Origin of the sequence: Cytobacillus sp. Hm23, from assembly GCF_051842895.1 — a bacterium.
Taxonomy (GTDB): domain Bacteria; phylum Bacillota; class Bacilli; order Bacillales; family SM2101; genus Nanhaiella.
Genome location: NZ_JBPXRQ010000025.1, coordinates 1 through 85,019, shown reverse-complemented (window position 1 = coordinate 85,019; position 85,019 = coordinate 1). Strand labels below are relative to the sequence as shown.

General features: G+C 34.5%; 95 protein-coding genes and 3 pseudogenes. 19 read left to right on the top strand and 79 right to left on the bottom strand.

Annotated features, from left to right (window positions below; all coding sequences use genetic code 11):
* Nucleotides 1-85: 85 nt before the first annotated feature.
* The 12 genes and pseudogenes from ACSVDA_RS15875 to ACSVDA_RS15820 form a co-directional block, all read right to left on the bottom strand.
* Nucleotides 86-232, bottom strand: a complete 147-nt coding sequence (locus tag ACSVDA_RS15875) for a hypothetical protein (RefSeq protein WP_485884399.1) — start codon at nucleotides 230-232, stop codon at nucleotides 86-88.
* A gap of 48 nt (nucleotides 233-280) precedes the next feature.
* Nucleotides 281-1,183 carry an aldo/keto reductase gene (locus ACSVDA_RS15870; protein ID WP_485884398.1) on the bottom strand — a complete coding sequence of 301 codons (903 nt, stop codon included), beginning with the start codon at nucleotides 1,181-1,183 and terminating at the stop codon, nucleotides 281-283.
* Between the two features lie 42 nt (nucleotides 1,184-1,225).
* Entirely contained in the window at nucleotides 1,226-2,770 is a 1,545-nt protein-coding gene (gntK, locus tag ACSVDA_RS15865; protein ID WP_485884397.1) for a gluconokinase, read from the bottom strand.
* Between the two features lie 567 nt (nucleotides 2,771-3,337).
* The gene (locus ACSVDA_RS15860) at nucleotides 3,338-5,068 is read right to left on the bottom strand and encodes a phospho-sugar mutase (RefSeq protein ID WP_485884396.1); all 1,731 of its coding nucleotides are present in this window, start codon (nucleotides 5,066-5,068) and stop codon (nucleotides 3,338-3,340) included.
* Nucleotides 5,069-5,464: 396 nt separating this feature from the next.
* Nucleotides 5,465-7,129 carry a glycerol-3-phosphate dehydrogenase/oxidase gene (locus tag ACSVDA_RS15855; RefSeq protein WP_485884395.1) on the bottom strand — a complete coding sequence of 555 codons (1,665 nt, stop codon included), beginning with the start codon at nucleotides 7,127-7,129 and terminating at the stop codon, nucleotides 5,465-5,467.
* Nucleotides 7,130-7,294: 165 nt separating this feature from the next.
* On the bottom strand, nucleotides 7,295-8,785 hold the full coding sequence (glpK, locus tag ACSVDA_RS15850) for a glycerol kinase GlpK (protein ID WP_485884394.1): 1,491 nt from the start codon (nucleotides 8,783-8,785) through the stop codon (nucleotides 7,295-7,297).
* Between the two features lie 371 nt (nucleotides 8,786-9,156).
* Entirely contained in the window at nucleotides 9,157-9,984 is an 828-nt protein-coding gene (locus ACSVDA_RS15845; RefSeq protein ID WP_485884393.1) for an MIP/aquaporin family protein, read from the bottom strand.
* A gap of 328 nt (nucleotides 9,985-10,312) precedes the next feature.
* Nucleotides 10,313-10,873, bottom strand: a complete 561-nt coding sequence (locus tag ACSVDA_RS15840) for a glycerol-3-phosphate responsive antiterminator (protein ID WP_485884392.1) — start codon at nucleotides 10,871-10,873, stop codon at nucleotides 10,313-10,315.
* Between the two features lie 200 nt (nucleotides 10,874-11,073).
* Nucleotides 11,074-11,502, bottom strand: a complete 429-nt coding sequence (locus tag ACSVDA_RS15835) for a CBS domain-containing protein (RefSeq protein ID WP_485884401.1) — start codon at nucleotides 11,500-11,502, stop codon at nucleotides 11,074-11,076.
* A 532-nt stretch (nucleotides 11,503-12,034) separates the two neighbouring features.
* The gene (locus ACSVDA_RS15830; protein WP_485884391.1) at nucleotides 12,035-13,573 is read right to left on the bottom strand and encodes a long-chain-fatty-acid--CoA ligase; all 1,539 of its coding nucleotides are present in this window, start codon (nucleotides 13,571-13,573) and stop codon (nucleotides 12,035-12,037) included.
* Nucleotides 13,574-13,651: 78 nt separating this feature from the next.
* The gene (locus tag ACSVDA_RS15825; RefSeq protein WP_485884390.1) at nucleotides 13,652-14,626 is read right to left on the bottom strand and encodes an MBL fold metallo-hydrolase; all 975 of its coding nucleotides are present in this window, start codon (nucleotides 14,624-14,626) and stop codon (nucleotides 13,652-13,654) included.
* A gap of 246 nt (nucleotides 14,627-14,872) precedes the next feature.
* Nucleotides 14,873-15,042: pseudogene (locus ACSVDA_RS15820) on the bottom strand (cation acetate symporter); the annotation flags it as partial.
* An 852-nt stretch (nucleotides 15,043-15,894) separates the two neighbouring features.
* Here ACSVDA_RS15820 and ACSVDA_RS15815 point away from each other — a divergent pair.
* The gene (locus tag ACSVDA_RS15815; protein WP_485884389.1) at nucleotides 15,895-16,326 is read left to right on the top strand and encodes a disulfide oxidoreductase; all 432 of its coding nucleotides are present in this window, start codon (nucleotides 15,895-15,897) and stop codon (nucleotides 16,324-16,326) included.
* Nucleotides 16,327-16,794, top strand: coding sequence for a thioredoxin family protein (locus tag ACSVDA_RS15810; RefSeq protein WP_485884388.1), 468 nt, complete (start codon nucleotides 16,327-16,329; stop codon nucleotides 16,792-16,794). It begins immediately after the preceding gene.
* 395 nt (nucleotides 16,795-17,189) lie between these two features.
* On the opposite strand, the gene ACSVDA_RS15805 is transcribed toward ACSVDA_RS15810, so the two are convergent.
* Entirely contained in the window at nucleotides 17,190-17,588 is a 399-nt protein-coding gene (locus ACSVDA_RS15805) for a DUF5365 family protein (RefSeq protein ID WP_485884387.1), read from the bottom strand.
* A gap of 160 nt (nucleotides 17,589-17,748) precedes the next feature.
* Between ACSVDA_RS15805 and ACSVDA_RS15800 the strand changes: the two genes are divergently transcribed.
* Nucleotides 17,749-18,699: an RluA family pseudouridine synthase gene (locus tag ACSVDA_RS15800; RefSeq protein ID WP_485884386.1), complete on the top strand. Its 951-nt coding sequence runs from the start codon at nucleotides 17,749-17,751 to the stop codon at nucleotides 18,697-18,699.
* Between the two features lie 155 nt (nucleotides 18,700-18,854).
* On the opposite strand, the gene ACSVDA_RS15795 is transcribed toward ACSVDA_RS15800, so the two are convergent.
* Together ACSVDA_RS15795 and ACSVDA_RS15790 are read right to left on the bottom strand one after the other, a co-directional pair.
* The gene (locus tag ACSVDA_RS15795) at nucleotides 18,855-20,279 is read right to left on the bottom strand and encodes a sigma-54 interaction domain-containing protein (RefSeq protein ID WP_485884385.1); all 1,425 of its coding nucleotides are present in this window, start codon (nucleotides 20,277-20,279) and stop codon (nucleotides 18,855-18,857) included.
* 5 nt (nucleotides 20,280-20,284) lie between these two features.
* Nucleotides 20,285-21,469 carry a trans-sulfuration enzyme family protein gene (locus ACSVDA_RS15790; RefSeq protein WP_485884384.1) on the bottom strand — a complete coding sequence of 395 codons (1,185 nt, stop codon included), beginning with the start codon at nucleotides 21,467-21,469 and terminating at the stop codon, nucleotides 20,285-20,287.
* A gap of 313 nt (nucleotides 21,470-21,782) precedes the next feature.
* Here ACSVDA_RS15790 and ade point away from each other — a divergent pair, with 313 nt between their 5' ends.
* The gene (ade, locus tag ACSVDA_RS15785; protein WP_485884383.1) at nucleotides 21,783-23,531 is read left to right on the top strand and encodes an adenine deaminase; all 1,749 of its coding nucleotides are present in this window, start codon (nucleotides 21,783-21,785) and stop codon (nucleotides 23,529-23,531) included.
* A gap of 223 nt (nucleotides 23,532-23,754) precedes the next feature.
* Here the strand turns inward: ade and ACSVDA_RS15780 are convergent, their stop codons facing one another.
* The 10 genes from ACSVDA_RS15780 to nadD form a co-directional block, all read right to left on the bottom strand.
* A complete protein-coding gene (locus tag ACSVDA_RS15780; RefSeq protein ID WP_485884382.1) occupies nucleotides 23,755-25,557 on the bottom strand; it encodes a M6 family metalloprotease domain-containing protein in 1,803 nt (600 codons plus the stop codon).
* A 663-nt stretch (nucleotides 25,558-26,220) separates the two neighbouring features.
* Entirely contained in the window at nucleotides 26,221-26,658 is a 438-nt protein-coding gene (locus ACSVDA_RS15775; protein ID WP_485884381.1) for a disulfide oxidoreductase, read from the bottom strand.
* Nucleotides 26,659-27,339 carry a DsbA family protein gene (locus ACSVDA_RS15770; protein ID WP_485884380.1) on the bottom strand — a complete coding sequence of 227 codons (681 nt, stop codon included), beginning with the start codon at nucleotides 27,337-27,339 and terminating at the stop codon, nucleotides 26,659-26,661.
* 494 nt (nucleotides 27,340-27,833) lie between these two features.
* Entirely contained in the window at nucleotides 27,834-28,205 is a 372-nt protein-coding gene (locus ACSVDA_RS15765) for a DUF1304 domain-containing protein (RefSeq protein WP_485884379.1), read from the bottom strand.
* A 372-nt stretch (nucleotides 28,206-28,577) separates the two neighbouring features.
* Complete coding sequence (locus tag ACSVDA_RS15760) at nucleotides 28,578-29,501, bottom strand: DMT family transporter (RefSeq protein ID WP_485884378.1); 924 nt, start codon at nucleotides 29,499-29,501, stop codon at nucleotides 28,578-28,580.
* A 787-nt stretch (nucleotides 29,502-30,288) separates the two neighbouring features.
* A complete protein-coding gene (locus tag ACSVDA_RS15755; protein ID WP_485884377.1) occupies nucleotides 30,289-31,176 on the bottom strand; it encodes a DMT family transporter in 888 nt (295 codons plus the stop codon).
* Nucleotides 31,177-31,399: 223 nt separating this feature from the next.
* Nucleotides 31,400-32,431, bottom strand: a complete 1,032-nt coding sequence (locus ACSVDA_RS15750) for a S66 family peptidase (RefSeq protein ID WP_485884376.1) — start codon at nucleotides 32,429-32,431, stop codon at nucleotides 31,400-31,402.
* Between the two features lie 240 nt (nucleotides 32,432-32,671).
* Complete coding sequence (locus tag ACSVDA_RS15745) at nucleotides 32,672-33,232, bottom strand: NUDIX hydrolase (RefSeq protein ID WP_485884375.1); 561 nt, start codon at nucleotides 33,230-33,232, stop codon at nucleotides 32,672-32,674.
* Nucleotides 33,233-33,544: 312 nt separating this feature from the next.
* Nucleotides 33,545-34,372: an ammonia-dependent NAD(+) synthetase gene (nadE, locus tag ACSVDA_RS15740; RefSeq protein ID WP_485884374.1), complete on the bottom strand. Its 828-nt coding sequence runs from the start codon at nucleotides 34,370-34,372 to the stop codon at nucleotides 33,545-33,547.
* Between the two features lie 432 nt (nucleotides 34,373-34,804).
* Nucleotides 34,805-35,431, bottom strand: coding sequence for a nicotinate (nicotinamide) nucleotide adenylyltransferase (gene nadD, locus ACSVDA_RS15735; protein WP_485884373.1), 627 nt, complete (start codon nucleotides 35,429-35,431; stop codon nucleotides 34,805-34,807).
* A 341-nt stretch (nucleotides 35,432-35,772) separates the two neighbouring features.
* Here nadD and ACSVDA_RS15730 point away from each other — a divergent pair, with 341 nt between their 5' ends.
* A complete protein-coding gene (locus ACSVDA_RS15730) occupies nucleotides 35,773-36,102 on the top strand; it encodes a YolD-like family protein (RefSeq protein ID WP_485884372.1) in 330 nt (109 codons plus the stop codon).
* A gap of 408 nt (nucleotides 36,103-36,510) precedes the next feature.
* Here the strand turns inward: ACSVDA_RS15730 and ACSVDA_RS15725 are convergent, their stop codons facing one another.
* The 5 genes from ACSVDA_RS15725 to ACSVDA_RS15705 all read right to left on the bottom strand — a co-directional run bounded on the left by ACSVDA_RS15725 (nucleotide 36,511) and on the right by ACSVDA_RS15705 (nucleotide 41,147).
* Nucleotides 36,511-36,663: a hypothetical protein gene (locus tag ACSVDA_RS15725; RefSeq protein ID WP_485884371.1), complete on the bottom strand. Its 153-nt coding sequence runs from the start codon at nucleotides 36,661-36,663 to the stop codon at nucleotides 36,511-36,513.
* Nucleotides 36,664-36,752: 89 nt separating this feature from the next.
* Nucleotides 36,753-37,604, bottom strand: a complete 852-nt coding sequence (locus ACSVDA_RS15720; RefSeq protein ID WP_485884370.1) for a P-loop NTPase family protein — start codon at nucleotides 37,602-37,604, stop codon at nucleotides 36,753-36,755.
* A gap of 226 nt (nucleotides 37,605-37,830) precedes the next feature.
* A complete protein-coding gene (locus ACSVDA_RS15715) occupies nucleotides 37,831-38,088 on the bottom strand; it encodes a hypothetical protein (protein WP_485884369.1) in 258 nt (85 codons plus the stop codon).
* Between the two features lie 57 nt (nucleotides 38,089-38,145).
* Nucleotides 38,146-38,370 carry a hypothetical protein gene (locus ACSVDA_RS15710; RefSeq protein WP_485884368.1) on the bottom strand — a complete coding sequence of 75 codons (225 nt, stop codon included), beginning with the start codon at nucleotides 38,368-38,370 and terminating at the stop codon, nucleotides 38,146-38,148.
* Nucleotides 38,371-40,166: 1,796 nt separating this feature from the next.
* Complete coding sequence (locus ACSVDA_RS15705) at nucleotides 40,167-41,147, bottom strand: hypothetical protein (RefSeq protein ID WP_485884367.1); 981 nt, start codon at nucleotides 41,145-41,147, stop codon at nucleotides 40,167-40,169.
* A gap of 143 nt (nucleotides 41,148-41,290) precedes the next feature.
* Between ACSVDA_RS15705 and ACSVDA_RS15700 the strand changes: the two genes are divergently transcribed.
* Both ACSVDA_RS15700 and ACSVDA_RS15695 read left to right on the top strand, forming a co-directional pair.
* A complete protein-coding gene (locus tag ACSVDA_RS15700; RefSeq protein ID WP_485884366.1) occupies nucleotides 41,291-41,476 on the top strand; it encodes a hypothetical protein in 186 nt (61 codons plus the stop codon).
* Nucleotides 41,477-41,491: 15 nt separating this feature from the next.
* Complete coding sequence (locus tag ACSVDA_RS15695; protein ID WP_485884400.1) at nucleotides 41,492-41,665, top strand: hypothetical protein; 174 nt, start codon at nucleotides 41,492-41,494, stop codon at nucleotides 41,663-41,665.
* Between the two features lie 117 nt (nucleotides 41,666-41,782).
* Here ACSVDA_RS15695 and ACSVDA_RS15690 read toward each other — a convergent pair whose 3' ends face one another.
* Nucleotides 41,783-41,950: a hypothetical protein gene (locus ACSVDA_RS15690; protein ID WP_485884365.1), complete on the bottom strand. Its 168-nt coding sequence runs from the start codon at nucleotides 41,948-41,950 to the stop codon at nucleotides 41,783-41,785.
* Nucleotides 41,951-42,547: 597 nt separating this feature from the next.
* Here ACSVDA_RS15690 and ACSVDA_RS15685 point away from each other — a divergent pair.
* The 4 genes from ACSVDA_RS15685 to ACSVDA_RS15670 all read left to right on the top strand — a co-directional run bounded on the left by ACSVDA_RS15685 (nucleotide 42,548) and on the right by ACSVDA_RS15670 (nucleotide 45,518).
* Nucleotides 42,548-43,048: a hypothetical protein gene (locus tag ACSVDA_RS15685; protein WP_485884364.1), complete on the top strand. Its 501-nt coding sequence runs from the start codon at nucleotides 42,548-42,550 to the stop codon at nucleotides 43,046-43,048.
* Between the two features lie 137 nt (nucleotides 43,049-43,185).
* Nucleotides 43,186-43,656 (top strand): hypothetical protein, encoded by a 471-nt coding sequence (locus ACSVDA_RS15680; protein WP_485884363.1) that lies wholly within the window; start codon nucleotides 43,186-43,188, stop codon nucleotides 43,654-43,656.
* A gap of 281 nt (nucleotides 43,657-43,937) precedes the next feature.
* Complete coding sequence (locus ACSVDA_RS15675) at nucleotides 43,938-44,123, top strand: helix-turn-helix transcriptional regulator (RefSeq protein WP_485884362.1); 186 nt, start codon at nucleotides 43,938-43,940, stop codon at nucleotides 44,121-44,123.
* 375 nt (nucleotides 44,124-44,498) lie between these two features.
* Nucleotides 44,499-45,518 (top strand): cytochrome D1 domain-containing protein, encoded by a 1,020-nt coding sequence (locus ACSVDA_RS15670; RefSeq protein WP_485884361.1) that lies wholly within the window; start codon nucleotides 44,499-44,501, stop codon nucleotides 45,516-45,518.
* A 121-nt stretch (nucleotides 45,519-45,639) separates the two neighbouring features.
* Here the strand turns inward: ACSVDA_RS15670 and ACSVDA_RS15665 are convergent, their stop codons facing one another.
* On the bottom strand, nucleotides 45,640-45,771 hold the full coding sequence (locus ACSVDA_RS15665) for a hypothetical protein (protein WP_485884360.1): 132 nt from the start codon (nucleotides 45,769-45,771) through the stop codon (nucleotides 45,640-45,642).
* A 362-nt stretch (nucleotides 45,772-46,133) separates the two neighbouring features.
* Here ACSVDA_RS15665 and ACSVDA_RS15660 point away from each other — a divergent pair, with 362 nt between their 5' ends.
* Entirely contained in the window at nucleotides 46,134-46,730 is a 597-nt protein-coding gene (locus tag ACSVDA_RS15660) for a hypothetical protein (RefSeq protein WP_485884359.1), read from the top strand.
* A 188-nt stretch (nucleotides 46,731-46,918) separates the two neighbouring features.
* On the opposite strand, the gene ACSVDA_RS15655 is transcribed toward ACSVDA_RS15660, so the two are convergent.
* Nucleotides 46,919-47,080: a hypothetical protein gene (locus tag ACSVDA_RS15655; RefSeq protein ID WP_485884358.1), complete on the bottom strand. Its 162-nt coding sequence runs from the start codon at nucleotides 47,078-47,080 to the stop codon at nucleotides 46,919-46,921.
* Between the two features lie 430 nt (nucleotides 47,081-47,510).
* On the opposite strand from ACSVDA_RS15655, the gene ACSVDA_RS15650 reads away from it, so the two are divergent.
* Entirely contained in the window at nucleotides 47,511-47,678 is a 168-nt protein-coding gene (locus tag ACSVDA_RS15650) for a hypothetical protein (RefSeq protein ID WP_485884357.1), read from the top strand.
* Nucleotides 47,679-47,948: 270 nt separating this feature from the next.
* Nucleotides 47,949-48,320 (top strand): C1q-like domain-containing protein, encoded by a 372-nt coding sequence (locus ACSVDA_RS15645; protein WP_485884356.1) that lies wholly within the window; start codon nucleotides 47,949-47,951, stop codon nucleotides 48,318-48,320.
* On the opposite strand, the gene ACSVDA_RS15640 is transcribed toward ACSVDA_RS15645, so the two are convergent.
* Entirely contained in the window at nucleotides 48,312-48,443 is a 132-nt protein-coding gene (locus tag ACSVDA_RS15640; RefSeq protein ID WP_485884355.1) for a hypothetical protein, read from the bottom strand. The two genes, ACSVDA_RS15645 and ACSVDA_RS15640, sit on opposite strands and share 9 nt — an antisense overlap.
* A 54-nt stretch (nucleotides 48,444-48,497) precedes the next feature.
* A complete protein-coding gene (locus ACSVDA_RS15635) occupies nucleotides 48,498-50,312 on the bottom strand; it encodes a reverse transcriptase/maturase family protein (protein ID WP_485884354.1) in 1,815 nt (604 codons plus the stop codon).
* Between the two features lie 693 nt (nucleotides 50,313-51,005).
* Between ACSVDA_RS15635 and ACSVDA_RS15630 the strand changes: the two genes are divergently transcribed.
* Nucleotides 51,006-51,635 (top strand): beta-propeller fold lactonase family protein, encoded by a 630-nt coding sequence (locus ACSVDA_RS15630; protein ID WP_485884353.1) that lies wholly within the window; start codon nucleotides 51,006-51,008, stop codon nucleotides 51,633-51,635.
* Between the two features lie 75 nt (nucleotides 51,636-51,710).
* Here the strand turns inward: ACSVDA_RS15630 and ACSVDA_RS15625 are convergent, their stop codons facing one another.
* From ACSVDA_RS15625 to ACSVDA_RS15615, 3 genes and pseudogenes are all read right to left on the bottom strand, one after another.
* The gene (locus ACSVDA_RS15625) at nucleotides 51,711-51,992 is read right to left on the bottom strand and encodes a tyrosine-type recombinase/integrase (RefSeq protein ID WP_485884352.1); all 282 of its coding nucleotides are present in this window, start codon (nucleotides 51,990-51,992) and stop codon (nucleotides 51,711-51,713) included.
* 138 nt (nucleotides 51,993-52,130) lie between these two features.
* Nucleotides 52,131-52,289 (bottom strand): annotated as a pseudogene (locus ACSVDA_RS15620) (sporulation protein YhbH); the annotation flags it as partial.
* Between the two features lie 241 nt (nucleotides 52,290-52,530).
* The gene (locus ACSVDA_RS15615) at nucleotides 52,531-52,950 is read right to left on the bottom strand and encodes a hypothetical protein (protein WP_485884351.1); all 420 of its coding nucleotides are present in this window, start codon (nucleotides 52,948-52,950) and stop codon (nucleotides 52,531-52,533) included.
* 239 nt (nucleotides 52,951-53,189) lie between these two features.
* Here ACSVDA_RS15615 and ACSVDA_RS15610 point away from each other — a divergent pair, with 239 nt between their 5' ends.
* Nucleotides 53,190-53,408, top strand: a complete 219-nt coding sequence (locus ACSVDA_RS15610) for a helix-turn-helix domain-containing protein (protein WP_485884350.1) — start codon at nucleotides 53,190-53,192, stop codon at nucleotides 53,406-53,408.
* Between the two features lie 306 nt (nucleotides 53,409-53,714).
* On the opposite strand, the gene ACSVDA_RS15605 is transcribed toward ACSVDA_RS15610, so the two are convergent.
* On the bottom strand, nucleotides 53,715-54,263 hold the full coding sequence (locus ACSVDA_RS15605; RefSeq protein WP_485884349.1) for a hypothetical protein: 549 nt from the start codon (nucleotides 54,261-54,263) through the stop codon (nucleotides 53,715-53,717).
* Nucleotides 54,264-54,608: 345 nt separating this feature from the next.
* On the opposite strand from ACSVDA_RS15605, the gene ACSVDA_RS15600 reads away from it, so the two are divergent.
* Nucleotides 54,609-55,685, top strand: coding sequence for a glycosyltransferase (locus ACSVDA_RS15600; protein WP_485884348.1), 1,077 nt, complete (start codon nucleotides 54,609-54,611; stop codon nucleotides 55,683-55,685).
* A 276-nt stretch (nucleotides 55,686-55,961) separates the two neighbouring features.
* On the top strand, nucleotides 55,962-56,408 hold the full coding sequence (locus ACSVDA_RS15595; protein WP_485884347.1) for a hypothetical protein: 447 nt from the start codon (nucleotides 55,962-55,964) through the stop codon (nucleotides 56,406-56,408).
* Nucleotides 56,409-56,573: 165 nt separating this feature from the next.
* On the opposite strand, the gene ACSVDA_RS15590 is transcribed toward ACSVDA_RS15595, so the two are convergent.
* Nucleotides 56,574-57,062 (bottom strand): NUDIX hydrolase, encoded by a 489-nt coding sequence (locus ACSVDA_RS15590; RefSeq protein WP_485884346.1) that lies wholly within the window; start codon nucleotides 57,060-57,062, stop codon nucleotides 56,574-56,576.
* 104 nt (nucleotides 57,063-57,166) lie between these two features.
* On the bottom strand, nucleotides 57,167-57,370 hold the full coding sequence (locus ACSVDA_RS15585) for a helix-turn-helix domain-containing protein (protein ID WP_485884345.1): 204 nt from the start codon (nucleotides 57,368-57,370) through the stop codon (nucleotides 57,167-57,169).
* Nucleotides 57,371-58,003: 633 nt separating this feature from the next.
* Between ACSVDA_RS15585 and ACSVDA_RS15580 the strand changes: the two genes are divergently transcribed.
* A complete protein-coding gene (locus ACSVDA_RS15580; protein ID WP_485884344.1) occupies nucleotides 58,004-58,333 on the top strand; it encodes a YolD-like family protein in 330 nt (109 codons plus the stop codon).
* A 284-nt stretch (nucleotides 58,334-58,617) separates the two neighbouring features.
* On the opposite strand, the pseudogene ACSVDA_RS15575 reads toward ACSVDA_RS15580, so the two are convergent.
* The 38 genes and pseudogenes from ACSVDA_RS15575 to ACSVDA_RS15390 all read right to left on the bottom strand — a co-directional run.
* A pseudogene (locus ACSVDA_RS15575) lies at nucleotides 58,618-59,097 on the bottom strand (peptidoglycan recognition protein family protein); the annotation flags it as partial.
* A complete protein-coding gene (locus ACSVDA_RS15570; protein ID WP_485884343.1) occupies nucleotides 59,094-59,501 on the bottom strand; it encodes a phage holin family protein in 408 nt (135 codons plus the stop codon). The gene ACSVDA_RS15570 and the pseudogene ACSVDA_RS15575, both read right to left, overlap by 4 nt.
* A gap of 110 nt (nucleotides 59,502-59,611) precedes the next feature.
* Entirely contained in the window at nucleotides 59,612-59,755 is a 144-nt protein-coding gene (locus tag ACSVDA_RS15565; protein WP_485884342.1) for an XkdX family protein, read from the bottom strand.
* Between the two features lies 1 nt (nucleotide 59,756).
* Nucleotides 59,757-59,978 (bottom strand): hypothetical protein, encoded by a 222-nt coding sequence (locus ACSVDA_RS15560; protein ID WP_485884341.1) that lies wholly within the window; start codon nucleotides 59,976-59,978, stop codon nucleotides 59,757-59,759.
* Nucleotides 59,978-62,410 (bottom strand): hypothetical protein, encoded by a 2,433-nt coding sequence (locus tag ACSVDA_RS15555; RefSeq protein WP_485884340.1) that lies wholly within the window; start codon nucleotides 62,408-62,410, stop codon nucleotides 59,978-59,980. The genes ACSVDA_RS15560 and ACSVDA_RS15555 overlap by 1 nt, the downstream gene beginning before the upstream one ends.
* Nucleotides 62,411-62,977 carry a hypothetical protein gene (locus tag ACSVDA_RS15550; protein WP_485884339.1) on the bottom strand — a complete coding sequence of 189 codons (567 nt, stop codon included), beginning with the start codon at nucleotides 62,975-62,977 and terminating at the stop codon, nucleotides 62,411-62,413.
* Nucleotides 62,974-63,267 (bottom strand): hypothetical protein, encoded by a 294-nt coding sequence (locus tag ACSVDA_RS15545; RefSeq protein WP_485884338.1) that lies wholly within the window; start codon nucleotides 63,265-63,267, stop codon nucleotides 62,974-62,976. The genes ACSVDA_RS15550 and ACSVDA_RS15545 overlap by 4 nt, the downstream gene beginning before the upstream one ends.
* Nucleotides 63,267-63,899, bottom strand: a complete 633-nt coding sequence (locus ACSVDA_RS15540; RefSeq protein ID WP_485884337.1) for a putative phage tail protein — start codon at nucleotides 63,897-63,899, stop codon at nucleotides 63,267-63,269. Before ACSVDA_RS15540 ends, ACSVDA_RS15545 begins: the two co-directional genes overlap by 1 nt.
* An 8-nt stretch (nucleotides 63,900-63,907) precedes the next feature.
* A complete protein-coding gene (locus tag ACSVDA_RS15535) occupies nucleotides 63,908-64,978 on the bottom strand; it encodes a baseplate J/gp47 family protein (RefSeq protein WP_485884336.1) in 1,071 nt (356 codons plus the stop codon).
* Nucleotides 64,971-65,384 carry a DUF2634 domain-containing protein gene (locus ACSVDA_RS15530; RefSeq protein WP_485884335.1) on the bottom strand — a complete coding sequence of 138 codons (414 nt, stop codon included), beginning with the start codon at nucleotides 65,382-65,384 and terminating at the stop codon, nucleotides 64,971-64,973. Before ACSVDA_RS15530 ends, ACSVDA_RS15535 begins: the two co-directional genes overlap by 8 nt.
* A complete protein-coding gene (locus tag ACSVDA_RS15525; protein WP_485884334.1) occupies nucleotides 65,384-65,725 on the bottom strand; it encodes a DUF2577 domain-containing protein in 342 nt (113 codons plus the stop codon). The genes ACSVDA_RS15530 and ACSVDA_RS15525 overlap by 1 nt, the downstream gene beginning before the upstream one ends.
* Nucleotide 65,726: 1 nt before the next feature.
* Nucleotides 65,727-66,686 carry an XkdQ/YqbQ family protein gene (locus ACSVDA_RS15520; protein ID WP_485884333.1) on the bottom strand — a complete coding sequence of 320 codons (960 nt, stop codon included), beginning with the start codon at nucleotides 66,684-66,686 and terminating at the stop codon, nucleotides 65,727-65,729.
* Nucleotides 66,686-67,378 (bottom strand): LysM peptidoglycan-binding domain-containing protein, encoded by a 693-nt coding sequence (locus tag ACSVDA_RS15515; RefSeq protein WP_485884332.1) that lies wholly within the window; start codon nucleotides 67,376-67,378, stop codon nucleotides 66,686-66,688. Before ACSVDA_RS15515 ends, ACSVDA_RS15520 begins: the two co-directional genes overlap by 1 nt.
* Nucleotides 67,378-69,693 carry a tape measure protein gene (locus tag ACSVDA_RS15510; protein ID WP_485884331.1) on the bottom strand — a complete coding sequence of 772 codons (2,316 nt, stop codon included), beginning with the start codon at nucleotides 69,691-69,693 and terminating at the stop codon, nucleotides 67,378-67,380. The genes ACSVDA_RS15515 and ACSVDA_RS15510 overlap by 1 nt, the downstream gene beginning before the upstream one ends.
* Nucleotides 69,694-69,701: 8 nt before the next feature.
* On the bottom strand, nucleotides 69,702-69,851 hold the full coding sequence (locus tag ACSVDA_RS15505; RefSeq protein ID WP_485884330.1) for a hypothetical protein: 150 nt from the start codon (nucleotides 69,849-69,851) through the stop codon (nucleotides 69,702-69,704).
* Between the two features lie 20 nt (nucleotides 69,852-69,871).
* Entirely contained in the window at nucleotides 69,872-70,282 is a 411-nt protein-coding gene (locus tag ACSVDA_RS15500) for a phage tail assembly chaperone (RefSeq protein WP_485884329.1), read from the bottom strand.
* A 23-nt stretch (nucleotides 70,283-70,305) separates the two neighbouring features.
* Nucleotides 70,306-70,773 (bottom strand): phage tail tube protein, encoded by a 468-nt coding sequence (locus ACSVDA_RS15495; protein ID WP_485884328.1) that lies wholly within the window; start codon nucleotides 70,771-70,773, stop codon nucleotides 70,306-70,308.
* 14 nt (nucleotides 70,774-70,787) lie between these two features.
* Nucleotides 70,788-72,101 (bottom strand): phage tail sheath C-terminal domain-containing protein, encoded by a 1,314-nt coding sequence (locus ACSVDA_RS15490; protein WP_485884327.1) that lies wholly within the window; start codon nucleotides 72,099-72,101, stop codon nucleotides 70,788-70,790.
* A complete protein-coding gene (locus ACSVDA_RS15485; RefSeq protein ID WP_485884326.1) occupies nucleotides 72,101-72,262 on the bottom strand; it encodes a hypothetical protein in 162 nt (53 codons plus the stop codon). Before ACSVDA_RS15485 ends, ACSVDA_RS15490 begins: the two co-directional genes overlap by 1 nt.
* Nucleotides 72,255-72,668, bottom strand: coding sequence for a phage tail terminator family protein (locus ACSVDA_RS15480; RefSeq protein WP_485884325.1), 414 nt, complete (start codon nucleotides 72,666-72,668; stop codon nucleotides 72,255-72,257). Before ACSVDA_RS15480 ends, ACSVDA_RS15485 begins: the two co-directional genes overlap by 8 nt.
* Nucleotides 72,658-73,056 (bottom strand): HK97 gp10 family phage protein, encoded by a 399-nt coding sequence (locus ACSVDA_RS15475; RefSeq protein WP_485884324.1) that lies wholly within the window; start codon nucleotides 73,054-73,056, stop codon nucleotides 72,658-72,660. Before ACSVDA_RS15475 ends, ACSVDA_RS15480 begins: the two co-directional genes overlap by 11 nt.
* Nucleotides 73,056-73,418, bottom strand: a complete 363-nt coding sequence (locus ACSVDA_RS15470; RefSeq protein WP_485884323.1) for a hypothetical protein — start codon at nucleotides 73,416-73,418, stop codon at nucleotides 73,056-73,058. Before ACSVDA_RS15470 ends, ACSVDA_RS15475 begins: the two co-directional genes overlap by 1 nt.
* A 3-nt stretch (nucleotides 73,419-73,421) precedes the next feature.
* Entirely contained in the window at nucleotides 73,422-73,760 is a 339-nt protein-coding gene (locus tag ACSVDA_RS15465; protein WP_485884322.1) for a head-tail connector protein, read from the bottom strand.
* Between the two features lie 8 nt (nucleotides 73,761-73,768).
* Nucleotides 73,769-73,906 (bottom strand): hypothetical protein, encoded by a 138-nt coding sequence (locus ACSVDA_RS15460; protein WP_485884321.1) that lies wholly within the window; start codon nucleotides 73,904-73,906, stop codon nucleotides 73,769-73,771.
* A 13-nt stretch (nucleotides 73,907-73,919) separates the two neighbouring features.
* On the bottom strand, nucleotides 73,920-74,945 hold the full coding sequence (locus ACSVDA_RS15455; protein ID WP_485884320.1) for a major capsid protein: 1,026 nt from the start codon (nucleotides 74,943-74,945) through the stop codon (nucleotides 73,920-73,922).
* A 20-nt stretch (nucleotides 74,946-74,965) separates the two neighbouring features.
* On the bottom strand, nucleotides 74,966-75,280 hold the full coding sequence (locus ACSVDA_RS15450) for a hypothetical protein (RefSeq protein WP_485884319.1): 315 nt from the start codon (nucleotides 75,278-75,280) through the stop codon (nucleotides 74,966-74,968).
* 17 nt (nucleotides 75,281-75,297) lie between these two features.
* Nucleotides 75,298-75,891: a phage scaffolding protein gene (locus tag ACSVDA_RS15445; RefSeq protein WP_485884318.1), complete on the bottom strand. Its 594-nt coding sequence runs from the start codon at nucleotides 75,889-75,891 to the stop codon at nucleotides 75,298-75,300.
* A 283-nt stretch (nucleotides 75,892-76,174) separates the two neighbouring features.
* Entirely contained in the window at nucleotides 76,175-76,381 is a 207-nt protein-coding gene (locus tag ACSVDA_RS15440) for a hypothetical protein (RefSeq protein ID WP_485884317.1), read from the bottom strand.
* A 10-nt stretch (nucleotides 76,382-76,391) separates the two neighbouring features.
* Nucleotides 76,392-78,140: a minor capsid protein gene (locus ACSVDA_RS15435; RefSeq protein WP_485884316.1), complete on the bottom strand. Its 1,749-nt coding sequence runs from the start codon at nucleotides 78,138-78,140 to the stop codon at nucleotides 76,392-76,394.
* Nucleotides 78,133-79,566, bottom strand: a complete 1,434-nt coding sequence (locus ACSVDA_RS15430) for a phage portal protein (RefSeq protein ID WP_485884315.1) — start codon at nucleotides 79,564-79,566, stop codon at nucleotides 78,133-78,135. Before ACSVDA_RS15430 ends, ACSVDA_RS15435 begins: the two co-directional genes overlap by 8 nt.
* A gap of 31 nt (nucleotides 79,567-79,597) precedes the next feature.
* On the bottom strand, nucleotides 79,598-80,167 hold the full coding sequence (locus ACSVDA_RS15425) for a recombinase family protein (RefSeq protein WP_485884314.1): 570 nt from the start codon (nucleotides 80,165-80,167) through the stop codon (nucleotides 79,598-79,600).
* 178 nt (nucleotides 80,168-80,345) lie between these two features.
* Nucleotides 80,346-81,623 carry a PBSX family phage terminase large subunit gene (locus ACSVDA_RS15420; RefSeq protein ID WP_485884313.1) on the bottom strand — a complete coding sequence of 426 codons (1,278 nt, stop codon included), beginning with the start codon at nucleotides 81,621-81,623 and terminating at the stop codon, nucleotides 80,346-80,348.
* Complete coding sequence (terS, locus tag ACSVDA_RS15415; protein WP_485884312.1) at nucleotides 81,620-82,357, bottom strand: phage terminase small subunit; 738 nt, start codon at nucleotides 82,355-82,357, stop codon at nucleotides 81,620-81,622. The genes ACSVDA_RS15420 and terS overlap by 4 nt, the downstream gene beginning before the upstream one ends.
* A gap of 362 nt (nucleotides 82,358-82,719) precedes the next feature.
* Nucleotides 82,720-83,280, bottom strand: coding sequence for a tyrosine-type recombinase/integrase (locus ACSVDA_RS15410; protein WP_485884311.1), 561 nt, complete (start codon nucleotides 83,278-83,280; stop codon nucleotides 82,720-82,722).
* A gap of 210 nt (nucleotides 83,281-83,490) precedes the next feature.
* Entirely contained in the window at nucleotides 83,491-83,928 is a 438-nt protein-coding gene (locus tag ACSVDA_RS15405) for an ArpU family phage packaging/lysis transcriptional regulator (RefSeq protein ID WP_485884310.1), read from the bottom strand.
* A gap of 20 nt (nucleotides 83,929-83,948) precedes the next feature.
* Nucleotides 83,949-84,119 carry a hypothetical protein gene (locus ACSVDA_RS15400; RefSeq protein ID WP_485884309.1) on the bottom strand — a complete coding sequence of 57 codons (171 nt, stop codon included), beginning with the start codon at nucleotides 84,117-84,119 and terminating at the stop codon, nucleotides 83,949-83,951.
* Nucleotides 84,120-84,211: 92 nt separating this feature from the next.
* Nucleotides 84,212-84,385 (bottom strand): DUF3954 domain-containing protein, encoded by a 174-nt coding sequence (locus tag ACSVDA_RS15395; protein WP_485884308.1) that lies wholly within the window; start codon nucleotides 84,383-84,385, stop codon nucleotides 84,212-84,214.
* Nucleotides 84,386-84,578: 193 nt separating this feature from the next.
* On the bottom strand, nucleotides 84,579-84,878 hold the full coding sequence (locus ACSVDA_RS15390) for a hypothetical protein (RefSeq protein ID WP_485884307.1): 300 nt from the start codon (nucleotides 84,876-84,878) through the stop codon (nucleotides 84,579-84,581).
* Between the last annotated feature and the right edge of the window lie 141 nt (nucleotides 84,879-85,019).

The window sequence follows — 85,019 nt, the reverse complement described above, 5'->3', positions numbered from 1 at the left end:
TTAACTACAGGAGGAGCTACCATTGACATAATAAAAAAATACATTGAAGAACAAGGTGAATGAAGACCTTAGCGACTAACCCCCACTAAATCAAATAGATTTTGAAGGGGAATGCGTCGCTATTTTTTTGTTCAACTTTTTCGTCTGTTGTAATAATCGATTTCAATTCTCTTTCTGTAGATTGTATATCAGCTTCTGAAGCATTTCCCATAATACCGTCTAATAGTCCCATACCTCCACCCCTTTAAAACTAATTATTTTGTCTCTATTTTTAAATTAACTAATCTACTTCTTTTCCTACAGAGCTTTGCCAAACTTCGAACCACTGCTCCCTCGTCAAGTGGATGTTTAGCGCATCTACTGCTTTACGTATTCTTGACATTTTTCCTGAACCGACGATTGGGATAATGTTCGCCGGATGATTTAACAGCCATGCATACATCACTTGATCGATTGAGTCGATATTTAGTTCACCTTTTATCTTATGAAGAGTTTCTCGTAATCGAGCCTCTTTTTCATTTTCAGAAATAAATATTTCTCCTCCTGCTAGTGGAGACCACGCCATCGGTGGGATGTTTCTATCTTGACATTGCTCAATACAACCATTTACAAATTGAGACAAGTTACTTACAGAAAGCTCAACTTGATTTGTAACGAGTGGAAAATCTAAATGCGAGTTTAGTAAATGGAACTGAGATGGGCTAAAATTAGACACACCAAAGTTAAGGACCTTCCCTTCGGCTTTTAATTGGTCAAAAGCTTCAGCAACTTCTGCAGGATTCATTAACGGATCGGGTCTATGTATCAATAGTAAATCAATATAATCTGTATGAAAATTACGCAGAGAATTTTCAACAGAATGAATAATATGCTTCTTGCTCGTATCATAGTATTTAATTTTATGATCAGGTCGATTTTTTGACACAAGTTTTATTCCACACTTTGTTATAATTTGCATATTCCTTCGAAGTGCAGGTTTTAAAGCTAGAGCTTCTCCAAATAATGCTTCACATGTATAATCACCATAAATATCAGCGTGATCAAACGTTGTAATACCTAGCTCCTTACATTCTTCTATTAAGTGTAAAACCTCTTCTTTTTCCATATTCCATTCAGATAACCGCCATAACCCGAGTACAATTCTCGATACTTGTAATGTGTCACTAAGTTTTATTTTTTCCATTATGCTCCACTCCAGTACAGTCATTTTGACAACGCAAAATCCCTACTTACCCAACGTATACTTTCTTTGAAAACTTGCAAGAACATCGTACTCATTAGCAAGTATTTGAGGAATCCTAATAAAAACAGGGAGTAATTCTTCGTATGCTTTACTAGCTTGTAAATTCGCATGATAATGATTTGTCGTTCCGATCATTCCTTTAACAGCATTTAATGAATCAATCTCACCACGCCCATACATACCTAAAACTACTGCTCCAAGACATGAGCTTTCATAGCTATCTGGTATTCGAACTTCCATCTGAAAAACATCTGCTAATATTTGTACCCATAGTGATGAACGTGTAAACCCTCCAGTTGCATGAATTCGTATAGGCTTACCTATTTGTTCTTCTAATGATAGTAACACAGTGTATAAATTCATAGTTATTCCCTCTAATACTGAACGAATCATATGTTCCTTTTTATGATGGAGCCCTAAACCAATAAAAGATCCTCGTGCATTTCCGTTCCAAAGAGGTGCCCTTTCACCACTTAAATAAGGGTGAAATATAAGACCTGCGGAACCAGGAGCAGAATTGGCGGCAATTGAGGACAATGTTTCATAAGGGTCTTGCTCACTTAGTTCTTCAGCATCCACTTCCAACTTGGCTAATTCATTTCGTACCCATTGATAAATCATACCACCGTTGTTTACAGCTCCCCCGATTACCCAGTGGCTCTCTGTTAAAGCATAACAAAAAAACCGACCTTCTGGGTCTGTAATTGGTCGATCAATAACGGTTCTAATCGCACCACTCGTGCCGATTGTTAATGCAACAACACCAGGATCAATAGCGTCTACACCAAGATTAGATAAAACGCCATCACTAGCACCTATTATGAACGGTGTATCTTGCTGTAAACACATCGTTTGGGCATAGTCTTTCTTCATACCAGTAAACGACTCGGTTGTCGAAACAATTTCAGACAATTGAGAACGAGAAATATGTAGTAACGATAACACTTCATGATCCCAATCCATATTTTTTAAATTAAATAACCCCGTCGCAGAAGCGATAGAATAATCAACAGCGTAAATACCGAACAAGCGAAAAAAAACATATTCTTTTATAGAAATAAACTTGTATGCTTGCTGAAACAAATGTGTATGTTCCTCTTGTAACCATTTCATTTTTACTAATGGTGACATAGGATGAATAGGCGTTCCAGTTCTACTATAAATATCGTGACCTTTATGATCACTTTTTATCGTATGTGCCCATGCTTCACTACGATTATCTGCCCATGTAATAGAACGTGTAAGCGGGTTTCCATACTTATCTACAATGAGTAAACTATGCATAGCCGAACTAAATGACACAAACCTAATTTGAGCTGAATCTACTTTTGCTTCATTGACACATGTACGAATCGATTGTAGTACTGCATGAAATATTTCATCAGGGTCTTGTTCAGCAGCATCTGGTGTGTCAGTGTATAATGGATACTCATAATTACTACGATAAATCACTTGCATGTTTTCATTAAATATCACTGCTTTTGTACTTGTTGTACCAATATCTACCCCAATAGTATAAGGCTTCATTTATATACCCCCAACTAATTGTGTTCTACACATCCATCTTTTATAAGTCCATATAATCATCATTGGTTCTAAAACTATTTATACGTGATTACCGCTTACAAGATTAGTTTCTTACAAAACATATTGCGGTCTAATAAATAAATACATATACAACTAGATTTTAAGGTATCTTTTCTTCAGCATTAAGCCTTAAGAAAGTTTAAATCGTATAACACTAATATCTAGCTGTTCGAGTTTTGTTGAAATAGCTACATCTTCTTCTATATGGTAAAAAGCTTGGATTTATCAAATATCCTCCAAGCTTTTCATTCATTATTAAGGTGTACTCGCTATAAGTATTGCTTTATTGTCCTAAGAAATAAATACGTATAAACCAAATATTCTCGACTTCTTTTCTCATTAACAATGAGGTTAATGATTAAGTTAAATTAACGCTGTTTTCACATTGATTGTTGTTTTTCGAATAAAGAAATTAACAACTACACAACTTGAGTTCGTGGCATCTTTTCTTCTATACAATGATGAATCACTTTTATAGTACTAAGATAGCAAGTTTACGAAAAGAGCCTAAATTAACGAATGTACCATTGTCATAACAGCTTCCTTCGTTGCAGTTAGTTCATCTTCAGCTTGTTCGAGTGTTGCTCCTTTTACCCCAAAATAAAACTTGACTTTAGGTTCTGTTCCAGATGGGCGTAAACAAAACCAACTACCATCCTCTAAATAATATTTTAATACGTTCGATTTAGGTAATTTAATTGTTTCTTTTTTACCTAGATGAATATTCAAACGTTCACTTGATAAGTAATCTTCTATACTAACGATGTTTTTATTATCCACCTTTGAAGGAGGGTTGTTACGGAAGCTCGCTAATAATGTTTGTATCTTTTCCGCACCATCTTTGCCCTTCAGTGTTAATGACTCTAGCCCTTCACGATAGAAACCGTATTTCTCATAAATTTGTGTTAAGCCTTCATACATAGTCTTACCTTGCTTTTTATAAAATGCACATATTTCAACCGCTAATAATGCTGCTTGTATCGCGTCTTTGTCACGAGCAAAATCTTTTATTAGATATCCATAGCTTTCCTCATAGCCGAATTGGAATTCATATTGACCAGATTGCTCGTACTGTTTAATTTTTTCAGCAATAAACTTAAATCCTGTTAAGGTGTCAACAGTTTCTACACCATATGCATTTGCAATCGTTCTACCAAGCTCTGAAGTAACCACTGTTTTTAACACAACACCATTAGATGGCAAGGTCTCTTTTTCTTTACGTTGTGACAGAAGATATTCTAATATAAGTGCTCCTGTTTGATTTCCCGTTAAAAGAACATATTCACCATGATCATCTTTTACAGCTATACCTAATCTATCTGCGTCAGGGTCTGTTGCTATTAATATATCTGCATTAATATTTTTCCCGTCTCGAATCGCTAGAGAAAAAGCACTCTTTTCTTCTGGGTTAGGAGATGATACCGTAGAAAAATCTGGGTCAGGGAGTTCCTGTTCTTCGACAACTGATACGTGACGATAGCCGAATTCTTCTAGACCTTTACGTACTAATGTATTTGCTGTGCCATGAAGAGGAGTAAACACTACCTTCACATCAACTTCATTTGATAATTGTGGATATATTGAAATTGTTGTTAGCTGATTAATATATGCGTTGTCAATTTTTTCACCTATGATTGTGATGAGTCCTTTATCCTTTAAATCCTGTTCATCATCTACTGCTATCGCTAATTCATTATCAATCTCATTTACAAATTGAATGACTTCATCTGCTTCTTTAGGCGGTAATTGTCCGCCGTCCTGCCCATATACTTTATATCCATTATATTCTGGAGGATTATGACTCGCTGTAACAACAATTCCTGAAAATGCGTGCAAATAACGAACAGCGAATGATAACTCTGGAGTAGGTCGAAGCTCTTCAAACACATACGTTTGAATACCGTGCGTCGCTAAAGTTTTTGCTGCTTCCATCGCAAACTCCGGTGATTTATGACGAGAATCATATGCGATAACTACTCCGCGTTGCTTTGCTTCATCACCACACGAATCTATGTATCTAGCCAGCCCTTCCGATGCCTTACGGACTGTAAACAAGTTCATTCGATTTGTTCCAACACCGATTTCCCCACGCATCCCTCCTGTACCGAACTCTAAATTTTTGTAAAAGCTATCCTCTAGCTCTTTTTCATCGTTTTCTATTTGCACCAATGATTCTCTTAACTCACCATCCAAATGTGGTGATTGTTTCCATAATTCATATCTTTCATTCCAATTCACAGACTACTTCCTCCTCATTTCTGAAAAAATTGACCTATATCAGCGTGCTCAAAAAGATGGGGAAAAACTAGGTGGTACAGTTTAGGCAAAAGTGTGAGACTTACTAGACACTAAGAAGCTTATTAGCTCCCTAGTATCGAATAAATTTACTTCTTTGAATAAACTTGTGTATCATTACGATTGAAGGAATCAACTTAAGACTCCCATTATCACCAACACGAGGGGAGTACTTCTTATACAAGTTTAGTCCAGTCTTTTTGAACAATCTCTATAACAGAAACGTACCATATTCAACCACTCTACTCAAGTGTCAATACTGTGCATCATCATGTTCATCAAAATATATTAATTGTTAACATGATGAAAGGGCTGTTAAGAGCATTTATGTGCTCCTTACTAGTCAGAGATAAATCTTGCCTCAGTTAATAGCTCATCTAACTCATGTATATACATATTTTCTCTGTCTGTATCCCACCCCAACATAGTCGACATCAGCTTGATAACAGGCTCCTTCCATTTTTCTACCCAATCAATATTAAATAGAAGGGCTCCAGTTCTGCGCATAAAGAAATCTACTGGGGTCATTGCCATTTCCTCTTCTATGCTATACAAAACTTGCGCATAAATATCTTCTAATAGCTTATCATTTTTTGTTCTCTGTTTGGCATAACGAATATAATAAAAAAATATTTGATCTACATTAGAGCCATAGCGATGAACAAAGAAGTTCGCTAGTTCTCTAGGTACCCCTAACTTAATACCTTTATCAATCTTTTCTTGGATGAAATTTTGAAAATTCAGCGACCCTCCAACATGCCCCCCTGAAATAGGTAAATCTTGCGTATTACAAGGAGAAAAGGTTAGACCTTGTGTTTGTTCTAATAATCTAGCGACTAAATCCACTACGGTTTCTGCCATTTTTCGATAACCCGTTAATTTTCCGCCTGCTATCGTAATAAGGCCAGTACTAGATTGCCATATTTCATCTTTACGTGAAATTTCAGATGGATCTTTTCCGTCTTCATATATTAATGGACGCAAACCAGCCCAGCTAGATTCAACATCTTGATTCGTCACCTTAACTTCCGGGAACATATAATTAATGGCATCAATCACATATTGACGATCGGATGCTGTCACTGTTGGATGGGAGATATCATCACTGTATTTAGTATCTGTTGTACCTATATATGTCTTTCCTTCTCTTGGTATTGCAAAAACCATTCGCTTATCTTCCGTATCAAAATAAACAGCTTGCCGTAAAGGGAATCGTTTTCCATCAATTACTAAGTGGACACCCTTTGTTAGTTGTAATGATTTTTTATTTTCAGTAATATCCTTTTCACGTATTGAATCTACCCAAGGTCCTGTCGCATTTACAATTTGTTTTGCTAAGATAAAATACAATTCCCCTGTAATTTGATCAACTGCTTCGACACCAATGATTTTCCCTTTCTCATAGACGAATTTCTCAACCTTTGCATAGTTTACAGCACTTGCACCTTGTCTAACCGCCTCTTTCATAACCTCAATAGTTAGTCGTGCATCATCTGTTCGATACTCAACATAATAACCACTACCTTTTAATCCTACTTTCTTTAATAACGGTTCTTTACTTAACGTTCCATTTTCATCCAACATGATACGACGTTCATTCTTTTTTACACCAGCTAAGAAATCATATATTCTAAGACCAAAGGATGTACTAAGCGGACCAAACGTCCCTCCTTTATAAAAAGGGAGCATCATCCATTGGGGTGTTGTAACATGTGGTCCATTTTCATATACAATTTCTCGTTCTTTACCAACTTCTGAAACCATCTTTACTTCAAACTGCTTTAAATACCGTAAACCTCCGTGAACAAGTTTAGTAGATCGACTTGATGTACCTGCCGCGAAATCTTGCATTTCTAGGACGACAGTTTTCATTCCTCTAGTAGCAGCATCTAATGCAATACCTGCTCCTGTAATACCTCCACCAATTATTATTAGATCGTTTTCTGCACTAGCCACCTGTTTAAGAATGTCTATTCTATTCATGCTTGAAAAGGGTTTTTCCATCTTTCTCCCTCCAATTAATTTAAAATGCTAACAGCTTAGATAAGTAAATATAAATACAAACAAAAAGACACCACAAAATTCTCGTACACATAATATGAATACAAGATTTTGTGGTTTCTCCGTTTCTCCGACCATAATATTAACTTATCATGTAATTTACTAAACCTATTTAAAAGCCATTGTTGCGTTTACTGCTTTTTTCCAGCCATCGTACAAGTCATTTCGTTGTTGTTCATCCATTGTATTGTCAAACGTTTTATCAATATTCCATTGCTTTGCAATTTCATCTTGACTTTCCCAAAATCCAACAGCAAGCCCAGCAAGATAAGCTGCACCTAATGCAGTTGTCTCATTAATTATTGGTCGTTCAACAGGTACATCTAACATATCACTTTGAAATTGCATTAAGAAATCATTTTTAACAGCGCCACCATCAACCCGTAACGTTTTTAAAGAAATATTAGCATCAGATTCCATTGCAGTTAGCACATCCTTCGTCTGGTATGCTAACGATTCAAGTGTAGCACGAACAAAGTGCTCTTTTTCCGTGCCTCGTGTTAACCCAAATACAGCACCACGAACATCACTATCCCAATAAGGTGTTCCTAAGCCGACAAAGGCTGGAACAACGTATACACCATCAGTAGACTGTACACGTTGTGCATACCTTTCACTTTCAGCAGCATCATTGAACATTCTAAGACCATCTCGTAGCCATTGAATGGCTGATCCTGCAACAAAAATACTGCCTTCTAATGCATATTCTACTTTACCATTTAATCCCCGAGCAATTGTAGTTAATAAACCATGTTCTGACTTCACTGCTTCCTCACCAGTATTCATTAACATAAAACACCCAGTACCATATGTGTTTTTAGCCATACCTTCTTCATAACACGCTTGACCGAACAATGCAGCCTGCTGATCTCCCGCTGCACCAGCTATCGGAACTTCATGTCCGAAAAAATGATAATCTGCTGTATGTGCATACACCTCAGAAGATGAACGAACTTCTGGTAACATTGAAGCTGGAATAGTTAATATTTCTAATAATTCTTCATCCCATTTCAAATCATGTATATTGAACATCAAAGTCCTTGATGCATTTGAATAGTCTGTAACATGTGCTTTTCCGCCTGAAAGCTTCCAAATAATCCAAGAGTCAATCGTTCCAAATAATAACTTCCCACTGTCGGCTTTTTCTCTTGTGCCTTCAACATTGTCTAGAATCCACTTTACTTTTGTTCCTGAGAAATATGCATCAATTAATAAACCAGTTTTGTCACGAAACTTCTGATCATAACCTTTATCTTTAAGCTCTTCACAAATATGTGCTGTTTGGCGTGACTGCCATACAAGAGCGTTATAAACTGGATTGCCAGATTCTTTATCCCAGACAACCGTCGTTTCTCGTTGATTAGTAATACCAATCCCTACAACTTGCTCTGGTTTAACTTGTGATTCTGATAAAACACTTGCTATAACAGCTAATATTGATCCCCAAATCTCATTAGCATCGTGTTCTACCCAACCAGGATGTGGAAAGTGTTGTGTGAACTCTTTTTGAGCAACATGTACGATTTGGCCTGATTTGTCAAAAAGTATTGCTCTTGAGCTCGTTGTTCCTTGATCTAAAGATAAAATATATTGTCCCATTACTGTTCTCCCCTTTTCAGCTAGTTCTTCTATTACGTGCTTTCGTAAGGCTCTTTTCGTAAACTTTGTTCCTTTTTTAACTTACATTTAAGTAACGGTGTATATAATATGATTTTATTTAGTCTTTAGGGAAAGATGCTCCGAACGTTAGTTAAATTCGCATTTAGCTTTTATTTAGAAAAGCAACAATTAGTGCGAAAACAGCCTTTTGCGTTGCTTGTTGAATTTCGTACTATGAAATAACATGTACACAACTAGAACGTGGCAGCTTTTTTTCAAACAAACAATGATAACTGATTTAAATTACTTCTTACGATGCTAATATTGTAATTTATTAGGAAAACTTATAAAAAAGAGCCTTTTATTGTTATTTATACCGTAGTTTGCTTTGCAGAAGCAACATGTTGTTTTTCCTTTTGTTCAACAAGTAAAGATATTAATAATATCAGTGTCACTATAACTGTGAAAATCCAAAAATTTCTTGTAACAGTTTGTTCAAAAATAGCTTTATAAAATAGCCCACCATACATTCCGCCAACGATTGGGCCTATTACAGGAATCCAAGCATAAGTCCAATCCGACTTGCCTTTTCCTGGAATCGGCAAAACAAAATGTGCTAGACGAGGACCTAGATCACGAGCAGGATTAATTGCATACCCTGTAGTACCTCCAAGAGATAAGCCAATTGCGACAATTAAGAAACCTACAATTAGTGGATTTAATCCTTCAGTAAATTCATTTGCGCCTATTGATAATAACCCAAGAACGAGTACAAACGTTCCAATCATTTCACTTACTATATTTGCTGTTGTACTTCGAATAGACGGGGCTGTTGAAAATACTCCCAATTTCGCTGCTGGATCAGCAGTTTCTTTCCAGTGTGGCAAGTAATGAAAGAAAACAATTGCTGCTCCTAAAAATGCTCCAAGCATTTGTACAGTAATATAACTAGGTACATCACCCCAAGAGAATTCACCTATAATGGCTAGACTTAATGTCACTGCCGGATTAATATGGGCTCCACTAAATGAACCAACAGCATATACTGCCATTGCAACTGCTAACCCCCACCCTAAAGTAATAACAATCCAGCCACTATTATGAGCTCCTGATCTCTTTAAAGTAACCCCAGCACAAACTCCTCCTCCAAAAATAATTAACATCATTGTACCAATTAACTCGCCGATAAATGGTGTCATACAGCATCCCCTTTCCCATGATTAATTTCATATACTAAATTGAAGCGAAAGAATATTAACGGAGAATGAAGTATGACATGGAAAAAGTAGATAAATCTGCTAAAATTCCATCATCTTTTTACTAGTAAAAAATACGTTAATACATCAACTAATATGTCAAGACTGGTTCTAAAATATAGAAATAATTGTATACTTACTAACAAAAAAATCACAACATACCCCTTTTATTTTACATAAAAGAGGATGCTGTGATTCTCCAAATCTCCGTCACATCTATTAACTTAATTCAAATACTAATATAAATAGAAAGCGCTGTCAATATAATATTTTAATTTTCTGTATACTCTAGATCCCACAACATCTTATTTGATGTTGTCACTGCACTCGCTCCAGCCTTTATTGCCTGCTCTACATCTTCATGTGTACGAATCATTCCACCAGCAAATATTGGAACGCCAGTATTGGTATGTATTTCTGTTATTAGATTTGGTACTACGCCAGGTAACACTTCTATAAAATCTGGGTTCGTTTTTTCTATAATACTGTAACTCTTTTTTAATGACCCAGAATCTAATAGAAATAGTCGTTGAATAGCATATATACCCCTTTTTTTTGCTTTACTAATAACATTTGCTCTCGTAGAGATGAGTCCAGCTGGTTTAATTTCTTGGCAAAGAAATTCTGTTGCAAATTCATCATTCTTTAAGCCATTAACTAAGTCCACATGAAGGAATAATTTCTTACCTTCTTGTTTTGTCATTTTCACAATAGCATTAAGCTGTGCAACATGACTTTCAAGTATAACTCCATATTCATATTGGCTACGAACGAACTTCTCTAAATGCTTCATATCGCGTATTGCAGGTATAATTTTTTGCCCATGAAACATATTTTTACCTCCTAAAAAACAGAAACCTTTAATTGATAGAATACTATTATCCTACAACTCAATCGCTTATAAAGTCAATTACAGGAACATTCATTATATAGCGAAGGGATGAAGCAAAAGCCAATAAAACATACTCAATTTCATCTTTAGTCAAGATGTTATTGACGTAAGTTTTGGCTTTACTTCATCCCCTTGGTTTATTACTGTTGGGTATTTGAAGGCTCTGAAATACTTGAAAGTGCTTCTTCTGCTTCATTATCAAACGATTCATTTGTGGCTAAGTCGCCTAATGCAACAATACCACATAATTTATTGTTTTCTACGACTGGTAAACGGCGAATTTGATTTTGTGCCATTACATCTGCTGCCTCTTCAACGGTCATTTCGGGTGTACCTGAGACAAGATTCTTTGACATCACTTGTGATACCGAAGTTGAATTATTTAATCCTTCTGCTGTTGAGCGTAATGTAATATCTCTGTCAGTAATAATTCCACAAATTTGTCCGTTATCTACTACTGGAATAGACCCTACGTTATTTTGTTTCATGATTTCAGCTGCTTCTTGAATGGTTTGATTTGATGAGACAGTTGCAACATTTTCCGTCATAATATTGCGGAGCATGTTCATTGTCATTGTATCCACCCCTTTCAAAAAGTATTTTTACCTAACTTAGCATACATATACATATCAAAATTACATAATGAAAACTCTAATAATTAGTGATATTACATGAGCTAATTATTTGAAAGAGAAAGTATATCCCTGTTTGATATCCTTTTTGCTTAAGTAGATTTAAAATTCCAATAAACAAATTATCTCCTACTAGCGTAATATCATTTTATACATTTAGTCGGAAAACGCGGGCATAATATTCTAAAGATGTAATTTAACCTATAAGTTCAAATGTAACCAATGCTCTATGCTCCTTAAAGGATAGTCTTTCGTACTTCAGCTCTGCTGTTTTAAGTCATATAATATATAATGACTCAAAAACGCAAACACTTTGCTGATTTTCTATAATAGAAATTCTAAATTGCTTGTTATGCTGTTGGAGCTGACTTTAATTTGTTATCATGAATCACAGTCAGGTCAATTATTTCCTGAGAAATTTGTCGATACCAATATATACTAGAAGCCCTTCATTAAAGGTATCTTTTCCTTATTCTTGTAGAGGTGATAATTTAATATTTTCACCTAACTTACGAAGATGGGTTTTTAATATTTTTCCGACGCCGTTTCGCGGGAGTTGATCAATAAATATAATTTTCCGAGGTGTTTTATTTTTGGATAAATGACTTTGACAATATAGTATAAGCTCTTCTTCGGTTATAGATTGTTTATCCTTTTTGACAACATATGCGACCACTTCCTCACCCATTTGATCATTAGGGATGCCCACAACAGAAGATTCTGCTACAGCTTCATGCTTTGCAAGTAATTCTTCTACATCACGAGGGTATATATTAAATCCTCCTCGAATAATCAAATCTTTTTTTCGGTCAACAATAAATAAATAGCCGTCTGTATCCATATATGCCATATCACCCGTATACAACCAAAAATCTTTTAACACCTGCTTTGTTGCTCTTTCATTTTGAAAATACCCTGGTGTAATATTATCACCTCTAGTAATTAATTCCCCAACTTGACCAGTAGCTAACTCATTTCCAACGTTATCAACGATCTTGACTTCAACACCTGGTATTGGGATACCAACCGAACCTGGTTTAATTACTGAACCTCTTTGGTGAGCAGCAACAACAGGTGCAGCTTCTGACAACCCGTAGCCTTCTAATATATCTGCACCAAATTTCTGCTTAAACGCGTGTAATAATGCTACTGGAAGAGGTGCTGAACCAGAAGCAACCCATTCAAGACTACTTAATTGATATTTGTCAGAATGCGGATATGAAAGCAATGCAAAAATCATAGCTGGCACTGCAGAGAAATTAGTCACTTTATATTTCTCAATGGCTTCAAAAACAGCTTTTGGATCAAAGTGATTAAATATAACAGCTGAGCTTCCAGTTAGAAAACAAGTATTAGAAATAGTTAAGCCATATACATGTGCAAGAGGAAGAATGCCGAGAGTAACTCCTCTTTTTGTTTCATTATGAAGAAAAGTATTTTCAGCGTTGGAATATAAGTTTTTATGAGTCAGCATCACACCTTTTGGTTTTCCAGTTGTTCCTGATGTATATAAAATAACAGCAGTATCTTCTGCATCTAGCTTTAGATCACTTTCTACATAAAGCTTATTTTCTTCGATATCTGTGTCATATAAATTAAATATGTTTTCATCAGTAGGCTGGTCAACCACTAGTACAACAGGTTTTTGTTCCAAATGGTCTATTGCGGATTCTACCTTTTCTAAAGATAGTGATGACGTAATGACTACCTTCGCTTGACAGTCTTTAATAATGTAGTGAATTTCTTTATCATGCAAGGTAAACATAATGGGTACAATAATTGCGCCTGATCTTATAATACCTTGATACGAAAAAATAACCTCTGGACAATTGGGCATACAGACAACAATACGATCACCTTTAGCGACCCCAAGTTTTTTTAACCCATGTGCAATTTTGTTTGAATAGTTTTTAATGTCTAAGTTAGAATACTTCTTATCTTTAAAATAAATAAAAGGATATTCACCAAAAGTTTCGATATTTTTATTAAGCAAATCACTTAATATCATGAACTCATCTCCTCTTTATAATCTTAAAAACAACAACCCATGTATTCATAGATCTTTATAACACTAGACGAAGTAGCACTATTCATAGAGCCTATAAACATTAATACCTTCACTTGATTTATCCACAAATACTTCATTTCTACTTTCCATTAAATCTAAGTGACCTTGAACTTGAGATAGTCCAAGAAACACTAATTTTCCTTTTAATCTAGGAAAGACTTCAATACAAATTTGATAGACCGTTTTGTCACTTGTTCTTAAAACCTTTCTTATTTGGTCACAACGATAATTATGTTCATTTAATCTTCGATCAATGATTGAAACATGGTCTGAAAATGGTCTGCCATGACCTGGGTATATAGTTGTTAATGGTAATGCTCTTGTTTTCATTAATGACTCTCGATATTGTATAAGTGGTTTAGGTCGCTCTTGCTCAAATGGTATAGGCGGTTCAATAAATGCGTTTACAGAAATATCTTTTAAAAGATGATCTCCGGCAAATGTAAGACCCGTTTCAGGGTCCCATAAAATCATATCTGTTTGACTATGCCCTGGTACAAAAAGAACTGAAAATCTTCTTCCACCTACAAAAACATGATCTTCATTACTTACATATTTGACATGCTGCCAATTCATATTATGATAACGGTGCTTTGATTGATGGCTTTCAGGATCAGCACCACATTCCTTTACAAAATAATTTAAAAAGTTTCTAGTTCTATTAAATTCATCTATTCCGCCATATAATATATGTTTTGCTCCTTCGTGAACAAATGTGGGTATGTCGATTTCCTCTTGTATATCTTTTACGCCTCCAGCATGGTCTGTATGCAAATGAGTGACAACAATCTCATCTAGTTCTTTGAAAGTAAGTCCCTCCTGCTTTAGCAAATACCTTAGCTTCTCAAGTGATTTTTTTCCAGGAAGTCCTGTATCGATCAGTGTCACAGATTCACCGATGACAACGTAGGCATTAACGTTCCCAACTGTAAATGGCGTCTCTATGGATAATGGAATGATCTTAAAAATGTTTATCCCTCCTCCCTTACACATTGCTCTTTTGAAACTTTAATGATTATGTTAATTAGTTAGCGCAGCAAGCCAAGATTTTATAGGGTACCTGTCATTTGAAAGAAGATGCAACGACCATCCGTTTGTGTATATGCTTACTCCTATACAATTACTTGTTATAAATACACGAAAAAGGGGATGAGATTGTCCCCTATTTCATACATATTATGGTGCCTTAAATTTATTAACTAAATATCTAACATTTTTTATATAAAAAGGCTAGCTGAATTAAACTTGTATCCACACTTCTCCATCTTTATAAACAACCCCTTCTGGATAACGAAGATTAATTACTTCTTCTTGTAGTTGTTGGGACGGTGCTTTTGTTGCTAATGATACGATTATATTTGTTAACAATGCAGCTACTAGTCAAAAACACCTGCTCCTGTATCAATAATTGATTTTTTTATATAGCTCTTTTCTGAAAACTTTGCTGCAATTCCAGCTTATGTAGCATAGCTAGATGTATATCATTTTTTTGAAGAAAAATAGCACTGACTTTACTTGAAAGCTCTGTTATGCTCTGATACGAAAAAGCCTTTTTATACAATTAGATTAATAGAATAAATATATAGAATATTCTAATAAGTTAATTATCTTTTCTGCATTTGACAACGTCAATATGTACAAGCTGAAAAACTTTCGTATTATTTCGACATTATTTTATTTCTGTCCTTTTTGTGAGGGATAAATTTCTACATGTTATACTAGAGAATGGCTATTTTCTCATAAATTGTTGTTTTTCGTACTAATATACAATTAGATTTTTGTACATTTTTTCTACTATAATATGAAGACTTTTGAGTAAAACGATATGTTTCTCTTCTAGCTTAAGAACTATAGTAACAAGTTTACTAAAAGAGTTTAAAGGCAAGAGCATTTATGTATGAAACAATTATTAATTGGATAATCTCATGTAATAGATAATAGGCTACATGATCATCAATAATATTTGATAACTCTTAGTTAATGACGATCATAAATAGTAGGCATTTGTTAATGAAATCGTTTAAATTACTAAGTGAACACGTTCACCCACTCTTTAGTGTTCGTACCACATTCACTTCTAAAAAGGCTTTTTTCCTAGACTTTGTTGCTACAAATTAGTAACATAAAAAGTGATTTTTATAGTTAATCATCGTTGCACTGAAGAAAAGATGTCAAGAACGATATATCATACGCCTTAAAAGCAGTAGCTTCAAAGGTTAGAAAAGAGCAGTTCTTACAATACATAATCGTTAGGAGACTTTATGAAAAACCAAAATAACCTAAATAATTATCTGTTTATTTCGTGGGCAGTATCATTAATTGCAACACTAGGTAGTTTATTTTTTTCTGAGGTTATGATGTTCGTTCCGTGCGAATTATGCTGGTATCAACGTATACTGATGTATCCACTCGTTATCATCCTTGGAATTGCATTGATAAAAAAAGATTATTCTATCTCACTATATTCATTTGTTCTATCTACTATAGGGGGGTTGATTTCTATTTACCATTTATCCATTCAAAAAATCTCTTTCATGGGTGAACATTCATTATCATGTGGCATGATACCATGTAATGTCGAATATATTAATTGGATGGGCTTTATTACTATACCTTTTCTTGCACTAATTGCATTTGTATTAATATCTGTTTTTAGCTTAATAACAATAAAAATTAATAAGGAGCTGGACTAAATGAAGAAAGTGATCATTTTTACATTAATCGTCTTAGGTTTATTCGCTGCATTAGTATTCGTTACTAAATATCAACAACAACAACAGGCGGCTGGAAACCCATTTAACAAAACATCACTCCATCCTGAAACAGTAAATCAATTAGATGATCCAAATTATCAAAATATTATTTTACCTAACGAACTTGATGAAAAACTGGCTAACAATGAATCAGCCACGATCTATTTCTATCAGTCTACATGTCCGGCATGTAAAGTAACATCACCCATCATCGTTCCCATGGCAGAAGAGATGGGAATTGACTTAAAATTATATAATTTACTAGAGTTTAATGAGGGATGGGATGAATATAACATTGAAAGTACACCAACAATAGTTCAATATAAAGATGGAAAAGAAGTCAGTCGTCTAAATGGAGCGGTTGGGGCAGAGAAATTCGAAAGTTGGTTTAAGGAGTGGACAAAATAACCTAAGCTTTCTAGGGTTATTACTACATTCAATACCTAATTTGAACGATTTTGATAACGAAACATTGCTGCATATGTAACTTAAAATGTGGCAGTTAGAAGAGTTGATAATTTGACTGTCATGTTTTATGTACAACAAAGGCTCTTTTCATAAACTTTGTTGCAATTGTTACCAAATTTGAACTGAAACATGTGATTTTATACTTTGGTCATCGTTATAGAAAATAGAAGATGCCACGAACTCTAGTTGTATATATGTTTAATTCTTTGTGCAAAAAATCAATGTAAAAAAAGCCAGAACAAAAGATGCTAAGAACTCTATTTGTAAATTTTTATTTAAAAAGTACCTTTTATAATGTTAAAACCGCCTATCTTACATTAGGCGGTTTTTAATCTTCACACTAAAAATTGATTATTAGGTTTACAATAATAACTAATTATGTTTGTTTTCGGTAAAGAAAAGTTTTCAATTTGAAAAGGAAATGATAAACTGTACTTTTCTAAGAAGCTTATATTTTTTTCAAATACTGTTCGATAATACTCAGAAACATTTTCATATTGTATTGTTTCTATAATATGTATTATTACTTGAAGGCTTGTAATAATTTGAATAGCTTCTTTCACCGTTCCATCATAATGCTTATACATCTCTACCTTAGATAATATGTTGTTTTTTTCCATCTCCGTTATTTCTTCATCTGTGAAATAACTAGGAAAAATGTCTGAGTAAAAATAAGTGATTAACTCCTCTATCTGTTTTTCTTGTTCAGGAGTAGATGCATACACAACTTTCACAAGATGACCCCCATCTTTACAATTCTTTTATAAGAATACCATAGACTTAATGTGCATGGTGCTGGTAACTGTTTCCCCATCTATAGTAAATTATAACAATGAGGAAAATTAAACATTTACCATCTTGCTCTATCTTATTAACAAAATAGATATGGTACTTATGCAACAAAGAAAGGAGATATATATATTGAGAGCGAATCGTAAAGGAGAATGGTATGAGATCATTGCACCTATAGAATGGCAGCAATTCACTATCAATCAAATATTTAAAGATCATTGGCAAATTCCAAAGAAATTAACTCATGATTTCCGCATGCACCGTAGAATAAAAATCAACAATCAGCCCATATCATGGGATACAAAAATACAAGCTGGAGATCGAATTCAATTACATATTTTTTATGAAGTTAACGATTCAGTCATTCCAGATTATGCCGATATACAAATTTTATATGAAGATGATCATCTCATTATTGTTAATAAACCTAGTGGCATGGACACACACCCTAATGAATTAGGACAAACAGGTACGTTAGCTAATGCCGTTTCTTATCACTTTCTATCAAACGGTATTTCTGCCACTGCAAAACACGTCCATCGTCTAGACAGAAATACAACAGGTGCGGTTCTCTTTGCAAAACACCCTCTTGTTGGTGTGATGTTAGATAAAATGCTAACAGAGCGCAATATCAAAAGAACATACCTTGCTGTTGTTCATGGTATTCTCACAAAAAAACAAGGATGTATTGATGCACCGATTGGGCGTGATCGACACCATCCAACGAAAAGAAGAGTGTCCAAAAACGGTCAAGATGCAATCACCCATTACAAAGTCATTTCAAATAATCGAAATGAAAATACATCTCTATTACATTTACAATTAGATACTGGCCGTACACATCAAATACGTGTTCATCTCAGTCATTTGAATCACCCTTTAATTGGTGACGTTTTATATGGTGGGAAAAAATCAAAAGCTGCTAGACAAGCATTACATGCTGCAAAAATCTCTTTGCACCACCCTTTTACAAATGAATTGATTGAATGCTATGCACCGTTCTTGGACGAGCCACCAATTTTCCCTGATGATGTAACTAATTATTTGCCTTAAGCTCTATGCTTCTATAATAACTACGTCTTGCTATTCAACTTTGGTAACAATTGCAGCAAAGTTTTAGCGAAGCACCTTAGCTTGTGATTATTCAGCTTAACGTACATGTTTATTTCTTAATTAATAAAACAATTTTCAATGTAAAAAAACATTCCTTAAGATAATCCATACTTCTCTAGCTTTCGATATAAGGTAGATAAGCTAATATTTAGCATCTTTGCAAGTTGCTCCTTTTGCTCCTTTTGATTTAATGGGAGATGCTGTGCTAATATATTTCGTTCAAAGTTAGCAACCATTGAGTCTAAACTACTACTATTTTGACGAGTATGTAGATAATAAGGAAGATCTTCAAAGGTTAGAGTATGTGGTGATTCTACCATATTCATCATATACTCTACTGTATTCTCTAATTGACGAATATTCCCTGGCCACTCATTTTGTAAAAACCACTGCTCTAGAAGAGGATCCAATTTTGGTACGTTTTTTTGTAATATTTGACTATATTTTTTTAGAAAATACGACAAGAATAGTCGTATATCTCCCACCCTTTCTGATAATGAAGGTAAACGAAGTGGTATGACATTAATCCTGTAATATAAATCTTCACGAAAAGTCCCTTTCGTAACCATTTCCCACAAGCTTTTGTTTGTTGCTGCGATGACTCGGACATTTAAAGAATATTGACGAGTGCCTCCCACTCTTTCAACCTGCTTCTCTTGTAGCACTCGTAGTAATTTAGGCTGTACCGAAAGTGGTAAATCACCTATTTCGTCAAGAAAGATCGTCCCATTATTTGCTGCCTCAAATTTACCAATTTTCCCTTCACGATTTGCTCCAGTAAAAGCGCCTTTATCATAACCAAACAATTCACTCTCTACTAATGTTTCTGGAATAGCCGAACAATTAACAGTAATAAATGGTTGGTTAGCTCTGTTGCTCTCATAATGAACAGCCTTCGCCATACATTCTTTACCTGTCCCATTTTCCCCAGTTAGTAGAATAGTTGATGGGCTATTGACTACTTTTTTTGCTTTCTTAACGACAGAGTAAAATTGTTCACTTTCTCCTATCATATCGGCGAAAGAATAAGCTCTCTTCTCTTGGTGAAATCCTTCATGAACTTCACAATTTTTCGTTGTTACTTCAAGTAGTAATAGCTTATTTTCAAGTAATGTGCTAATAGTTCCCATAAATTTATATAGTTTCTCTTTGTTGGTTGCGATTAAATCTCGTTGTTCTGACGTAAAACCGATAAACCCTATAACTCCAATTGGTTGATCATTCATCATGACAGGGTAACCCATAGTTGCTAATTCCGTACACCGTTCATGAAAAATACAGCTTATACAATGTTCATGATCTTTGCGATTATCGAAAATAGTTCCCTTTGATCCTGTACGTAATATTTGCTCAAAAAAGGAACCTTCTGGTATCGATTTTCCAATTAGACTTTGATGAAACCCTGTGCCACTTACTCTTATTCCTAGCTCATCAATAATAGAAACTTCCAACCCTAGTAAGTCTGCCATATTGTCAGCACACGATTGGGCAAATTCTTCTATCTTAGATATATATGACATTATTTTCACCTCATAAGTGCTTGCTCAATATCAAATAATATATCGCGCTTTTCTTCTAATCCAGTTGACAATCTAATGAGACCATCAGTAATTCCAAACGAAGCTCTTTCATGTTTAGGTATAGCAAAATGGGTCATCGATGCTGGGTGTTGTACAAGCGTTTCTGGGTCACCGAGGCTGAATGAAATCATACAAAGCTCCAATCTATCTATAAATTTCTTCGCTTCTTCAAAGCCTCCTTTCACTTCAAAAGAAACGATACCTCCACATCCATTCATTTGTTCTTTGACAAGTTGATATTGAGGATGTGTTGTTGATCCAGGAAAATAAACATTACTAATATATGGGTGTTGTTCCAAATAGTTTGCAATTTCATGAGCACTATCACAATGGTGTTTCATTCGTATAGGTAATGTCTTTAATCCACGTAAAATTAAGTAGGAATCCCATGCGTTTAAGTGTTGCCCTAAATCACCCATCACATTTTTACGAATATATTCAATCTGTTGCTGATTGCTAATTATGAAACCTGCTAATACATCACCATGTCCGTTTAAGTATTTTGTGGCACTATGGATAACAATATCTGCACCAAGCTCTAATGGCTTTTGTAATAATGGAGTCATTAAAGTATTATCAACTACGACGATTAGCCCGTGTTCATGTGCTAATGTTGATAACTTGTTAATATCTAATACTGTTAGACAAGGGTTAGATGGTGTTTCAATAAATAGTACTCTAGTTTCAGGCCTTATCGCTTGTTTTACCATAGCTAAGTCCGTACAGTCTACATAATCATATGTAATTCCAAAGCGCGGGCCAAGCGTAGATAAAAATTTATACGTTCCACCGTATATGTGTTTTGTAACAAGTACATGTTCTCCATGTTTAACATTTGCTAAGATGGCGCTAGAGATAGCTGCCATCCCACTTGATAAACCTAATGCAGCTTCTCCATTTTCTAATAAAGCGATTTGCGCTTCTAAATCATTTGTCGTAGGATTACCGTATCTTCCATAATAAATCCCATCCCTTGCTCCTGAAACAACCGATGCTGCTTCTTCAGTATTTTCGAATGCATATGCCACAGCTGGTGTTACTGAGTTCGCTATTACCCCATTTCTTCTCTTTTCTTTATTACCATGAATACATTTAGTATTTATACTCCAATCATATATCGTTTCTGTCATTTCGAGTTCCTCCCTTAATAATGAAACAACATCTTTTTTTGCAATATTTGTGCCAACGAGGGATACTCCTATGTTATCTAGAAAAGATATATGTAATAACCATTTTTAATTAGTATCAATTGTTCTTATAGCAGTAATAATTCGCATAATTGAAAATGAATTTTTATGATTGAGAATGATCTTTTATCCATCTCATTATAAACCATTGACTAACAAATCATAAATCAGTAGAATGAAACACAATATTATCTACAGTGATATATTCATAGTTGTAATTTATATTACTACATTGCATCATGAAAGGAGCTCACCAATGAATAAACATCAGTTAAAAGAACGTATTGCAGTCTCAAATCAAACAAATGAGGCGGATTTAGTTATAAAAAATGGAAAAATAGTTGATCTATTTAATTTAGATATAATAAATGCAGATGTTGCCATCTCAGACGGTGTTTTTGTCGGCATTGGTACTTATTCAGGAAAAGAGGAAATTGACGCTAATGGGAGGTATATTGTTCCATCATTTATTGATAGCCATGTACATATAGAATCTTCCATGGTCACTCCAGTTCAATTCTCACAAGTTGTTTTACCCCATGGGATTACAACTGTCATCACAGATCCACATGAAATAGCTAATGTTACTGGAGCTGATGGCATATCCTTTATGTTAAATAATTCAGATAATGCTCCAATGGATATATATTTCATGCTACCATCATGTGTTCCAGCGACGCCATTTGAAAATTCAGGTGCAACGTTATCTGCTAAAGATTTAGAACCCTTCTTCAAGCACCCAAGAGTTTTAGGTTTAGCAGAAGTAATGGATTATCCAGCAGTTATGAATGGCGAAGAAACGATGATGGATAAATTAACGACAGCTATGAAATACTCTGATCGAATAGATGGTCATTTAGCTGGATTAGATGAGCAAGCTATCAATATATACATGACTGCTGGAATACGAACTGATCACGAATGTGTATCAGTTGAAGAAGCTAGAGATCGTATTAAACGTGGAATGTACGTGTTAATTCGTGAAGGTTCTGGTGCAAAAGACCTTATTTCAGTCATTCCAGCGGTAAATACAAATAATGCTCGTAGATTTGCATTTTGTACAGATGATAAACATTTAGATGAGTTAATTGAAGAAGGAAGTATCAACCATAATATACGCTTAGCAATCCAGCATGGTTTAGAACCGTTACTCGCTTACCAATTAGCATCATTAAATGCGGCAGAGTGCTTCGGGCTAAAAAATAAAGGCGCCATTGCTCCCGGTTATGAAGCCGACTTCCTACTAATTGATAACTTAGAAGAGGTAGCTATTCATCAAGTTTTCAAAGCTGGGAAGCTTGTTGCTCAAGATGGTAAAATGGTAATAGAAGATACGAAAAACCAAGAACAACATTTACCTGAAAGAATTATTCATACAGTTAATATTCCTAAGATCGGTAATAAAGATTTAATGATCCCTATGACAAATAGTTCGAGTGCTAATATAATTGGTATTATTCCAAATAGTATACATACTAAGCATCTTGTTGAAGAGGTCTCAGTAGTAAATGATGAATTTATAGCATGCACGAAAAAGGATCACTTAAAAATTGCAGTAGTCGAACGGCATAAAAAGACTGGAAATGTTGGCTTAGGCATCGTAAAAGGACTTGAATTATCATCAGGAGCTATAGCTGCAACGGTAGCACACGATTCACATAATATAGTTGTAGCAGGTACAAATGACGAAGATATGATAGTAGCCATCAATCAAATATCACATATGGGTGGCGGACTTGTTGTCGTCAAAGATAACAAAATACTAAGTGCAGTACCATTGAATATCGGTGGACTGATGTCCGAAAAATCATTTAACAGTGTATACGGGGAGCTAAAACAGCTAGACGATGCATTACAGCAAATTAACGCACCAACTCATTTTAACCCATTTTTAACATTGTCCTTTTTATGTTTGCCAGTAATCCCTAAGCTAAAGGTCACAGACCTTGGTTTATTTGATGTAAAAACATTCAAACATATACAAATAGCTACGAATGAGAAATAAATAGAAGCACCTTTGGATATACGATTGACTAAAAAAGCATACTTAACAAACTACACGTCGTGATGTCCCTACAAAAACAAATGTTACCAAAGATTACGAAATAAAAATCCTCTTACACAAATGTGTAAGAGGATTTTTTGAATATACAGCAAATCTTCTTCTTTGTAAGTTCGATATATCTTTGTCAAACTTCATCTCTGATTTTCACTACTCTTTTGCTATCCTAATTAGCATAATAGAATTTTGCAGTAACTGAACCATCTTCATTTTCCACAATGTCTGTTACATGAATGCCACTATCTGCTGGTGTAGAATTAAAATCTTTCCAGAAATAATATGAACCAGTGTGTACATTTTTAGAATTAGGTGTTATTTCATCACCAGTTTTAAAGAAATCAGCTGCTTCACCACTGTTATTATTTTTCTCAAGATCATATTTTCCGTCAGCTTGAAGTACTGATAAACCATAGTGCGTAATTGGTGCACCTTCGATGAACTCTACTTGATTTTCTTGGAAACGCTTATTCTTCCAGTTTTCCACGTTATTTGGTCTGTTTACCGGGTCTGCTTGCTTAATCACATTTTCATCAACATGCCATATAACTAGACCACTAGCGTCCTCACCCATTCTATTAAACCCTTCATTAAACCCTTGTTGCTGTACATTTTCAATTAAGAAATATTCAGTTCCATTAGAACCTGGAACTGCCATTTTAACTACGTCAGGTGACTCATTAATAGGTTGCAAAGTAATTTCCTGTACGCCATCTTCTGGTGTTACTTCAATTGGGTCAACCCACCCTAGGAATACTTTTGATAGTGGATCAAAATGTGCTGGTGAGTTACCAGAGTATTGCGGAGCATTAGGGTATCTATTCCAAGATCCACCTGCCATAAGTGTGAACTGTCCTGCACCTCTTGAAGTGTAATCTGTATCATAAAAATCTGGTAAACCTAAAGCATGTCCAAACTCATGTGCAAATACACCTGGTTGTGCAGGATATGGACCAGTAACAAACTCCTCACTGTAACTTCCAGTTGATTCATCGTACCCAGCAACATTCCCACCAATTTCTGGTTCTACTGTGTAATTATTTACTACGACACCATCGTAAACTAAACTTGGAGTAATGTCATTCATGAATTGATCGATCTCTTCATCAGTTACATTTCCATCTTGATCTACGTCAGCCGCAGGAAAGCCAGTTTCATAATACTTACCCCAATAAGCTGCTGAAAGCACATTCCATTTATGAGACCAAATTTGAGCAGGATCCGTACTAAATTCTGCTCCAGTTCCTTCATGAACGACAAAGATATTCGGCACTTCACCATCTACAGCATATTTAGAGAAATCAATTTTCTCATCAGCAGTTTGCAATAAATCAATTAATAACTCACCAATTCTAGCATCTCCATTTACATTCCCGTGTACGAATGCATCACTTTGTTCCAAATAATAAGAAGCTTCTTTAGGGAGGGTAATCCATCCGATATCTGTCATGTCATCATACGTTGTTAACGTTACTTTCCCATAGCTTGCTTCTTTATATAAATTTGCCATCGTTCGGTTTGTAGGTGCCTTAATACCTTCAAACTCTTCGTATTGTTTAAACCTATCGATTTCATAAGGATTGTATTGCTCTCCAAACACTAAATCATTCAAGTAACTAGCTGGTACTCGGTCTTCAGGCGCACCTAAAGCTGTATCTGGAAATTCAGCTAGTAGGACTAACATAGGAATTTCATCATCTGTAAATTGATAGTCGACACCATCTTGCCCAGGTTGTTCAAATTTATTTCCACGGTTTAACTCTTTATTAGCTGGATCAACTTTCTCCAACTTAACTCCATTTTTTTTCGCACGTTCCGCAAGCTCAGGTGCAACTGAAACATGTTCTGCTAAATTAATATTAAAAGATTCGTTTTTCGCGTCTGCCTTTGGTGACTCAAGCAGCTGAGTTCCAGCTATAGTTCCACCTACTAACGTAGCTGATAAAACGAGTGAAGAGATTTTTTTAAACATATTTTTCCTCCTTGTTTATTAATATACAAATGAGAGATACACAGCAAAACAACAACAAAGTTCCCCTCATATTGCTTATACTTTTACTTATTAAGTAGTAAAGAAAGCCAAATTTGATAATGGCTTCTCTCAAGCAACTCCAAAATAGATGTTACCCGATAGAGATAGTTGGTATTATACAATCAAAATAACAAAAAATTTTTGATTAGGCCTTTTTTAACCCCCTTTATTTTCTGTATATTATAAATTTAATAATATTACAAAAACTTAAAAATTTCTATAATTCAAATAAAAACACGACAATATAGCTATAATTTTGGTATAATTACGAAAAAAACAAGCTATTTTATCAAAAAATGTAGTTATTATTGATAAATATCAAACTTTCTTACTATATCAATATATATAATATTTTATTTTAGATCTAATCAATTTTAAGGAAAGGAAGGCTCTATTCAAAAACTTTGTTGTTAAAAAGAGTTCTAAGTAATTATCAAAGTTGGATCCATGGTTAATTATTAGTACGAAAAACAACAATAAATCCGAAAACATCTTGAAGTTAAGAACTATTCTTTAATGGTATAAATTGTTATTATGCATGTAAAAAAGCCTATCTTATAAAGATAGACCTAAAAAACAGTTTAATAATTTCTTACTGTTACTCTATTTTTTATATTTTTTTGACCCCAACAAAAGCAATATTGTGATTACAGTAAAAGCAATTAAAGCTAAAAAAGGAATCGTAATAAAGCCAAACCAATTAATATACTCGTTACTACAAGGAACACCGTTAACACATGGTTTTATTCCACCAAAACCAGGTATTTTTTGTTCTAAATAATGTAGAAGAGAAATACAAATTCCTAAAATTGACATCGGAAGAACAAATTTTCTTACACTTATATCGTTTTGATAAGTACCGATACCTAATATTAGTGTTAGTGGGTACATTAATATCCGTTGATACCAACATAGCTCACAAGGTATAAACCCTCTAATCTCACTAAAATATAAACTTCCAAAGGTTGCTATTAAAGACACTATCCATGCACCATATAGGAAGAGTTGACCGCTACCGTCTCTACTAGAATCCTTCATCATTTAATTGTCCTCTAATTGTTGTTCTATTAATTTCTTTATTTCACCATAGTCCATAGGATTGTCCATCATAACCCCGTTTATAATAACCGATGGAGTCATTTCAACTTTATATTCTTTCACTAATTTATCGTCAATATTTACTTCATCCATTGTTGATTTTTCAATTAAATCATTCTCTAATTGTTGTAAGTCCATATTTGTTGTGGCCTCGGCAACTTCAAGAATTTTTTCTATCGTAACCCATTGTCCTACATGCTCTACAGGTTGTTCACTAAATAATTTCTTATGAAAATCCCAGTATGCTTGTGGATCATTCTTATATACTACTTCGGCAGCAAGTGAAGCTAGGATTGATTCTTCCCCATGGAATAACACATTTACATAAGATAGTTTTACTAAACCCTTATCAATATAATCCTTCTTTAATTCTGGATAAATATACTCTCCCCAACTCTTACAAGCCGGACACAAAAAATCTCCAAACTCAACAATAGAAACTGGCGCATCAGCTTCTCCAATAGTAGGTTGATTCTCAATAGATGGATGTGACGCCATATCACTACCAGGTTTTTGACTCTCTTTATTCACTATAATAAGTAAAGATATCAAGGCAATAATAATTAAAGGAAGTGCTATTAGAAATTTCATATTTGTAGATGATTGATTTTTTCTGTTTTTCATATGTCACCTCTCAAATTTATTAATAGACTCTAGAATAATATAAACCTATCGTTAAAGATAATCCACTATTTATCTTAACATGGGTGAACAGAAAAAGTTTCTGTAAATGAGATAATTTTTTTACATTTTTTCCTTTAATTTTATATAATTACTACTTTTTTCTTAAAATTTTCATCCTAAACTTTGTTGTTGTATTCACAAAATTAAATCTAAATAATGACTTTTAAACCATTGTTAAGGTTTAATAAAGAAGAACAGAAGCCGAAGCTCTTCAAGTAGACGTGTAAAATTGTTAATAAGGATAATATCAATCAATGAGAAAACAGCCATTCTTTAGGAAACATGTTAAACTGCTTGCCATCGCACAAACAAAATCTAGTTAATAGAATTGCATGTTATATATCATCTGCTAAACTACAGTTTCGGAGCTATTCTTAACTATATTACAAAACAAAAAGAGCTGTTTCCTCTTTGAATCATAATTACTTCTTCTTTTATTTTGATAATAGAATGAAAATAACCGCTAAAATTGCTGGAGTTCCTTGCTTAATAAAAATTCCTTTATTTGCTGTCATTGCTCCAAATATAGAAGCAATTATTACACATATTAAGAAAAATAGCTGGATCATAATTTTACTTGAATCTGGAACAAAAAATAATCCCCAGATCAAGCCAGCTGCTAGAAAACCATTATATAGACCCTGATTGGCAAATAAAATTTTCACCTTTGGAATTTCTAGTACATCTTTTGTCACTCCAAAAGTTTTTTGGGCTGTTCTACTTGTCGAATAAAACATCTCAAGAAGCATGATATATATGTGCTCAAAAGCTACAATCAAAACAAAAATAATTGAAAATAACTCCATAAATACACTCCTTTTACATATTATTTAATATTTCCTATTCATTTTAGTGTCACACTCACAATAAAAAAAGACAATCCCTGAAATAACAGTTAAGCATCATGATCTACATATAGCCATGGGTTGTTGAAGTTGTGCCTAACGAGAAGAGCATATTTTCCTTATTCATTATAAAAAAATCAACTGAATCTTATAGAACTTTATCTAATGGTAGAAAAGCCATGAACTTGATAGATACGAGTTTATGTCTTAGAACGAAAATAAATAATCCATGTGAAAACATCCTCTGAAAAAGATCGACCATTCTATACGTTATTGTTGAAGATCGATAAGTCCATAAGTGACGTTTCAGCACAGTCTCTAGAGATTCAATGTTTATCTTGATTGAGAAATAGTTGACTTTGTTTCCATATTCTCACCTGATGGATCCCTAGAAATAAAGAAAATAGCAATTAAAACAAACAACATTCCAAACAAATGGGACAATAGAAGCTCTTCTTTTAAAATTAGAAATGAAAGGATTACAGAGCTGAATGGAATTACACTTGTTAAAACTCCAGCTGAGCTTGCAGGAACTTTTGATAAACCTTGATACATCAAAAGAAAAGCAAGTACCGTTACAACGATTCCAAAGTATAAAATATTCATCCAATCCATTAGACCAACACTTGAAAAGTCAAATTCTTTAGCTTCATAGATTGCAAATGGTAAAAACATAATAAGACCAAAAATACTCATCAAAGTTGATATTGTAAGAGGTGTAAACCTATTAGATACAGATTTCCCCATTGTAATAAACAATGTTTCACCCAATACTGCTCCAAATATTAAAAGGTTTCCTAAGATGGAGTTGATTGTACCTAATTCACCGTCTATAAGATTAATCAACAACACGCCTAATACTGCAAAAATAATCCCTAACCCTTTTGTTTTTGTTAGTCTTTCTTTTAAGAACAAAAAAGATACTACGCCTATCACAGCAGGGAGAGTGCTTGTTATTATCCCTGCTTCAATTGCAGTCGTATATTTCAAACCATAAAGCATAAAAATATTAAACAAAAATACTCCTGTAAATGCTTGAAGAAAAAGAATAAATAAGTCTTTTAATCTAATAGATGGAAATTGTTTTTCTTGTAGCAATAAAAATGGAACCAGAATAATTGTTGCAACAATAAATCGTAATTCCGATGCTAAAAAAACTGGAAAACTTGAAATAATAAGTTTTCCAAATACCACAGAACTCCCCACAATTGCCATTGCTAAAAAAATCTTTGTATATGCCAATATTGATGGATTCATTGCACATTCTCCTTGTTTTAAAACTAATATTACAACGACAAACGTTATCATTTTTTGTTGTTTTTACATCAACATTTTCTAATTTTCATATGGGACGTTAAACACATCTATTTTACAACCATTGTCATTTGTTTATTACCTTCCATATCCACTATGGATTATGAAGTTCCTTTAACGTAACCCTCAAAAATTCATTTGAGTTTCAAATTAACATTGATAATCTAATTGATCCATATACATAATAAGAAAATAACTTCCCTATCATTCTGTCTACTGAAAATGAAGGTTCTCCCAATAAAAGCAATTTTCTAAAATATAACTTTATACTCTGATCAACTCTACTCAACTAAACTCACCTCTTATCATAAGAATTAAACTTATATTATCATAAATTTTAGAAAATTCATCCTTTTTCCCTTTCCTTAAAATACCCACTTGAATAATTAGATTTGGTCGGTAATTTGCAGAAGAAGCCATTTTTAATATTGTGATATTTTATTTACATATTTCATCTAAAGGGTAAAAAATTATTCAACACTTATATAAACAGTAATAATTTACATAGAGCTCGATATTACACACATACAGTCACAAGTCACAAGTCACAAAACGAGGTTAGATATGATTGCTAGCGCATACAATTTCCCAAATATGCAATTATAGGCTAACAAAAAAAGACGCTGTGCATTTCAGAAATGCCCCAGCGATATTTTGACAATATAACATATTATAACGGTGTTATAGCATACTTATGGAGAAAGGAAAAACTGCCTGCAATATTTAGTAGTTAATTTCTCTTTTGAAAACTCCCTACTACAACTCCTGTTAAAATTAGGATTCCTCCGATAAAGAAACTAGTATCTAGTTCTTCACTTAATAAAATCCATCCTAAGAAAGAACCTACTACTGGTTGAAATAAGAAAAACAATGAACCGATCCCAGCATCCATATTTTCCATACCTTTGTTCCAAAGAAAAAAGGCTCCTGCTGTTGAAACTAACCCAAGGTACGTAATACCCAAAATGATTAAACTGCTTTTAAAATATACATCATATACTTGAAATTCCCATACCATGATAGGTGTTGTAAATATAAGTGCAAATAGTATGGAATAAGTGGTAATAAACAATGTTGAAAAGCGTTGAGATGCAATTTTCACATAAACTGAAAGTACTGCCCATGTAATTGCAGCTCCTACTAAAATTATGCTACCAAGTAGATAGGTACCGAAAGTGATATCTATGCCAATAACCACAACAACTCCACAAGTTGCCAGAAGCAGTGCCATAACTTTTACAATTGTTAACCTCTCTTTTAATAGAAACTTTGCAAAGATTATGGTAAAGGCAGGTGTAACTGAAGTAATTAATGCTCCTGTATGTGCATCAGATAATTTTGTACCAATAAATTGCAAAGCAATAGATACAAAATATCCTATAAAACCAATCCAACCTAGTAATAACCAATCCCTTTTCTTTATTTTTACATCATTTCTCTTGCTCACTCGACATGTGTTTAAAATTGTAACTAGAAAGGCAAAAGCAATCATATATCGCAACCACATTAACGTGAATGGTGGAACAAATTCTAAAACATATTTGCTGACAACATACATCCCACCCCAAATACTTGCGGCTAAAGATAAACATGTCGCTCCAAGTAAATTTTGTTTCATAATTTTAACTACCTCCATCTTTATATAGGAAATTTGAAAAGAATATTTCCCCTAAGATGAGGCATGACAATTTATTTAACTATTCATCCCTCAACTTAGGAAAGAATAGCTGGCTGGTCATTTTCAAAAATATCGAAATAAAATCTCATTATTTATCCCCCTAAAAGTTATTAATGAATCAATTTGTCTCACTTAATCAAATATCAAAATCAGTACAAACGATTTATTCCACTCCGCTTTCTAGAATTGAGAATTTTCCTTGTTTACAATCAATTTCTGCTAACACACCATATGGCAAAATAAACTTCGGCTCCGTATGACCAAAACTTAAATTATAGAGAATCGGTAAATCTTCTAGATCGTATTCTTTCATTACTTTTAATATTTCATGTTTATATTCTTCATAATACTTCTCATCTTTAGGTTTACCAAAAATGATACCCTTTGTTTTTTGTAAAACCCCTTGTGCTGCATAATTTCTCAACCAATACCTAATATAATTTGGTTCTGGATGTTCTTCAGAGGTTTCAAAGAATAGAATACTATTCTCCCAATATTTCATCTCTGGCCACAATGTTGTGCCTTTTAGAAACTCCAGCACTTCCATACATCCTCCAACTAAATGTCCTTGTCTAATGTCTGAACCTTGAAGTATCTCATAGCCATAATTCTGTTTCATACTACGTCGTTGATATTTGTTTGATATTGTCCATTCTAATCGCTCACTCGTCCATTCATTAGCGGGATGAATTTCACCAATCATCTCATTTGAAAATAGCGTTCTGTTTACCATTTCAATTGTATATGGGTTCATTTCAACGTTTTCAGCAAAATCAGTTAAAATTGCTGGACCGTAAAATGACGTAATACCCGCTTTATAACAAAAAAAGTGAGAAACAGTCACATCTGAATATCCTATAAAAACCTTTGGATTTTCTCGTATAACATCAAAATCAATATATGGAAGTAAGCGAATACTATCTTCTCCACCAATATTTGCAAAAATCCCTCTTATACTTTTATCTTTAAAAGCCATCATTAGGTCCATAGCACGAGCTTCTGGATTATTATAAATATATTCTGATCCTTTTAAGCTATATGGCATCGGAACAACAACAAGACCAAAAACCTCCTCTAACCTCTTTACGCCCTGTTCATAACGCCATCTAAGGTCAGGGTCGCCTGCACCTCCCCAAGAAGGACTTATTGTAGCAACACGATCTCCCGCTTGTAATTTTTTTGGCTTCATTAACACAGTAACTACCTCCCGCTATTCTTACGTTTGAAGAACTCTATTTCATAAACTTTATTGCAATTTATACTGAAACAACTATTAATTGGAACACGGACAATGAACATACACTCCGTTAATGCCCAAAAATAAAATTATCGCATCTTTTAAATGATGGTTTTAGGTGATTATTATATTATATCGATATGCACTTTTTACTATATAACACTATTATAAATAAGTTATATTTTACAAAACTGACCATTATTTCGCATTTTGCTTTTCTACAAGAAATTGTTGCGCCAAAAAATATGCAGTGACTGTAAATATCTGAGTGTTTATGTTATTTGATAATATTTGATTTCCAAAACTATCGAAATCAACTAATCGAACTTTTATCTCTTCGGAATCATCTAAATCTTGCTTATCCCCTTTAAATGCTTCCAATAATAGAAATGTTTTTACTTTATTATTTTGTGTTCCTGGATTAACCATAAATTCACCTAAGAAAATAGGTTCTCTTAATGAAGTGTAACCTGTTTCCTCCTTAACCTCTCTTATTAGCCCTTGCTCGTATGTTTCATTTCCCTCTCTTCTTCCAGCAGGAACTTCTACGAAAAAATCGTTACCACCATGACGATATTGTTCAACTAGCACAAGCTCGTTTTTTTTTGTAATTACTATCGCATTCACCCAATCTTGGTATTCATTTACAAAATAGTCTTCTATTACTATGCCATTTGGAAGCTCACAATGATCTCTTCTAATATTACCGAATGGGCTTTTATGTAAGTATTCTGATTTTATCGTTTTCCATTTATCCATAGTCACCCTCCTAATTTATATTATTCTACCAAACTATTCATAATTTTAGCAAAATCACCTGACAGTTTTCGATATATTAGATCGATAGGTGACCTATTGATTGCTTCTTCGAAAGCATCTTATTTATTCTTCAATGCTGTTTTCGCATAGTTTATTGCTGTTTTATCATACAGATAAATATAATAATCATTTACAAAGCCAATCAAATAAGAAGTTTAGTCCACTAGAAGCCACAGATAAAACTAAAGAAATCAAAGAAAATAAAAACGGGTATAACAATTGTTATACCCGCTTCTTTATACGTACTCTCTCTTATTTCCAAAAATCATCAAAAACACTAATAGGCGCATTCCGTTTATGTTTTGTCTTCATCCAATGAGATGTAATTTTTTTCGATGCGTCTTCCGATACTTTTTTTCCTTCTAGAAAATCGTCAATTTCATCATATGTGACACCAAGAGCCATTTCATCAGGCAATTGAGGTTTCCCATCTTCTAAGTCAGCAGTAGGTGCTTTTAAGTACAATCTTTCTGGACAACCCAAATTCTTCAAAAGCATTTTACCTTGTCTTTTATTTAGGCGGAAGATTGGGACTAGATCACATGCTCCATCTCCATGCTTAGTGTAAAAACCTGTCACTGCTTCTGCACTATGGTCTGTTCCTAACACAACACCATTGTGAATACCAGCAATACTATACTGAACTTTCATTCTCTCTCTTGCCTTTTCATTCCCTTTTAAGAAATCCGAGATTTCAACACCCGCTTCTTTTAAAGACTCAACACTTGCATCTACTGATGGCTTGATATTAACCGTAAAAACCTTTGTTGGTTGAATAAATTCAATTGCCATCTGACAATCATCCTCATCCTTCTGAACACCATAAGGAAGTCTAACACCAATAAACGAATACTTGCTATCGCCACATTCTTCATTTAACTCATTTACGGCAATTTGAGCTAATTTACCAGTCAAAGTAGAATCCTGTCCACCTGATAATCCTAAAACTAAAGAATCAATAAAAGGATGTTTCTTTAGGTAGTTCTTAATAAAATCTACACTTGTTCGAATCTCTTCTTGTGGATTAATAATTGGTTGTACCATCATTTCTTTTATAATTTCATTTTGAAATTTGTGCATTGAGAACTTCCTCTCTAATTTTTATTAACAATTTATTTAACATATGTCACCTGTTCTATTTTTCAGCTAAGGACAAACGGATAACGCATCCCTGTTGAAGAATTCTTTTCATTCTATCTGCTAAGTATACTATACTCGAACAGCTTTTTTCATAGCATGAATTTCTAATATCCCATTCCGGGTATTTTTGTATTTTCTAGTAAAACCTATTTTCTTTTAGTTCTCTATGAGTTATGGCCTTAAGGACAATTTCTCTATAAGGTTCACTCTTAGTATCTTAGGAAAGCACCAACTTATTAAATTGCAATATTCTTATTAAAATGGATTTATTTGTTACATAAGTCTTACCATTATCCACAATAGGATGAAAACTATAAAATCACTTTATTAACACTATATTTCTCCAAAAAAGTTGTCACTGTGTACCCTTCACTACCCTATTCTTTTCATATATAGCTTATGTTTTTTAATATACTGATAACAATTTTCTGGCATCAAATACCTCGGCTCCCCCCCCATGCTTATTTCATCACGAATATAGGTTGAACTGATTTCCATAGCTAGACCTTTATCAATTAAATGGAATGTGTTGCCGTCATCGTTATTTCTTAAAATACCTGACTTTCCAATCGTAGCTAACATATCAATACCATCACGAGCCATTATAATGAAATTAAATTCTGACACCAATTTATCACCATTAGACCATTTTCCCTCCCCAATATCAACCAATAAATCCGCTCCCATGATGAAGAATAATTCATCACCTGGATATTTGTTCTCAAAATGTTTCATCGTCGTATAAGTATCAATTTTCCATGCATCTTGATTCATTTCATAATCATCAAAAATAAATATAGGATTACTTTCTATTGCCATTTTAACCATTTCTTTTCGGTGCTCATCACTAATATTCATTCGCTTATCTTTTCTTTTATTTGAACAAGGTAAGAAAACTACATAATCTAATTTACAACGGTGTGCAACCGTACTTGCTGTCCATAAGTGTACATTAGTCACTGGGTCATACGAAGACCCATAAATTCCGATTCGAGCCATTGCGCAGCCTCCTTAAATATAATAACTAATCAATTCTTCTCACGTTTTTTTTCATAGTATTTTTTGTATACAGCTCCAAGAGAGAAACCTAAATGTTTAGCAATCGTACTTGTGAGAACAATACATTGTATATTCCTTTTCTTAATTGCTTTCGTAGTTACTCCATCAGATGATCTAACTTCATCGGATTATTCCACCTTCAAAACGTCTAACTTTAACGTATCATATGTATTTACTAAAAAACACATTATTTTGCGGGAACAGGATTCAAGAATTTTATACCTTTTTATTTAACACCAGAACGTATTTTCTTATATAATATAATAATAGGGGTGATTTTATTGAAAGGTCGTGAAAAGATGAAAGAGGCTCCTGCCTATATGCAACCTGAAGAAATCAAGTTGCTTAAAGATGCCTGGGATGACTATAGCAAGATACAAAAAACTACATTAAATGAGTATGAAATACAAGAAATAAAAAATAAAATTCTTGAAGCTTTGGAATTTAAACAGGAAGTAACTATAACGTATACAAAAAATGGAGCTTTTCAGCCTTGTGTGGGGCACATCTATTTTGTAGATAAACTCAATAAACATATAATGGTGATAGATAATTTAGAAAATGTACATAAATTAAAATTTGAGAGTATAATAAATGTACAAATAAATTAACAGCCCGTATACTTTGTAGGGCTGTTTTTTCACGAAAGCAATGTCAAGATGTGATGATAATATTTTGATGCAGCTGTATTCATTATCATCTATGTTCTTTTTAACTTTCGCTAGTCTTTCATCGTTTGAAATACCTTTACTTTCACTTCTTTAGTAAGTCCATAGCACATCGATAACTTATGTCATTATGTAGTTACACCGTTGACAAGGGTACTTTTATTCATCAACTGAAGATTAGTAATGATAAATATATGTGCAATTTCATAAAAAAAGAATTCCAGTGTTCATTTCTTGCACCGTGTCAACTAATGCTGTCCCTTCAACTCTTCTATATAATATATGTATTGCCACCAAATGCTAAATTACCTATTTTAAGTTTACTAGTTTCAAAGCTTATTCACCTCAAAATTAAGTTAGATTCATAGCATATTCCAAAGTAGAATAATCGACATTTGAACTTTCTTTAATTTCAACTTTTGTACCGACTGAAACGGTCATTAACATAAATACAAAGAATAGTACAACCGTTCCTACTATTAAACCTAGTAATATTTTTTTCATAATTATATCCCCCAAACAAATCACAGTCTTCACTTCTATATCATACAAAATTTCTATTATGTTAAATAAATTAATCCATAAGAACCATATTATAAAATTAATTCTCTTTTTAAAACTTCTCCCAGTTTTAACTTATATTTGTTACTTTCATACTTAGAATTATTAACCTTAACCTTATTTATTTTTAACATATCATATATGTGTAATTCTAATTGTTGTCTTGCTTGTAAGACTTTTAATGTACCATCTAAACCACTATATCCACGCCTCTTCCCGTAACCTTGATTAACTGTGTAATCAATAAAAACTTCTGACCATTCAGCTGGTCTTTCCTTAACAGCCTTTTTAAAAGAAAACTCTAAGCTGTCTTGTTCAATGTAGATTAACAAAGGATTTAAAGGTTCAATAATTTCGGCTAATCTCATAACATAGTTTGTCACTTTCTCTTTCGATGCATCATACTTCATCATACCAATACTTGTAGGATTTTGGATAAAACAACAATCAAAGATAAAAGGCTTAGTACTATTAAGGGCTGTTTCAGTAAATTCTCTCCATTTCTCTGTAATTAATTCAATATTTTGATCAAGAGAAATTTCATATATATCTTTATGAAATATTATATTAAATAATTCTTCCGAGAGCTTTGTATTTAATTCATTTTCGATTTTTCTATATGGTAAAAAATAGTTATCTTCCTTCTTCTTCACTCTATCCATAAATATATTTTTTAATTCTAAATTTGACAATGATAATAGTTCATCAAATTCATTTTTGCTAAAGAATGATACTCCATCATAATCTGCTGGGTGATCAAGATTACCTTCTAAAAACAACTCTGTTTCGACGTTCATTCCCATCAAAAGTTCATGAATGATGGTGGCAGTTGTTGATTTACCAAACCCTGGCAACCCCTCTATTAATATTAGTCTTGTATTCATTAATTGAAAACTCCTTTTCACTCATGGTTACTAAGTGGACAGCTTAAATTATTGATTTTAGAAATATCATTTGAATATATTACCTATTATATCATTTGAGACATATCATTTGATGTTTTCACTTTTTACGTTGAAAGTTCCTAATTGGACATACCACTTTCTTAATACAGAATCTATGTAGTTTCGTACTACACAATAAAATAATGTATATGAAACGATAATCCTTTTAGGCAATTATAAAGTTTCCTAACCTCATAATTTCACAGATTGATATTAACACCGGGTCTAAGCCCTCTTGAGTGCCGATAATAATTCCTTCGACTACTCTGTCAATGGTTACATTCTCATAAACTTGGCCAAATACTTGGATATGAATTGATGTTCCAGACTGTTGAAATGCTAGAAGTTTTCGTCTTATTGGATCCATGCAACAATCACAAACAGCTGTATTTTTATTTGATGTACTTAAGTTTACATCTAACACTTCTTGTCCATCTAAAGCAGCAATTTTACAGATAGATATACAATAATTAAATATTTGCTACCCTGACATTTGTTCTACCTCAACTATAAAATCATTTACTGCTTTAATCGTAACAAAGTCTGTCCCTACACCTGGAATATTTAATCCTACGGATTTCGTCACTAATTGCCTTAACACATTTTGCATAGCAATTATACAACAATCACAGGTCGTATTTTGTATAATCGGCTCCTTATTTGTAACTTTTTTGCTACAACATGATATTGTTCTGTGTATATTCATAAACTCTACCACTTTCTATACCTAGATATATAATAATGTATGTAAGAACTTATTTTATTGTATGGGTTGGCTTATTCAGTTTTAGAAAAATTACATAGTTAAGGGAATTTATATAAACAAAATAATAATTTAGCAAAGTGTCAAGATTGTGCATTCACACAACCTATGAAAAATGCAAGGAAATTTTTTGGAAGGAATGTTGCTCACGATCATTTTTGGAGCATATAATAAGGAAGTGTAACTGAACAGTGCTTTAGAATTTGCAAACACAACTCTACTTGTGATTACTAACCCTATTTATTCAATGATAAGTAGGAAAAAAATAACTAACGCAAACAGCTAGGTTCTCACAATAGCTATTGACTAGCTTTTTATATACTACAGTTATTAATTAACAATAAAAAAGGCTACCAAGCTAAGCGTGGCAGCCTATATTAACTACAATTATCATCCTAATAAATTACTTACAACTACAAAAACTAATACAAAGGTAGGAATAAATACGGAGTGAAATAATAGCTGTCTTTTCTTTATCATTTACATTCCCTACTTTCTATTAATATTTAATATATTTATAATTTTAAATCATTTTTAACATAAACACAATTTTATTAGAGTAAAATCCACAATACCATTGCGATTAAAAGAAAAAGTGGATATATATGCTAATTGTTGCATCACAATCCTTATTACTATGGGCTACTATTTCATCTGTAATATTATGCTTTTTCCTTATAGGTAAGGTTAGTAAAGGTATGTATAAGGGAATAAAAGATATTTTATTTCCTTTTAGTCTTCCAAGTTATTTTTCTAGTGAAATTAGTAGTTTAAAGCATGTAAAACTACTATTACGCTTAATTGGTATTTTTTGATAAAATTTATATAGAAATTATGTTATGTTTCTATCAAGATTTAATCTCAAAGGAGGCGAGGAACTTTGAAACCCTTAAACCCTATAAGCGTTATACTAGTTTTAAGTCTAACATTGCTTTTAATATTTGATTTTTTCCCTAATATTTCTTTTGCTACATCTACTTTAAATAATATACTTCTATTGACCATTGTTTTACTTGTATTAATCGCTAATCTATTTAAATCGAATAGAAAATACCGAAGAAACTACTTTACCATTTTATTAGTCAACACTTACTTTTTATTTCTTATTGCCCTTTTAACTATTTTAGGTGGTGAGTCAAATGTTGGTATATCGTTAGATAACATATTCATTTGGATATTTTTCTTATACTCTTTTTACAAATGGAGAAAAAGCAAACATAATAATAACGTCTGATAGTTTATAAATTTTATATAATAAGACCATCATAGCTAAGGCGTAAAGGGTGGATTTTTAATACTTTACATACGTACGGTTCTCAATTTGTGATACAAGGAACTACTGGTGCTGCAACACAAGAAAGTACTAGCTAGTGCATTATTGTCTCTACTTTTCAAATAAGGTGTACAATTTTTTTATACTCGTTATTGCAAGTGCTGTACAATCTTAAAGTGTACTAGTTCTAGACATTTCCTAGTGCTTTATCATTTATAAGAATAAGAGCATGTCATTGGCTATCATGACATGCTCCTTTCATCAATTTTATTAAGTTTTATTGCCCATGTTGTAATAATCAACTCACATAACATCATTTACATTTGTTATTTAAGACTTACCCCACGCAACTCAAAGTCGTTTGTTACCATTTTAACGAAGTTAAGAATATAATGATAAAACACATACCTGATTTATTATATATAGTTAGTTACAGATCATATAATATGTTATCTTATAACAACTATTATTGAATTAATTTATTTACCCATCTATCAAACTCTTCTTCCGTTTCCTTTTCCCCATTTATATACATATCTATAGAGTTATCATTATAGAAAAAATATATTACATATTGCTGGTCCCCTTCAATGAACATTACATTCCTACCATTACTTCCAAAGGACCAATCTAGGTTTTCAAATGCTCCATTTAATAAATCATATATATTCTCGTCATTTGTAGCTTTAAACTTTGCCATTTGTGTCTCCATATTATCATCTAATTTATTGACCCATTCATCAAATTCTTCTCTCGTTTTCTCCATACCATCTACAGTCATATATATTGATTCCTTCTTATAGTTAAAGAATATTGCATACCGGTTATCATTTTGTTCACCTAGAAAGAGCATTACATTATTATCATCACTTTCAAAGGACCAAGTTTCATTTTCGAATGTATAATTTAATATATTATATACACTCTCTTCATTTTCAGTTTTAAATGTTTTCATTTGCTCCTTCATCTGTTTATCTAATTTTTGCATATCACTATCATTTACCTCATAATCTCTATATACTAACTCATTTACCCATTCATCAAATTCTTCTCTCGTTTTCTTTTCACCATCTACGTACATATCTATAAATTCTTCTCTATTAGTGAAGTATATTGAATATTGTTTATCAAAATAAGTACCTTGGAAAAGCATTACATTATAATCGTTACTTTCGAAAGTCCAACCTGAATCTCTAATTCTAGTATTTAATAATTCATATATACTTATCTTATTAAAAGCTTTGAACTTGGCCATCTGTTCCTTCATTTTTTCGTTAATATCTTCTATATCATCACTTAATATTGGATTCTCATTAGTATTGCTGAAATCTATTGAATCAGATATTGGAACCTTATTGTCATTTATTGTATTATCATTTCCATGGTGTACTGATTCTCCACCAAATAATGACATTATTAATACACTAGCAATTTTGATTTTTATCATGAAGTGTAGCCTCCAATTATTTTGTTATTCTTGTGATGGCTATATTTTATAAAACTCTGTACAAAAATGGATTACAAAATAGTTACAACGTGCTTATTTTGTAATATTATAATGAATTTATGGTACAATCAATACCCATTTTTTTGAAAACACTTATCTCTTCTTTTCCTTTTCTTATGTCCATGTTACCAGCTAGTCACCCACTAATTCATACTAGTTTAGCAATAACCTCCGACGACAAATTAGTTTATGCTGTTGGTGGTAGTCAAGATGGCGTAAATGTTATTGATGTCAAAACTCACTCACTTATTGCTACTGTTTCTGTTTGAAATAGACCATGCTGTATTGCTATTACACAAGATGGGAAATCAGCTTATGTTTCTAACAACGGTAGTAGCACTATATCGTTAGTTGAAACAACAACTCATTCTGTGATTGCGACAATTCAGTTACCAGTATCTTTTTTCCCTGGCTCGATACTGTTTACAACAGGTGGGAAAGTTTTAGATGTGATCTAAAACCTTTTGGATTTAGGTATAATACACAACTATCATTGTAGTGAATAAACGATTTTTATTACGTAATAGGCACAGTTATTATCTTTTTATTAAATAACTGTGGTATTTTCATGGATGTTATAAGTTGAAATTACCTAATGCAGCAATGTCACACAAAAGAACCATCTCGGGATTGCTATCAGCTGTTCCTATCAACTCTTGAATAGTAAATTCACTACCACCAAAAGCAACAGTACCACTCTTGGGTTGTACCCTGACTACTGATCCAACGCGAAAGACACTCATCAAATTTGATTGCAGATCTTTAATACAACAATCACATACAGTAATCTGCTTTATTTGTTCTTTTTCCAAATCTTACAACCACATGGTGAAGTTGACACTTTGTTTCCAGACATTAAGCCACCCCTCCATAACAATTAATACTCCATATTATGCTTGTGAATAAATGGTTTTATAGGGATGTGTGTATATAACACAATGGGCATGTGTACAATTTCATTTTCTAGTTAAAGCTACAAAACTCACAAAGTTAAATTGCATACACTGTATTCTATAAGTTGATACCTTATATCCAGCCATATGGCACCTCTCGAAAATTTCGGGAGGTTACATAATTTATTACAAATATATGAGACATTTATCTAATCTCCTTGGAACATACATGCATATAGTATCCTACAGGTGTTTTCCTATCAGTCCGACCTCCCTACTCTTGACCAGTCATCAAGAGCAGGGAGGTTACATAATTTTGGATAATCGACTCCGTTATTCTTAAGTTTCATAAAAATAAATTGTGGTGCTTGGTCACTTATCAGTTGCTTTTAATAACTTTTTACATTTATTAATAACAACTAATTCTTTATAAGGACTGATGAAGTAATGGGAAATTGTAAGTGCCAAAATGATAAGTGTCCTCAGTTATTTAAGATTCAAACAGAAACTGAAATTGATTTTTCTGACAGTTTTGGAAATCCCAATTTTTTAACTTTGAAAATGCTAAATAAACATAAAGGTGTTGAAGTTAAACTAGATTCAACTGCTGAATTGTTATCTGAAATGTCCCTCTTTGATCCGGTTGGTGATCCACAGGGTAGTACGTTTGTTGAATTTGACTACATTCTTCAACGCTCTACTAATAATGGCCCTTTTTCTAATCTATCCACACTAACATCTAGACAAAGAGTAAATATATTCGAAGGCTTTAATAATCCTGATACAGCATCATTAATTATCAACCTTACTTGGACAGATAAGCCTGGAATAGGTTTCCATGTATATCGTATACGAATCGCTAACGGATTTACGCTAGATACTAAAGCACTATTTGATTCCCTAATGTTCCAAACTCGTTCCTTAAATGCTACTATTTTTTTTCACTAATTTTTTTGCAACCTCAATAATTAATAAGTATAAGTTTTCATAATTAAAAATATTGCATTTGGTCATTTATCAGTTGCATCATCAAACTTTTCGCATTTATTATTAACAACTAATTCTGTAAAGGAACTGATAAAATAATGACAAATTGCAAGTGTAAAGATGATAAAACAGTAGACTCATTTAAGGATCAATCATTAATGGACTTAAATTTATTTTCGAACAACATGTTTATACCGCAAGCTGTATTGACTTTACCTCCCATCTTTACTAAAAAAGGTAATAACATACATCTAAATTCTATTGTTACTTTGGAAACCACTGCTGATGGTTCGAGTGAACCTATAAGTATTGACATAGATTATATCCTCCAAAGAATAACCAATAACGGAATATCAATGAATTTAGCTACGATTCGATTACAAAGAGAATTCACCAACGAATCGAATAACTTAATTAATACTATAACCCCTAACCTTACTTGGGTTGATTATCCAGAAACTGGTATTCACACCTATCGTATTTTCATTCAAGAGGCTGGACCATGTGCCAATGTCGATACTATTTGTGCTCAAACTCGTGCTTTAAATGCGTTAGTTATTAAACACTAATAGCTATTTAGTAACAAGCATACAAAACAAGTCTTATAAGCTAAAATTATCCACATCTTCATCCGTAAGGTAACAGCAGGATGACTGTGGTTAAATATTTCTTGCAGTAAAGTAACATCCTTATATTTCTTGTAGAAGAAATATCCGAACGTCTCGTGTACTGAATGACAACCGCATTCCTTCACTCCAACCTCTTGTGCTGCTTCGTTTAAAAGTTTCCATGCTTGAGACCTTTTAATATGATCTGAATGATGGAATATTGGACAAACAGTGGTTTGTAAATGGATAAAAGGGGCATATCACAACAGTGGTTATCAAAATGTTCTGGCGTTGGTAGAACAACCATTAGTAATTTAACTAAAGGTAATTCGGATCATACACCTAATGCATCAACTATAAAAAAAATAATGAAAGCGATTAGGAAAATAGATCCGAACGCTAAAGTGGATGATTTTTTCGACATGTAAAAGGGACTGCTCTCATACAGACCCTAATCTTTATAAACACAGCCCAACTTGAGTTTAATAAAATGCATCTTATCAATAACGTTTTATACAAAAAATCGAGGAAATAAATTTTTCCTGTATGAAAAGAACTTTGGTAAATCAACAATGTAAAAAATCATGTATATTCTTTATCATTCACTTTGTAAAAATATAGTTATATCAATGATTGTGAAAATACATCTGTTCCTATAGCTCCTATTATGTAAACTAGATTTGAATAATATATACAAGATTATTTATTTTTTGGATATGACACTAATTTGAAATCAAGAATCGCATATCTCGACTATTCTTCATATACTAAATTAATAATAAATGATGGAGTGGGTGATTTTTATGGGATTGGCTTATGTAGCAAATGTTAATTCCAATAATATATCTGTGATTGATACGAAGACACATGAGGTAATTGCTACTGTACCCGGTCTGACTGAACCAACTGATATATCCATCACGCCTGATGGAAAATTAGCTTATGTTACGAGTGATAACACTGGAAATATATATGTTATAGACACCAAAATTCATTCTTTGGTAGCGACAATTGGCACTACCGAAATAACTTTTAAAACAGTTTTTACGCCTGATGGAAAATTAGCTTATGTTCCGAGTATCGGATTTATCTTTGTCGTAGATACAAAAACGCATTCTTTTATTGCGACAGTTCCAGATAATTTTGGTTCGGTGCTATCTATCACACCCGATGGTAAAATTATCTATTTTGCGAATTCTAATTCTACAATTTCTGTTTTGGATACAAAAACACATAGTGTGATTGCTACTGTGCCTGTGCCTCCTTCTTTAAATCCACGAGTAACTTTTACTCCTAATGGAAAAATCGCTTATGTTGCAATTGATGTTATTCCTGGGACTGTTTCTGTCATTGATGTGAAAACTCATTCCGTTATTGCCACTGTGTCTGTTGGGGAGAATCCACGGGTAACTTTTACTCCTAATGGAAAAATCGCTTATGTTGCAAATGATGATATTCCTGGAGCTATTTCCGTCATTGATGTGAAAACTCATTCCGTTATTGCCACTGTGTCTGTTGGAGATGATTCAGAGGATGTTTTTTTTACACCAGATGGAAAAATTGCTTATGTTATTAACGATACTACCCCCGGGTCTGTTTCCGTCATTGATGTGAAAACGCATGCTGTTATTGCGACTGTATTTGTTGGGAACGAGCCAGAAGATCTTGCTTTTACACCTGATGGAAAATTAGCTTATGTTGCAAATGAATTTGAACCATTTGAACCTGGGACTGTTTCTGTCATTGATGTGAAAACTCATTCCGTTATTGCTACTGTGTCTGTTGGGGTTAATCCGGAGGCTGTTGTGATCATACCGAATTAGTTAATACAGAATAGTGAAGTAAATGTCTGATGGTTTTGCTATTATGTAAACTAGATTTGAATATTGTATTCATGTATATACAAAGAAACTGACGTTATTAATCGTCAGTTTCTGGGAGTCTTCATTTCTCTAAGATAACTGTACCTCTCTCATTGTCATAGACAACCACTAATATCCTTTTATTAGTAGTGTCTGACACCCTCGCATTAACAATATCATTTTCATAAAGTACTTTCCCGTTCTTATCCTTCATTCCTGTGCATGGGCTCCTACCTTCAAAAAAACATTCATCGTCTAATTGTTTTTTTGCTTGATTAATAAATCCTCCTTTGGCCCCTTCTATCTCTTCAATGTTAAACTCGAAACTAGTGACTGTCTTTATTGTGGAAATAATATTTGAATTGTGGATTGTTCAAATTAGGAACCTCCTTCTATCTAAACAAAACTTATTCTTTAGACATAAGGTATTACTGACATAATTTCTCTTCGAACACCATTCATAATTATTTTGGATGGTGTTTTGTTTTAAACGCTATTATCATATTGCTTTAGTCCAAACACATCTCCATCTTTTAACATTTAATATTATCACTACATTTCGAAGGAGAGATTATTATGTCAAATAAAATCTATAAAACAAAACTTTGCGGGTGTTCTCCAAAGTCAAAATCAGATTGTGTATTTACTACAAGAACTACAAGAACTTTTAGAAACACGACTCCTATTCAAATCCCTGACATTGGAACAGCAACACCTTACCCATCCCCCATTAATGTTTTTGGATTTCAAGATAAGATTATAAAAGTAACAGTAAAACTCATAAATTTAAGTCATACCTTCCCACGCGACCTTAATATCTTAGTAGCTGCACCAAATGGAAGTAATGCAACAATTATGGCAGATGTCAGTGATGCTAGTACTGTCAACAACATAATCCTAACTCTTGATGACATGGGACCAATTATTTTACCATCATTTGTTGCAGCACTCTCATCAGGCACATTTCAACCAGCCAACTACAATGGCGAGGGAGCAGTTTTACCACCTCCTGCACCTGCGAATCAACCAGGTGGATCAATGTTAAGTGTTTTTAATTTTATTAACCCTAATGGTACTTGGAATCTCTTTGTAGATGATACCGGTATTGCAGATTCGGGCAGTATCACAGGTGGATGGGAAATCACAATAACTACAAGTAATTGCACTCCATAATATTATTCCTAATAATTTTCCCTTCGTAGGAAGGGGGTCTTTTTTAGTAGAACACAACACAACTTACCTTGTGTTTATTAAGATTGTTCCCAATTATAATACTGTTCCATTGCATTATAATGTTTTTCCAACTCTTCTTTAGTCTTATTTCCGTCAATATGGAAATTATAATCGAATTAACAAATGTATTAATTAATTCTTCTGCTTCTTCTCCTAAAATTGATAAAACCAGAAAAGAAGTTAGCACAAGCATTTTCTGCTGGCTTATTTCCTTCATCTTGAGCTACAATCATATGAAAATCGTTTTCTCTAAGTATCGATAATATTTTCCTTTTCTGTTCATTTATCATTTCTAACCCTTCCCTTAATTTTGCGAAACATTGCTATCATTGAGTGTAATAAAATGATTAACCCGACCTAGCACATTATAGTACAAGCGTCTTAAAAACCATTGCATATAATGCTCTATAACTCTCCCTAACAATTATTCCTTCCGCTTCAGTTAGTGGGAGTTATACTTCTATAAATTTTATAAATTTGATTTATTTGACCTAGAACATTAATACAAGCAAGGTTGAATAATTTTACATAACATTAAAGTAAACCCATAACTATCATTCTCTCTTCCTGTTGCCTCCTTTGACGAACATACAGGGAGAGTATTTTTTTGCTAATCGCCACATTTGCTAATTAGTTTCCTTAATTTCTTCAAGTTTCATTATGTTATAATTAATTGCTAGACTTATTTGTTTATCGTTTTCTAAACAGAGGTGATCTTATATGGACGAACGCATTTTATTCATGTTTATTTTGTATATTGTTTTTTCCATAATTGGAATATCTATTTTATATTTTGTGATAAGAGCCGCAGTAAAAGCAGGTATCGATGATTCCATCACAAATAAAATGATTGGTCGAATATTAGATAAAGTTAGTGAAAAGAAATAACTATTCATCTGCACCTCCCACTACATTGTGGAGGTGTTTTGTATTTATTAAACTAATTGCTTATTTAGTTTCATAAACTACTAGTATTTTCGCCATTTTTTTTAAGTAGGTAAAGAGTATTGCTTCTCCCCTCTTTATCTGAATATCATGTTTAATAAGAGGAAAGAGGTGAAAAGATGTCTAGTAATGTGATAAATTGTCAAGAAAGAATGTATATTCCCACCCTACCCAAATAAAGAGTTAATTAATTTTCGTGCAGAAAAAACGAACATGGACCAACCACTCGATTTTAATGAAGTTAACAGGATATCTTTTAATAATGCAATTATTAATAATGGAAACGGATATGATACTAGTGCTAATCAATTTAAAGCTCCAGAAACTGGGTTCTATATTTTTACTACTGAAATTTTATTAGAATTTGTAAACCCAGGGAACATAGAAATAGAAATCCGGTCCAATAAGAGATTGATTGGTTCAACTGGAGTGTTGTTATCTTTCCAAGATGAACCAGTAGGCTTTACCGCGATGACTCCATTAGATGCTGATGAATTGGTAGCTGTTTTTATTACACCAGCTAATACAGGATTTAAAGCTATAGAATCAGCTTTTACTTATTTCGGTAGCTCCATATTACGATAAACCCATAATATTTTGCAGAATTTCAATTGGATATAATAGTTGATATGTTATATCCTCTATACAGATTTTTATGAGTAGGGTAAGCGCCCAGCGCCTTGACGTATTTCTACGATAGGTTTCCAAACGCTCCCCTCCGAACCGTACGTACACCTCTCAATGTATACGGCTCTCCACCTATCAATCTAACTTTCCTGCATGGAGTTTCTTATGGCATGGAACGCACATTGCTAATGTTTTTCTTTTCCTTGCAATCATGATCTGTTCCCATCTTTTTTTTCCTTTTAGGTCTTTAACCTTTTTGACATGATGAATTTCGATAGGAACATTTTCCTTTCCACACCATTCACATTTATTAGCTAACAAACGCTTTATAAGGCTATTTCTCGAAGAGTAGATTAATGTGTTTGGTAATTCGTCCACTTTTGTATTAAGTGGGGTTACAGATTTATAAAAACCTTTATTATAGAACTCCCTACATCTAGTGCCTTTTTTAGTTTCATACTCTATTACGAAAACACCGTTTTCGTAGTATTTATCAATAACTTTTGGAACACTGGTTTTGTATTTATTTCCAAAGGTTTTAAACATACTGAATTTCATAATGTGTAAAAACCTGTGTAGGTTACTTACATTGTCTGCTAATTTGTAGTAATTATATAAACCAGTTACTTCGCTGTTATAGACACTTAGTATTTCCAAGTCATCTAGATGGGCAAGATAGGTTCTATGAGTAGATTGCCATTTTCCATTTTCGTCGATTTTTAGTGCTTTCATTTCTAAAAGTTTCTTTATCCACTTTTCAGTAGGCATTAATAGAAAACATTTCCCTTTTACACTTCTCTTTGGATGATTGCTTTTCCATTCCTTGTTTCTTTGGAATGATTTATCTTGTGAGATTTTGATGTCGTAACCAAGGAATCTAGCTTTTTTTGTGTTATGCGTAATTAGTGTCTTTTCTTGCGATAACTCTAGACTTAGATTCTCTTTAAGAAAGACCGTGAGGTCTGCTTTCACCTTTTCTGCATCTTTCTTGTTACCATTAATGCTGATGATGAAGTCATCTGCGTATCTCACATAATTAATTCTACGGTAGTTAGCGTCCATTGGATTTGTTCTATCATGCTTACCAAGTTCTTTGTACAATGCTTTTGTTGTGGTCAGATAATCTTTTCTCTTTTTGTCTGTGAGATTAGATTTATCCAATACTTTCCTTATGGTGTAAATTCTCTTGTAGATTCTGAAATACTGTGGATTCTTTGTTCTTTTAACACCCTTGTCAAATTCTTCTTTATACCTGTTCATAAATTCATCCAACTCATTAAGATAGATGTTAGACAGTATAGGGCTGATTATTCCTCCTTGAGGCGTACCACTGAACGATTTATGGAATTTCCAGTCCTCAAGATAACCTGCCTTGAGAAATTTCCATATTAAATTTATTACTTTCTCGTCCTTTATCGTTTTTCTTAGAATACTGATAAGAGTGTGGTGATGAATGTTGTCAAAGAATCCCTTTATATCCCCTTCAACAAACCACTTCGTTCCATTAAAAATTGCCTTTGTTTGTAATAATGCTGAATGACAACTCTTTTTTGGTCTAAATCCATGAGATTTATCGGAAAACCTTGGTTCGTATATGGCTTCAAGAATGTCTCTAAGCACTTCTTGTACAAGTTTATCGTCACTAGAAGGAATACCTAACGGTCTTTTCCCACCATTACTCTTAGGAATGTAAGTTCTTTTAGCTGGATTCGGCTTAAAGGATTGAGTTTTGATTGAATCAATTATCTTATCAATTCTTTCTAGACTCATTCCATCTACGGTTTTCCCATCCGTACCTGAAGTCATGTTTCCCTCGTTAGCGTAGATTTTTTGGTACGCTTTGAGGTAAAACTCTCGATTGTATAAATTTCTGTATAAGCGTTTAAATGTGTATGTTTGCTCTCTTGATTTTTTTGTTAGAATATTTAACACTACTGTTGGATTTCTCATAGTGCCTCACGCACCTTCCCAAGTTGGAGTTAAAATAGATAGGCTGTCCCCCTTCGCCATGTACTAAGCTTTCCCTAGCTCGGACTACTACGAGGACTCCGTTACCGTATCGAGTATTCAAACGCAAATTGTTATAGCCCGTACGGGCATCCCGACTTAGGTAATCCCCATTTAGATGGAAAAAAGATGGCATACTGTATTATCGGATGTGATTTTCGCTCTTTTCTCACTGATAGTGGATGGTAGGGAAATATCCAAATCGTTCTTGTGCTAAGCCTCATCACAAGCTCATTCCCCTTATAGCAGTTAGCTACCTTACGCTATACGCAGTAATTTTCGCCCTTGAGTTGTCATTCAAGCAGTTTAGCTTTCATCCTTATTACAGCTTTTCGCCTTGCCATTCAGTCGTAACGTGGTAACTCGTTAACTTATGGCTTTCCCAACATGCTACACTCCCCGTCTGGTTTCCCTTTCGGATAAGTTGGGTGGCGATAGGTTTTAGTTTTGGATTTGACCTACATTAATGCTATTTAATGAATCTTTATCCACCCTTATGGGCGCACAACATAGTTACTCTTGAGTTTGCTAAAATATCATCTCCTTCATGAATGACAGTCTATGTTACAATTTTCGATATCATTTAAGTAGTCTCCTCATACCATAGTAGAAATAAATACTTTTTGGAGGTTTTTTATGACTACTGCGGTAATTGATGTCAAAACTCATAGTACAATTGCTACTTTACCTGTTGGATTAAACTCGACTCCTGTCTTTTCTTCTGATGGTAAGTTCGCTTATGTGGCCAATTTTGATGTAAGTACTGTTTCTGTCATTGATGTCAAAACTCATTCTGTTATTGCTACTGCATCTGTTGGAAACTCTCCAACTGCTATTACCTTAACTCCTAATAGCAAAATTGCTTATGTGGCTAATGTTGGTTATTTTTTTGTTTCTGTACTTGATACAAAAACACACTCTGTAATTGCTACTGTATCTGTTGGAACTGGTCCAAATTTTATCGCTTTTACTCCAGATGGGAAGATTGCTTATGTAGCTAATCTTGGTGATTCTATCGTTTCCGTCATTGATGTGAAAACTCATTCCCAAATTGCAAATGTGACAGTTGAAGGTGGCCCTGATTCTATTGCTTTTACTCCAGATGGTAAGATTGCTTATGTTACTAATCAGCAGGATGGGACTGTATCTGTTATTGATGTCAAGACTCATTCTTTAATTGTTTCTGTAACTGTTGGGAGTTTCACATTAGAGGCTGCTTTTACCCCGGATGGCAAAATTGCTTATGTTGTACCAGGAACCAATTAACGCATTAAATAAAACAAGTCTTTTACGAGAATCCACACTTCCATCCATATAAGTAACCCCAATACAAAATAAGTCTTATAAGCTAAAATTATCCACAGCATCATCCACAAGGTCTTGACTAATACCGATATATCGCAAGGTAACTGAAGGATGACTGTGGTTAAATATTTTTTGCAGTAAGGCGACACCCTTATATTTCTTGTAAAAGAAGTATCCGAACGTCTTTCGCGTTGAATGACAACCGCATTCTGACACACCAACCTCCTGTGCTGCTTCGTTTAAAATTTTCCATGCTTGAAACCGTTTAATATGATTTGAACCACGGAACGACTTAAATAAATAATCATTGTCATTCAAGTTGATGGTGTATTCGTTTATTCCTGTTACAGGTCACCTTTTTCTTCGTTTACCCATCAATGAAGTACGTGCATTAAACATGTTACTTCTGTATTAAACCCCATATAAAAAGTCAGCCTCTCAGCTGACTTCCTACAGTTATGCATACAATTTTTCCTCTTCTTTCCTAAAAAAACTTTTCATCGCATGGAATACATCAGCTTTTTGTTTTAAAATATAGTATCTGAACTTTTCATCTTTTATATTTTTATAAGCTGACATTAATGTGGAGTGACGGTTATACTGATACAACTCTCCAACCTATACCCAAATATCAAACATGATTGTAATACCTAATATATACATAAAGAATAAATAAATCACTATATTTTTTGCGTTCAATTACTTATAATTCTGTGGTCATGTAGTCAGTACCTATTACTAAAAAATCCAAGCAACTAATACCAAAATGCCAATAGCTTTTAGGGCATCCTTTTCTTCTTTAGTAAAAAACGAGTCAACAACTTCATAAGTGTTTGTACCTTTAACCTTCCTTAGCTTAAACGAGCGTGATTTTAATTCCTCCGTTTGTATTTCTGACTCTTCCTGTTCCGACAGGAATCTGCCTAACTCGTCTCGAGTTCGTTCGCTCGATCTTCGTTTTCGCTTCGGCTCTTGATCCAAGATTTTTCTCAATGCCTCTCTCTCTTGTCGTGTTAACATTGACGTCCTTCTCCCTCTTCTCGTTTTTTAGCTCTCGTTCCAGCCATAACTGGATAAAATCCTGTTCCCACATGGGGGAGGGGAGAGGGACGTCTGCTTTCATATGCTGCTTAATTGTGTTATTAAATGTGTTCGAAAAAGCTGAAGTGAATAATGCAAGCCTAATAATTTGATTGCGGTCAAGGTCTGTAGCTTGAAAAAGAGCATCTACATAGTTCCGAAACGTATCGTCATATCTGACTGTAGGTCTATACATCAGACGTCCCCCCTTTAATGCTTAGACGTCCCTCCCTTTTCAAACGGACGTCTTTCCACTCTGCTTGATTTAAAGCCATTTTTAATGTCATTTACATTACCTCCTTATTTCAGACGTCTTGTAAGCTTCTTTATACAATGTACGAGGCACTGCTTGTCCACTATTCCTAGTTTCTTCGTAAGTTTAGGTTTGTTTTTTCGTAAATTTGGAAAAGATGTTTTTTAGGGAGGCGATATAAGATGTTATTTAAACCATTAACTAAATTAGGTAAATGGATGCACAAAAGGGGAATTACTGGAGCTTGGCTACAAAAGGAAACAAAACTTAATAAGAGCACAATATCAAGTTTGACGTCCAATAAAGATTATTCACCGAGACAAAGTACAATGAGGAAGGTTATTAAAGCGTTAAGAAAAATAGATCCGAACGCTAAAGTGGATGATTTTTTCGACATGTAAAAGGGACTGCTCTTATACAGTCCCTAAATTTTGGTAGAAACACAACTCAACTTTTGTTTACTAGCACACTACGTATAACAACTTTTTATGCAAAGAATTCAGGATATAATTTTGATTTTTATAAAAAGGACTTTGATATATATAATGTATAAAATCTCGCATAAATGATAAATTCCAAGAATAATAAAAGATAATATTATGTAATCTAAAGCTGAATACCACCTACAGATATATACAATAGATCTAAATGTACTTGAAATATAGTAGGAGTAGATAGTTACCCCTACTTATTCAGTATTTTGTCCTTTAAGAGGTTGTAAAAAGAATAGTGACTGCAACACCACTATCTAGTGTTTGATCTGGGTTGGAAGCATCAATCCTTACTGATAATAGTTCACCTGGGCAAAAACTAGCACTTCCCTGTACAGTGTCTGTACAACCTGATTCAGGACTCAGACCAGTTACCGTTGCAGAGATACTTTTATCATTTATGGGTGCACCACAATTTTCACTTCCAACAATCGTACAACTTACTGTATCATCTTCAGCTATCGGATTATCACGGGTACTAAAAGTCATATCTGTAATGGTTGAACTCTTGATCATGACCACATTATTTGCTATGAAACTACCTGAGGTACCCAACCCTACAAAATTGTTATCAGCAGCTAGATCTACTGTTTGAGCTGCTAAATTGATCTCCCTAACTTCCGGTCCTGTTGGTCCTGTTGGTCCTGTTGGTCCCTGTAAACCCATTGGCCCCTGTGGTCCTTGTGGTCCAGGTTTTCCTGGAGGTCCCTGTGGCCCTTGAGGTGGTGGTGGAACGATTCTACATTTACAATCTCTATCTTTCATTGTAATTTTCACCTCCTATATATTTATACTTTATATTTATGATTCATTTCTATAGAAGGTTAGACTAATGTATTTATCGTGACAAAAATGTAGAGGTGTCTATGTTAATTGAATATTTTACAACAAGTTAAGATAGCCATTATTATGTAAACTAATTTTGAGAATGGTATATATTTCAATCAAATACACTAAACTCCATGTGTTTTTTTATTTGGAAATCTCCCACCCCCTTTATACTCGAACTAACCTTGGTTTTGTAACTTTTTTTTTAATAGACCATAAAATAATTAGAAAAATTATTTAAGTTACGACGCGTTAATATATGGTCTAATTGGAGGGAAATGCGTGGAAATTAGTCTTTGTATGATTGTAAAAAATGAAGAAGAAGTATTAGATAATTGTCTATCTTCTATAGCCAAATTAATGGATGAAATTATTATTGTGGATACTGGATCATCAGATCGAACCAAGGAAATTGCAATGAAGTATACTGATAAGGTTTATGACTTTGAATGGATAGATGATTTTTCAAAAGCTCGAAATTACTCTTTCTCCAAAGCAACGAAAGATTATATTATGTGGCTTGATGCTGATGATATTGTACCAATTGAAAGTCAACGGAAGATTGATGAGGTAAAGGAGAACCTCCTTAAGCTTAACCCTGATGCAATCACGATGGCTTATCAATACAGCTTTGACTCAGAGGGAAGACCTATTTTAACTCTACATCGAAATCGTATTGTGAAGAAGGAATGTAATTTTAAATGGCATGGATACGTTCATGAGCAACTTGAAATTTCAGGTAAAATCATCAAAACAAATATTGTCATAAAACATAAAAGAGTTCGAACAAATTCAAAACGTAATATAAAAATTTACGAGAAAGCACTTGCTACACAAAAGACGTTATCTCCGAGGGACATATTTCTGTATGCAAATGACTGCTTTGATCATAAAAATTATGAGAAAGCTATTGAATTGTATGACACCTTTTTGACCTTGAAAAACCAAGAAAAAGAATTTCGTAATTATGCTATTTGGAAACTTGCTGACATCTATATTAATCTTAAAGAATATGATAAAGCAATTGACTATTGTTTCGCATCTTTTAAGATGGATTCTCCTAGAGCTGAAATTTGTTGTAGGTTAGCATATTGCTTTCAAGTAAATAAGGAAATTACGCAGGCAATAAGTTGGTATAAAATAGCCACCAATCTTGAAAAACCAGATCTGCAAGATCACAATACAATTTTTCAAGAACATTGTTACACATGGATTCCTCACCTTGAATTATGTAGCTGCTATATTTATTTAGAAGACTATACAGAAGCGAAATTGCACAACGATTTAGCAGCAAAATATGTTCCTGACAGTTCTTTAGTAAAATCATACAATCAGTTCTTTAAAAACTTGAATGTCTAAAGAGGTACCTGAAACGATCATTATCATGAAATGAGAAGGAATATTACTTTTAAAGTTAAGGGAGCTAAGCTACGATATACCGCAAAGTAACCTTGTTATGTAAAACAAAAATAGTTCCAGCTTTTCATTTTTGAAGAAACTGGAACTAATCGACTCACTAATCATTGAGTTTCTTTGATCATTTAGACAATTGACAGTTGCATATTTAAGTAGTCAGACATTCACTGAATAAAAGGAACATGTTTACATCTTAAAACTTGAAAGGAGTGTAATTGAATGTCTGATTGTAGGTGTAAGGGAAAAGGAAACAATGAATTATTTTGTAAATGTGAAAATACACCTATCACTTTCACAAGCGTTAATGTTGGAGTAGATCCAATACCCTTAATAACGTTGACAACAGATAATCTATTGGTTACTGAAAAGGATTGGGTTGCAAAAATTGATTCAATGCTTGTCATACAAGCTGATGCGACAAGCCCCTTGTTTGTAAATTATGAAGTTGCACGTATTACAGGGAATACCACAAATATATTGTGTACGTACACTTTAAACGAAAATCGGAATGGGCAATATACACTTACCCCTAACAATACTGTCTGTGATGAACCAGGAGTAGGATGCCATAAGTATCGTTTATTTATCTCAGGTCTTCCCCCACAAGGAACACTTAATTTTACTTGCAGGTGCATCAATGTAACTACTTTTCAAAAAGGTAAGTAAACATAAGAAATGCCCTACTCTATTCATAGAGTGGGGCTGTTTTCATGTCGTCATGCAGGTGCATTACATATTATGTTTTCTTAATTTGTTCGTGCATTCAATGAGAAAAATAGTTGTTCAACACAATTTCTATTGTGGTTACTAACTTCAAAGTTTACGTAAGATTTATTGAAAGATTTTTTTATAGTAACTAAGAGTTGGTACTAAACTATTAGAACTATATATTTCTTCAAGTTCGTGTCTAGTCACCCATTTAATATCACTCACTTCACTTTCCTGAAGTACGGTTTCTGTAATATCAAAGCTTTGCTTAAATAACCATATATCATAAATATCATTATTTACATCACATCGTTCACTTTTAATCATTTTCCCGTTAGATCTAGACAATTTAATCCCTATTTCTTCATTTACTTCTCGCACCGCACCATCTAGACTATTTTCACCTACTAAAATAGATCCTGCTGAACATTCCCATAGATTAGGATGGAATTTTTTATCGTGATGTCTTTTTGTTAGAAGTATCTCACCTTTTCTATTCATAATCCAAACATGAACAACAATATGAAAATCACCTTCTGCTAACGGAACTCCACGTTCATGAATCCTATTTTTTTTATTTCTATTCTTATCATACACATCCCATAGCTCCACCATGTTTCCTCCTCGCATATTCTTTGCACATCGGACTATCTAACAGAATTACTTTGTATCACTTTTGTTTTAAAAAAGAGCGTTGATACGCCTGGCATCAACGCCTATTCTTCTACGGCTTCAAATAGTTCTTCAATAGTAACGTCTAATGCTCTTGATATTGCGAAAAGGTGTTTAGCTTCAAACCTGGAATTTCTATCAAACCTGGAGATTGTAGCCTGAGTAACACCCGATAGATCCGCTAATTCCCTTTGTGTCATGTTTCTTTCTTTTAATATTTTTGACAGTTTGGACTTAAATTCCTGCATTTTATTTATCTCCTTTTTTGGCTAGGCTTACTACTAATGCAGCTACAGCTATGATACCAGCTACAGCCGTGATTGCTATAAGAAGAACATTCATGCTCTTTATCCTCCTTCCAATTTGTGTTATATTGGAAGTGAGTAAGAGGAGGGCTATCCTCTCACTCACTAGGTGAACTATTTAGTTCGTTTGATGTTTATTACCGCAGTGATTAGGTTCGTAACGGCTATTACTAAGTTGATTACTGCGGTAACTATTAGAAGCTTTGTCATGTTATCACCTCCCCTTTCTTTATACTCTTATTATACCATATCGCATCACGTATAACAAGTATAAAATGGTAGTTTTTTTAGTATTTGGTAATATTTTTTATTTATATTAAAATTCCCTCTTTTACTAGTGTTTCTCAGACGCTCTCAGACAAAATTATCTTTTCCTGTATGTACTATATTATAAATAACTGCAAAATAAAAAACCCTTCACTCCGAAGAGTAAAGGTAATGAAGTTGGAAATTCCCATCCAGTAACAAATTATGAAGTTTCTCCATCAATTGTGTGGACAGGACACTAGAAAATTTTATTTTTTCTTTTACTAAACGAACATACTTTCGTATATAATAAGTACTGAGGTGATACGTTTGAAAGATAGAGGAATTATGAAATGGATGCCTGCATTTATACAGCCCGAACAAATGAAGATGATGAAAGAAGCTCAGGCTGATTATTATAAGGTAGAAAAACCTGTCTTAGATGAGCATGAAATAGAAGAAATCAATAGCACAATCCTGGAGGCTATGGAATTTACACAAGAAGTGACTGTGACATATTTTGAAAATGGTTCTTTCAAGCCGTGTATGGGATATATTCATTTTTTGGATCAACTCAATAAGCATATTAGGGTAATGGATAAATTTGAGGAAGTGCATAGAATTAAATTTGAGGACATTATAAACGTACAAATAATATAACAGCCCTGCAAAGCATGTAGGGCTGTTTTTTCGTGGAAGTCATTCGTGGTGTATTTTATATTATGCAATTGTTATTTTGTGTATGCGTTTTTCAAAGGACGGCCAACCATTATAGCATTCAAAAACGCTATATCATTAACGGTTATGTCACCTTTTTTGGCTTTCTTTTCCCACTTATCGCTAGTTAGAATGCCTTGTTCTCTTGCTATTTCATAAGTCTCAGCTAACTCGTCATATTGCCATTGTGCCAGCTTCATTTCTTCTTCCTCCTGCTTCGGTTTATATAATTCTGTTTCAATAGCTTTTATAAAAGCACCCCAACGCCCTTCACCTAAAATACGATGAGGACAAAATTTTCCTGACCAATCACGGTGCTTTTTAACTTTTTCGATGCCCCAGTTTCTCTCCTTAAGTAGTTGAGCAACAAACTTTACTGTCAATGCTTCTGCTTTTCTATAACGTTCTCCGCCACTTTGGGAATAGCAAATTTCAATTCCAATTGATGAACGATTACCTTTCCCATATCTACCGTCTCCACAATGCCAGGCATTGAGATTAACAGGGATGCCTTGAATAACTTCTTTATCATCAATCGCATAATGGTATGACACTTCATTACTGTTACCAATCATGTACTTTATTTCATTTTCTGCAGGAGCATCATTTGCAGTATTATGAATTGTAATGTAGTCAGCATCCATGATATAAGGACATTTTATTTTGTGCTTATTTGGTGTAACAAGCATTTGACGGACAGGTATCATTTTTGCTCACCGTCTTTTTCTTTTAATACTTCTACGCCTTTTCTAAGCACATTTGGTACAGGTACACCGATTCTTCCAGCGTTTTCAATAATTGATAGTAGTTCATTTGCTAAATAAAAGAAGATGGTAGCATCACGGATAATAGATCCGTTGCCAATTGCTAAATCTACCTGGTATGCAACAGCAACAATTACAAAGATCATTACTTTTCTTGCTATTCCAATGAAGCCCGTTTTACTTTTCAAATTATCTTCAATTCGTGCAGCAATCATCCCACTAATATAGTCAACAATTACAAATACTAATAGGACAATAAACAATTTTGACCAACCCCCTACTAAGAATCCTAAAGCTCCCCCTATTGCTGTTGCACCTGTTTTAAGAAACAAATCTAATCTTTCCATAATTTTTCTCCTTTCCATAATAAAAAGCCCTTGTGACAGGGCTTGAATTTTTCGTTAGTAAACATAATGGGTATTGTGTCTAATAAAAATAGGATGAGCCTAAGCCCACCTTATCCAGCAAAATCTTCATTTGTTATTGTTTTAAACTCTTCCTCTGTGATTTCACCAAACTGATTTGATTCAGTTCTAACCACTAACCGTAATTGATCAATTGAAACCCATTTCTGATTGAATGCTAGTTTCCAAAATGCCAACTTACTCACCTCCTTTCAGTTGCATCACTTCGATTTTTAACAATGCAAGCTCTTGACCAAGACTGTTTATTACTGTGTCTTTTTGTATATTTTCAATTTTGGCTAAGGCTAATTGCTCTCCCAATCCAGCTACCTGTTCCTCAACAGTAAAATCATTTTCAAACACCTTTTTTAAAGGTCCGAATGTTCCGTCCGGCAGTCTCTCTCTGCTCATTAATGCCATTAATCAAGCACCCCCGAAATCAAACTAATTGATGGGCTTACATCGACTGAATCACGTTCGAGTGTAAGTTTTAAGATGATATTTTCTTTCTCTGCGTCTGCTTGAAATTTAAGTGTATCTTCAGTTATTTCATCCGTTAACGGTACTGAATCCTCAAGCAACATAAGTTGAAAATCCTCCGGCTCTCCTGTCATTGTCATACTTATTTCAGCATTAATTCTCAAGTCAGGATCACGTTGAATCCATAACAAAACGCCTTTCGCTGTCCCTTTTGGTGCATCGATTTGACACCGTGCAAAAGAAGTCAATAAAGGCGTTTCAATATTTGATTTATTTATAATAAGTGATTTTGTTGTAACAAAGTCATAACCATCAATAGCCTGTATTTGAACTATGTTTTCAGCTTCTGTCAATGCTTCAAGCTTCAAATCAAATGAAAATGTTCCTGCTGGTCCGTTGTGGATCTGGACATATGAACTGCCGTTGAGATTGTATTTTACTTCAAGATTTCCCCCTTCAGGATCTCCTGCTGTTCCAGTGATAGTGATTGTGTCATTATCTATTAGATCCGCCAATTCTTGAAATGAATCAATTGATATAGTTGGAGGACGATTCAACACTACGTAAAATGTTCGATTATCTTCCGTTATACCGCCTTGATCATCTTCAACTGTTACTTTAAGCGTGTGAGCAATACCTTCCTCAAGTTGATCTGTTACAACCGTTTCTCCATCATACAAAACCCCATTTTTTAGTGTGAGAGATTTTGAAAAAGGGAAAGGCATTCCGTTTGATATTTGCGTTTCAATAGCCCTTTCAGTTTGTCCATCAATTTGATAACGAACAATAACAACTTGCCCTACATCTTCGTCAGTTGCTTGACCTTCAATTGTTAGAGTGTCATTTTCGTAAAGTGTGCGATTATCGGTTGTGTTTAGCATTATTGTTGGTACTAAGTTGTTTATAATAGTATAAACATCCGAGTATATCCAATCTGAATAGGAACCTGAGTTACTAGTTCTAATTCTGAATTGAATACTTTCCATAGTCTTACTCGTACCTAACGGAAAATCATCGGATGTATCAATTACGTTATGTGAAGTCGTTATAAAGTCTCCGTTTTCTATGCCTTCATTTATTGCATACTCTAAGTAATACGTTTGATTGCCGTTATCCTCAGAAGAAGCACCCCATGCCAATGGTACAACTTCATTAATACCACCCCTAAACGTTGAATTCGCAGGAGGGCTTGTAAAAGGTGCAGGAGGGGCTGCGCTTTCGTTTACTCGGCTACCTTTAACATACCAATAATTATCAGTGTGTTTTCCGTTGGATGGGTATGCCTCATCTTCTGCAATGATCCCACTTTGAATTAAAGACCCTTTAATCTCTATTCCTTCGGAGGTGTGTCTTTTTGCTCTATAACCCCCATTAATCCACTCTATTACTTCATATATCCTCCGATAGTAGTCTATTCCGTTTTGGTCAGAACCTGATCTGCTCGAGAATATCAAATCACCTGGTTCACCGCTGTTATAAGGTTTTTGTTTATATTCACCATTTTTTATTTTATACGCTTGATTTAGGCTGTCCCATAGAAAATTATTTTCTACATCCGTATATGCCAGAGTCGAACCAATTGGAAAAAGAATGTGCGTTTCTCCATCTTGAACAGGAGTTTCATACAAGTCTACATTATATTTACTCCAATAATACTTAGGCTTTGTAACTGTATATATTTCGCTCTCTCTGTACGAAGATTCTAAACCTTCGCTATCAACTGCTTTTACCCTCATTCTTAGGGATGTTGCTGTTGGGATTGTGTAAGCAAAACTAGGTGAAGATGTCTGCCCTATTTCTTCATATGGTGCGCCATTTATAGATACTTCCCATTTATATTTTGATAGATTGCCCTCACTATCACTAGCAGCCCAAACTGTAAAACTCCTAAAATCGCCTATTTCTAATTCTTCGTTACTTGTTGGGCCTACAAATGCCTCTGGTGTTGATGGTGCTGTGTTCGCTATGTCTTTTTTAACATACCAATACGCACCATCTACACCATCGTCAGGGTATGTGCCATTCTCTGCTGTAATTGTGTCTTTTAAACTCCCTTTCCATTCGGAATAATTTTCTAAATCATATGTTTCATCTCTATACCATACTTCATTTGATATATTATCCTCTAAAACAGTTCGTTTATATAATGTTGTTGAGTCACTTATATAATATAAAACAGTTCCTGGTTCATCGTTATTTGAAAGGCTGATACAAAATTCTGAACCTGATTTAATAAATTGATAATTGAATACTGCATAATTAGGATAACCACACATTCTATCTTGATAATCTAATGATCTTTCTCTCGTTCGTACTAATACTTCATCATAGTCTCTTTCTAAGTTATATCTTTCATAATTATATAGAACCACCTATATCACCTCATTTACTGAGATTGCAAATGTACCCCATTCACCAAAAGTCAATTTTCCGTTTGAATCTGAGTTACTTCGAGCAAGCACCGCACCCTTTTTATAATCATTCAATATCGCATCTTGTATAGTAATAGTATTTGTGATATCATCAATCGCCGTGATCATGACATCCTCGCTATTTTCATCATCATAAATTGTAACAACCGTAAAATCTTCAAATCCTTCAATGCCATCCAAACTTAAAGATGTAGCTCCTGCAGACACTTCCTCAACCAAAACAGATCTTTCTGTAAGCATGGTGATACGGTTCCCATCACCTTCAAAAGTAACAAAAAAAGCACCACTGTTACCTGGTACCCTCCCGTCAATTTCCATTTGCACCTCTAATTTTTGAATGTCAGAAGCTTGTTGAATAAGCCATTCATAAGCGTTGAAAATTCCATTTTCAATGTTGTTGGCAAACAGCGCCATAAATCTAGTGCCTTCATCTATAACATCACCTGTCATGGGATCAACTATTTCATCCGCCCATATCGTTTTCACATAAGGATTTCCCTCACTCATGCCATCACCTCCTGTGTAATAGGAAATACAATTGAAAAACCGTTTGCTCCTTTTTGATAATCTAATTCTTTTACATACAATTCTCTGCCTTGAATATCAACTAGGGCAGCTCTACTAATCAATCCTGTTTCTATATCAAGATAAACATACTTTCTAAGTGTATTTCCCACTGTTATCGTTCTATGAATTTCTTTTTCTATGACAACACCATCAATAGTGACCTTTGCTTTTCTTACAACACCATCGATATATTTCAATATTTCGCTTAACATTAATTGTTGAATCTCCATTACGCACCTCCAGCTCTAAACCTACCGCATACCGGGTAATTAACCTCAAAAGAATAAGCATTGTCAATTAATTTTAATGAAATATCAATTTTTGCCCCTGGAACACTTGCTGTTGTGAAACGATTCGTAACACGGTAATTAATAGGAAATGTATAAGACTCTCCTAATAAAGCCATATACTCACTAATCAATACAACGGTTGTAGAAATATCGAGGTTTAGTGGTACAATTTTTTCCAACAATATAGATACTTCGTGATAAAAAGAAGCTCTATCAGCTTTGACAAGGGTTTCAAGGTGATAATTGATTACATCCAGTTCTATTTTGTGTTGATCTTCTCCTAGTAACTCTACTAATAGATCCTGGAGATATTGCAAGACATAAGGAGGGTTACTTCTCATGCGATTTAGTAACCTCTTTTTCCTAAAATCAAGTGTTTCTACAGATTTATCTGGAATGATTTTAAACATGGCTTCTCGTCTTTCAATGCCTTTTTCACTTGACGTTAAGATGAATTGATCATTTATAATATCTTCAATCGTTTCTTCTAGTTTCACAAATTGAACCGACTCTGCTTCAGTTAGTTCGTTAAACTCTCTTATATCTTTATAGTAAGATGGTAGATACTCCATTAATATGTTCAAGAGATTACTACACCACCTTTTACGGGTATCTCACTTTCTAAAGTTAAGTTTTCAGCAAGACCATTTAACGTAGTACTCGTTATGTCCACTACACCTTCAATCCCAAGTATACGAGATTCTAAATGGCTAACCCTTATCACTAATGAGTCCTCTTTATTCCACTCTTTACGTATTTCAGCTAGGTAAAGGTCAATGACTTCTTGCACCATGGGCTCAACTTGTCCTAGTGTAACGTTATTTAAAGTCAGTGAGGTGCTAATATCAACTGCAACAGCCTCGACTCCTTCAATTGTTACTGTGTGTCCAATAGGGGCTGTTCCATATCCTTCACCTGTTTCCTCTATAGGATCAACTGTCTCTTGAACTAGGTTAATCAATTCATTTGATGGAGCATTAAACGTGGAATCAATAATAACTGCTTTGACTGTTCCACCTCCAAAAGGTGTACGGTATAACCTCACACCGCCTATACCCTGAACTTTCAAAATCTGCTCTTGATAGTCAGCTCGATTTCCACCAAAGGGCTTTACATCTAAACTATCAACATACTTAGCGTACAAAGATGGATCTGACTCATCATCCTCACCAGGAATTAATACTTCTGATAGTGTTGCATTTCCTAAATTTTGAATTGGCTCAATCGGTAACAAATCACCATAATCTTGATTACCTACAACGCCGGGTGTTTCAGCAATTAATTGATATTCACCATCAATAACTTTCTCGGTCGCTTTATACACAATGTCATTTAATACAAACCTACTATTCAAAGAGATATCTAATGGTTGTGAGTCTTTGTTTGTAAATATTCCTTTTCGTATCGAGTTCGTTGCACGATTCCGATAAACACCATGTTCACCTACACGCCTTTCTAAATAATTTCCATCTGCAGTATCTGCAAATGTTAGCCTCAAAAGGGTATCCAACTCAGCATATGTTTCCGCTAGTTTCATGGCTGCTGGCGCAAGAGCATCATAAATAACTGAACCTTCAAGTTTATCTACATCATCTGGAACTTCGTCCAACATTTCTTGAAGAATAACTTTGAACGTTTTATGTTCATACATTAGGAATCCCCTCCCTTAACACCTCGACATCACCATATATGGTGATTGCTATGAAACTAACAAACGCTTCATCCTTTACAAATTCAAGCTTAAAATTAAGTAGAGAAGTAATCCGTTCATCTTGTAATAATGCTTCTTTTATTCTTCTTGGAAGTTCACCAGATACAAATAACCTTTCATGACCAATCATGTTTTCAAATCCGTAGTCATCTGAATAGATTAAGTGAGCAAAGCGTTTTGTACCAAGTACTTTATATATTGCTTGTTCCATCGCTTCCTTTCCCTCAACCATCCCCGAACAACGACCACTTTCGAAATTAAGCTTGTATGTTTTTGTTGGTAAAGATGAGGTATCAATCACTCTAGTATTTTCGTTTAGTGTAAAACCACCGCTTGGAAGAACCATCACTCCACCACCTTATCTAGCACAACAAATTTATGCCCACCTTGAACCCTAAGCAACACTACTTTGTCATTAATCTTTAACCCTGTACGAATAGGCGTTGTTGTTAATTTGCCCGTTAATGCCTTTGTCGTGACTCCAGTGTCACAAGTATGATCATGCTCTAAATCCACTTCATAACGTGTCACACGCTCCGTAAGGACAAGAAATTCTGTTGTGAGCTTCAATTTTTGATGAATTTCAATTTCTAGTGGGGATGTATTTACTACTACCCCAAACAAGACATTTACAGGGTTGGTTGCATTCATCGCATCAATTGCTGCTGCTTTAATATGATCTAACACCTCATATCACCTTCATTTTTAACTTCATTGTGTGCACCCCTTCACTCCAATCGTGCTTACATTCGTCCACCATGAAATACTCTTTAAACCCAAGTTTTTCAATATATAGGTACACCATGCGCCCTGCACGTACTTTCCAATCCCCTAAGCTTGATATGTTTAGCTTTTTAGTTTCTTTATTCTGCAGAGCAATGATTTGATTGGCTAAATCTTTAATTTGCTCAGGTTCCATATTTGCATCTACTTTACGAAACTTTTGAAGCCTTCCCCACTTTGCAATATTTGCTGAATCTTGAACAATATAAACCTCTCTTTTGCCTGTATCATCGTTATCATGCACAAGCTTTACCCGGTTATATGTCTCTTTATCTATTGATTTTTCGTAATCAAAATCAAAAAGCAGACTTTCTTCTCCAATGTAGAAGTCATCTGCTTGAATGGCCATGTTATTAATATTTTTTAATGTGAGTGAACCAAAGTCATCAAATAAGACAAAGTTCTGGTTTGTTGCTATCAACGTAGAATCAAGATATTTTGTCGCTACATCCAGAGCTTGCTTATCATCCTCAACAATGCCTGGTACAATATAGCCTGTATCTTCAAATGTTCCAACCTTAAGTCCAAATTCAGAAGCGATTTTCTTAATCGCTTGGGATGCTGATAGAGCCGGAAGAACAAAGGTGTCATTGTTCATCAAGTACCTGAGTTGATCATAACCCGTAATAGACACTTCACCATTTCTTGTACTCCCTCCGCTGAATATGAAGCCGTAAAATATGTTATGTGGCTCATCTTTTACTCGTATTACTGCTCCGCTATCTATCGGGTAATCAAGAGGGTTATCGATGATAAGCTTTGCTTTAAAGACACCAGCTTTCCCGATCCTGTTTGTAGTCCAGGTAAAAGAGGACACGGGCATATCCCATACAACACCGTTTCGGTTGTCAACTAATACTTCCATTAATCGCTCCCCCAACTAGGAGGTATCTTTAGTTTTAATCCAATGGGTAATGTTCTTAGGTCACTATCCTTGATGCCATTCAGTTCCTGTAATTCTTTATAATTAGCCCCGTTACCTGTATATTTTTGAGCGACTTTCCATAAGCTATCACCTTGAATTAAAGAGTAGGTTTGAGGAATAGTTTTGTTATTCTGCCTTGGTGGAGCTTTCTTTTTCACAACCTCTGTCTGTGGTTCCCCATTAATAGCTTCTTTCGTATTTTTTACAATCGTCATTTGCTTTGGTGCAAAGGGTACATACTTTTTGAGTTCTAGTGAGTAATTAACATCCCCACTACCAAACGATTCATCATAACTAAATGACTCAATGGTTACGAGTTCATTAATAGAAAAAGATCCATTCACGTAGATGTACCGTATAGGCGTTTTCTCTACTTGCCATTTTTCTAGTTTCTCAATGTAATAGGTAGGCTCTAGAAAATCTGTTTCAAGGAAATGATAATCTTGTGACGGAAAAAATGAAATAAGAGAAAACTCTTTAAGATCAACGTCTTTTGGTATGTTTACACTACCAAGCTTCGCAATCTTAAATGTTTCTCCATCCCCTGCACTCTTCACATTAACCTTTTCAGGATTCACAGGTAAACGAAAGCCCTCAGAATCATTGTTTGCGCTGAAATAGATTCCGTGCATTATGAATACACTCCTTTAGTGCTTCGGGCTATGTCTTCCTCAATCTTCTTTTCAATGATACTGGCCGTTTTCTCTGCCATTTTATCAATGTCCGCTTCTTCACGAATGATGTTATCACCGTTAAAAGAGACTTGTGGCCTTAGTGTTACAAAGTTTTGTATTGAACGGATATCAGCCAGCTCCCTCAACATTTTGATATCTTCTTCAGCAACATTAATTTCATCATCAATTTTACCTACCTTATCAAGTTTTCCTCCAGTCGGATTGGCTACTTTTTCTAACAGATTATCCGTACCTAGTGGAGAATCTAAGAAAGGGTTCTCCATATCTTCAGGATTACCAAAACCTAATAAATCCTTAGCTTTGTCAACGAATGAATGAATACCATCTGTCATTGATCTTGAGAATGACTGGCCAGCCTCATTTCCTATTGTATAGGCATCATGTAAATTCATTTGGTCTAGTTTCGCCCCACTAAAATCAACAACATCTTCTGTTGATACAGGTTTCATCTGTTCTAATGCATTCATCAATCCTTTGATTTGATTAGATGCTTTGTCCAAGACACCATCCTCAAGTAATGAGACTTCAGGAATAACATCTACACCAGCTATCTTATTAATTGCTTTTATGAGACCGTTAATGCCTCCAAGTACAAAATTGATTGCATCAAACATGATATCGACAAAGTGACTTCCAAAGTCTTCAACAGATACTGCCATATTGTACATGACCTCTAAAAAGTTCATCCCAAGATCATAGAATAGTTTTTTCACAGCATATACAGGATCAATAAAGAGATTGACCATGAATTCAGCAAAGGAAACAAGTGTGTTCCATAAGTAAGCGAATCTGTTGTAAACTTCAGCTACGAGTGTCATAAATAGCCCTGTAATGAATCCTATTACGGCTGCTGTTTGATCTCCCCATGCATAAAGCGCATAGATTGCTAAACCAATCGCACCGACAAACAGGAGTAAAATCCATGTACCAGGAAAAGCATACATGGCTGCATTTAAACCGTGCTGGGCTGCCGTTTGCAAAAAAGTTTTCCCTGCTGCTGCCATAGATACAGCGCCCTGAAAAGCAATAGCTGTATTAAGCGCCCATTGAGAGAGTGCAGTTAACCCCGTAGACACTCGAAGTGCTGCCATGAGGCCAAGATATCCAAATAATGCAGCTCCTGCCATCGCAAGATACGGTGCAATTTCGGACCAATTATCTGTAATTAAACTTCCTATTGCTCCGAGTTCTGTATACCCCCACTCTAGCAAATCAAAAAACATGTTCATACCTGTAATAAAGATATTGACCATCCACATCGCTTGTCCGGCTAATACACCAAAGGCATCTGAGTTTACAAAATCACTAAACCGAATAAATAACGGCTCAAATGATTGTAAAGCCCAACTTTTGAACATTGTCCACCCTTGGGCAAATGTCAAAGGCATGTTTTTAAATTTATCCTCGATATCGTCTGCAGCTTTAAATAAAGCCGACTTAATAACGTCTGCAGTAATGGTTCCTTCAGCTGACATATCCTTAAGGTCACCCATAGACTCACCTGTAGCATCTGCAATAGCTTTGGCGAGTAATGGCGCATTCTCCATGATAGAACGGAACTCGTCCCCTTGTAAGCGTCCTGCTGCCATTGCTTGTGTTAACTGATACATACCAGCCTCACGCTCTTGAGTAGAGGCACCTGATACGGTGAAGGCTTTCCCCATTAATTCACCAAACTTAATCGCTTCATCGTTTCCTGTGAAAGCTTCACCAGCTAAGAGATTCAACTTGGCCACGCTATTGGCTAAATCAACATATCCTGTACGGCTTCTTTGTGCAGCTTGATAGATTTTCTCTTGAAGCTCTTTTTGGGTTTGTAAGCCATCATTAATGTTGGCTAAACGCGCTGAGGTTGAAGTGTAAGTATCTGAAGCACTTACAAAGCTTTGAACTCCGTAAATAATTCCTTGTATAGATAAATACGCTGCTGCTGCACCAGCAAAGGCAGCAAAAAACTTCTTCACAGATGCAGTTGCACTATCAATAGGTCCTGGAAGACTAGTATATTGATGTTGTAGCCTTTGAATACCATTTGTTGCTGCACTACCAGATGCTGATTTTAGCCGCTCTAAGTCCGCTGCTGCTGATTGAATCTCACTTCTTGCCCTTTGCAGTCCTTTTGTATTTACGTTGTCTGTTGCTTTGTCCATTTTTTCCATGATGCTAATGGTTTTATCCATTGCTCTCATCATACGTGTGAGAGGACCCGTTAAACGGTCCTCTAGGGTAAGCGTTGTTTGTGCACCTGACATTCCACCAATCACCTACCTTTTAATTTATCCATTTCTTCCTTCTCCTTTTCGATTTGTACTTTGATACTAGCAATTACAAAAGCTTTTTCCCTACGTTCTAATCCTTCAAATTCTTTCGGACTCATATTAAATCGATGAAGGGCATAATGTGCATACACTGACTCACCATCCCCTTCGATTAGTTTTTTGCTTCTTCAACCAAATCGTCCATTGACTTTGTAATACCGCTTATATCTGAAGCTTTCTCAAGAATTTGAGTAGCTTCACCTAAAAGGAACATTTTCTGGTATAGATTATCGGCTCCAAGGACACCGTATGATTCTTGAAGTTCTTTGTCGTTTAAATCTGGAAAGACTATAGAAGCTACACAAAGATCACGTTTATAACGAACCACATCAAATACACGCTCCTGTTTACCACCTCTACCTGGTTTATTTTTAAAGCATCTTTCATTAATGAGATCTGCTTCACCAGAAGATAATGGGCGTAAAATAATTGCCTCTTCAAAACGGTCAAGTTTTAAAGAGGCATTTTCTACTTCTTTAGCATTCCCTTTTAAAAACGATTTGAATTTACTCAAAATAAACACTCCATTTCTATTAATCTAGTCTTTTAATCTTCTATTACGCTAAATTGATCCAGGAAATCAAAATCATCAAATGTGAATTCCGTATCATCTTTCAACAAGTCATCTGAATCCCCATCAAGTGCAGCGATTAGGGCCCCATCTGGAACACAATTTTTTAATAAAACATCCTGCCTTCCAGCACGACTCGTAATATCAGCATTAATAACTTGGATATCCATGATTGGCGATTTACCTGTCTTCATATATTCGTGAGCCAGTTTACGCATCTCTGGGCGATGGTAGTGGAACTCCATATTACCTGTTCCTTCACCACCGACAATTTTACCGCCCTTCATTCGTTTTCCGACCCCTTTAACATCAGCTTTTGCATACTTAAGACGAGCGTTAATTTTTATTAATTCAGCATATTCATACACTGTGCCATCAATAGTTAGATAAACAAGTCCTTCTTTCCCACTGATAGCATCGTTGTTTTGTATTATCCGATTCATTTATCACACCCCCATTATTCACAATTTACAGTCATGTAGAGTTTCTCCATTGCATCGATAAACTTAACTCCCAGACTTGCCACAACTGCATCTTTTTCAGCACCTTGAACAATGACAATATCATCAGGGTTATAGGGTTCAATGGCTCCACGGCGTACAAGTGGATCTAATACAACCTTCATGATTTGTCCTTTGAAAGAGTTTCTTCCGTTTTCGTGATTGTCCACTTTACCGATATAAAACCGCTTATAAATGTGTTGTACATTATTTGATACAATATCCATTTGCCTAACAATCTTATTTTTTCGATAATCTTGATTCTTTTTCTGGGTAAATGACCGGAACGTATTGATATCTTGTTCTACAACAATCCTATCTACACCATCTGCTCCTTGATCATAAGTGAAGACAATGTGTCCATCTTGCAGAGCCTCCACAATTTCATCATGGCCCATCCGTTCGCAATCAATTGCTCCTGGATACTCAGCGTGTGTTAATGAATTTGTAATGGCATTTGCATATGCTGCCCCATACCAATAAACCGCCTCTTTTGCTGATATAAAGTTGTCCCCATCGAGATAAACACCATTTTTAACAGAAACAACCCCTTCATGATCTGCAGCATTATAGTTATTGGTAACAAAGGTAACATTCTTACCCTCATTTTCTCTCCACTGTTTCACTTTTAAAGAGAATAAGAGTTTTACCGTATCATCATCAGTACCAATGGAGATTGTTTTAAAGTTTTGTGTATCAAGTCCAGTTGCTAATACAGAGTATGAATCGTTTGTTGCTGCGACCGTGGTCCCTCCTGCAAGCGTTAATGTTGCATCTGCACTTGGTAGATCACCGCTAAATGAAACATATGGATTGCTAGTGAGTTCTGTTCCTGTTTCAACTTTCTGTGAATCGACCTGTGATCCATCAAAATAGGTTTTGACGGTTGCTCCACCATCAAGCCCTGCTTCTACTTTCACGGAGATTTTATTCCCATCAGTTCCACCATAAATGGCTGTAGCAGTAAATGAGCCGTTTGTTGCTGTTGCTTTATCTCCCTCGCCATTTAAGTTATAAACGATGACATCACCAGTTGCTTTAAATGCTTCTTGGATGGCCCTAATGTCTGCTAAATCTTTACCGAATAACTCTTTAAACTTAGTGTTAGGGGATACTTTCAGGAATTTTCCCGTTTCGCCCCAATCTAACATAAGAGGTATCACTACAGTTCCCTTTGAGTCTATCCCTGTTGCAACTAAATCATTCGTTTCAAAGTTGATATATGCACCAGGACGCACCTTGTTTTGAGTTTCCCAATGTCCACCAGCCATTAAGCTTTAACCTCCTTTGACTTCCATTCTTTCGCTAATTTTTCTACATCCTTTTTTGTGTAGGATTCACCATCTATTAAAACTGCTTGTAAAACAAAGCGCTCTTTCTTGCTTGCAGCATCAATAAATGCTGATTTACTATACTTTTGATCTTTACTCACTATCTTCACCCCCGAATTGCAATGTTTGCATCTTCGTTTCTTCAGTTATTTCCTTTACTAATGTCTTCACATTAAAAGTAATGACTAACGTTCCATCTTGTTTTTGCATGTCTAATTTATTTACATGAAATTGATTTCCAATGTACCGAAAAGACAGCTTAAAGGTTTCGGATACCTCATCACATTCTGTATTGTAGCTCTGGTCATCTTCAGGAAAATAGGTGACATTAATCGTGTATTCCCACTTTGAATTGTTATAGAGTTGTTTCTCATGGTGATCATGTATGATGAGCACTAAAAAAGCAGGAGTTTTTAGCCCCTGCTTAATTGGTTCATCATATACTTTTACGTTGTTATATACCTGTTTAATTTGTTGGATAATAAGAGACTTAAGTTCAGTTACCAAAGATTCTTTTCATCTCCTTCTCCACTTCTTTTTTCCACATGTTTGGTGCAATACGTTCCATCTCATCAGTAGTGAGCTTCAACATGAATTTACCCTCAACCCATCCTACTGTTTTTCCTGCAACCACGATACGGTGTCCGTTCTCAACGAAACTCGCATATTGTAATTGATTATAGAGATGGATAAAGTATGAATCTCCTTTTTTGAATACGTGGTACTTCCAATTGTTACGAAGATCCCCATTATCAACTGGCGTCATCTTCTTCACCTTACGTACTGCCAATTGTGCAATTCTCTTCGCAACTTTCAAGTGTATCTCATGGGATACCTTTTTTAATTCGATCAAGTTTTGTTTGATAAGCTTGATATCACTGTATTCATAGCCCATTAAGCATACCCTTTACGGACCAGGAACACCTCTTGGTGAGAGACATAAACATACGGTTCCTTTGCTGACTCATATTCAATGCTATCAATAATCATCTTATCTCCAGATAATACGTCATAGTTACTTGATAAAAACAGTTTTACATCATACTGAATCGTATTAGCCCCATCTTGAGTAGTGTTATTCAAAGTACTCCCAACCGTAGACAATCGACAAGGAACATCAGTGTGTTTTTCTACCCAAGTCATGCCGTCAGCACCATTAGGCTTTTCAATTTCCTCGTAACGTTTTATTACTGCTTCTTTATCGTACAAAAGCTCAACTGCAGGTGTTGCCTTTGCCATTAAATTACGTATAGTCATGAGCTACCACCTCAATTTCCTGTGACGATTAAGTTGACTTGTGTAATTAGTAAGGATGGTCGATGTTGACACTTCGCTTGCTGTCATATGGGCCTTTTCAAAGGAGACTTGTACATCTCCTTCTTTGATAGATTTGACAGTTTGATTGTCTTCGGGATTTTCACCTTTAATAAGATCAACAACCATATTAGCATGAACAAAAGTAAGCTCAGACGGAATATCATCACGATTGCAATATGTGAGAATGGATTGCTGCACTTCTTCAACATAAAGACCTAATAGTTCATCACTAGGAACTTTTTCAGATGGAAGTTTCGCCTTTACGATATCTATTACATCCATAATGGTCCCTACTCTTCTTCATCATCTTCTTCTACATCGATTAACAACGAATCATTGAAGTATTCTGCAGCCATAATAAATGTTTCACCTTTAAGATACCTCTCATCTCTATAACGGACAGGAAAATCTTTGACTTGTACTTTCATTCATTGTTCCTCCTTATGCAATTGGTTTTGCTTGAAATACTTCGTCTGCTGCTGGGAATGATGGAAGAGCCGTAGCAACTGCTTTTGTCCATGTAGACACAGGATCAACACTCTCCTCGTATACCATGGCTAATACTTGACCTATCTGACTGACTTCCACATCACTTTTACGAACAAGACGTGTCTCTTCAGGTGTAGGTCCATACAACGTCTCGCCTAGTGCCCCGTCTCCAAACATAACAAATGAATTATTAGGAAAATAACGTAATTGTTCATAAGAGCCGTTTTTCTTTTGTCTACGATACTTCGCATCATAAACTGTAATGCTAGGCAGCTCATGTTGTTGCATAAATGCATTTAAGTCTGCACGTGTAGGAACACGCATTGAGTCTTTCCCATAAAGTGCACCAATAATTTTTGGGTGACGTAATAAAGCACGTAAGACTGTATTAGAGGTTAGCGCACGTGTTGGCTTAGTATCTAATGAATCAGCCCAACGTTCTAAATCACCGATTGGATCAGATGAATCTATATCTGTCCATAAATCTGTACCACTTAAAGCTTCTTTGTGATCATCTGGGACTTGATAATTGATAGTCATGTCTAATTCGTTCTCATCTAAAGTCACTGTACCATTTGCCAAAGCTTCCATACGCATTAATTCAACACGAGCTTTGACACCAGCAACCAAGACATCAATATCATTAAATACATTTTTCATTAAATAATCTTTCTCAACTGCATTACGTGGTTCTTGAAGTGCAATAAGGTCTTTTTCCTTCAACTGCATTTTGCGTTTAATATAGGCAAGCTCTAAAGCCATCTTATCAGCTTCACGGCTACCAATTTCTGCTGGTGTATCGAACGCATGAACACTTGCGATAACAGGGAGCCTACTTCCACCCTTTATCATGTCAAATTCAAGCGTAGGCTTTTTCACTTCTGGAAAGAGTGATTCACCTAACAGAATTGGATATTTACGTTCTTTCATGTAATTCAAAATTTCCGGTTGACTAAAAAGTTCTAAAATGTCTGGCATATTGTCATCTCCTTTTCTAATTAACGATATTTAATGCCTGTCATTGCTGTTTTTGCATCATTAGTTGGTGCAACTGGTAAACGTTCTGCAATAACCCAACCTTCATATATTATTGCGCCTGGTTGTGGACCTTCCGTTACATCCACATCTGCGAACAAGATCCCTTTTGCTGTTGCATCGTTTTTTGGCCAGATTGTTCCTGCTGGTACAATTTTACGGCCATTAGCATCAGCCGTTACTCCCTCATCACTGATTTGCTCAGTGAAATTTTGAACCTTGGCACTTGCCAAGAAATTAATACGTTCTGCTTTTTCCTTACCTTTTACATACGGCATCCCTCATGCTCCCTTCCTTAATTCCAAAATGTATTGTCTACTGGCTTTGATTGTTCATTTGCTTGTTTCGCAAAATTTGCACCTGTACCTGTATTACCTCCGTCACCACCAGGAGGATTTCCATCTTGGAGTGTTGCGCCTTTTACTTGTTTCGTATCAGACACAAATAAAAAGGACTTCGATTCTTGCAGGGTTTTAATCTGCTCATCAAGTCCTTTGGTGACGTTTCCGTCTTCACTTAATTCAATTTTCTCTTTGTCGATAAGATTGACTACTAAATCGGTGTCGTGTACTTTTCCCGTAAGAGCAAGCTTAATGGCACTTGTTTGTTGAGCCTCTTTAATTTTAGTTTCATAACTGAGCTTATCTGTTTTATATTTCTTTTCAAGATCCGTTAATTTTGTTTGGAGTTCTTCGCTGCCTTCAGCTTGCTTTTTTAATTCTTTCAGGTCTTTATCTCGCTGAGACAATTGTGTTTTGATTTCATCTAGGTTTGTATTAAGCTCACTCACCTTGGATTTTTGACTTTCCACCGTCTTACCATGCTCTGACATGATCTTATCAATCTTTTCTTTATCGAGGCCTAAGCCTTCTAAAAATTCACGTTTCATTGTATCCCCTCCAGGTTACGATAGTTTTACGTGGTTACGTCCACGAACCTCGTTTATAGTTAACGCCCAAAACTGTCAAAATGGCACTACCTCTAGTTACATAAACGGTCATTAATGTTACTGAAGATATTAACATCCAAAAAAGTACGTTAATTCAATGAAACACTAGTAACAAAACTCAGTTTCGAAAACAAAGTAACTTTATTTATGTTGTATACCGTTTTCAATACTATAAATTAGCCCATAATAAAAAGCACTCCCACATTTTTATGTTTAAGTGCTTTTATACCTTAACTTGTATTTTGTTTGCTTGTTCTTCCGTTATCTCATCATAATGGATATCCTCACCTATAAATATCCGACTTTGTTCAGGTGCAGGTTCCCATTTACCATTCTTAGGATCATACCTTTCAAAATTGCCACCAATAAAACGATATAACCTTGTTGCTGTTTCACCGTTAAAGTCATATGCAAAATAGAAATCTTCCATATATACCACCTCACTTAATCTTATCTATATCTAATGGTTTTACTAAGCTTGCTGATAACTTAAACATTTCCCTAGTTATTTCAGCGCGTCTCTCTGGAGATGTAGTATCTAACCGAAACTCTTCATAAAGCGTATGCATTTTTCCATTTTTCAATTCAAAACTTTCTGGTGTATGGAATTGAACTTCAAACTTTTGTCCTTCTGGAGTAATAAATATTCCATTAACACCTTTGTAAGGATTTCGTTTATCGTTCCAAGTATTCTTAATTTTAACTTTGGCATAATCCATTTTGTGTATTTCTTCTAATACCTTAAAATATGAGTCTGTTAATTTATCCCCTGGTGATTGAAATGTGTATCTAATGACATCATTTGTTTTTGCAATAGTTTCGCTGATTATTTCAGGATCAAGACTATGTTTGCTATCTGAAGTCACTTTACGCATATAGGACTCCTTAGTCTTCAACCTGTATTCAAGTCCGACCATTTCAACCCCGGTTTTCTTTGATATATTTTGCAAGTCAGATGTAATTTTTGGCTCGTTAGCAGTAATTTTGTTATAAGCATTGAGCTTTCGATAATCACCTTTCAACTTTTTCCATTCTTCAACTTTATTATACTTTAACTCTTGAAACGCTGCAAAAGAACCTGGAACATCTTTTCCTAATACTTCCTTATACTTCTTATGCTGTGTTTTATCTGAGAAGCGATTGTTAATCATTTTCTCTTTTACTTCATTTTCATGGTTCCCTACTACATTTTTCTCGTACCACTCTTCATAGGTCATCGTATCAACAAGACCATCTACCGATTGACGTTTTTCATCTTCCATGTATTCCTCTTCATCAAAATAAGCAACTGTTGTGGTTCTACAACGAACATGAAATGGTGGAGCATTTGTACCTGGTGAGTAATCTTTAGTGAAGTATATTTCTCCATCTTGATCCCGACATATATCAGTAGTACGTTGATCTAATGTTGCTAGGATTTCATAACGCTCAATGCCAGCATCCTTATAACTCTTTTGCGCTGCATGATTATGAAAGAAGTTCGATTCTGTTCTTACAAGGGCTTCTGCCCTGTCATAAGCTACTCCTGTTTTATCAATTAACTCTTTAGATGTGCGATCAATCGAATAGCCTGCAGCAAAGCTTGCTTCAAGGGTTTTCCTAATGTTTTCAAGTGTACTCTTCTCGTGGCCCCATATACGTTTTGAAAATTCCTTTCCACTCCAATTATAAGAGAGAACATCTTTCATAATGTCATCTGTTATAATTTGAACGTTACCTGGAATACCAGCCATCGTAAAGTCAAACATAGAACGGTAATAGGAATCTTGATACACCGCAGCTAATCCAGTATAAGTATAATCTTGTAATCCATCTTTCCCACCATATAGATCAAGCATAATCAACTCAATGTGAGCCATCAAAGCCTCTAGCCTTAAAATACGTACTCGGTAACTAACGGCATTTAGTAGATTTTCAAAATCTGGATTATTTGACAGAGACATTGCTCTAAAGCGTTGTAAATCAACATCTATAAATTCCTTCATCTCTTTGGATGTAAGGTACTTTCTAGCATCTGTAAGAGTAATCTTATTATCGTTAGCATAACGAACGTAGAACGCTGTTATTTGACGGATAATCTCTTGTTGAGCTTCTTTTAATCTCACATCCATTTTAGCAAGATATTTATTTGCAGTAAGTTGAGATTCGATTTCATGTTGTAAGGCTCTTTTCTCCCAATACTTATTCATTTACTTTCACATCTTTTGGAGGGAAAGTATTTTGATAACCTTCTATTTCTTTCTTAAGTTGCTCTTCTTGCTGTTTCAATCTCTCTTCTACTTCTTCTGTGTACCAAGGATGGTTTTCACGAATTGTTTTATCATCGAGTACTCCTGTTGAATTTTGACAGTCTGTAATAACTTCTGATTCATTGATAATAATATCCCTGTTAAATATGATATTCACTTTTTCGGTTGTGAAATCTCCCTTACCCGTCATCATCAGATAGTGATCAATGAACCACAGCATATGTTCAAGGCTTGCTTGGAACTCTGACTCAAGTGTATTACAATCCGTATCTAAATCACTGTATCGATAACGTAAAGCAACACCAGAAGCATTTCCAAGGTTTTCGTCTTGCGTATCTACACCTCTACCAAACTCATAAATTGATTTACGATTACGCTCAATTTCCTTCTCCACAGCATCAGTTTCAATATCAGCCTGCAGTTTATCAACGTCACCTTTTTCATCAAGCTTAACAGCCATATACTCGTTTAAGTCGGCTAAAAATTCTGCTAAATCAGTTCCTCCGTAGTTCACTAGCTTATAAATGAATTTAGGAATGTCTGCTAATAAATCAGCATTCGTTGAAGTTTGTAGGTTGTAATTGTCTACTAGCGCCTTAATGTGTTCAACTAAAGGTTGTTCCTCTTCGTTATACTTAAAGTGAATGAGTGGTATACGATCCCATAAGTACGGTTTATCTCCAATAGTAAAGTGAAAATTCCTTTCTACTCCTGCAAGAACATCTGGAACCAACTTCCCTTCTTCTAAATCGTAGAACTTAATGCCACCTGCATGATGATACTCAACTTTTTTCAGTTTTTTCTTTTTCCCGTCCATGTAAATACTTGTTTCATAAACTCTCAGGAAAGCTATAACCTCCAAGTGTTCATTATTGGCCCAGAACGGAATAATCTGTTCCGATGGGAACTTCATAAACGATAGCTCACCATCTTCATTAATGTATGGGTAAAGATAAGCAACGCCTTTATTAATCGCTTCTTTGCCCACATTCTTAATCTTCTTTAGCAAGCCACGGTCAAACACATTGGAAAGTATGTCATTATAGGTATCATTATCAGTAGTTATACTTGGTTCCTTTGAGAGTAAATACCCGATCTTTTGATCTACTAACTTCTTAACAAAGCCGTGAACAAGCTTCTGATTAGACTTCCACTTCACTTTTTGGCTTTTATCACGGATATCCATCTTATTTCGATAGTAGCGTTCACCAATCAGCATATATTTACGCTGTTCACTCTTTTCCCACTCTTCAATTTCCTTAACTAAAATTTCATTATCGGAGATAATATTATTTTTTAAGTCAGTCATTAGGTTTTTCACCTCTCTTTCATGCCAAGGTGCTTGAAACAAATCTTCAATTAACATTGTTTCACCTCAAAAGAAAAAAGACAGCCAATTATTTTTGTCCGTCTCGTTTGTTTAAATGCCTGTATAGTGTTGGTTTGCTCATGCTAGTTGCTTCAAGAATTTCAGCAATGCTATATTCTTTGGAATCATACATTTTGAATGCTAACTCCACTTTTGAATTAGGCTTTGATGGTCTACCACCTTTGCGACCTCGTGCCCTTGCTGCATCAAGTCCTGCTCTTGTACGCTCACTTATAATGTCTCGTTCTAATTCTGCAATACTAGCCATCATTCGAAAGAAAAACTTCCCCATTGCATTTGAAGTGTCTATACTGTCTTGAAGAGACACAAAATCTACACCCTTATCTGTAAACATGTCAGTTAATTCAATCAAATGCTTCGTGCTACGGCTAATACGGTCCAGTTTGTAGACAACAACCTTGTCACCAGTTCTTAATTGTTTAATTAATTCCTGAAGTTGAGGTCTATCTTTTTTTGTACCTGTCATTTTCTCCTGGTAGATCTCATCAACGCCATAATCCTTTAATGCGTCCAATTGTAATTCCAGGTTTTGGTCTTGAGTAGAAACACGGGCATATCCAAAAACTTTATTTGACATAAATACCATTCCCTTCAATACTATCTAACAAAATAGTATCAAAAAGGGTGTGACATGTCAATAACTTAACTTTGTTTTTGTAACTTGTTATGAAACTTCTTTGATTGTTGGTTTCATAGGTTTTTATTACATTTTAAATTAACGGTTTGAAAAGTATTAAAAACACTCGTTTTTGTAACTATTTTAGTACGGATACAGAGCCACCTTTCAAATTAGATACCTCGTATCCATCTAACGAATACCACACTGCGCTAAATGAATGAGCGTCGATATTAAATTCATCAGGAATGATAAATCCTTCTTTATCAACCTTATAAGTTAAATACTTTATTTCCCTTATGACATCTGGACAATTCGATGAACAAACGATCTTCTTAAATCGTTTTACCTTTTTGGTATTAGCCAACCTTGAGCCTTGAAACTTTTTTGCGCCTTTCATTCTAAATCCCTGTTGTTTGTAGTATTCAATTGCTTTAGGCTCTGCACTATCAGCAATAATTAATTCCTTTGATTTTCTAAATTCGTCTATTTCTACTGCAGTTTTATCGTCAGTCATTTTATTTTTATAATACTGCCAATAAATATAGAGAATCTTTTTCTTGTGATCTATAGCTATACGAACAATAGCGTTATAAGATTCCTCAAAACCGAAGTCCATACCAACACGTTTAATTGGTTTTCGAATGGCATTGATAGCATCCATCACCTCGTCATGTGGCCATTCTTCGAACTGAGGTAATACTCTCACACCATTAATACCAAAATGACCTTTCCTCGCAATTCGGTAAAGGTCCGGATCATACTCTTTCATTTCCTCTAATTGTTCAACATAGCTTAAAGGTAGGAATAAATTATCATCAGCCGTTGAATGATGGTAATAGGTATCATTAACAATGATTGTGCGTTTTTCATATAATTCCTTATCATCCAGTACAATACGTTTATTTCGCTCATCTTTGAAGAAATGTAAAAATGTCCAGTTATCTTTTCCTACAGGATTCGTTGACAGAATCATATGAAGCTTTAATGTTGGATGTCTTAAACGCCCTAACAACTCTTTAAACCCTTCGTATTTGATTTCTGAACACTCTTCCAACCACACTATAGAGATGTTATGAATAGACTTTAGTTTTTGTGGTTTGTCCATTCCCTTGAAGATAATCTTGCTGCCATTAGGGAAACGTATTTGCATTGGTGACGTAATACATCGGATTTTATCATCCAGTTCAAGTTCAATAATGATTTCTTCAAACAATGAATAAGTGGAATCCCTGTGAGTATCATAAACCTCACGTACTACTAATGCTGTACGTTTTTCTTTAAGTAGTTTTAATATCAGTTTTAACGCTATGTGATAGCTTTTTGATGAACCATATCCACCAACAAGTAAAAGAAATTTAGTTGCCCAATAGAACAGGAAGTCTTCAAAATGGGGATTCACTTCTTTTTCAGTCATGCATCCTCACCTTTTTCTTTGCGTTTGATGACAATTTCAACTGGTTTATCATCTTTCTTAGTAGATATGTTATCAATTTCTGCCTTCATTTTTGTGATACGAAGACGATGTTCTTCTTTGACTTCTTCTGGAGGCAATGTTCTAACCAATTCTTCATATTGCTTGATTTTATATGACAATGCTCTCATCGCTGCTGCTTGCGCTGTTAGTAGTTTCGCCTGTTTATCCCAAGCAAATTGCAATTCGTATTCAACTTCCTCCGATGATACATTATCATCTGAATAACTCTTTTCCTTCTTAATCTCTTTCGTCAGATCTTCTTTGTCTTTAACAAACATTATTTTTTGAGCACGTATAAAGTTTGTGAAGCTAATTAGAATCTCTTCATACAAAATATCAACTGTGCCCATTCCTTCGCGTGCTGAATCATATATTTCTAGAGTTTCAGCATCATTTGGCATCCACTTCCGAAAGTAACCATGCTTCAGAGCTTTGTCATTACCAATTGGTCCACCATGTCCTCCCTTATTACCTATCGCATTTTTATTACGATGAGGCGCGCCTCGTCTTGGTGGAGTATTAGGTATTTCATTCCACTTATCAATACTTTTCCACTTTCTTATTTGACTAGGACTAACTCCAAGCTCTTCAGCGATATCTTTAGGTTTTAATTCTCTTCCACTTTTAAGCCATATTTTCAAGGCTTTCAGACGGTTAGGACTTATTTGCCTCAATCAACCACCTCCTAGCAGAATTGAGTCGGTTTTCACGTTTTTAATATAAAGTAACGTTTTGTTATTATTACAAAAGAGAAATTTCTCACAGAGATTGATATTACTGGTTTTATGCGCCTTTCCGTTTTGATTGGCAAACTGAATTGTTTTAAAAATATCCATTTTTCAAAAGTAACGTTCCCTGTTTTTGGTAGCTCTACATCCCGTGGTGTTACTGTGTTTTTGCTAAAAATGCGTCCAACATAACATAGTTCAGATTCTGTTAAACTCATAAACTACCCACAAAGCCTTATATATCAAGTGTTTCATAGTTACCTTAACTATCTACTTTACCTATCCGATTTATGTTAAGTACGGGTGTATTAATAGTATTTTAACTTTGTAATTGCATCGTTCACGGTGTCCTGTTCAATTCCAATATACCGCAAGGTATATGATGCATCTTCGTGATTTAATGCTTGTTGTACCAAGACCAGATTCTTTGTCTTTTTGTAGAGATGAAAGCCCATTGTCTTACGCATAGAATGACACGCAAGAGAATCTATATCGAATTCTTTGGCTGCTTCCTTCAAAATCATATAGGCTCGTTCTCTGGTGATAGGTTTATTTTTCCCTACACGACTTTTAAAGACATATTCATATCCTTGTTTATTTTTAAGGAAGCTTTTCAAAGCCCTCTTCAATGCAGGGTGTAATTCAATTGTTCTTTCTTTATATTTTTTCCTTTTTGTTTTTCTCTCTTTAATAGTTAAAAAGTTCTTATTTCGCAAATCTTTAACCTTTAAATTTAATATATCTGTGATTCGAAGACCTGTGTATATACCTACTAAAAACAAAATATAATCACGCTCATTTTTGTTTTTAAAATATAGTTCAATTTGTTGAATCAAGTCGGGATCTCTTATCGGTTGGACAAAATTCATATTGATTTTCCACCTACCTTATAAAAAGAAAAATGCCTGCTCAATTTGAACAGACATGAAACTTACTGCAATGCTTTTCCAAGGCATTACATTAAGAATAATCATAATAGAGATGTTATAACTGGCATATTTGCCTACTACCATAATATCACCTTAAATCCCAAATGCTCTGCCATCTTTCTGCCAAAATCCTGCCACTAACTTTTATTTTTAATGCACATACACTTCTATCCTTAATGCTAAGGCTAATTTGTAATATGCACGTTTCTTAATTCTGTAAAAAGTCCTTTCGCTTAGGCCGATTTCATTGAAAACTACATAATCACATACATCTTCTTCGGTCATACAACTTTTGATGATGACTGCTCTTTCTTGATAGCTCAATCTATTAACTGCCCTCTGTACTTTTGTTATATGTTCGTCCTTTTCAATCTCGAAGTCTACTTTTGAAATTGCAGCATCTTCTGTAGATGAATGAAATTCATTTGTTTGGGAAGGTGGCACTAATGAATAACTTGCTGTTACTTTAGGTAAATACTCTTCAGGCACACTCAATATAAACCTTCTATACTTTTCAAATGCCTCTTCTACTTTATCCTTTGTAGCTGCAGCATCAATTTTTGGCAAGACAAATTTAATTTGTTCCACTAGTACCACTCCTCAAACAATTATTTTGTACGATATGCTCCACCTGGTCCACGGTAATAACGGGGCTTGTTTTTTCCCATTAACTCTTCCCAATCTCTTTTGGAGAGACTTTCTTCAGCTTTTTGTTTACTTTTATGCTTTGTTTTGCTGTCATTTGATTGACTATTTTTGCTCTTTCCACATTTGCTCATTCTCACCACCCTCTCTTTTAAAATAAAAACGGACACCAATCCCACAGCTAAAATGCTGTGATGATCAGTGTCCGTTGGTTTTTCCATTAGGACTATAATTGATTAATTTTTGTTGTTTTAACAAGTTTTACATTGCCACCTTGCCATTGGATTGACTGTTCACCATATCCACTGTCTGGTGGCTCTATTTCTATTAATTTCCCATTCTTGATGACTATCACCTTGTTCTCTGATGTATCTATTTCAGCTGTATTTGTATTCTTCAACTGGTGAACCTCCTTATAAATACTATTTAACGCTTTTTACAAAACTTTATTTTTAAATTAAAGTAACAACCGCAGCTACAAATGAACTTTAATTGATCTGTTCCATTTCTTTTATTACTAAATAAGGTGTATGTACATAATGGACATTTTGTTTGATAAACTTCTCCTTCTTTTATCATTTAAACACCCCTACTCAACTCGCTCTATTCTCTACATCTTTAACCTTCTTTCCAATACGTCTGATTGTATCTGATAAGGTTTGTATCGTTGATGGTTCATTACAATATTCAATCCCAATTGCTTCATTTATTTCTTGGATTGATAGTGCATAATCTTGAATGTCTTGCTTCTGTTGCTCGATAACTTTAATAAGCCAATTAACATCATTTTCAACTGCAAATATACTAACTTCTGCTGTCCCTTCTTCATCACTACTTTTAACAGCATCCTTCAGTCTTTCTAAAATTAAGTTAATACGTTGTTTTTGATTCAAACTAATTCCCCCTATCAAACAAAATCTATCTTGTGTTTATTAAATCTTATAATATCCCTAGACACTATATGGTATCATTAATTTAATTTTCAACTTCAAAGAGGTGATTATTATAAAACTTAAAACTGCATTACTAACTCT

What these genes read in the sequence shown, in the direction of transcription:
- ACSVDA_RS15615 (WP_485884351.1), bottom strand. Translation starts at nt 52,950, where the DNA reads ATGTATAGACCTACAGTCAGATATGACGATACGTTTCGGAACTATGTA.
- ACSVDA_RS15680 (WP_485884363.1), top strand. Translation starts at nt 43,186, where the DNA reads ATGACAAATTGCAAGTGTAAAGATGATAAAACAGTAGACTCATTTAAG.
- ACSVDA_RS15660 (WP_485884359.1), top strand. Translation starts at nt 46,134, where the DNA reads ATGTCAAATAAAATCTATAAAACAAAACTTTGCGGGTGTTCTCCAAAG.
- ACSVDA_RS15520 (WP_485884333.1), bottom strand. Translation starts at nt 66,686, where the DNA reads ATGGAAGTATTAGTTGACAACCGAAACGGTGTTGTATGGGATATGCCC.
- ACSVDA_RS15430 (WP_485884315.1), bottom strand. Translation starts at nt 79,566, where the DNA reads ATGTTAATTGAAGATTTGTTTCAAGCACCTTGGCATGAAAGAGAGGTG.
- ACSVDA_RS15825 (WP_485884390.1), bottom strand. Translation starts at nt 14,626, where the DNA reads ATGTGTAAGGGAGGAGGGATAAACATTTTTAAGATCATTCCATTATCC.
- ACSVDA_RS15545 (WP_485884338.1), bottom strand. Translation starts at nt 63,267, where the DNA reads ATGGAGATTCAACAATTAATGTTAAGCGAAATATTGAAATATATCGAT.
- ACSVDA_RS15605 (WP_485884349.1), bottom strand. Translation starts at nt 54,263, where the DNA reads ATGAAAGATAGAGATTGTAAATGTAGAATCGTTCCACCACCACCTCAA.
- ACSVDA_RS15725 (WP_485884371.1), bottom strand. Translation starts at nt 36,663, where the DNA reads ATGAAAAAAATATTACTAGGTTTAATAGTAGGAACGGTTGTACTATTC.
- ACSVDA_RS15830 (WP_485884391.1), bottom strand. Translation starts at nt 13,573, where the DNA reads ATGATATTAAGTGATTTGCTTAATAAAAATATCGAAACTTTTGGTGAA.
- ACSVDA_RS15755 (WP_485884377.1), bottom strand. Translation starts at nt 31,176, where the DNA reads ATGAAACAAAATTTACTTGGAGCGACATGTTTATCTTTAGCCGCAAGT.
- ACSVDA_RS15870 (WP_485884398.1), bottom strand. Translation starts at nt 1,183, where the DNA reads ATGGAAAAAATAAAACTTAGTGACACATTACAAGTATCGAGAATTGTA.
- ACSVDA_RS15510 (WP_485884331.1), bottom strand. Translation starts at nt 69,693, where the DNA reads ATGTCAGGTGCACAAACAACGCTTACCCTAGAGGACCGTTTAACGGGT.
- ACSVDA_RS15490 (WP_485884327.1), bottom strand. Translation starts at nt 72,101, where the DNA reads ATGGCTGGTGGACATTGGGAAACTCAAAACAAGGTGCGTCCTGGTGCA.
- ACSVDA_RS15585 (WP_485884345.1), bottom strand. Translation starts at nt 57,370, where the DNA reads ATGCAGGAATTTAAGTCCAAACTGTCAAAAATATTAAAAGAAAGAAAC.
- ACSVDA_RS15465 (WP_485884322.1), bottom strand. Translation starts at nt 73,760, where the DNA reads ATGGATGTAATAGATATCGTAAAGGCGAAACTTCCATCTGAAAAAGTT.
- ACSVDA_RS15745 (WP_485884375.1), bottom strand. Translation starts at nt 33,232, where the DNA reads ATGGATAAATGGAAAACGATAAAATCAGAATACTTACATAAAAGCCCA.
- ACSVDA_RS15800 (WP_485884386.1), top strand. Translation starts at nt 17,749, where the DNA reads ATGCAACAAAGAAAGGAGATATATATATTGAGAGCGAATCGTAAAGGA.
- ACSVDA_RS15770 (WP_485884380.1), bottom strand. Translation starts at nt 27,339, where the DNA reads ATGAAAAACAGAAAAAATCAATCATCTACAAATATGAAATTTCTAATA.
- ACSVDA_RS15410 (WP_485884311.1), bottom strand. Translation starts at nt 83,280, where the DNA reads ATGAATTTTGTCCAACCGATAAGAGATCCCGACTTGATTCAACAAATT.
- ACSVDA_RS15690 (WP_485884365.1), bottom strand. Translation starts at nt 41,950, where the DNA reads ATGAGTGTCTTTCGCGTTGGATCAGTAGTCAGGGTACAACCCAAGAGT.
- ade (WP_485884383.1), top strand. Translation starts at nt 21,783, where the DNA reads ATGAATAAACATCAGTTAAAAGAACGTATTGCAGTCTCAAATCAAACA.
- ACSVDA_RS15835 (WP_485884401.1), bottom strand. Translation starts at nt 11,502, where the DNA reads ATGAACATGCTCCGCAATATTATGACGGAAAATGTTGCAACTGTCTCA.
- ACSVDA_RS15400 (WP_485884309.1), bottom strand. Translation starts at nt 84,119, where the DNA reads ATGAGCAAATGTGGAAAGAGCAAAAATAGTCAATCAAATGACAGCAAA.
- ACSVDA_RS15710 (WP_485884368.1), bottom strand. Translation starts at nt 38,370, where the DNA reads ATGAATATACACAGAACAATATCATGTTGTAGCAAAAAAGTTACAAAT.
- ACSVDA_RS15855 (WP_485884395.1), bottom strand. Translation starts at nt 7,129, where the DNA reads ATGGAAAAACCCTTTTCAAGCATGAATAGAATAGACATTCTTAAACAG.
- ACSVDA_RS15815 (WP_485884389.1), top strand. Translation starts at nt 15,895, where the DNA reads ATGAAAAACCAAAATAACCTAAATAATTATCTGTTTATTTCGTGGGCA.
- ACSVDA_RS15655 (WP_485884358.1), bottom strand. Translation starts at nt 47,080, where the DNA reads ATGATAAATGAACAGAAAAGGAAAATATTATCGATACTTAGAGAAAAC.
- ACSVDA_RS15665 (WP_485884360.1), bottom strand. Translation starts at nt 45,771, where the DNA reads ATGAAGGATAAGAACGGGAAAGTACTTTATGAAAATGATATTGTTAAT.
- ACSVDA_RS15795 (WP_485884385.1), bottom strand. Translation starts at nt 20,279, where the DNA reads ATGTCATATATATCTAAGATAGAAGAATTTGCCCAATCGTGTGCTGAC.
- ACSVDA_RS15635 (WP_485884354.1), bottom strand. Translation starts at nt 50,312, where the DNA reads ATGAGAAATCCAACAGTAGTGTTAAATATTCTAACAAAAAAATCAAGA.
- gntK (WP_485884397.1), bottom strand. Translation starts at nt 2,770, where the DNA reads ATGAAGCCTTATACTATTGGGGTAGATATTGGTACAACAAGTACAAAA.
- ACSVDA_RS15470 (WP_485884323.1), bottom strand. Translation starts at nt 73,418, where the DNA reads ATGACTATACGTAATTTAATGGCAAAGGCAACACCTGCAGTTGAGCTT.
- ACSVDA_RS15650 (WP_485884357.1), top strand. Translation starts at nt 47,511, where the DNA reads ATGGACGAACGCATTTTATTCATGTTTATTTTGTATATTGTTTTTTCC.
- glpK (WP_485884394.1), bottom strand. Translation starts at nt 8,785, where the DNA reads ATGGGACAATATATTTTATCTTTAGATCAAGGAACAACGAGCTCAAGA.
- ACSVDA_RS15550 (WP_485884339.1), bottom strand. Translation starts at nt 62,977, where the DNA reads ATGAGTGAGGGAAATCCTTATGTGAAAACGATATGGGCGGATGAAATA.
- ACSVDA_RS15810 (WP_485884388.1), top strand. Translation starts at nt 16,327, where the DNA reads ATGAAGAAAGTGATCATTTTTACATTAATCGTCTTAGGTTTATTCGCT.
- ACSVDA_RS15780 (WP_485884382.1), bottom strand. Translation starts at nt 25,557, where the DNA reads ATGTTTAAAAAAATCTCTTCACTCGTTTTATCAGCTACGTTAGTAGGT.
- ACSVDA_RS15630 (WP_485884353.1), top strand. Translation starts at nt 51,006, where the DNA reads ATGACTACTGCGGTAATTGATGTCAAAACTCATAGTACAATTGCTACT.
- ACSVDA_RS15455 (WP_485884320.1), bottom strand. Translation starts at nt 74,945, where the DNA reads ATGCCAGACATTTTAGAACTTTTTAGTCAACCGGAAATTTTGAATTAC.
- ACSVDA_RS15460 (WP_485884321.1), bottom strand. Translation starts at nt 73,906, where the DNA reads ATGAAAGTACAAGTCAAAGATTTTCCTGTCCGTTATAGAGATGAGAGG.
- ACSVDA_RS15845 (WP_485884393.1), bottom strand. Translation starts at nt 9,984, where the DNA reads ATGACACCATTTATCGGCGAGTTAATTGGTACAATGATGTTAATTATT.
- ACSVDA_RS15775 (WP_485884381.1), bottom strand. Translation starts at nt 26,658, where the DNA reads ATGATGAAGGATTCTAGTAGAGACGGTAGCGGTCAACTCTTCCTATAT.
- ACSVDA_RS15560 (WP_485884341.1), bottom strand. Translation starts at nt 59,978, where the DNA reads ATGGCATTAATGAGCAGAGAGAGACTGCCGGACGGAACATTCGGACCT.
- ACSVDA_RS15595 (WP_485884347.1), top strand. Translation starts at nt 55,962, where the DNA reads ATGTCTGATTGTAGGTGTAAGGGAAAAGGAAACAATGAATTATTTTGT.
- nadE (WP_485884374.1), bottom strand. Translation starts at nt 34,372, where the DNA reads ATGCACAAATTTCAAAATGAAATTATAAAAGAAATGATGGTACAACCA.
- nadD (WP_485884373.1), bottom strand. Translation starts at nt 35,431, where the DNA reads ATGGCTCGAATCGGAATTTATGGGTCTTCGTATGACCCAGTGACTAAT.
- ACSVDA_RS15645 (WP_485884356.1), top strand. Translation starts at nt 47,949, where the DNA reads ATGGACCAACCACTCGATTTTAATGAAGTTAACAGGATATCTTTTAAT.
- ACSVDA_RS15425 (WP_485884314.1), bottom strand. Translation starts at nt 80,167, where the DNA reads ATGTCAAATAAAGTTTTTGGATATGCCCGTGTTTCTACTCAAGACCAA.
- ACSVDA_RS15675 (WP_485884362.1), top strand. Translation starts at nt 43,938, where the DNA reads ATGGATAAAAGGGGCATATCACAACAGTGGTTATCAAAATGTTCTGGC.
- ACSVDA_RS15685 (WP_485884364.1), top strand. Translation starts at nt 42,548, where the DNA reads ATGGGAAATTGTAAGTGCCAAAATGATAAGTGTCCTCAGTTATTTAAG.
- ACSVDA_RS15515 (WP_485884332.1), bottom strand. Translation starts at nt 67,378, where the DNA reads ATGCACGGAATCTATTTCAGCGCAAACAATGATTCTGAGGGCTTTCGT.
- ACSVDA_RS15765 (WP_485884379.1), bottom strand. Translation starts at nt 28,205, where the DNA reads ATGGAGTTATTTTCAATTATTTTTGTTTTGATTGTAGCTTTTGAGCAC.
- ACSVDA_RS15445 (WP_485884318.1), bottom strand. Translation starts at nt 75,891, where the DNA reads ATGAAACGTGAATTTTTAGAAGGCTTAGGCCTCGATAAAGAAAAGATT.
- ACSVDA_RS15540 (WP_485884337.1), bottom strand. Translation starts at nt 63,899, where the DNA reads ATGGAGTATCTACCATCTTACTATAAAGATATAAGAGAGTTTAACGAA.
- ACSVDA_RS15610 (WP_485884350.1), top strand. Translation starts at nt 53,190, where the DNA reads ATGTTATTTAAACCATTAACTAAATTAGGTAAATGGATGCACAAAAGG.
- ACSVDA_RS15705 (WP_485884367.1), bottom strand. Translation starts at nt 41,147, where the DNA reads ATGATAAAAATCAAAATTGCTAGTGTATTAATAATGTCATTATTTGGT.
- ACSVDA_RS15530 (WP_485884335.1), bottom strand. Translation starts at nt 65,384, where the DNA reads ATGGTTCTTCCAAGCGGTGGTTTTACACTAAACGAAAATACTAGAGTG.
- ACSVDA_RS15760 (WP_485884378.1), bottom strand. Translation starts at nt 29,501, where the DNA reads ATGAATCCATCAATATTGGCATATACAAAGATTTTTTTAGCAATGGCA.
- ACSVDA_RS15475 (WP_485884324.1), bottom strand. Translation starts at nt 73,056, where the DNA reads ATGGGCTATGAATACAGTGATATCAAGCTTATCAAACAAAACTTGATC.
- ACSVDA_RS15670 (WP_485884361.1), top strand. Translation starts at nt 44,499, where the DNA reads ATGGGATTGGCTTATGTAGCAAATGTTAATTCCAATAATATATCTGTG.
- ACSVDA_RS15450 (WP_485884319.1), bottom strand. Translation starts at nt 75,280, where the DNA reads ATGCCGTATGTAAAAGGTAAGGAAAAAGCAGAACGTATTAATTTCTTG.
- ACSVDA_RS15840 (WP_485884392.1), bottom strand. Translation starts at nt 10,873, where the DNA reads ATGTTTCATGGGCAAAAAATTATACCTGCAATACGCGATATGAAGCAT.
- ACSVDA_RS15420 (WP_485884313.1), bottom strand. Translation starts at nt 81,623, where the DNA reads ATGACTGAAAAAGAAGTGAATCCCCATTTTGAAGACTTCCTGTTCTAT.
- ACSVDA_RS15790 (WP_485884384.1), bottom strand. Translation starts at nt 21,469, where the DNA reads ATGACAGAAACGATATATGATTGGAGTATAAATACTAAATGTATTCAT.
- ACSVDA_RS15440 (WP_485884317.1), bottom strand. Translation starts at nt 76,381, where the DNA reads ATGGAAGATTTCTATTTTGCATATGACTTTAACGGTGAAACAGCAACA.
- ACSVDA_RS15495 (WP_485884328.1), bottom strand. Translation starts at nt 70,773, where the DNA reads ATGAATCGGATAATACAAAACAACGATGCTATCAGTGGGAAAGAAGGA.
- ACSVDA_RS15720 (WP_485884370.1), bottom strand. Translation starts at nt 37,604, where the DNA reads ATGAATACAAGACTAATATTAATAGAGGGGTTGCCAGGGTTTGGTAAA.
- ACSVDA_RS15875 (WP_485884399.1), bottom strand. Translation starts at nt 232, where the DNA reads ATGGGACTATTAGACGGTATTATGGGAAATGCTTCAGAAGCTGATATA.
- ACSVDA_RS15570 (WP_485884343.1), bottom strand. Translation starts at nt 59,501, where the DNA reads ATGGAAAGATTAGATTTGTTTCTTAAAACAGGTGCAACAGCAATAGGG.
- ACSVDA_RS15535 (WP_485884336.1), bottom strand. Translation starts at nt 64,978, where the DNA reads ATGTATGAACATAAAACGTTCAAAGTTATTCTTCAAGAAATGTTGGAC.
- ACSVDA_RS15435 (WP_485884316.1), bottom strand. Translation starts at nt 78,140, where the DNA reads ATGAATAAGTATTGGGAGAAAAGAGCCTTACAACATGAAATCGAATCT.